Source organism: Streptomyces sp. NPDC051243 (assembly GCF_044455405.1).
Classification (GTDB): Bacteria; Actinomycetota; Actinomycetes; order Streptomycetales; family Streptomycetaceae; genus Streptomyces.
Window position 1 is genome coordinate 188,645 of record NZ_JBITES010000007.1, and the last position, 114,319, is coordinate 302,963.

The 114,319-nt window shown below is 71.0% G+C and carries 102 protein-coding genes and 1 pseudogene (2 of these 103 cut by a window edge); 52 read left to right on the top strand and 51 right to left on the bottom strand.

The features are described 5' to 3' along the window. Positions 1–2,266: the 3' portion of an alpha-mannosidase gene (locus ACIBAG_RS19410; RefSeq protein ID WP_399106624.1), read on the top strand. Its footprint begins 791 nt before the window's first position; the window shows 2,266 of its 3,057 coding nt (coding positions 792–3,057); the start codon falls outside the window, past its left edge; it ends in the stop codon at positions 2,264–2,266. 5 nt (positions 2,267–2,271) lie between these two features. Beyond that, positions 2,272–3,522, top strand: a complete 1,251-nt coding sequence (locus ACIBAG_RS19415; RefSeq protein WP_399106626.1) for an alpha-L-fucosidase — start codon at positions 2,272–2,274, stop codon at positions 3,520–3,522. Positions 3,523–3,756: 234 nt separating this feature from the next. Here ACIBAG_RS19415 and ACIBAG_RS19420 read toward each other — a convergent pair whose 3' ends face one another. Then, positions 3,757–5,442 (bottom strand): carbohydrate binding domain-containing protein, encoded by a 1,686-nt coding sequence (locus ACIBAG_RS19420; protein ID WP_399106628.1) that lies wholly within the window; start codon positions 5,440–5,442, stop codon positions 3,757–3,759. Between the two features lie 133 nt (positions 5,443–5,575). Then, entirely contained in the window at positions 5,576–6,709 is a 1,134-nt protein-coding gene (locus tag ACIBAG_RS19425) for an ATP-grasp domain-containing protein (protein ID WP_399106630.1), read from the bottom strand. A gap of 259 nt (positions 6,710–6,968) precedes the next feature. Here ACIBAG_RS19425 and ACIBAG_RS19430 point away from each other — a divergent pair, with 259 nt between their 5' ends. Next, on the top strand, positions 6,969–7,829 hold the full coding sequence (locus ACIBAG_RS19430; protein WP_399106632.1) for a metallophosphoesterase family protein: 861 nt from the start codon (positions 6,969–6,971) through the stop codon (positions 7,827–7,829). Next, positions 7,826–8,506, top strand: a complete 681-nt coding sequence (locus ACIBAG_RS19435) for a 4'-phosphopantetheinyl transferase (RefSeq protein ID WP_399106634.1) — start codon at positions 7,826–7,828, stop codon at positions 8,504–8,506. Before ACIBAG_RS19430 ends, ACIBAG_RS19435 begins: the two co-directional genes overlap by 4 nt. A gap of 73 nt (positions 8,507–8,579) precedes the next feature. On the opposite strand, the gene ACIBAG_RS19440 is transcribed toward ACIBAG_RS19435, so the two are convergent. Next, positions 8,580–8,810, bottom strand: coding sequence for a hypothetical protein (locus tag ACIBAG_RS19440; protein ID WP_126396598.1), 231 nt, complete (start codon positions 8,808–8,810; stop codon positions 8,580–8,582). Between the two features lie 231 nt (positions 8,811–9,041). On the opposite strand from ACIBAG_RS19440, the gene ACIBAG_RS19445 reads away from it, so the two are divergent. Beyond that, complete coding sequence (locus ACIBAG_RS19445) at positions 9,042–10,085, top strand: alpha/beta fold hydrolase (protein WP_399106636.1); 1,044 nt, start codon at positions 9,042–9,044, stop codon at positions 10,083–10,085. A gap of 149 nt (positions 10,086–10,234) precedes the next feature. On the opposite strand, the gene ACIBAG_RS19450 is transcribed toward ACIBAG_RS19445, so the two are convergent. Both ACIBAG_RS19450 and ACIBAG_RS19455 read right to left on the bottom strand, forming a co-directional pair. Then, positions 10,235–10,759, bottom strand: coding sequence for a toxin-antitoxin system, toxin component (locus tag ACIBAG_RS19450; protein WP_399106965.1), 525 nt, complete (start codon positions 10,757–10,759; stop codon positions 10,235–10,237). 38 nt (positions 10,760–10,797) lie between these two features. Further along, positions 10,798–11,448: a helix-turn-helix domain-containing protein gene (locus ACIBAG_RS19455; RefSeq protein ID WP_399106966.1), complete on the bottom strand. Its 651-nt coding sequence runs from the start codon at positions 11,446–11,448 to the stop codon at positions 10,798–10,800. A gap of 223 nt (positions 11,449–11,671) precedes the next feature. Here ACIBAG_RS19455 and ACIBAG_RS19460 point away from each other — a divergent pair, with 223 nt between their 5' ends. From ACIBAG_RS19460 to ACIBAG_RS19490, 7 genes are all read left to right on the top strand, one after another. After that, positions 11,672–12,334 carry a hypothetical protein gene (locus ACIBAG_RS19460; RefSeq protein WP_399106638.1) on the top strand — a complete coding sequence of 221 codons (663 nt, stop codon included), beginning with the start codon at positions 11,672–11,674 and terminating at the stop codon, positions 12,332–12,334. A gap of 117 nt (positions 12,335–12,451) precedes the next feature. Next, entirely contained in the window at positions 12,452–13,603 is a 1,152-nt protein-coding gene (locus tag ACIBAG_RS19465) for an NAD(P)/FAD-dependent oxidoreductase (RefSeq protein ID WP_399106640.1), read from the top strand. Then, entirely contained in the window at positions 13,600–13,926 is a 327-nt protein-coding gene (locus tag ACIBAG_RS19470; protein WP_399106642.1) for a (2Fe-2S)-binding protein, read from the top strand. The genes ACIBAG_RS19465 and ACIBAG_RS19470 overlap by 4 nt, the downstream gene beginning before the upstream one ends. After that, positions 13,919–15,343, top strand: a complete 1,425-nt coding sequence (locus ACIBAG_RS19475; protein WP_399106644.1) for an FAD-dependent oxidoreductase — start codon at positions 13,919–13,921, stop codon at positions 15,341–15,343. The genes ACIBAG_RS19470 and ACIBAG_RS19475 overlap by 8 nt, the downstream gene beginning before the upstream one ends. Positions 15,344–15,388: 45 nt before the next feature. Next, positions 15,389–16,285 (top strand): dihydrodipicolinate synthase family protein, encoded by an 897-nt coding sequence (locus ACIBAG_RS19480; RefSeq protein ID WP_399106646.1) that lies wholly within the window; start codon positions 15,389–15,391, stop codon positions 16,283–16,285. A gap of 34 nt (positions 16,286–16,319) precedes the next feature. Then, a complete protein-coding gene (locus tag ACIBAG_RS19485; RefSeq protein ID WP_399106648.1) occupies positions 16,320–17,321 on the top strand; it encodes a proline racemase family protein in 1,002 nt (333 codons plus the stop codon). 116 nt (positions 17,322–17,437) lie between these two features. Next, entirely contained in the window at positions 17,438–18,133 is a 696-nt protein-coding gene (locus tag ACIBAG_RS19490) for a GntR family transcriptional regulator (RefSeq protein ID WP_399106650.1), read from the top strand. Between the two features lie 24 nt (positions 18,134–18,157). On the opposite strand, the gene ACIBAG_RS19495 is transcribed toward ACIBAG_RS19490, so the two are convergent. From ACIBAG_RS19495 to ACIBAG_RS19510, 4 genes are read right to left on the bottom strand one after another with little or no spacing between them, the layout of a single operon-like run. Then, positions 18,158–18,967 carry an ABC transporter ATP-binding protein gene (locus ACIBAG_RS19495; protein WP_399106652.1) on the bottom strand — a complete coding sequence of 270 codons (810 nt, stop codon included), beginning with the start codon at positions 18,965–18,967 and terminating at the stop codon, positions 18,158–18,160. A gap of 20 nt (positions 18,968–18,987) precedes the next feature. Next, entirely contained in the window at positions 18,988–19,803 is an 816-nt protein-coding gene (locus ACIBAG_RS19500) for an ABC transporter permease (RefSeq protein ID WP_399106654.1), read from the bottom strand. Continuing rightward, on the bottom strand, positions 19,803–20,576 hold the full coding sequence (locus tag ACIBAG_RS19505) for an ABC transporter permease (RefSeq protein ID WP_399106656.1): 774 nt from the start codon (positions 20,574–20,576) through the stop codon (positions 19,803–19,805). Before ACIBAG_RS19505 ends, ACIBAG_RS19500 begins: the two co-directional genes overlap by 1 nt. Positions 20,577–20,606: 30 nt before the next feature. Continuing rightward, complete coding sequence (locus tag ACIBAG_RS19510) at positions 20,607–21,575, bottom strand: ABC transporter substrate-binding protein (RefSeq protein ID WP_399106658.1); 969 nt, start codon at positions 21,573–21,575, stop codon at positions 20,607–20,609. A 161-nt stretch (positions 21,576–21,736) separates the two neighbouring features. On the opposite strand from ACIBAG_RS19510, the gene ACIBAG_RS19515 reads away from it, so the two are divergent. Further along, entirely contained in the window at positions 21,737–22,588 is an 852-nt protein-coding gene (locus ACIBAG_RS19515) for an IclR family transcriptional regulator C-terminal domain-containing protein (RefSeq protein WP_399106661.1), read from the top strand. On the opposite strand, the gene ACIBAG_RS19520 is transcribed toward ACIBAG_RS19515, so the two are convergent. From ACIBAG_RS19520 to ACIBAG_RS19540, 5 genes are read right to left on the bottom strand one after another with little or no spacing between them, the layout of a single operon-like run. Continuing rightward, on the bottom strand, positions 22,503–23,444 hold the full coding sequence (locus ACIBAG_RS19520) for a PDR/VanB family oxidoreductase (RefSeq protein WP_399106662.1): 942 nt from the start codon (positions 23,442–23,444) through the stop codon (positions 22,503–22,505). The two genes, ACIBAG_RS19515 and ACIBAG_RS19520, sit on opposite strands and share 86 nt — an antisense overlap. Continuing rightward, a complete protein-coding gene (locus ACIBAG_RS19525) occupies positions 23,441–23,614 on the bottom strand; it encodes a hypothetical protein (protein WP_399106664.1) in 174 nt (57 codons plus the stop codon). The genes ACIBAG_RS19520 and ACIBAG_RS19525 overlap by 4 nt, the downstream gene beginning before the upstream one ends. Continuing rightward, positions 23,611–24,681, bottom strand: a complete 1,071-nt coding sequence (locus tag ACIBAG_RS19530; RefSeq protein WP_399106666.1) for a Rieske 2Fe-2S domain-containing protein — start codon at positions 24,679–24,681, stop codon at positions 23,611–23,613. Before ACIBAG_RS19530 ends, ACIBAG_RS19525 begins: the two co-directional genes overlap by 4 nt. A gap of 54 nt (positions 24,682–24,735) precedes the next feature. Further along, on the bottom strand, positions 24,736–25,863 hold the full coding sequence (locus ACIBAG_RS19535) for a hypothetical protein (RefSeq protein WP_399106669.1): 1,128 nt from the start codon (positions 25,861–25,863) through the stop codon (positions 24,736–24,738). Between the two features lie 60 nt (positions 25,864–25,923). Next, on the bottom strand, positions 25,924–27,222 hold the full coding sequence (locus tag ACIBAG_RS19540; protein ID WP_399106671.1) for an MFS transporter: 1,299 nt from the start codon (positions 27,220–27,222) through the stop codon (positions 25,924–25,926). Positions 27,223–27,384: 162 nt separating this feature from the next. Between ACIBAG_RS19540 and ACIBAG_RS19545 the strand changes: the two genes are divergently transcribed. Continuing rightward, a complete protein-coding gene (locus ACIBAG_RS19545; protein ID WP_399106673.1) occupies positions 27,385–29,436 on the top strand; it encodes a phosphocholine-specific phospholipase C in 2,052 nt (683 codons plus the stop codon). A gap of 36 nt (positions 29,437–29,472) precedes the next feature. Here ACIBAG_RS19545 and ACIBAG_RS19550 read toward each other — a convergent pair whose 3' ends face one another. After that, positions 29,473–30,438 carry a hypothetical protein gene (locus ACIBAG_RS19550; RefSeq protein WP_399106675.1) on the bottom strand — a complete coding sequence of 322 codons (966 nt, stop codon included), beginning with the start codon at positions 30,436–30,438 and terminating at the stop codon, positions 29,473–29,475. Next, positions 30,435–31,280: a phosphatase PAP2 family protein gene (locus ACIBAG_RS19555; protein ID WP_399106677.1), complete on the bottom strand. Its 846-nt coding sequence runs from the start codon at positions 31,278–31,280 to the stop codon at positions 30,435–30,437. Before ACIBAG_RS19555 ends, ACIBAG_RS19550 begins: the two co-directional genes overlap by 4 nt. A 247-nt stretch (positions 31,281–31,527) precedes the next feature. Between ACIBAG_RS19555 and ACIBAG_RS19560 the strand changes: the two genes are divergently transcribed. After that, positions 31,528–32,142: a TetR/AcrR family transcriptional regulator C-terminal ligand-binding domain-containing protein gene (locus ACIBAG_RS19560; protein ID WP_399106679.1), complete on the top strand. Its 615-nt coding sequence runs from the start codon at positions 31,528–31,530 to the stop codon at positions 32,140–32,142. 163 nt (positions 32,143–32,305) lie between these two features. On the opposite strand, the gene ACIBAG_RS19565 is transcribed toward ACIBAG_RS19560, so the two are convergent. The 3 genes and pseudogenes from ACIBAG_RS19565 to ACIBAG_RS19575 all read right to left on the bottom strand — a co-directional run bounded on the left by ACIBAG_RS19565 (position 32,306) and on the right by ACIBAG_RS19575 (position 36,072). After that, on the bottom strand, positions 32,306–33,526 hold the full coding sequence (locus ACIBAG_RS19565; RefSeq protein WP_399106681.1) for a DUF2510 domain-containing protein: 1,221 nt from the start codon (positions 33,524–33,526) through the stop codon (positions 32,306–32,308). Between the two features lie 75 nt (positions 33,527–33,601). After that, a pseudogene (locus ACIBAG_RS19570) lies at positions 33,602–34,796 on the bottom strand (anhydro-N-acetylmuramic acid kinase). A 4-nt stretch (positions 34,797–34,800) separates the two neighbouring features. Then, on the bottom strand, positions 34,801–36,072 hold the full coding sequence (locus tag ACIBAG_RS19575; RefSeq protein ID WP_399106683.1) for an MFS transporter: 1,272 nt from the start codon (positions 36,070–36,072) through the stop codon (positions 34,801–34,803). 231 nt (positions 36,073–36,303) lie between these two features. Here ACIBAG_RS19575 and ACIBAG_RS19580 point away from each other — a divergent pair, with 231 nt between their 5' ends. Beyond that, positions 36,304–38,979 carry an ATP-binding protein gene (locus tag ACIBAG_RS19580; RefSeq protein ID WP_399106685.1) on the top strand — a complete coding sequence of 892 codons (2,676 nt, stop codon included), beginning with the start codon at positions 36,304–36,306 and terminating at the stop codon, positions 38,977–38,979. A gap of 10 nt (positions 38,980–38,989) precedes the next feature. Here ACIBAG_RS19580 and ACIBAG_RS19585 read toward each other — a convergent pair whose 3' ends face one another. The 8 genes from ACIBAG_RS19585 to ACIBAG_RS19620 form a co-directional block, all read right to left on the bottom strand. Beyond that, on the bottom strand, positions 38,990–39,781 hold the full coding sequence (locus ACIBAG_RS19585; RefSeq protein WP_399106687.1) for an SDR family NAD(P)-dependent oxidoreductase: 792 nt from the start codon (positions 39,779–39,781) through the stop codon (positions 38,990–38,992). Positions 39,782–39,845: 64 nt separating this feature from the next. Further along, positions 39,846–40,964 (bottom strand): 3-oxoadipate enol-lactonase, encoded by a 1,119-nt coding sequence (gene pcaD / locus ACIBAG_RS19590; protein WP_399106689.1) that lies wholly within the window; start codon positions 40,962–40,964, stop codon positions 39,846–39,848. Beyond that, positions 40,961–42,259, bottom strand: a complete 1,299-nt coding sequence (gene pcaB, locus ACIBAG_RS19595; RefSeq protein WP_399106691.1) for a 3-carboxy-cis,cis-muconate cycloisomerase — start codon at positions 42,257–42,259, stop codon at positions 40,961–40,963. The genes pcaD and pcaB overlap by 4 nt, the downstream gene beginning before the upstream one ends. After that, positions 42,256–42,861 carry a protocatechuate 3,4-dioxygenase subunit alpha gene (pcaG, locus tag ACIBAG_RS19600; RefSeq protein ID WP_399106693.1) on the bottom strand — a complete coding sequence of 202 codons (606 nt, stop codon included), beginning with the start codon at positions 42,859–42,861 and terminating at the stop codon, positions 42,256–42,258. Before pcaG ends, pcaB begins: the two co-directional genes overlap by 4 nt. Before the next feature lie 6 nt (positions 42,862–42,867). Next, positions 42,868–43,641 (bottom strand): protocatechuate 3,4-dioxygenase subunit beta, encoded by a 774-nt coding sequence (pcaH, locus tag ACIBAG_RS19605; RefSeq protein WP_399106695.1) that lies wholly within the window; start codon positions 43,639–43,641, stop codon positions 42,868–42,870. Positions 43,642–43,677: 36 nt separating this feature from the next. Then, positions 43,678–44,880, bottom strand: a complete 1,203-nt coding sequence (locus ACIBAG_RS19610; RefSeq protein WP_399106697.1) for a thiolase family protein — start codon at positions 44,878–44,880, stop codon at positions 43,678–43,680. After that, entirely contained in the window at positions 44,877–45,521 is a 645-nt protein-coding gene (locus tag ACIBAG_RS19615) for a CoA transferase subunit B (protein ID WP_399106699.1), read from the bottom strand. Before ACIBAG_RS19615 ends, ACIBAG_RS19610 begins: the two co-directional genes overlap by 4 nt. 2 nt (positions 45,522–45,523) lie before the next feature. Next, complete coding sequence (locus ACIBAG_RS19620; RefSeq protein WP_399106701.1) at positions 45,524–46,303, bottom strand: CoA transferase subunit A; 780 nt, start codon at positions 46,301–46,303, stop codon at positions 45,524–45,526. 210 nt (positions 46,304–46,513) lie between these two features. Here ACIBAG_RS19620 and ACIBAG_RS19625 point away from each other — a divergent pair, with 210 nt between their 5' ends. Beyond that, entirely contained in the window at positions 46,514–46,978 is a 465-nt protein-coding gene (locus tag ACIBAG_RS19625) for a MarR family winged helix-turn-helix transcriptional regulator (RefSeq protein ID WP_399106703.1), read from the top strand. A gap of 67 nt (positions 46,979–47,045) precedes the next feature. Here ACIBAG_RS19625 and ACIBAG_RS19630 read toward each other — a convergent pair whose 3' ends face one another. Continuing rightward, positions 47,046–48,032 (bottom strand): DUF3048 domain-containing protein, encoded by a 987-nt coding sequence (locus tag ACIBAG_RS19630; protein ID WP_399106705.1) that lies wholly within the window; start codon positions 48,030–48,032, stop codon positions 47,046–47,048. A 234-nt stretch (positions 48,033–48,266) separates the two neighbouring features. Here ACIBAG_RS19630 and ACIBAG_RS19635 point away from each other — a divergent pair, with 234 nt between their 5' ends. After that, positions 48,267–49,457: a zinc-dependent alcohol dehydrogenase gene (locus ACIBAG_RS19635; protein WP_399106707.1), complete on the top strand. Its 1,191-nt coding sequence runs from the start codon at positions 48,267–48,269 to the stop codon at positions 49,455–49,457. An 80-nt stretch (positions 49,458–49,537) separates the two neighbouring features. Here the strand turns inward: ACIBAG_RS19635 and ACIBAG_RS19640 are convergent, their stop codons facing one another. Continuing rightward, positions 49,538–50,608, bottom strand: coding sequence for an ATP-dependent DNA ligase (locus tag ACIBAG_RS19640; protein WP_399106709.1), 1,071 nt, complete (start codon positions 50,606–50,608; stop codon positions 49,538–49,540). 74 nt (positions 50,609–50,682) lie between these two features. Between ACIBAG_RS19640 and ligD the strand changes: the two genes are divergently transcribed. After that, entirely contained in the window at positions 50,683–51,744 is a 1,062-nt protein-coding gene (gene ligD / locus ACIBAG_RS19645) for a non-homologous end-joining DNA ligase (RefSeq protein ID WP_399106711.1), read from the top strand. On the opposite strand, the gene ACIBAG_RS19650 is transcribed toward ligD, so the two are convergent. Then, positions 51,731–53,914, bottom strand: a complete 2,184-nt coding sequence (locus ACIBAG_RS19650) for an OmpL47-type beta-barrel domain-containing protein (protein WP_399106967.1) — start codon at positions 53,912–53,914, stop codon at positions 51,731–51,733. The two genes, ligD and ACIBAG_RS19650, sit on opposite strands and share 14 nt — an antisense overlap. Positions 53,915–53,928: 14 nt before the next feature. Continuing rightward, on the bottom strand, positions 53,929–56,409 hold the full coding sequence (locus ACIBAG_RS19655; protein ID WP_399106713.1) for a ThuA domain-containing protein: 2,481 nt from the start codon (positions 56,407–56,409) through the stop codon (positions 53,929–53,931). Between the two features lie 178 nt (positions 56,410–56,587). Between ACIBAG_RS19655 and ACIBAG_RS19660 the strand changes: the two genes are divergently transcribed. The 3 genes from ACIBAG_RS19660 to ACIBAG_RS19670 all read left to right on the top strand — a co-directional run bounded on the left by ACIBAG_RS19660 (position 56,588) and on the right by ACIBAG_RS19670 (position 59,815). Beyond that, the gene (locus tag ACIBAG_RS19660; RefSeq protein WP_399106715.1) at positions 56,588–57,589 is read left to right on the top strand and encodes a multicopper oxidase domain-containing protein; all 1,002 of its coding nucleotides are present in this window, start codon (positions 56,588–56,590) and stop codon (positions 57,587–57,589) included. A gap of 14 nt (positions 57,590–57,603) precedes the next feature. Further along, the gene (locus ACIBAG_RS19665) at positions 57,604–58,539 is read left to right on the top strand and encodes an ornithine cyclodeaminase family protein (RefSeq protein ID WP_399106717.1); all 936 of its coding nucleotides are present in this window, start codon (positions 57,604–57,606) and stop codon (positions 58,537–58,539) included. A 238-nt stretch (positions 58,540–58,777) separates the two neighbouring features. Next, positions 58,778–59,815 (top strand): LacI family DNA-binding transcriptional regulator, encoded by a 1,038-nt coding sequence (locus tag ACIBAG_RS19670; protein WP_399106719.1) that lies wholly within the window; start codon positions 58,778–58,780, stop codon positions 59,813–59,815. A 69-nt stretch (positions 59,816–59,884) separates the two neighbouring features. On the opposite strand, the gene ACIBAG_RS19675 is transcribed toward ACIBAG_RS19670, so the two are convergent. Next, the gene (locus tag ACIBAG_RS19675) at positions 59,885–60,676 is read right to left on the bottom strand and encodes a VOC family protein (protein WP_399106968.1); all 792 of its coding nucleotides are present in this window, start codon (positions 60,674–60,676) and stop codon (positions 59,885–59,887) included. Between the two features lie 294 nt (positions 60,677–60,970). Here ACIBAG_RS19675 and ACIBAG_RS19680 point away from each other — a divergent pair, with 294 nt between their 5' ends. Further along, positions 60,971–61,225, top strand: coding sequence for a WhiB family transcriptional regulator (locus tag ACIBAG_RS19680; protein WP_399106721.1), 255 nt, complete (start codon positions 60,971–60,973; stop codon positions 61,223–61,225). Between the two features lie 77 nt (positions 61,226–61,302). Here ACIBAG_RS19680 and ACIBAG_RS19685 read toward each other — a convergent pair whose 3' ends face one another. From ACIBAG_RS19685 to ACIBAG_RS19705, 5 genes are all read right to left on the bottom strand, one after another. Next, positions 61,303–62,280, bottom strand: coding sequence for an acyl-ACP desaturase (locus ACIBAG_RS19685; protein ID WP_399106723.1), 978 nt, complete (start codon positions 62,278–62,280; stop codon positions 61,303–61,305). A gap of 217 nt (positions 62,281–62,497) precedes the next feature. Next, positions 62,498–63,274: a dimethylargininase gene (gene ddaH / locus ACIBAG_RS19690; protein ID WP_399106725.1), complete on the bottom strand. Its 777-nt coding sequence runs from the start codon at positions 63,272–63,274 to the stop codon at positions 62,498–62,500. A 102-nt stretch (positions 63,275–63,376) separates the two neighbouring features. Then, the gene (locus tag ACIBAG_RS19695) at positions 63,377–65,644 is read right to left on the bottom strand and encodes an ATP-binding cassette domain-containing protein (protein WP_399106727.1); all 2,268 of its coding nucleotides are present in this window, start codon (positions 65,642–65,644) and stop codon (positions 63,377–63,379) included. 10 nt (positions 65,645–65,654) lie between these two features. Next, positions 65,655–67,280 carry an ABC-F family ATP-binding cassette domain-containing protein gene (locus tag ACIBAG_RS19700; protein ID WP_399106729.1) on the bottom strand — a complete coding sequence of 542 codons (1,626 nt, stop codon included), beginning with the start codon at positions 67,278–67,280 and terminating at the stop codon, positions 65,655–65,657. 315 nt (positions 67,281–67,595) lie between these two features. Beyond that, entirely contained in the window at positions 67,596–68,012 is a 417-nt protein-coding gene (locus ACIBAG_RS19705; protein WP_399106731.1) for an SsgA family sporulation/cell division regulator, read from the bottom strand. A 253-nt stretch (positions 68,013–68,265) separates the two neighbouring features. Here ACIBAG_RS19705 and ACIBAG_RS19710 point away from each other — a divergent pair, with 253 nt between their 5' ends. Next, positions 68,266–69,369, top strand: a complete 1,104-nt coding sequence (locus ACIBAG_RS19710) for a WD40/YVTN/BNR-like repeat-containing protein (protein ID WP_399106733.1) — start codon at positions 68,266–68,268, stop codon at positions 69,367–69,369. 47 nt (positions 69,370–69,416) lie between these two features. Then, the gene (locus ACIBAG_RS19715; protein WP_399106735.1) at positions 69,417–69,740 is read left to right on the top strand and encodes a plasmid stabilization protein; all 324 of its coding nucleotides are present in this window, start codon (positions 69,417–69,419) and stop codon (positions 69,738–69,740) included. A gap of 3 nt (positions 69,741–69,743) precedes the next feature. On the opposite strand, the gene ACIBAG_RS19720 is transcribed toward ACIBAG_RS19715, so the two are convergent. After that, positions 69,744–70,040, bottom strand: coding sequence for a YciI family protein (locus tag ACIBAG_RS19720; RefSeq protein ID WP_399106737.1), 297 nt, complete (start codon positions 70,038–70,040; stop codon positions 69,744–69,746). Between the two features lie 62 nt (positions 70,041–70,102). Here ACIBAG_RS19720 and ACIBAG_RS19725 point away from each other — a divergent pair, with 62 nt between their 5' ends. From ACIBAG_RS19725 to mmpA, 3 genes are all read left to right on the top strand, one after another. Then, positions 70,103–70,840, top strand: a complete 738-nt coding sequence (locus tag ACIBAG_RS19725; RefSeq protein WP_399106739.1) for an endonuclease V — start codon at positions 70,103–70,105, stop codon at positions 70,838–70,840. Positions 70,841–70,884: 44 nt separating this feature from the next. Then, on the top strand, positions 70,885–71,262 hold the full coding sequence (locus tag ACIBAG_RS19730) for a hypothetical protein (RefSeq protein WP_399106740.1): 378 nt from the start codon (positions 70,885–70,887) through the stop codon (positions 71,260–71,262). A 61-nt stretch (positions 71,263–71,323) separates the two neighbouring features. Then, on the top strand, positions 71,324–71,470 hold the full coding sequence (gene mmpA / locus ACIBAG_RS19735; protein ID WP_399106742.1) for a morphogenic membrane protein MmpA: 147 nt from the start codon (positions 71,324–71,326) through the stop codon (positions 71,468–71,470). 7 nt (positions 71,471–71,477) lie between these two features. Here the strand turns inward: mmpA and ACIBAG_RS19740 are convergent, their stop codons facing one another. After that, complete coding sequence (locus ACIBAG_RS19740; protein ID WP_399106744.1) at positions 71,478–72,656, bottom strand: saccharopine dehydrogenase family protein; 1,179 nt, start codon at positions 72,654–72,656, stop codon at positions 71,478–71,480. A gap of 91 nt (positions 72,657–72,747) precedes the next feature. Between ACIBAG_RS19740 and ACIBAG_RS19745 the strand changes: the two genes are divergently transcribed. From ACIBAG_RS19745 to ACIBAG_RS19765, 5 genes are all read left to right on the top strand, one after another. Continuing rightward, the gene (locus tag ACIBAG_RS19745; RefSeq protein WP_399106746.1) at positions 72,748–73,128 is read left to right on the top strand and encodes an MmcQ/YjbR family DNA-binding protein; all 381 of its coding nucleotides are present in this window, start codon (positions 72,748–72,750) and stop codon (positions 73,126–73,128) included. A 130-nt stretch (positions 73,129–73,258) separates the two neighbouring features. Beyond that, positions 73,259–74,407 carry a CaiB/BaiF CoA transferase family protein gene (locus ACIBAG_RS19750; protein WP_399106748.1) on the top strand — a complete coding sequence of 383 codons (1,149 nt, stop codon included), beginning with the start codon at positions 73,259–73,261 and terminating at the stop codon, positions 74,405–74,407. After that, positions 74,404–75,546 (top strand): acyl-CoA dehydrogenase family protein, encoded by a 1,143-nt coding sequence (locus ACIBAG_RS19755; protein ID WP_399106750.1) that lies wholly within the window; start codon positions 74,404–74,406, stop codon positions 75,544–75,546. Before ACIBAG_RS19750 ends, ACIBAG_RS19755 begins: the two co-directional genes overlap by 4 nt. Positions 75,547–75,607: 61 nt before the next feature. Next, positions 75,608–76,822, top strand: a complete 1,215-nt coding sequence (locus tag ACIBAG_RS19760; RefSeq protein WP_399106752.1) for an acetyl-CoA C-acetyltransferase — start codon at positions 75,608–75,610, stop codon at positions 76,820–76,822. Between the two features lie 43 nt (positions 76,823–76,865). Next, a complete protein-coding gene (locus ACIBAG_RS19765; protein ID WP_399106754.1) occupies positions 76,866–79,043 on the top strand; it encodes a 3-hydroxyacyl-CoA dehydrogenase NAD-binding domain-containing protein in 2,178 nt (725 codons plus the stop codon). Between the two features lie 863 nt (positions 79,044–79,906). Here the strand turns inward: ACIBAG_RS19765 and ACIBAG_RS19770 are convergent. Continuing rightward, positions 79,907–80,644 carry a MerR family transcriptional regulator gene (locus ACIBAG_RS19770; RefSeq protein ID WP_399106756.1) on the bottom strand — a complete coding sequence of 246 codons (738 nt, stop codon included), beginning with the start codon at positions 80,642–80,644 and terminating at the stop codon, positions 79,907–79,909. Positions 80,645–80,864: 220 nt separating this feature from the next. On the opposite strand from ACIBAG_RS19770, the gene ACIBAG_RS19775 reads away from it, so the two are divergent. The 3 genes from ACIBAG_RS19775 (at position 80,865) to ACIBAG_RS19785 (ending at position 83,787) form a co-directional block, all read left to right on the top strand. After that, positions 80,865–82,331, top strand: a complete 1,467-nt coding sequence (locus tag ACIBAG_RS19775) for an amino acid permease (protein WP_399106758.1) — start codon at positions 80,865–80,867, stop codon at positions 82,329–82,331. A 68-nt stretch (positions 82,332–82,399) separates the two neighbouring features. After that, complete coding sequence (locus ACIBAG_RS19780; protein WP_399106760.1) at positions 82,400–82,888, top strand: macro domain-containing protein; 489 nt, start codon at positions 82,400–82,402, stop codon at positions 82,886–82,888. Continuing rightward, positions 82,885–83,787, top strand: a complete 903-nt coding sequence (locus ACIBAG_RS19785; protein ID WP_399106762.1) for a PfkB family carbohydrate kinase — start codon at positions 82,885–82,887, stop codon at positions 83,785–83,787. The genes ACIBAG_RS19780 and ACIBAG_RS19785 overlap by 4 nt, the downstream gene beginning before the upstream one ends. An 80-nt stretch (positions 83,788–83,867) precedes the next feature. Here the strand turns inward: ACIBAG_RS19785 and ACIBAG_RS19790 are convergent, their stop codons facing one another. Continuing rightward, entirely contained in the window at positions 83,868–85,397 is a 1,530-nt protein-coding gene (locus tag ACIBAG_RS19790; RefSeq protein WP_399106764.1) for a M1 family metallopeptidase, read from the bottom strand. A gap of 208 nt (positions 85,398–85,605) precedes the next feature. On the opposite strand from ACIBAG_RS19790, the gene ACIBAG_RS19795 reads away from it, so the two are divergent. The 5 genes from ACIBAG_RS19795 (at position 85,606) to ACIBAG_RS19815 (ending at position 93,497) form a co-directional block, all read left to right on the top strand. After that, positions 85,606–87,564 (top strand): Xaa-Pro dipeptidyl-peptidase, encoded by a 1,959-nt coding sequence (locus ACIBAG_RS19795; RefSeq protein WP_399106766.1) that lies wholly within the window; start codon positions 85,606–85,608, stop codon positions 87,562–87,564. After that, entirely contained in the window at positions 87,561–88,820 is a 1,260-nt protein-coding gene (locus tag ACIBAG_RS19800) for a M14 family metallocarboxypeptidase (protein WP_399106768.1), read from the top strand. Before ACIBAG_RS19795 ends, ACIBAG_RS19800 begins: the two co-directional genes overlap by 4 nt. Positions 88,821–88,908: 88 nt before the next feature. Continuing rightward, positions 88,909–90,612 (top strand): BCCT family transporter, encoded by a 1,704-nt coding sequence (locus ACIBAG_RS19805; protein WP_399106770.1) that lies wholly within the window; start codon positions 88,909–88,911, stop codon positions 90,610–90,612. A gap of 104 nt (positions 90,613–90,716) precedes the next feature. After that, positions 90,717–91,739 carry an oxidoreductase gene (locus tag ACIBAG_RS19810; protein WP_399106772.1) on the top strand — a complete coding sequence of 341 codons (1,023 nt, stop codon included), beginning with the start codon at positions 90,717–90,719 and terminating at the stop codon, positions 91,737–91,739. 117 nt (positions 91,740–91,856) lie between these two features. After that, positions 91,857–93,497, top strand: a complete 1,641-nt coding sequence (locus ACIBAG_RS19815; protein WP_399106774.1) for an ABC-F family ATP-binding cassette domain-containing protein — start codon at positions 91,857–91,859, stop codon at positions 93,495–93,497. Between the two features lie 26 nt (positions 93,498–93,523). On the opposite strand, the gene ACIBAG_RS19820 is transcribed toward ACIBAG_RS19815, so the two are convergent. The 5 genes from ACIBAG_RS19820 to ACIBAG_RS19840 all read right to left on the bottom strand — a co-directional run bounded on the left by ACIBAG_RS19820 (position 93,524) and on the right by ACIBAG_RS19840 (position 99,547). Further along, a complete protein-coding gene (locus tag ACIBAG_RS19820) occupies positions 93,524–94,720 on the bottom strand; it encodes a serine hydrolase domain-containing protein (protein ID WP_399106776.1) in 1,197 nt (398 codons plus the stop codon). 106 nt (positions 94,721–94,826) lie between these two features. Then, entirely contained in the window at positions 94,827–95,384 is a 558-nt protein-coding gene (locus tag ACIBAG_RS19825; RefSeq protein WP_399106778.1) for a putative glycolipid-binding domain-containing protein, read from the bottom strand. A gap of 174 nt (positions 95,385–95,558) precedes the next feature. Further along, complete coding sequence (locus ACIBAG_RS19830; protein WP_399106780.1) at positions 95,559–97,928, bottom strand: Tex family protein; 2,370 nt, start codon at positions 97,926–97,928, stop codon at positions 95,559–95,561. A gap of 103 nt (positions 97,929–98,031) precedes the next feature. Continuing rightward, complete coding sequence (locus ACIBAG_RS19835) at positions 98,032–98,163, bottom strand: LPFR motif small protein (protein WP_267882952.1); 132 nt, start codon at positions 98,161–98,163, stop codon at positions 98,032–98,034. 514 nt (positions 98,164–98,677) lie between these two features. Further along, complete coding sequence (locus tag ACIBAG_RS19840) at positions 98,678–99,547, bottom strand: hypothetical protein (protein ID WP_399106782.1); 870 nt, start codon at positions 99,545–99,547, stop codon at positions 98,678–98,680. A gap of 113 nt (positions 99,548–99,660) precedes the next feature. On the opposite strand from ACIBAG_RS19840, the gene ACIBAG_RS19845 reads away from it, so the two are divergent. Both ACIBAG_RS19845 and ACIBAG_RS19850 read left to right on the top strand, forming a co-directional pair. Beyond that, positions 99,661–100,620 (top strand): GlxA family transcriptional regulator, encoded by a 960-nt coding sequence (locus tag ACIBAG_RS19845; protein ID WP_399106784.1) that lies wholly within the window; start codon positions 99,661–99,663, stop codon positions 100,618–100,620. Positions 100,621–100,630: 10 nt separating this feature from the next. Then, complete coding sequence (locus tag ACIBAG_RS19850) at positions 100,631–101,266, top strand: DJ-1/PfpI family protein (RefSeq protein ID WP_399106786.1); 636 nt, start codon at positions 100,631–100,633, stop codon at positions 101,264–101,266. On the opposite strand, the gene ACIBAG_RS19855 is transcribed toward ACIBAG_RS19850, so the two are convergent. Then, positions 101,253–102,008 (bottom strand): enoyl-CoA hydratase/isomerase family protein, encoded by a 756-nt coding sequence (locus ACIBAG_RS19855; protein ID WP_399106788.1) that lies wholly within the window; start codon positions 102,006–102,008, stop codon positions 101,253–101,255. The genes ACIBAG_RS19850 and ACIBAG_RS19855 overlap by 14 nt on opposite strands. 108 nt (positions 102,009–102,116) lie before the next feature. Here ACIBAG_RS19855 and ACIBAG_RS19860 point away from each other — a divergent pair, with 108 nt between their 5' ends. Together ACIBAG_RS19860 and ACIBAG_RS19865 are read left to right on the top strand one after the other, a co-directional pair. Further along, the gene (locus tag ACIBAG_RS19860; RefSeq protein WP_399106790.1) at positions 102,117–102,713 is read left to right on the top strand and encodes an HdeD family acid-resistance protein; all 597 of its coding nucleotides are present in this window, start codon (positions 102,117–102,119) and stop codon (positions 102,711–102,713) included. A 174-nt stretch (positions 102,714–102,887) separates the two neighbouring features. Beyond that, positions 102,888–103,400: an ATP-binding protein gene (locus ACIBAG_RS19865; protein WP_399106969.1), complete on the top strand. Its 513-nt coding sequence runs from the start codon at positions 102,888–102,890 to the stop codon at positions 103,398–103,400. On the opposite strand, the gene ACIBAG_RS19870 is transcribed toward ACIBAG_RS19865, so the two are convergent. The 4 genes from ACIBAG_RS19870 to galE form a co-directional block, all read right to left on the bottom strand. Beyond that, entirely contained in the window at positions 103,397–104,353 is a 957-nt protein-coding gene (locus ACIBAG_RS19870) for an IS481 family transposase (RefSeq protein WP_399106791.1), read from the bottom strand. The genes ACIBAG_RS19865 and ACIBAG_RS19870 overlap by 4 nt on opposite strands. A gap of 165 nt (positions 104,354–104,518) precedes the next feature. Next, positions 104,519–105,112 (bottom strand): isopentenyl-diphosphate Delta-isomerase, encoded by a 594-nt coding sequence (gene idi / locus ACIBAG_RS19875; protein ID WP_399106792.1) that lies wholly within the window; start codon positions 105,110–105,112, stop codon positions 104,519–104,521. 187 nt (positions 105,113–105,299) lie between these two features. Beyond that, positions 105,300–106,241, bottom strand: coding sequence for a cation diffusion facilitator family transporter (locus tag ACIBAG_RS19880; protein ID WP_399106793.1), 942 nt, complete (start codon positions 106,239–106,241; stop codon positions 105,300–105,302). 175 nt (positions 106,242–106,416) lie between these two features. Beyond that, positions 106,417–107,400 carry a UDP-glucose 4-epimerase GalE gene (galE, locus tag ACIBAG_RS19885; protein ID WP_399106794.1) on the bottom strand — a complete coding sequence of 328 codons (984 nt, stop codon included), beginning with the start codon at positions 107,398–107,400 and terminating at the stop codon, positions 106,417–106,419. Positions 107,401–107,681: 281 nt separating this feature from the next. Here galE and ACIBAG_RS19890 point away from each other — a divergent pair, with 281 nt between their 5' ends. The 7 genes from ACIBAG_RS19890 to ACIBAG_RS19920 form a co-directional block, all read left to right on the top strand. Further along, entirely contained in the window at positions 107,682–109,490 is a 1,809-nt protein-coding gene (locus tag ACIBAG_RS19890) for a DUF5941 domain-containing protein (protein WP_399106795.1), read from the top strand. Next, complete coding sequence (locus ACIBAG_RS19895; protein WP_399106796.1) at positions 109,487–110,239, top strand: sugar phosphate nucleotidyltransferase; 753 nt, start codon at positions 109,487–109,489, stop codon at positions 110,237–110,239. Before ACIBAG_RS19890 ends, ACIBAG_RS19895 begins: the two co-directional genes overlap by 4 nt. Continuing rightward, positions 110,227–111,288 (top strand): iron-containing alcohol dehydrogenase family protein, encoded by a 1,062-nt coding sequence (locus tag ACIBAG_RS19900; protein WP_399106797.1) that lies wholly within the window; start codon positions 110,227–110,229, stop codon positions 111,286–111,288. Before ACIBAG_RS19895 ends, ACIBAG_RS19900 begins: the two co-directional genes overlap by 13 nt. Then, entirely contained in the window at positions 111,266–112,045 is a 780-nt protein-coding gene (locus ACIBAG_RS19905; RefSeq protein ID WP_399106798.1) for a CDP-alcohol phosphatidyltransferase family protein, read from the top strand. The genes ACIBAG_RS19900 and ACIBAG_RS19905 overlap by 23 nt, the downstream gene beginning before the upstream one ends. Positions 112,046–112,050: 5 nt before the next feature. Beyond that, positions 112,051–112,947 carry a glycosyltransferase family 2 protein gene (locus tag ACIBAG_RS19910; protein WP_399106799.1) on the top strand — a complete coding sequence of 299 codons (897 nt, stop codon included), beginning with the start codon at positions 112,051–112,053 and terminating at the stop codon, positions 112,945–112,947. Positions 112,948–113,043: 96 nt separating this feature from the next. After that, on the top strand, positions 113,044–113,979 hold the full coding sequence (locus ACIBAG_RS19915) for an ABC transporter permease (protein WP_399106800.1): 936 nt from the start codon (positions 113,044–113,046) through the stop codon (positions 113,977–113,979). Then, positions 113,972–114,319, top strand: partial view of an ABC transporter ATP-binding protein gene (locus ACIBAG_RS19920; RefSeq protein WP_399106801.1) — the 5' end (the start) only. 435 nt of this gene lie beyond the right edge of the window; 348 of the gene's 783 nt are visible here — the first part of the coding sequence; the start codon lies at positions 113,972–113,974; the stop codon falls past the right edge of the window. Before ACIBAG_RS19915 ends, ACIBAG_RS19920 begins: the two co-directional genes overlap by 8 nt.

Here is a 114,319-nt window from a genome sequence, read left to right on the forward strand (position 1 = left end):
CTCGGCGTGGCTGTGGCCCATCCGCGAGACCAAGCGCAAGACGTCCCGCACCTTCTCCAACGTCACCTCGCTCGCCGACGAGTACGACGACTTCATCTTCGCCTGCTCGCAGGCCCAGCAGTACGAGTGGGTGCGCGACAACTACCCGCACGTGTGGGCCCGCATCCAGGAGTCGGTGAAGAAGGGCCAGTGGGCGCCGGTCGGCGGCATGTGGGTCGAGGCCGACGGCAACCTGCCCGGCGGCGAGGCCATCGCCCGCCAGCTCATCCACGGCAAGCGGTTCTTCATCGAGCACTTCGGCGTCGAGACCAAGGGCGTCTGGCTGCCGGACTCCTTCGGCTACACCGCCGCCTACCCGCAGCTCGCCAAGCTCGCCGGCAACGAGTGGTTCCTGACCCAGAAGATCTCCTGGAACCAGACCAACAAGTTCCCCCACCACACCTTCTGGTGGGAGGGCATCGACGGCACCCGCATCTTCACGCACTTCCCGCCGGTCGACACCTACAACGCCCGCTTCAGCGGCGAGGAGATGGACCGCGCGGTCCGCAACTACAGCGAGAAGGGCGCCGGTACGCGCTCCCTCGCGCCCTTCGGCTGGGGCGACGGCGGGGGCGGCCCCACCCGCGAGATCATGGAGCGGGCGCGCCGGCTGGCCGACCTGGAGGGCTCGCCCAAGGTCGTCATCGAGCACCCGGACACCTTCTTCGCCACGGCCCGCGAGGAGTACCCCGACGCCCCCGTGTGGGTCGGCGAGCTCTACCTGGAGCTCCACCGGGCGACGTACACCTCCCAGGCCCGCACCAAGCAGGGCAACCGCCGCAGCGAACACCGGCTGCGCGAGGCCGAGTTGTGGGCGACGACCGCGGCACTGCACGCGCCGGGCTACTCCTACCCGTACGAGAAGCTGGACCGGCTGTGGAAGACGGTCCTGCTGCACCAGTTCCACGACATCCTGCCGGGCTCGTCGATCGCCTGGGTGCACCGCGAGGCGGAGGCCGAGTACGCCCGCGTTGCCGAGGAGTTGGAGGCTTTGACGGCGGAGGCGGTCGCGGCACTGGGCGGGGGAGAGGCCCGGGTCTTCAACACGAGCCCGTTCGCGCGCGCCGAGGTGGTCCGCACGGCCGAGGGCGCACCGGCGTATGTGGAGGTGCCCGCGAGTGGCAGCGCGCCTCTCGCAGGGGCCGAGCCCGCGCAGCCGGTGTCGGTCTCCGATCGTGTCCTCGACAACGGGCTGGTCCGTGTGCAGGTGGCGGAAGACGGAACACTGTCGTCTGTATACGATCTACGGTCGAACCGTGAAGTCCTCGCCGACCAGGGCAACCTGCTCCGCCTGCACACCGACCTCCCCAACTACTGGGACGCCTGGGACATCGACAAGCACTACAAGAACCGCTTCACCGATCTGCTGGACGCCGAGTCCGTCACGGTCGTCGAGGAGAGCCCGCTCGTCGGAGCGATCCGCGTCGAGCGCGCCTTCGGCAAGGGCTCGAAGATCACCCAGACGATCACGGTCCGCGCCGGCAGCCCCCGCATCGACTTCGAGACCGAGATCGACTGGCACGAGGCCGAGAAGATCCTCAAGGCGGGCTTCCCGGTGGACATCCGCGCCCCGCACTCCTCCGCCGAGATCCAGTTCGGCCACATCCAGCGGCCCACCCACACCAACACCAGCTGGGAGGCGGCCCGCTTCGAGGTCTCCGGCCACCGCTGGGTGCACATCGCCGAGCCCGGCTACGGCGTCGCCGTCATCAACGACTCGACGTACGGCCACGACGTCTCCCGCACGGTCCGCGAGGACGGCGGTACGACGACCAGGGTCAGCCTCAGCCTGGTGCGCGCCCCGCGCATCCCGGACCCCGAGGCCGACCAGGGCAGGCACCGCTTCACCTACTCCCTGCTCCCCGGCGCGAGCATCGAGGACGCCGTCGCCGAGGGCTACGCCCTCAACCTCCCGCTGCGGGTGGCGGACGCGGCGGGCGCGCCCGAGCCGGTCGTCTCCGTGGACGGCGACGGCGTCACCGTCGAGGCCGTCAAGCTGGCCGACGACCAGTCCGGCGACGTCGTCGTACGCCTCTACGAGTCCCGCGGCGGCCGGGCCACCGGCGTCGTCCGCACCGGCTTCCCGCTCGCGGGCGCCCAGGTGACCGACCTGCTGGAGCGCCCGCTGGAGGAGGACGCGGCGATCACCGACGACGGCGGGGTCGCCGTCAGCCTGCGCCCCTTCCAGGTCCTCACCCTCCGCCTGAAGCGCACCGAGGGGAGCTGAGCGGGGTGCCGATGCAACCCTGGTTCACCGACGCCAAGTTGGGGATCTTCGTCCACTGGGGCATCTACGCGGTCGACGGCGTCCAGGAGTCCTGGTCGTTCTACGACGACATCGTCCCGTACGACCGGTACATGTCCCAGTTCGACCGGTTCACGGCCTCCCGTTACGACCCGCGCGACTGGGCCGAGCTCTTCGCGCGGGCCGGCGCCCGGTACGCCGTCCTGACCAGCCGCCACCACGACGGCGTGGCCCTCTGGGACACCGCTCACGGCGACCTGAACGTGGGCCGCGACCTGATCGCCGGCTACGCGGACGCCCTGCGCGAGCAGGGCCTGAAGGTCGGCCTGTACTACTCGCACTCCGACTGGAGCCACCCCGACTACGCCTCCACCCGCAAGCCGGGCCGCCCACCGGAGCTGGAGGACAACCGCTACTCGGAGGTGGCGGCCGAGGACGAGGACCTGGACGCCTGGGAACGCTTCCTGGCCTACCGCGACGGTCAGATACGGGAGTTGGTGTCGCGCTACCGTCCCGACCTTCTGTGGTTCGACGGCGAGTGGGACCGCAGCGAGGAGCAGTGGCGCATCCCTGAACTGGCCGCGCTCATCCGCTCCGAGGTGCCGGACGTCGTCTTCAACGCCCGGATGCTCAGCGAGGGCGACTACGCGACGCCCGAACAGGGCGCCCCGGTCGTCCCGCCGGACGGCCCCTGGGAACTGTGCCTGACGGTCAACGACTCCTGGGGTCACCAGCACCACGACCACAACCACAAGTCGGTCGACCAGCTGATCCGCTACTTCACGGAGACGATCGGCGCGGGCGGCAACCTGCTGCTGAGCGTCGGCCCGCGCGAGGACGGCACGATCCCGCGGGAGCACGTGGAGCGCCTGGAGGGGCTCGGCGACTGGATCGCCAAGCACGCGGAGGCGGTGTACGGCACCGAGCGCGGCCTCCCGGCCGGCCACCATTACGGCCCGAGCACCCTCTCCAAGGACCACCGCACCCTGTACCTGATCCTCTTCGACGTCCCGCGCGCCGAGATCAACGTACGCGGACTGCTCGGTTCGGTACGCCGGGTCACGGTGCTCGGCAGCGGCACGCAACTGGCGCACCGGGTCACCGGCGGCCTGCACGAGACGCCGGGCGTCCTGTGGATCGAACCGCCTGCCGCGGCCGACCTCGATCCGCACGCGACGGTGCTGGCCGTCGAGTTGGACGGTGAGCTGGAGCTGTACCGGGGCTCGGGCCGCTTCTGACCCTTCCGTCCCGCGGCACAGTTCGGGCCGGCCGGCCGCTGCCCCCGTGACAGCGGCCGGCCGGCCCGAATCCCCCGTGCTTCCCCCGTGGTGGTGCGCTGGTGGTGCGTTCCCCCGTTGTCCCCGCGTCCCCCGTTGTTCCCCCGTTGCTTTCACTCTTATGAGCGCTCGGCCGGCGTCCTGATACACCCGCGCCGGAAAAAAAGAATTCTCCCGGCGCGGGTGGAAGGGGCCTCAGCCGGTGAACCCGGCCGTGATGGACGTGAACTGCCAGTTGCTCTGGCTGATCCCGGAGCAGTTGCTCGTCACTCCACCGCCCGGGCACGGCCGGTCGCGGTTGACCGACCAGAAGGCTAGGCGGGCGATGTGCCGGGAGTTCGCCCAGTCGCGGATCTGGGTCCAGATCGCGGGCGAGGTGAGCTCCTGCTGGTCGGACAGGCCGTTCATGCCGGAGATGCCGATGTGGGCGTAGGCCGTGGCGTCGTCCCACCCGAACGTGGACTTCAGCTTGTTCTTCAGCCCCTCCGTGGCGTTCACGGTGTTGCCGTACATGTCGGCGCCGCCGCCGAAGTCGAACGGCATGATCGTGAACACGTCGATGTCGGCGTTCAGCGCCCTGGCCTGCTCGATGAGCCGGTTGCCCCAGTACGTCGGCCCGGTCGTCGAGGTGCCGAAGGTGACGATGGTCCGCAGACCCGGGTTGTTCGCCTTGACGATCTTCAGGGCGTTGAGGATCCGGTCCTGCACGGTCGCGTTCTCGAATTCGTCGGTGTTCTCGATGTCGACGTCGATCGCCTTGAGCCCGTACGCGTCGATGACCTTCTGGTACGCCCCCGCCAGCGCCTCCGCCGACGAGCAGTTCGGCCCGAGCTTGTTGCCGCTCCAGCCGCCGATCGACGGGACGATGTCACCGCCCGCGGAGCGGATGGAGTTGATGACGCTCTGGTCGTTCCCGCCGGTCAGCGGGCGCTGTCCGTCCCAGGCCGGGTTGCAGCCGCCGGAGGACAGGATGAACGCCATCGTGTACCACTTGATCCCGGTCGCGCTCATCACCGAGGTCGCGCTCGGCGGGTCGCCCCAGCCCAGGTACAGATAGGGGGCGGCCTGCTTGAAGCCGGTACCGCCACCGCCGCCCGCGTCCGTCGTGACGGTCACGGCGTTGGAGGCTGCGGAGACGTTCCCGGCCGCGTCCCGCGCCTTCACCGTGAAGGTGTGACTCGTGCTCGGCGCCAGCCCGCTGACCGTGGCGCTGGTACCGGAGACACTGAGCACCTGGCTCGAACCGCGGTAGATGTCGTACGCCGTCACCCCGACGTTGTCCGTCGAGGCGTTCCACGCCAGCGACACGCTTGACGAGGTCTTGCCGGTGGACCGCAGACTGCCCGGCACGCTCGGCGCCTGACTGTCGGAGCCGCCGCCCCCGGGCCCGTCGAGGCTGATGTCGTCGGCGTGGTAGGTGCCCTGCGCGTACCAGCCGTGGACGTAGACCGTGGCGCTGGTCTGTGCGGCGCCGGTCGTGAACGACAGGGACAGCTGACCGTACGCCGACGGCGACGACGTCCACGTGGACGCACCGCCGTCCACACCGAGGTAGACGTAGGACCCGCGCACCCAGCCGCTGAGCGTGTACGTCGTGTTCGGCCGGACGGAGACGGTCTGGCTGCACTTGGCGATGTCACCGGAACTCACCGCGCCCGCAAGGGCCTTGGAGCCCCCGTGCACGGGGGAGGAGACGACCGAGCCGAGGTTGCCGGCGCAGGACCATGGGGAGAGGGCGCCGGATTCGAAGCCGGCGTTGGAGAGGATGTTGGCCGCATGGGCCGTACCGGGAAGCGCTACGGCTCCGGTGACCGCGAGGGCGGCGGAGCCCAGCAGGGCGAGAAGACGCCGTCTGAGACGTCTGAGGGGTTGGTTGCGCACGCGATCTCCCTGAGGAATGTGGGGTGTTCGGGAGTGCACGAGGTGCAGAGAGGTGCGCAGACCAAGTTGGTATGGACCAATCCCGCTGTCAAGCTCTGACGCCGGGATTGGTCCATACCGGAGGGTGCAAGGTCTAAAGAGGCAGAACCTGAGCGGCCCCGCTCCCGACCGAGTCGACCGGGGCCGGCGCGGGCATCGCCGGCAGCAGCGGCTCCTCGACCTCCGTCCGCTGCTGCGGAATCGAGACCGGCCGCAACGGCCGCGGCCCCGAAACCACCGTGTAGTCCTGCCCGAGGAACGGCGGCGCGACCTCCCCCGGGTCCTCCCCGAGCGCCAACTGCACGGCCAGCCAAGGCACGTTGACCCCGCACAGCGACAGCTGGTGCAAGCCCCCGGCCGGCCGCGTGTTGACATCCATCAGCACCGGCTGGTCGCCGAACATCCGGAACTGGATGTTGGACAGATAGTGCAGCCCGAACCCCTCCGCGATCAGCCGCGCCGGCTCCAGCCACTGCTCGTGCAGCGTGAACCCACGCCGCCGCCCGCTCTTGCTGCGGCCGATCGCCAGCCGCACCCGGTTGTCCGGGCCGGTGAGGCAGTCCACCGACACCTCCGGCTGCTCCAGCCGCGGCATGACCAGCCAGTCCACCGGCTCATCGGCGCGCCGCAGCGCGTCGAGAACAAGATCCAGCTGCACATACGGAGTCGGAAACCCGGTGAGGTGCATGAGCGAGAAGGGGGAGCGGGTGATCACCCGGAAGCCCACCCCGCCCGCACCGGACGCCGGCTTGAAGCAGGCCTTGTGCCCGCCCGCCTCCAACTCCTCGACGGCCGCCACGAGTTCGTCGGCGGTACGCACCCGCCACCACGGCGGCACCGGCACCCCGATCGCCTGCACGGCCTCGTACGCGATCACCTTGTCCTGGAACACCGCGACGGCCTCCGGCGGCGGCGCCAGCAGCGCCGTACCGGCCGCCTCGAAATCCGCGCGGTGCGCGACGATCGCCGACTGGTGCATCCGGGGAACGAAGACGTCGATGCCACGGCGCCGGCACTGGTCGAGCGCGTACTCGACGTATCCGGCCGGGGACAGGCCCTCCGGCTCCAGATCGGCGGTGTCGGCGGCGGCCAGCACGGGCGAGTCGGCGTCCCCGTGCGTCGCATGGATCTCGACGGCCCGATCGCTGGGATTTCTCCGCAGCTGATCCATGAAGAACACGTTCTCCGCGTACGTGCGGTTGAGCCAGACGCGTACGCGAGAGACCATGCAGGGCCGTCCTTTCGGGGTTCGCGGGCAGGGCGAAGCAAGCCCGTGCCCGGGCAGGGTGAATGGAGGGACACCAAATCGCCCCGTGCGAAGGGACGTTCAAAGCGGTGGTGTTGGGGCGATCATACGGCTTTCAAAGGGTGCCGCGTGCAACGTACGTGTTACGGATTTCCCGATCATGCCGACGTGATCCTGCCTTGTACCGGCGTGCTGCCATGTGATCTCGTGGAGTCCTTCGGGTGATCGGAAGGGGCCAGGGATGACGTCGACGGCCGGCGGTGCCGGGCAGCTGCTGGCCATCAGCGACCTGCACATCGGTTACGACGAGAACCGCGCCCTCGTCGAGAAGATGCGCCCCGGCTCGGACGACGACTGGCTGCTCGTCGCCGGTGACGTCGCCGAGACCGTGGCCGACATCCGCTGGGCCCTCGGGACACTCGCCGGCCGTTTCCGCAAGGTCGTCTGGGCGCCGGGCAACCACGAACTGTGGACCCACCCGAAGGACTCCGTCACCCTGCGCGGCGTCGCCCGCTACGAGCACCTCGTCGACCTGTGCCGGGAACTGGGCGTGACCACCCCCGAGGACCCCTATCCCGTCTGGGACGGCCCCGGCGGCCCGGTGGCCGTGGCACCGCTGTTCCTGCTGTACGACTACTCCTTCCTGCCCTCCGGCTGCACCACCAAGGAGGAGGGACTGAGGTACGCGCACGGGACCGGGATCGTGTGCAACGACGAGTACCTGCTGCACCCGGACCCCTACCCGTCCCGTGAGGCCTGGTGCGAGGCCCGGGTCGCCGAGACCGAGCGCCGGCTCGCCGCACTGCCCGAGGACCTGCCCACCGTCCTCGTCAACCACTACCCGCTGGACCGCCACCCCACGGACGTCCTGTGGTATCCCGAGTTCGCCATGTGGTGCGGCACCCGGCTGACCGCCCACTGGCACCGCAGGTTCCGTGTGGAGACCATGGTGTACGGCCACCTCCACATCCCCCGCACCACCTGGCACGAGGGCGTCCGCTTCGAGGAGGTGTCGGTGGGGTACCCCCGGGAGTGGCGGAAGCGACCGGACCCGCCGGGACGCCTGCGCCGGATTCTGCCCAGGGAGGACGGGCCCCGTTGATCGAGGAACTGCTGCCTGACGTGGTCGTCACCGTCGAGGCGTACGGCGACGAAGAGCCCCCGAACACGGTCCTGTACCCCGAGGAGGAGGCGGTCGTGGCCCGGGCGGTCGGCAAGCGCCGCCGGGAATTCGCCGTCGTACGCTCCTGCGCCCGCCGCGCCATGGAGAAGCTCGGTGTGCCGCCGCAGCCGATCCTGCCCGGTGAACGCGGCGCCCCCGGCTGGCCGGCCGGCCTGGCCGGCAGCATGACCCACTGCGAGGGCTACCACGCCGCGGCCCTGGTCCGCGCCACCGACCTGGCCTCCCTCGGCATCGACGCCGAGCCCCACCAGACGCTCCCGCAGGGCGTCCTGCCGGCCGTCGCCCTGCCCGCCGAGGCGGAGCGGCTGCGCCTCCTGGCCGGCGACCACCCCGCCGTCCACTGGGACCGGCTCCTGTTCAGCGCGAAGGAGTCCGTCTACAAGGCGTGGTTCCCCCTCACCGGGAAGTGGCTGGACTTCACCGAGGCCGACATCGAGTTCTTCGCCGACCCCGGTGAACAGTTCATCGGCGGCTTCCGGGCGCGGCTGCTCGTACCCGGCCCGTGGGTGGGCGACCACCGGGTGGACCTCTTCGAGGGCCGGTGGACGGTCCGGCGTGGGCTGGTGGCGACAGCGGTGAGCGTGCCGCACACCTGAGCCACCGTCCGGCGCCTGCTGACCCCCCATAAGCCCGCGCAGGCGCCCGGCGGTCACCTCACCCGAGGGGCACTCACGGCTCCGCGGGACACCAGCTCTGCAGCAGCCGGAAGAACTCCTCCTCGTTGCCGCTCAGTCCCGCGTCGGCCAGGGCCTGTTCCGCCTCGGCGAGGACGGAGGGCGGGACGAGGGGTGGTCGGCGCGAGCCGGGGGGACCGTCGAACGCGGCTCGTACGGTGTGCAACAGCCGCAGATAGGCCTGGACGGCGGTGCGCTCGCGGTCGGTCAGTACGGCGGTGGGCATCGGTCGGCTCTCCCCAAGTCGGCGTCGTCGCGTCACGCCCCGCATACGAGGGCGCACCACCAGCTTGCCGCCCACCACTGACAATCGGGCCCGTCCACCCCTCGGTTCGCCCGCTTAGCGGAGGTGAAACCTCCCCGAAATCCCTTGTGGGAAAGCCGTCCTACGCTGGAGGGAAGGGCTTTCGGCCGCACTCGCGGCAAGGGAACGGGGACAGGAACGGGGGCGAGTTTCGTGGTCGACCTCCACGGGCCGCGCCCGGCGCGCGCCGTACGGCTGCGCCCGGTGGGCGACGGAGAACTCGAGCTGCAGTACCGCGTGGTGCACGGCTACCGGCGGGCGTTCCGGATGGCCGGCGAAGGGCCGGCGCTGGTGCTGATCCACGGCATAGGCGACTCCTCCGACACCTGGGCCGAGCTGATCCCCGACCTCGCTCGCACCCACACCGTCATCGCCCCCGACCTGCTCGGCCACGGCGCCTCGGACAAGCCGCGCGCCGACTACTCGGTGGCCGCGTACGCCAACGGCGTGCGCGATCTGCTCACCACGCTCGGCATCGAGTCGGCGACGCTGGTCGGGCACTCGCTGGGCGGGGGAGTGGCGATGCAGTTCGCGTACCAGTTCCCCGAGCGCACCGAGAGGCTCGTCCTGGTCAGCGCGGGCGGGGTGGGCCGCGAGGTCAACCCGGTGCTGCGGCTGGTCTCCCTGCCGGGCGCCCATCTGCTGCTGTCGACACTGCGCTTGCCGGGGATGCGGCTCCAAGTCGGGCTCGCGGTACGGCTGATGAGGCTCCTGGACACCGACCTCGGCCAGGACGCGCCGGAACTGCTCACCCTCGTCGACGCACTGCCCGACGACACCTCGCGCAACGCCTTCGTCCGTACCCTGCGGGCGGTCGTCGACTGGCGCGGGCAGGTGGTCACCATGCTGGACCGCTGCTATCTGACCGAGGGCATGCCGACCATGCTGCTGTGGGGCGACCGGGACAGCGTGGTGCCGGTGCGGCACGCCTTCGGCGCGCACGAGGCGATGCCCGGCAGCCGGCTGGAGATCTTCGAGGGGGCGGGCCACTTCCCGTTCCACACCGACCCGGCCCGTTTCGTCGCTCTGGTCGAGGGGTTCACCAGCACTACCGCGCCCGCCGACTGGAGCCGCGAGCACTGGCGCGAACTGCTGCGCGCGGGCCGCCCCGGCACGGCGGCGGGGCAACCGGACACCGCCCGTACGCGCGCGGTGGAACGGGATCTTCGGGAGGCGAGCGAACGCAGCGCGACATGATCCGGCACAGCGCGATGTGACCCGACGCGGCGCGACGGTGACCCCGAGGTGCATACGGGACCCGAGGTGCATACGGGACCCGAGGTGCATACGGGACCCGAGGTGCCTACGGGACCGGACGCGCCGTACGGGAAGCCGTCGTGCCAGGCTCAGCTCTGCGGCCCCAGATAGCCCAGTGACGCCTCGATCCGTCCCGCCAAGTGGTCCCGCTGCCCCCGCGCCGACGAAACCGCCAGCCACGGGCGGCACTTGCTGGCCAGCAGCAGGCCGAAGGCCTCGGCCTCCTTCTCCTCGGCCTGGTCGAAATGGCTGCGCGCGGCGACCCTCAGGACCGTCGAGCGCAGGTCGGCCTTGTCGTCGAGGAGGCGGGCCGCCACCGAGGCGCCCTCGACGCTGTGGCTGGCGTGGCCGGCCTGCATGTGCCACAGCTCGTGACCGAGGATCACCAACTGATGGTCGGGCGCGGTGCGTTCCTCGATCACCACGAGGTCCTGGTCGGCCATGTCCAGCCACAGTCCGCTGGCGGTCCCGGCCGGGAAGGCGGACGTACGGAACTGGACGGGACGGCCGCGGCGTCTGCTCATCGCGTCGCACAGCGCGCCGTACAGCTTCTCGGGCGCCGTGGGCGCGGGAAGCTTCACTTCCGCGACCAACTCGCCGCACAGGCGGCGCATTTCCCTACCGATGCCCACAGGTCTCCCGTTCTCCCGCTTCACGACTCGGGCCGCTTGACGCTCTCCAGGAGCATGTCCAGCCACTCGGCGACCTTGTCGCGGTGCTGGTCGGTGGGCAGTTGAGCGGCCCGCCAGGCGATTCCGCGCACGCCGTGGTCCTGCAGGAGCTTCTCCAGCGGATCCTCGGTGGCCTGCGTCGCCTCGCGCTCGGCGAGCTTCTGCAGCAGATCCTGCTCGGTGCGCTGGAGGGCGCCGGCGAGTGCTTCGGGGTCCTCGGCCGTGAGGAATCCGGCGTGCACCCGGAAGAACCGCTGGATGGCGTCGCAGTGCTCCATCGTGGGGCGCCGGTCGCCGTTGATGAGCGCGCCCGCCTGCTGGCGCGACATGCCCGCGCCGTCGGCGATCTCCTGCTGGGTGTACTTGCGGCCGTTCGGCTTGAGGCGGGTGCGGCGCAGCAGGTCCAGACGCTGCAGGAAGCGGGCCTGGACGTCCGGCTCGCCCGCCGGGCGACCGCTCAGCAGGGCCTTGACCACGGACTCGGGGACGCCGGAGGCCACGGACAGGCGGCCGGTGTCGAAGACCTCCGCATGCGGCACGCCGAGCCGGTCGGCGAGCGCGGTGACACGAGCGACGACGGCCGGCAGCACAGCCGTCGGCGTGACGCCCGGACCCTCGAAGCCACCCGTCACCGACAGATCTCCTACGTCTCTCACAGGCTTCTCACAAGCGGTTGCCGTGAACTTGGTGGAGATTACCCGCTGGTTCGAACTCACATCCAGGTCTCGCCACAACTGTGGCCAATTTCAGCCGTCAACAGACATGGAATGCCACGATAGTTGACACGGCTGAGAAGCGGGCAGCAGGATCAAGAAGCCGCGTGAAGGCCGCATAGGCAAGAGGGGTGACCTCCCGATGGCATATCAGGCAGGTGGGCAGCGGTTCGAGCCGCGGCCCGTCCCCGAGAGCTGCGAGGCCCAGGCGTATCTGCGGGACTACGGCGCTCTCGTGGAGGCCGTGCCCTTCCCTTCCGTCATCCTCGACCACCGCTGGGACGTCCTTCTGGCGAACACCGCTTTCGCGTCACTTTTCCGTGGCGTCGGCCCGCATCCGACGGCCATGCCCGACGAGAACTTCCTCAGGTTCGTGCTCTTCCACCCGGACGCGAGCACGGTCCTGGGTGAGCACGAGTCCAGCTGGTGCCTGCCGATGCTCGCCCACTTCGCCGCCGCCGTGGAGCGGCACGGCCACGACCACGGCCTGCAGGCCATCCGCCGGGAGATCGCCCAGGACCCGATCATGGAGGCCGCCTACCGGCAGGGCCTGCCGCACTGGATCCGGGCCGTCGGCGAGCGGGCCGTGGTGCAGGACGGTGCGGTACGGCCGTTGCTGCACCCCGACCCGCGCTGGGGCGCGACCGAGTGCCGGGTCGTCGACGAGACGCCCAGGAGCCTTCAGGAGATGGGCTACACCCGGCTGACCCTGGTGCTGCGCGAGGCGCGCCGCGACCGGCCCAGGGGTCGTGGGGTGCGCCGCAGCGCGAGCCATCTGAGAGTCGTGCCCACCCCCGAGGGCTGACCGGGGCACCGTCGGCGTTCAGGTCGCCGACGGCGCCCCGTCAGCGCGGCCGGATCCGAGTTCCACCGTTGTTGTCCCCTCATTCCCAGCATCGACGATATGTGACATAGTACTGGCGTGAGCAAGCGACTGACCTGCGATGTCGTGGTCGTCGGAGCCGGGATGGTGGGCGCGGCCTGCGCTTGGTACGCGGGTCGGGCAGGCCTCGACGTGATCCTCGTGGACCGTGGCCCGGTGGCCGGCGGCACCACCGGGGCCGGAGAGGGCAACCTCCTCGTCTCCGACAAGGAGCCGGGTCCGGAACTGGACCTGGCGCTGCTGTCCGGTCGGCTGTGGGGCGAACTGGCACGGGAGTTCGGGGAGGCCGTCGAGTACGAGCCCAAGGGGGGAGTGGTCGTGGCCTCGTCGCCCGGCGGGCTCCTGGCGCTGGAGCGGTTCGCCGAAGGACAGCGTGCCGCCGGGGTCCTCGCCCAACCGGTGGCGGGTGACAGGCTCCACGACCTCGAACCCCACCTCGCCCCGGGCCTGCCCGGCGCCGTCCACTACCCCCAGGACGCCCAGGTCATGCCCGCCCTGGCCGCAGCCCGACTGCTCCGCGCCTCCGGCGCCCGCCTGCTGACCGGCCACACCGTGACGGACGTGCTGCGCGCACCGGACGGCACCGTGCGCGCAGTCCGCACGGACAAGGGCGACATCCACGCGCCGGCCGTCGTCAACGCGGCCGGCACCTGGGGCGGCGAGCTCGCCGCACTCGCGGGCGTCCGGCTGCCCGTCCTCCCCCGGCGCGGCTTCGTCCTCGTCACCGAACCCCTCCCGCGCCGAGTGCGCCACAAGGTGTACGCCGCGGACTACGTGGCCGACGTGGCCAGCGACTCGGCCGCGCTGCAGACCTCACCGGTCGTGGAGGGCACGGCCGCGGGGCCGATCCTCATCGGGGCGAGCCGCGAACGGGTCGGCTTCGACCGGACGTTCTCGCTGCCGGCCGTAAGGGCGCTGGCGGCGGGGGCGACCCGGCTGTTCCCGTTCCTGGACCGGGTGCGCGCGATGCGCTCCTACCTCGGCTTCCGCCCGTACCTGCCCGACCACCTCCCCGCCGTGGGACCGGATCCCCGCGTCCCCGGGCTGTACCACGCCTGCGGTCACGAGGGCGCGGGCATCGGACTCGCCACCGGAACCGGCCACTTGATCGCACAGGCGCTGACCGCGCAGACCCCCGATCTGGACCTGGCCCCCTTCCGGCCCGACCGTTTCGCCGAGGAGGCCGCGTGAGAACCCCGCTCGAGCTCGCCGACGCCCAGCCGGGCCCGGCGTTCACGGTCACCCTGGACGGCCGCGAGATCGACGCACTGCCCGGCCAGACGGTCGCCGCGGCTCTCTGGGCGGCCGGCGTCACATCGTGGCGCACCACTCGGGGGCAGGGCCGCCCGCGCGGGGTCTTCTGCGGCATCGGCGTCTGCTACGACTGCCTCGTGACCGTCAACGACCGCCCGAACCAACGGGCCTGCCTGGTGCCATTGCACCCGGGCGACACCATCCGCACGCAGGAGGGGACAGGCCACGACGACCCGGAAGGGGCGCGACACGATGACTGACGCGAACCGGGGCGGCACGGCCCCGCACCTCGCCGTGATCGGTGCGGGCCCGGCGGGGCTCGCCGCGACCGTCGCCGCCGCGGCACACGGCGTCCGGGTGACGCTGGTCGACTCGGCGGCGGAGGCGGGCGGACAGTTCTACCGCCGGCCCGCGGCCGGGCTGGGGGCCCGCCGACCGCAGGCCCTGCACCACCAGTGGCGCACCTGGGAGCAGCTGAGGGACGGTCTGGACCGGCACGTGAGAGCAGGCTCCGTAAGGCACTTGACGGAGCATCACGTCTGGCTCGTCGAGCGCCGCGCGGAGCCGGACCCGGGCTTCACCGTCCACGCACTCCTCGGCCCCGAGCAGGAGGACCCGGCCGAAGTACGCGCCGACGCCGTGCTCCTGGCCACCGGCGGTTACGAGAAGGTGCTGCCCTTCCCCGGCTGGACCCTCCCCGGTGTCGTCACCGCGGGCGGCGCCCAGGCGATGCTCAAGGGCACCCTCGCGGTCTCGGGACGCACCGCCGTGGTCGCCGGTACCGGCCCGTTGCTGCTCCCCGTGGCGACCGGACTCGCCGCGGCCGGCGTCGAGGTCGCCGCGTTCGTCGAGTCAGCGAGCCCCGAGGCCCTGCTACGGCGATCCCGCGCGCTGGCGGCGCAGCCCGGCAAGCTCGCCGAGGGCGCCGGGTACGCGGCCCGGCTGCTGCGCCACCGGGTCCGAGTCCTCGCCCGGCACACGATCGTCGAGGCACACGGCACCGAGCGGCTGGAGGCCGTGACCGCCGCCGCGCTCGACGGAGACGGGCGGGTCCGGCCGGGCAGCGAGCGCCGTATCCCCTGCGACACCCTGGCCGTCGGCCACGGCATGCTCCCGCACACGGACCTCGCCGAGACGCTGGGCTGCCGGCTCGACGGCCTCGCGGTGCGCGTCGACGGCGAGCAGCGCACCGACGTGCCCGGCGTCTGGGCCGCCGGAGAGACCACGGGCATCGGCGGCGCCGCCCTCGCGCTCGCCGAGGGCCACATCGCCGGACGCTCGGCCGCGGCCCGCCTGACCGGCACCGAACCCGACCCCGGCACCTGGGCGGCGGCCGCCCGGGTCCGTACCCGGCTGCGCACGTTCTTCGCCGAGCTCGACTCCGTGTACGCCCCGCCCGCCCACTGGACCGACCAGATCACCGACGACACGGTGGTGTGCCGCTGCGAGGAGGTCACCGGCGGGGCGATCCGGGAGGCCGTGGCGGAGCTCGGTGCCGGTGATCCGCGGACCGTGAAGCTGCTGACGCGGGCCGGGATGGGCTGGTGCCAGGGGCGGATGTGCGGGCCCGCGGTCGCGGGGCTCGCCGGGTGCGAACTCACCCCCTCCCGGAGGCCGTTCGCCCGTCCGGTGCCGCTCGGGGTGCTGGCCCGGGCCGGCGAGCTCGACCAACAGTGAAATGTCACACCGTATTGCCATGCAACCGATGAGAGGGGATCTCACATGACCGCCACCGACCACCGCCCCTGGCGCGGCGTCCTCGTCGCCACCGCGCTCCCGTTCAACGACGATCTCTCCGTCGACCACGGCAGGTTCGCCGAGCACTGTGCCTGGCTGGTCGAGAACGGCTGCGACGGTGTCGTGCCGAACGGCTCGCTCGGCGAGTACCAGGTCCTCACCCCCGAGGAGCGGGCCAGGGTCGTCGAGACGGCCGTCGCCGCCATCGGCGGTGCGCGCGTGATGCCGGGGGTCGCCGCCTACGGGTCCGCCGAGTCCCGCCGCTGGGCCGAGCAGGCGCGAGACGCCGGCTGCCACGCCGTGATGCTGCTGCCGCCCAACGCCTACCGCGCCGACGAGCGTTCCGTCCTCGCCCACTACGCCGAGGTCGCCGGGGCGGGCGTGCCCGTCGTGGCGTACAACAACCCCATCGACACCAAGGTCGACCTCCTGCCCGAGCTGCTCGCCGAACTGCACGGCGAGGGATACATCCACGCCGTCAAGGAGTTCTCCGGCGATGTCCGCCGCGCGTACCAACTCGCCGAGCTCGCCCCGGAACTCGACCTGCTGATCGGTGCCGACGACGTGCTGCTGGAGCTGGCGATCGCCGGTGCCAAGGGCTGGGTGGCCGGCTACCCGAACGCGTTGCCGAAGTCCTCCGTCGAGCTGTACCGCGCGGCCGTCGGCGGTGACCTCGGCACGGCCAGGAAGCTGTACGAGCAGTTGCACCCGCTGCTGCGCTGGGACTCCAAGGTCGAGTTCGTGCAGGCGATCAAGCTCTCGATGGACATCGTCGGCCGCCACGGGGGACGCTGCCGTCCACCGCGGGTACCGCTGCTGGCCGGGCAGGAGGCGGCGGTCCGCGCCGCCACCGAGAGGGCCGTCGCCGCAGGGCTCGCGTAACCACACCCGCGCCGATCGCAAAGGAGGCTGGACCGTGCGCAGCAAACTCGTCCTGCACGCCGTCGACTCGCACACCGAGGGCATGCCCACCCGCGTCATCACCGGCGGCATCGGCACGATCCCCGGCGCGACCATGAACGAGCGGCGCCTGCACTTCCGCGAACACCGCGACGACATCAAGCAGCTTCTGATGAACGAGCCGCGCGGCCACTCGGCGATGAGCGGCGCCATCCTCCAGCCGCCCACCCGCCCCGACTGCGACTGGGGAGTCGTCTACATCGAGGTCTCCGGCTATCTGCCGATGTGCGGGCACGGAACCATCGGCGTCGCCACGGTGCTCGTCGAGACCGGCATGGTCGAGGTCGTCGAGCCGGTCACCACGATCCGGCTCGACACCCCGGCGGGCCTCGTCGTCGCCGAGGTGGCGGTGGAGGACGGCGCCGCGAAAGCGGTCACCCTCCAGAACGTGCCGTCCTTCTCCGTCGGCCTCGACCGCAAGATCACATTGCCCGACGGGCGCACGGTGACATACGACATGGCGTACGGCGGCAACTTCTACGCCATCCTGCCGCTGGAGCAGTTCGGGCTGCCCTTCGACCGCTCTCGCAAGGACGACATCCTGGCGGCGGGCCTCTCCCTGATGGCGGCGATCAACGCGGAGGAGGAGCCCGTCCACCCCGAGGACCCGTCGATCCACGGCTGCCACCACGTCCACCTGATCGCCCCCGGCGCCACCGCCCGGCACTCCCGGCACGCCATGGCGATCCACCCCGGCTGGTTCGACCGCTCACCCTGCGGCACGGGCACCAGCGCGCGGATGGCGCAACTGCACGCGCGCGGCGAACTCCCGCTGCACACCGAGTTCGTGAACGAGTCCTTCATCGGCACCCGGTTCACCGGGCGCCTCCTCGGCACCACCGAGGTCGCGGGCCTCCCGGCTGTCCTGCCGAGCTTCACCGGCCGCGCCTGGGTCACCGGCACGGCGCAGTACCTGCTCGATCCGTCCGACCCGTTCCCGGCCGGGTTCGTGCTGTAGGGCCAGGGCGGCGCGACCGAAGGCACCGGGGATAATGGCGGGTACCGCGTGACATTGCACCCCGCCGCCCGTGGCGCCACCGACCGCGTGACACCGCACCAGCTAGGAGACCCCGCATGGCCGCCCAGCGCACCAGCGCCCCGCCCACCGCAGCCGCCCCGTCGCTGCCCATCCTGGGCGGCAAGAAGAGCAGCTACCGGGAACGGGTCGCCGACGCCCTGCGAGCGGCGCTGATCGCCGGGGAACTGCTCCCGGGCGAGGTGTACTCCGCGCCGACGCTCGCCGCCCGCTTCGGCGTCTCGGCGACACCGGTGCGCGAGGCCATGCTGGACCTGGTGAAGGAGGGCCTGGTCGACACCGTGCCCAACAAGGGGTTCCGGGTCACGGCCGTCTCCGAGAAGCAACTCGACGAGTACAAGCACATCCGCGCGCTCATCGAGATCCCCACGGTGGTGGAGCTGGCCCGGGCTGCCGACAAGGTCTCCCTGGAGGCGCTGCGCCCCGCCGCCCGGGAGATCGTCCAGGCCGCCGTCTCCGGGGACCTCATCGCCTACGTCGAGGCCGACACCCGCTTCCACCTCGGCCTGCTCGCCCTCGCCGGCAACGCCCACCTCGTCGAGGTCGTCGGCGACCTCCGCAAGCGCTCCCGCCTCTACGGCCTCACAGCGCTCGTCGAGGCCGGCCGGTTGCTGGCCTCCGCCGAGGAGCACCTCGAACTCCTCGACGCGCTGATCGCCCGCGACGAGAAGGCCGTACGCGAGGTCATGACCCGCCACCTCGGGCACGTCCGTGGGCTGTGGGCTGCCAAGTAGACCCGCCCCCCGCCCTCTGCAACGTCACCGTGGAGGCGTATCCGACTTCGTGACCGCATCCCGCCCGACCCCGCGCTTCGCCGCCTGGATCTGTGCGTACACATGGGTGCGCAGCTCGGCGAAGTGCGGGTCCGCGCGGGTGTGCAGCTGGTCGCGTTCGGCGGGCAGTTCGACCTTGAGCTGCTCCTGGACGACGGTGGGGGAGGCGGACAGCACGATGACCCGCTCGCCCAGATACACGGCCTCGTCGATGTCGTGGGTGACGAACAGGATCGTGATCCCGCGCTCCCGCCACAGCCCCCGGACGAGGTCCTCCAGATCGGCTCGCGTCTGCGCGTCCACCGCCGCGAACGGCTCGTCCATCAGCAGGACACGGGGCTCGTACGCCAGCGCCCGCGCGATGGCGACGCGCTGCTGCATACCGCCGGACAACTGCCACGGGTACGCCCCCACGGCGTCCGCGAGCCCCACCGACTCCAGCGCGTCCCGCACCAGTTCCCGGCGCCGCGCCTTGCTCAAGTCCTTCTGCTTCAGCGGGAGTTCGACGTTCTCGTCGACCCGCATCCAGGGGAAGAGACTGCGCCCGTACTCCTGGAAGACGAAGGCCGTCCCGGGCGGCGGGCCGCTCACCCTCCGCCCCTCCAGGAGCACCTCCCCACTCGTCGGCGTGAGCAGCCCGCCCATGCACTTCAGCAGGGTCGTCTTGCCGCAGCCCGACGGGCCGACGAGACAGACCAGTTCGCCTGCGTCGACCGTGAAGGTGAGGTCGCGCACGGCCTCCACACGCCGCCCGGAACCCTCGTAGACCTTCTTCAGGCCCCGTACGTCGAGCATGCAACGCCCCTTCTCGAGTGTCACGGCGACCGCCGGGTCGAAGCGCGTAGACCGTGGTACCAGCCGAGGACCCGTCGCTCGACCAACTGGAAGACGACCGACAGCAAGAACCCGAGCAGACCGAGCACGAGGATGCCGGTCCACATGTCCGGGATCGCGAAGCCCCGCTGGAACTGGACGATGGTGAAGCCGAGTCCGTTGCTGGCGGCGAACATCTCGCTGATCACCATCAGGATGATGCCGATGGACAGGGCCTGGCGCAGACCCGCGAAGATCTGCGGGCTCGCCGAGGGCAGCACCAGGTGCCTCAGCCGTGCCGTGCCCTTGACTCCGTACGACCGTGCCGCCTCCACCATCACCGGGTCCACCGCCCGCACACCCTCGACCGTGTTGAGCAGGATCGGCCACACACAGCCGCTCGCGATGACCGTGACCTTCATCGTGTCGCCGATGCCCGCGAACAGCATGATGACCGGCACCAGCACCGGCGGCGGCACCGCCCGCAGGAACTCCAGGACCGGCTCGCACACGGCCCGCACGCGTCGGTAGGAGCCGATGACGGTACCGACCGTCACGCCGACGACGGCCGCCAGCCCGTAACCACCGGTCAGCCGCAGGACGCTGGGAAGCACGTCCTCCCGCAGCCGCTCCGCCGTCCACACGTCGGGGAAGGCCTCCAGGATCGTCCGCAGCGGAGGCCGGTACACATCCGTGCTGCCCGCCGAAGCCACCCACCAGACGGTGACCAGCACGGCCGGCAGCGCGAACACGAACACCAGCCGCAACAGCACACTCCCCCGAGCTCTCGACTTCGCTCGACCAGGGGGGACCCCCATCACACCGCCACCTCCCCGCGCACCGACTGATGCCAGGCCAGCGCGCGCCGCTCCACGGTCCGCGCGCCCACGTTGATCAGCAGCCCCAGCAGCCCGGTCACCACGATCAGCGCGTACATCTCGGGCACGGCCTGCGAAGCCTGAGCCACGCCGATCCGCTTGCCCAACCCCGGTGCGCCGATGACGAGTTCGGCGGTGATGGCGAGGATCAGCGCGACGGCCGCCGCGAGGCGTACACCGGTCATGACGTACGGCAGCGCGGTCGGCCACAGCACATGCCGGATCCGGGCCCAGGTGCCGAGGCCGTACGACCGTGCCGTCTCGTCGGCGACGGGGTCGACGTCCTGGACGCCGTACAGGACCTGGACCAGCACCTGCCAGAAGGACGCGTAGACGACGAGGAGGAGCACCGAGCGCAGTTCGGTGCCGTAGAGCAGCACCGCGAGCGGGATGAGCGCGACCGACGGGATGGGGCGCAGGAACTCGATCGTGGAGGCCGTCGCCGCGCGCAGATACGGCACGACCGAGACGACGACGCCGATCACGATGCCCGCGCAGGAGGCGATCGCCAGGCCCAGCGCCCAGCCGGTGAGCGTGTCGCCGAGCGCGGTCCAGAAGGCGGAGTCGGCGGCCTCGTCCGCGAGCGCGTCGGCGATACGGCTGGTCGGCGGGAAGTAGGCCTCCTTGACCAGGCCGAGCCGCGGCACCGCCTCGCCCAGGGCGAGGAAGACCGCGAGCCCGGCCGCACCGAGTGCGACGTTCGCGCCCCTCATGCGGGTGAACCCCTCATGTGTCCCCGTCCCTCACGGCAGCAGCGCGTCCAGGTCGGGCGTCTTCTTGAAGAGGCCGTCCTCCTCGCCGAGCTTCATCAGGGCCTCGATGGACGAACGGTTCGCCTCGGCCGGCCACTTGGGGAGGGTGACCTGTTCCAGCACGTTCGCGGGGATCTTGGTGTACGTCGTGACGATCTGCCGGGCCTCGTCCGGGTGGGCCTCGGCGTACGCGAGGGACTCGGCGGTGGCGGTCTGGAACTTCTTGACCACGTCCGGGTTCTGCTGCGCGTACCGCGTCGAGGTGAAGTACATCGCGACGGTGAGCTCCGGCGCGATGTCGACCAGCGGAGAGGCGATCTCCCGGCCGCCCTGGCTGCGGATGGTGGCGGTCGCCGGCTCGACCACGCACGCGGCGTCGATCTGGCCCTGGTCGAGAGCGGCGGGCATCTGGTCGAAGGCCATCTCGACGAGTTGCACCTTGTCCGGGTCGCCGCCGTCCTTGCGCACCGCCTGGCGGACCGCGGTCTCGTTGATGTTCTTCAGGGTGTTGATGGCGACCTTCCTGCCCTCCAACTGCTTGGGCGACTTGACGGGGCTGTCCTTCTTGACCATGAGGCCGTTGAAGTCCTTTCCCCGCTCGCCGGTCGAGGCGATGCCGTTCGCGACGGCCTTCACCGGAACGCCGTTGGTCTGAGCCACCATCAGGGACGTCACATTGCTGAACCCGAACTGGAACTGACCGCTCGCCACACCCGGCACGATGGCGGCACCACCCTGTGCGGTGGTGAACTCCAGTTTCAGGCCCTGCTTCTCGAAGAAGCCCTTCTTCTGGCCGAGGTAGAGCGGCGCGACATCGACGATCGGGATGAGCCCGAGCTTGACGGTGGTGATCCCTCCGGACGACGAACCCGCATCCGGTGAACCGCCGTCGGACGAGCCACAGGCCGTCGCGACGAACAGCAGGGCGCCGGCGGTGAGACCGGCGGACAGACGACGCATGGCTCCTCCTGTACAGACAACGGTGCGATGCAAGGGTGTTCCGACAGGTTGTGCGCAAGGCGCACAGTAGTGCGCGTACTTGCCCAGCGGGAAGGTAGAAGTCTCAAACGGATCAGGCCAATGGTTCGCCGACACTATTGTTGACACTTCTGGAGGTGGCGATGTCCGCCGAAGCCCGCGCACCGCACTTCGTGAAGTCCTTCGAGCGTGGCCTCGCCGTCATCCGCTCCTTCGACGCCGAGCATCCCGCCCGCACGCTCAGCGAGGTCGCCCACACCTGCGACCTGACCCGCGCCGCGGCCCGCCGGCTGCTGCTGACCCTCGCGGACCTCGGCTATGTCCACCAGGACGGCCGCCTCTTCCGTCTCACCCCGCGTGTGCTGGAACTCGGCTACTCCTACCTCTCCAGCTACACGCTGCCCGAGATCGCCGAGCCGCACCTGGAGCAACTCGTCGACCGGGTAAGGGAGTCGTCGTCGCTGTGCGTCCTGGACGGCGAGGACATCGTGTACGTGGCGCGGGTACCGACCCGTCGCATCATGACCGCGTCCATCACGGTCGGCACGCGTTTCCCGGCATACGTGACCTCGGTGGGCAGGGTGATCCTCGCGCACCTCCCGGACGAGGAGATCGAGGCGCGGCTCGCCCGCGCGGACCTGCGCCCGCTGACCGCCCGCACGATCCTCTCCCCGGACGCCCTGCGCGCCGAACTGCGCCGGGTGCGCCGGCAGGGATACGCCGTCGTCGACCAGGAACTGGAGGAAGGGCTCCGGTCGGTGGCCGCCCCGGTGCGGGAGCCGCACGGCGAGGTGGTGGCCGGCGTGAACATCGCGGTGCACGCCGGCCGCACCTCGGTGGACTCGATCCGTGCGGAGCTACTGCCGCATCTCCTCGCGGCGGTGGCCCGGATCGAGGCCGACCTCAGGATCACAGGTCCAGCACGAGCCGCTGCCCACGGCACCGGGACACACAGATCATCATCGTCTCGCCGCTCTCCTGCTCCTCGGCAGTGAGCACGGAGTCCCGATGCTCGGGGGTGCCGTCGAGGACATCGGTCTCACAGGTGCCGCAGGTGCCCTCGGTGCAGGAGAACAGCACCTCGACACCTGCGGCGCGCACGGCGTCGAGCACGGAGACGTCCGCGGGCACGGTGAGCGTACGGCCGCTCTGCGCGAGCTCGACCTCGAACTCGGTGTTCGCGCCCGCCTGTTGCTCCTTGGCCTGGAACCGCTCCACGTGCAGGATCCCGCCGGGGCACCGCTCCTCGACCGCGTCCAGCAGCGGCCCGGGGCCGCAGCAGTAGACGAGGGTGCCCGCGGGGACGTCGTCGAGCACCGCGCCCAGGTCCAGCAGCCCGGTCTCGTCCTGCGGCGCGACGGTCACCCGGTCGCCGTAGCGGCCCAACTCGCCGGTGAACGCCATGGACCGACGGGTACGGCCGCCGTAGAGCAGCGTCCACTCGGCGCCCGCCGCCTCGGCCGCCGCCAGCATCGGCAGGATCGGTGTGATGCCGATGCCGCCGGCGATGAAGCGGTACCGGGCTGCGGACTCCAGCCGGAAGTGATTGCGCGGCCCGCGCACCCGCACCTTGTCGCCCAGGCCCAACTGCTCGTGCACATGGGCGGATCCACCCCGGCCGTCCGGCTCCCGCAGCACCGCGATCCGCCAGGCGTACCGGTCCGCCGGATCGCCGCACAGCGAGTACTGCCGCTCCAGCTCCGGACCGAGGACGACATCGACGTGCGCGCCCGGCTCCCACGCCGGGAGCTCCTCGCCCAGGGGATGGCGCAGGGTGAGTGCGAGCACGCCGTCGGCCGCGAACTCCCGGCGGTCGACGACGAGTTCGGCTTCGTACACGGTTACGGTCATGAGGTCTTTCCCTGCGGCTGGTGTCCCTGGGGGTGGGCGAGCATCCACTCCCACATCTCCACCGGGTCCTTCGCGGTGTGCTCGCGGCCGCAGTGACAGGTGCCGTGCAGGATGTCGGTGCCCGGCAGCCAGTCGATGCGGTAGATCTCTCCGGTGGGGCTCGTGCTCACAGGACCTTCTCCACGGGCTTGTCGCCCTCCTCGACCAGCCGGGCGAGGATACGGCGGGCGGCCAGACCACCGGTGTCGATGTTGATGCTCAGCTCCTGGTAGCCGGTGCGCTCGGTGCCGAGGGTCTTCTGCAGCAGGTTGAGGGCGGTGACGTCCTGCATGACGACGGTGTGGTTGTTGCCCCGCAGGAACTCGGTGACCTCCTCGTCGTCCGTCGCCCAGTCCCGGGAGACCGCCCAGAAGTCGTACACCTTGCCGTCGCCGGACGGCGTGATCGCGTACGTCACCTCGGTGTGGAACCCGTTCGGGTCGCTGCCGTCCGGCTCGGGCACCACACCGACCGGAGCGACACGGCTGTGCAGCAGGTACAGGCACGGGGCGTGGTACTCGATGTCCTGCCAGCGGGTGATGCGGCCCTCGATGCCGGTCGACTTGGCGTAGAACGGCGGGCACTCGGCGTCGTCCATGTGCCGGCTCACCCGGACGATCCCGGCGCCCTCGTCGACCTCCGTGGTGATCGGCGTCTCGGCGACCTCGGGGGTGCCGATGTAGCCGCCGTGCAGGTACGTCTCGTGGGACAGGTCGAGGAGGTTGTCGACGAGCAGCCCGTAGTCGCAGTCGATGGGCTCCATACCGCGCACGGTGACCCAGCCGGGCGAGTCGAGGTGCTTGGCCCGGGGGATGCCCTCGGGGTCGGCGAGGGGCGGGTCGCCGATCCAGACCCAGATCAGGGAGTCCTGCTCCACGACGGGGTACGAGGCGACGCGCGCCGTCCGCGGGACGCGCTTCTGCCCCGGCACATACACACACGTACCGGTCGTGTCGTACGTGAACCCGTGATACCCGCACACGATCCGGTCACCGTCGAGGCGGGTCGGGGCCTCGGACAGCGGATAACGGCGGTGCACACACCGGTCGTGCAGGACGACCGGCGTCCCCTCCTCCTCGGTGCGGTAGAGCACGAGGGTCTCCCCGAGGATCGTGCGCCCGAGCAACTCGCGCCCGACCTCATGGCTGTAGGCGGCGACGTACCACTGGTTCCTGGCGAAGGCGGTCGTGTGAGGCATGGGGTTCCCGTCCCTGTCGGCGGGGCTTCGTCGCCCCGCGTGCCGTGGTTGGACTCAGGGTCCTGACGGGTGCGGTCGCCGCGCAAGGCGGCTTCTGCCAGGCGGAAGTGTCTCTGTGAAGGAGCTGGTCAGGGCCTTGTCGGCGTCTCGCTCATCACTGGCAGGGGGCGCGGGTCGGTGGCGTTCACGGTCTTTTCCTCCGTCACCGTCTTCGGCCTGATCTGTGCCTGGGCATCCATCGTGACCAGCCACCTCAGGTTCCGGAAAGCCAAGGCCAGAACCGGCCAGGTGGACCAGATCCGCTACAAGGTGTCGTTCCACCGAAAGCTGTTGCGGACGACAGGGATGCGGAGCTGGGGGCGTGGCATGGTGCGTCCCAGACGAGGGGGAGGCCTTGCGGATCCAGGTGTCCTTCTCGAGCGTGTCGAGGAGGAAGCGGGCAAGATCGGCGCGGTTGATCCGCGTCCCCGGCTTCTCGGTGCCGGCCTCGGCGGCGCGCAGAGCGCCGCTCATCGACCTGCCCGCGCCCCTGATCCTGTGCAGCTCGATCAGGTTCATGACGGTCACGTCGCGGGGTGCCCGATCTCGGACTCGGACACGACCGTCGCCGACGGGCCGCCGTCCCCGTCGTTCGCCGAAAACCTGCCTACGGCTGTCGTCGATGGGCGTGCCGTGCCGAGCCACCCGGCGCCCGTACTCCAGCGCAACCGCCTTCGGCGGGCCGGGCTGGGCGAGGGCGGTGATGTCGCTGAGGGTGCCGGTGCCCTGGCTCTGCGAGCCCTTGATGGTGAAGGTGAAGCTCCACTTGCTCTCGGTGGGCAGGGACTGCACGTCCAGGCCCCAGACCGACAGCTTCCGCGGGTGGCGCGACAGCTGGCTCCCCATGCCGCCGAAGCCGCCGGCTCCTCCGGCCTCCTGACCGGGGGCGGTCATGGGCAGGGTGCCGGACCTGCCCTTGATTCCGCCGTCGGGGGCGAAGGCGAAGTCCAGCGACTGCTCGGCGCGCAGGGGCCACCTGGAGAAGCCGACCGTCAGGTTGTACGGGTCGACCTTCACCTTTTCGGTGTGGACGATGTCGACCGGCTCGTATGCCTGGGCGGCCGGGGCCGAGACGAACAGCGTGGCCGCGATGGTGCCGAGCGCGAGGAACAGGGCTCGGATCCGGTGCGTTCGGGGGTACATCAGTTCAGCGGCCTTCCTGGTCGAGCTCGAGTGCTGATGACGGCCGGCGCGCCGAGGGGCTCAGCGTTCCAGAGCCTTGTGCGCCGTCTCCGGCAGCCGCAGATACACCAGCGACGAGCCGAGGCAGAGCACGGCGACGTACCAGGGGAAGAGGTCAGCGTGCCCCAGCTCCTTGAACAGCGTGCCGACGTACGGCGCCGTACCCCCGAACACCGCCACCGTCAGCGAGTACGGGAACCCGATCCCCGCCGCCCGCACCCGCGGCGGGAACACCTCGGCGTTCACGGCCGCGCTGATCGAGGTGAACCCGGTCAGCAGCACCATGCCCGCGCACTGCACGAGCAGCAGCACCGCGAACGAGTCGCGCAGGGCGTGCAGCAGCGGGACGGTGAGGAGGGTGAAGCCCAGGCCGAAGAAGAGGAGCAGGGGGCGGCGGCCGAAGCGGTCGGACAGGAGGCCGCCGAGGGGCTGGAGCAGGCCGAAGAAGGCCAGTGAGATGGTGCCCGCGAGGAGCGCGTCGGACTTCTCGATGCCCGCGTTGAGTTCGGCGTACGTCGGCAGATACGACGTCCACGTGTAGTACGCGATCGTGCCGCCCGCGGTGATGCCGCAGATCAGCAGGGACTGGCGAGGATGGCGGCGCAGTGCCTCCAGCAACCCGGGACGCGGGGCCTGTTGCTGCTCGGTGCTCCGGGTCTCTTCGGCGCCCTGCCGGATCCAGAAGCCGACCAGGCTGAGGACGGCGCCGAGGACGAACGGCAGCCGCCAGCCCCAGCCGTTCATCTGCCCGTCGTTCAACGTGTCCACCAGCAGCGTCGCGATACCGGACGCGACAAGCTGCCCTGCGGTCGTCGACACGTACTGGAAGCTGGAGAACAGCCCGCGGCGACCGGGTCCCGCCGACTCCACCAGGAACGTCGTCGACGCCGCGAACTCGCCGCCCACGGACAGGCCTTGGAGCAGCCGCGCCAGGACGAGCATCACCGGAGCCAGCACACCGGCGGCCTCGTAGGTCGGTGTCAGCCCGACCAGCAGACTGCTGCCGCCCATCAGGAGGATGGTGATCGTCAGGGCCGCTCGCCGCCCGTGCCGGTCCGCGATCGCGCCCATGAGCAGTCCGCCCACCGGCCGCATGAAGAAGCCCACCGCGAAGACCGCGAACGTCGACAGCAGCGGCACCAACGAGTTGTCCGCGCTCTTGGGGAAGACCTCGGCCGCGATGTAGGTGGCGAGGAAGGTGTAGGCGTACCAGTCGTACCACTCCACGGCGTTGCCGACCGAGGCGGCGAGGAGCTGGCGTACGGGCCGTGAAGCCGGCGGGGAATCCGTGCGCGTCGTCTCTGTCATGATCGCGACCATCCCCGCACCCCGGCCCCGGCACACCTCACGTACCCACGACTTTCACACCAGCGCCACCGGACCCTTCCCTGACGTTTGGTGCTCCTGGAACACTCCTTCCGCGCGCATTCCGTCACATGCCTGCCGGTCACATCACCCTCAAGGGGAAGAGGTCCCTCACTCATGCCCGAAGTCAATCGCCGCAGATTCCTTCAACTCGCGGGCGCGACCACGGCGTTCACGGCTCTGTCGAGCAGCATCCAGCGGGCCGCCGCCATCCCGGCGAACCACCGCACCGGGTCGATCGAGGACGTCGAGCACATCGTCGTCCTGATGCAGGAGAACCGTTCCTTCGACCACTACTTCGGCAAGCTGCGCGGCGTTCGCGGCTTCGGCGACCCGCGTCCGGTCAAGCTGGACAACGGCAAGTCGAACTGGCACCAGTCGGACGGCACCAAGGACATCCTGCCGTTCCACCCGACTGCCGAGGACCTCGGCATGCAGTTCCTCGAGGGCCTCCCGCACGGCTGGACCGACGGCCAGCAGGCGTACAACGGCGGCAAGTACGACAAGTGGATCCCCGCCAAGGGCACCACGACGATGGCGTACCTCACCCGTGAGGACATCCCCTTCTACTACGCCCTCGCCGACTCGTTCACCATCTGCGACGCCTACCACTGCTCGTTCATCGGCTCCACCGACCCGAACCGCTACTACATGTGGACGGGCTGCACGGGCAACGACGGCACCGGCGGCGGCCCGGTCCTCGGCAACGACGAGCTCGGCTACGGCTGGACCACCTACCCCGAGCGCCTGGAACAGGCCGGTATCTCCTGGAAGATCTACCAGGACATCGGCGACGGCCTGGACGCGGCCGGCTCCTGGGGCTGGATCGAGGACGCCTACCGGGGCAACTACGGCGACAACTCGCTGCTGTACTTCAACAAGTACCGTGAGGCCAAGCCCGGCGACCCCTGGTTCGACAAGGCCCGCACCGGCACCGACGTCAAGAACGGCGACGGCTACTTCGACCGGCTCAAGGCCGATGTGAAGGCCGGCAGGCTGCCGCAGATCTCCTGGATCGCCGCTCCCGAGGCCTTCACCGAGCACTCCAACTGGCCCACGAACTACGGCGCCTGGTACATCGCCCAGGTGCTGGACGCCCTCACCGCCAACCCCGAGGTCTGGTCGAAGACGGCCCTGTTCATCACCTTCGACGAGAACGACGGCTTCTTCGACCACGTCGTGCCGCCACTGCCGCCGAAGGACGCCTCCCAGGGCAAGTCCACGGTCGACGTCTCGCTCGACCTCTACCAGGGCGACAGCAAGCGCCCCGCCGGTCCGTACGGCCTCGGTCCGCGTGTTCCGATGCTGGTCGTCTCACCGTGGAGCAAGGGCGGTTACGTCTGCTCCGAGACCCTCGACCACACCTCGATCCTGCAGTTCATGGAGCGCCGCTTCGGGGTCAGGGAGACGAATATCTCGCCCTGGCGCCGGACCGTCTGCGGCGACCTGACCTCGGCCTTCGACTTCTCCCGCAAGGACAGCCGCCCCGCCGCGCTGCCGGAGACCGACGAGTACGAGCCGCAGGACCGCGAGCGTCACCCCGACTACAGGCCGACGCCGCCGGCCGACCCGGACATGCCCAAGCAGGAGCGCGGTCTGCGCCCGTCCCGGCCGCTCAAGTACGCCCCGTACGTGGACGGTTCCGTCGACGCGGCGGCGGGCAGGTTCACGCTGACCTTCGCCTCGGGCGCCAAGGCCGGTGCCGCCTTCCACGTCACGTCCGGCAACCGCACCGACGGCCCCTGGATGTACACCACCGAGGCCGGAAAGAGCATCGCCGACACCTGGAACTCGGCCTACTCGAACGGCTCCTACGACCTGACCGTGCACGGCCCGGCAGGCTTCGTGCGCTGGTTCAAGGGCTCGAACAAGGCGGCCGGTCCCGAGGTCACCGCCCGCCCCAAGGGCGACGACATCGAGCTGACGTTCACCAACAAGGGCCGGACGGGCGTCAGTCTGAAGATCGCCAACGGGTACGGCGGTCGCGCCACGACGGTGACGGTCGCGCCCGGCGCCACGGTGCGGCGCTGCATCGACCTGCTGGCGAGCCGGCGCTGGTACGACCTGACCGTCACCTCCGACGCCGACCCGGCGTTCCTGCGGCGGTTCGCCGGACGCGTCGAGAACGGGCGGCCCGGTGTGAGCGACCCGGCGATCATCACCGAGTAACCGGCCGCAGCGGACGGACCGCTCGGATCGCTCGGATCACAGCGGTGTGAGGTGCCCCGGCTCCGCCTGCCGGGGCACCAACGCCGGTTCGGGCGCGGCCGACTCGGGCTCCAGGGCCAGCACGGCGGCCACGGGATGCTCGTCGTCCGGGACAGGGCCGGGGTGGTCGTCCTGCGCGGCCGGCTCGGGTGTCGCGCGGCTGAGCAGCACCACACCCCACGACGCCAGCCCCGCTCCGGCCAGCGCGAGGACGATGCCCGCGGCGCCGCCCTGGAGTCGCTCGCCGAGGAGCACGAGCCCGATCACCGCGGCCGCCAGCGGGTTCGCCAGCGTCACCACGGCCAGCGGCGCGCCGAGGCCGCCCTGGTAGGCGGTCTGCGACAACAGCAGTCCGCTCGCCGCGAAGGCGGCGACCAGCAGCGCCGTGCCGACCACCTGGAGGCCGAGCAGCGGGGAGGAATGGTCGGTCGCGGCCACCGTCACGGTCTGGGTGAGCGCCGAGGCGACCCCGGAGGCGAAGCCGGACGCGGTCGCGTGCCGCAGTCCGGGCCGGGCACCCGGCCGCGACAGCATGCCGATCAGGGCCACGGTCACCCCTGCGACCGCCAGCGCCTCGGGCGTGCTCAGGACGTCCTCGGGGGCGGGACCGGACGCGGTGACGAGGATCGCGGCCAGGCCGGCCAGCGTCAGCGCCGTACCGCGCCACTCGACCGCGCTGACCCGCCGCCCCGCGACCCGCGCGCCCAGCGGCACCGCGGCCACCAGGGTGAGCGCACCGAGCGGCTGCACCACGGTCAGCGGGCCGTACTTCAGGGCCACCACGTGCAGCAGCGCGCCAAAGGCGTTGAGCAGGACCGCCCCCCACCAGGCGCCGGAGCCCAGCAGCCGGCGCAGACCCGAACCCTGCGCACGGAAGGCCAGCCGCTCCTGGGCGACGGCCGCGGCGGCATAGGCGACGGCGGAGAACAGGGACAGGACGACGGCGAGGACGGTGGCGTTCATCGGCCCGCTCCCACCAGGGCGGTCTTCTCGTCCCGGGCGGCGGGCACGGCTTCGCCGGCACCGCGTCCGGCGGACGTGGCGGTACGCCGCCGCGAGCGAAGCGCGATGCGGGTCCCCCCGGACGAGGTCTCGGGGAGGATCACCGCGAGGGCGACACCGAGCATGGCCGTCGCCACGATCGCGTCCAGCCAGTAGTGGTTGGCCGTGCCGACGATGACCAGCAGCGTCAGCAGCGGGTGCAGCAGCCACAGCCACCGCCATCGCGACCGGGTCGCCACGATCAGGCCGATCGCCACCATCAGGGCCCAGCCGAAGTGCAGCGACGGCATCGCCGCGAACTGGTTCGACAGGTGGTCGGTCTCGGGGGAGCCGTACACGGAGGGGCCGTACACCTGTCCGGTGTCGATCAGGCCGGCGGCGGCCGGCATGCGCGGCGGGGCGAGCGGGAACGCCAGGTGCACCACCAGGGCGGCGGCGGTGACGGCGGCCAGGACGCGGCGGGCCCAGACGTAGTGCGCGGGGCGCCGCAGGTAGAGCCAGACCAGGAAGGCCGCGGTGGCCGGGAAGTGGACGGTCGCGTAGTAGGTGTTGGCGAGGTGGACGAGCGCGTCGCCGTGCAGCAGCAGGTTCTGCACCGAGCCCTCGCCGGGCAGGTGGACGGCCCGTTCGAGGTTCCACACCCGGTCGGCGTTGCGGAAGGCCTCGCCGGTGTGGCCCGCGGCCAGTTGCCGGCCGAGCTTGTAGAGGAGGAAGAGCCCTGCGACGAGCAGAAGCTCACGGACCAGCGGAGGCCGCGCTATCGCGTCGGTCTCCGCTTCTGCAGGCTCGGTGCGGCCATTCATTTCCCCCGGCCCTTTCGCCGAACGGTGGGTGGTGCTGGGTGGGCTCGTGGAGGTGCTGACCGCACGGGCACGCCCTACTCATCGATACGGCGACGTACCGAAACGCCCCTGTACCGATACGACACTGTACCGATACGGTGGCGTTCCGGTACAGTGGCGTATCGATAGACGTACGACACACTGGAAGCGCGGCCCCTTCACCCCGGGGAACACCCCGGGTGCCGCACCCGAGCGAGGAGAAGAGCAGATGACGTCGCAGGCCGCGGACGGACCGGAGACGGTCACCGCCTCGCGCCGCTCCAAGATCACGCCCGAGCGTGAGCAGGAGTTCTTCGACGCCGTGCTCGAACAAGTCCGCGAGTGCGGATATGACGCCGTCTCCATGGAGGGCGTCGCCGCCAGCACGCGCTGCAGCAAGTCCACGCTCTACCGGCAGTGGAAGACGAAGCCGCAGTTCGTGGCGGCCGCCCTGCGCGCCAGCCGCCGCACCCGCTTCGAGGGCATCGACACCGGCACGCTCGCGGGCGACCTGCGTCAGGCGGCCCGGGCCGCGGGGGCGTGGTCCGGCAAGGACACCCGGCTGTTCCAGGCCCTCGGCCACGCCGTCATGCAGGACCCGGAACTGCAGCGGGCCCTGCGCGAGGCGCTCATCGACCCCGAGGTCGACGCGCTGAAGGAGATCCTGCGGCGCGGGGTCGAACGGGGCGAGGTCGCCGCCGACCATCCGGCGCTGGAGTACATCCCGGCGCAGATCTTCGGCGTGCTGCGGGCCCGCCCGGTGCTGGAGGGCGAGGACGCCGACCCCGACTACATCGTCCGGTTCGTGGAGGCGGCCGTGCTGCCGACGCTGGGCCTGACCTGAGACTCAGGACGCCGTCCGCGGGATGACCGGACGGTGGCCTGTTCCGCGCCGACCCGTGGGGACGGGGGCGGCGCGCACCCCCCGGCCGGGTGGGGTTCCTCTTGAGCGGAGGGGCGCCCCACCCGGCCGCATCACGTCCGGGGCGAACGGGCGGAGCGGCGGCTCAGACGTCCTGGCCGTTGCCGCCGCCGGTGGACACCTTGATGCCCTCGGCGATCTCGTCGAGGACCGACTGCTTCTCGGTGGTGTCCACGCCGAGGCGGACCACGACCATCTGCCGGTCGTCGACGGGCGAGGGGAAGGCCAGCGACTCGACATAGCCGTCGGTGCCCTTGCTGGTGATCGCCTTCCAGCGGACCAGGTAGCCCTTCTGCCCGGCCACGGTCACCGCCTTGGAGGCCAGCACCTCGTGCGAGGTGATCTCGCCGTACCCCTTGCCGTAGGACTCCTCGGCGTTCGCCGAGATGTCCGCCTTGGCGACCTCCTCGGCCGTGTCGCCCCTCGTGCCGAGCGCCAGCGCCGGAGCCGAGTAGGCGCCGCCCTTCTGGCAGGTCTGGGAGGTCTCGGCGGGGCACTTGTACGTCTCGTCCGACGCCACGTGCGCGCCCCAGTCGATCTGCTGGCCGTACCAGCCGTCCGGGATCGGGATGCTGATCCCGCTCACCGAGTCGGTCACCGAACCGCTGTCCACCTTCGGCGGCTCGGACTGGTCCGGGGAGGGGGACTGCCCGCCGGAACCCCCGTCGCCGCCATCGCCGCCGCCGGAGTCACCGAAGGGGCCGCCCTGACCGCCGCCGGGCCCGCCCTGGCCACCCGGGCCCGGCTGGGAGCCGGCGCTGCCGCCGCCCGAGCCGCCGTCGGCGGTCAGCGCGTACACGCCGACCCCGATGCTCGCGAGGACGACCGCGGCCACGCCCACCGCTATGCCCGTACGCAGTCCGCGCCGCCCGCTCGAGGGCGGCTCGCCGGGATATCCGGGATGCACCGGGTACGCGAGCTGAGCCATGCCGGCCGACGACTGCCCTGAAGGGACCCCGCCGGCGGGTGGATGCGCCGGATACGCCGGAAGAGCCCCTTCGGCGGGCGGCTGTCCGGAAGGCGTCCCGTCGGTGGCCGCCTGTCCTGAGGGAGCCACTTCGGCGCCCGGCTGTCCGGAAGGAGAACCGTCGGCGGCCGACTGCCCCGACAGCGCCCCCTCGCTCGTCGGCTGTCCCGAAGCCGCCCCGCCGGCCGGCGGCTGCCCGGGAGGCGCCCAGTCGGCGGCCGACCCCGCGGGCCGGACCTGGTCCGTCCATGCCTTGCCGTCCCACCAGCGCTCGGTGGGCGGACCGTCACTTTTCCGGCCGGGGTCGGGGTACCAGCCGGGAGGAGTCACCTGCGTCATGGGTCCACCGTATGAGGCCTCGGTGAAAGCGGGATGAGAGGATCCCGCCCCGACGCGCACCGACCTCCGTCCGCGTCACTCCAGGACGAGCCGCACCGGCCGCTCCCGAGCCGGCGGCGGCAGCCGCAGTCCGTCCCGGCCCGGCGTGATCGAACCGAGCACGCGCGCGTACCGGGCGCCGGTCGCCGCGGGCTCCGTTCCCGGCAGGCCGTGCGCGGTCAGGAACCCCAGTACGGCGAACGCGTACGCCTCCTTCGCGTCCGCCGGCAGCCCCAGCTCGTCGGAGGTGCGCAGCGCCACCCCGGGCAGCCGCTGTCCGAGCATCCTCATCAGTACGGGGTTGCGCGTCCCGCCCCCCGAGGCGATCACCTCGGACGCGCCCACCGTGCGTACGGCGTCGGCGACCGTCCGTGCCGTGAGCATGGTCAGGGTGGCGACGACGTCCTCGGCGGGCAGCGTGCCGAACCCGGCCAGAGCGTCCCGCAGATGGCCGAGATGGAACAGTTCCTTGCCGGTCGTCTTGGGCGCGGGGAGCGCGTAGTACGGCTCCTCCAGCAGCCTGCTGAGCAGCGGCTCATGGACGGTGCCGCGACCGGCCACCGCCCCGTCCACGTCGTAGGCCACCCGCCCGCCACTGAAGCCTCCCCCAGACTCCGTCCGGGGGGGACCCCCATCTCGCTTCGCTCGCCGCCGCGTCGATCAGCGCGCACCCCGGCCCGGTGTCGAAGGCCGTGCCGTCGGGCGCGGTGAGGTTGGCGATGCCGCCGAGGTTGAGGGCGACGGGCGTGCCCGGCCGGCCGCGCAGCCACAGCAGGTCGACCAGGCTGACCAGCGGTGCGCCCTGACCGCCGGCGGCGATGTCACGCGGCCGGAAGTCGGCGACGACCGGCAGCCCGGTCGCCTCGGCGATCCACGCGGGCTGCCCGAGCTGAAGGGTGCCGTACACCTGCCCCGCCTCGGCCCAGTGGTACACGGTCTGCCCGTGCGAGGCCACCAACTCCGCCCGCCCGTCGCACAGTTCACGGTCCGCCCGGACAGCCGCCGCCGCGAATGCCTGCCCGATCCGCGTGTCGAGCCGGCACACCTCGGACATCGAGGCCGTCCCCGGCGGCAGCGCCGCGGCCAGCGCCTCGCGCAGCGCCTCGTCGTACGCCTGGCTCACCAGCCCCAGCGGCCTGAGGACCAGGCCGTCCCCGACGAGGCTCAGGTCGGCGGCGGCCGCGTCGATGGCGTCGTACGACGTGCCCGACATCAGGCCGATCACCCGCATCCGTTCAACTCGCCTTCCCGTGTGCTCTCCCGGCCAGCGCGAGAACGCTCACCGCGCAGGTCGCGGCAGCGTAGTACGCGGGGACGTCCACGTCGCCGGTCCGTTCGACCGTCTCCGTGATGATGAGCCCGGCGCAGCCCGAGAACACCGCATTGGACAGGGCGTAGGCGAGCCCCAGCCCCGTGTAGCGCACGTTCGTCGGGAACAGCTCGGCGAGCATCGCCGGCCCCGGCCCCGCCATCAGCCCCACCACGGCACCCGCGCCGCACACCGCCGCACCCCGCACGGTGAGGGAAACGGCCGGGTCCTGGAGAAGGTCGAGCAGCGGCACCGCGAGAACCGCCACGAGCACCGCCCCCGCCAGCATCACCGGCCTCCTCCCGACCCGGTCGCTGAGCCACCCCGCCGGCAGGATGGTCACCGCGAACCCGAGGTTGGCCAGCACCGTGGCGATCAGCGCCTGCTGGACTGTCGCGCCCAGCGTGGCCTGCAGATACGACGGCAGCACGACCAGGAAGGTGTACCCGGCCGCCGCCCACCCCATGATCCGCCCGGCGCCCAGCGCGATCGCCCCCACCACCGCCCGTGCCGGTGGCCGCTCGGCCTCGCTCTCCTCCCGGAACGCCGGCGTCTCGTCCAGCCGCAGCCGCAGCCACAACGCGCCCAGCCCCAGGGGCAACGTCAGCAGGAACGGCAACCGCCAGCCCCAGTCGCCCAGTTGCCGCTCGGTCAGCACGGTGGCGAGCAGCGCCGCCGCCCCCGCACCGGCCAGCAGCCCCAGCGCCACGGTGAACGACTGCCACGCCCCGTACAGACCGCGCCGCCCGGATGGCGCGAACTCGGTCATCACCGACACGGCGCCGCCGAACTCGCCGCCCGCCGAGAGCCCTTGCAGCACCCTCAGGAACGTCAGCAGCCAGGGCGCGAGGGCGCCGACCGTGGCGTACGTGGGCAACGCTCCGATCAGCGTCGTCGCCCCGGTCATCAGGATGATCACCAGGATCAGCACCGGTCTGCGGCCGATCCGGTCCCCGAGCCGGCCGAACAGGGCCGCTCCGACCGGCCGGAAGAAGAACGCCAGCGCGAACGAGGCGTACGTCTTCACCAGCGCCTCGGCCTCGCCGCCGCCCTCCGGTGTGAAGAAGCGCGCCGCGATGATCGTCGCGAAGTAGCCGTAGACACCGAACTCGTACCACTCGATGAGGTTGCCCACCGATCCCGCGACCAGGGCCCTGCGGGACCGGACCGTGCTCCGGTCCTGGTTCGTCAGTGTCATTCCCGAACCTTCTGACTGCCGGTCGGACTGCCGGTTCCGACTGCCGTTCGGACAGTCGTTTTTGACTCTCGGTAAGTTTCAGCCGGGCAGGTCGGGGGGCCTTCGCGTCGCCCCCGCGCACCCGCTTTCACCCATCACGGCAACAGCTGCCCTGACCGGCCTCCACTCAGTCAATCGGACGGCTACGCTCGAGGTCCGTACGTCGTTCGGGCGACTTGGGGAGGTAACGGGATGACGGAGGTACGGCCCACACAGGCCGCCTCGGCTTCCCTGTGGGAGCGCGACGAGGAGCTCGCCGCGATCGAGCGGGCCCTCGACACCCTGTGCGCCGACAGGTCCTCCTCGGGCAGCCTCCTGGTGCTGCGCGGCGAGGCGGGACTCGGCAAGACGGCGCTGCTGGGGGAGACACGCCGCATCGCCGAGGCCCGACGCTGCGTGGTGTGGTCCGCGCGCGGCAGCGAGACCCTGAGTTCCGTCCCCTTCAACGTCGTACGGCAGCTGCTGCAGCCCGCGCTGCTGTCGCTGATGCCGGAAGAGGCACGCGAATACCTCGGCGACTGGTACGACATCGCAGGCCCCGCCCTCGGCATAGCGGACCCCGGCGAGCGCCAGGCCGACCCGCAGGGCGTGTGCGACGGCCTGGTCGCCGTCGTACGCCGGCTCGCCCGGCGCGACTGGCCCCTGGTGCTGCTGATCGACGACGCCCACTGGGCCGACCAGGAGACCCTGCGCTGGCTCGCCGCGTTCGCCGAACGCCTCGGCGAACAGAGCGTCATGGTCGTGGTGGCCCGCCGCCCCGGCGAGGTCAGCGGCGACAGCGCCCGCCACCTCGACACCATCGCCGCCGCGGGCTCCTCCGTCGCCAACCTGAGCGCCCTCACCCCGGAGGCCACCGCCGGCCTCACCCGCGCCACCCTGGGCGCGCACGCCGACGCCCCGTTCTGCCGCGAGGTCTGGGCCGTGACCGGCGGCAACCCGTACGAGACCGTCGAACTCCTCGCCAAGGTGCAGGACAGCGAGTTCGAGCCGACCGAGTCCGCGGCCGGCGAACTGCGCGCCCTGAACCGCTCGGCACGCGGCGGCGGCCTCGTCGCCCGCCTGGAGACGCTCGGCATCGACGCCACCCGGTTCGCCTGGGCGGCCGCCATCCTCGGCACCGGCATCACGGTCGACCTGGTGGCCGAACTGGCCACCATGAGCATCGACGACGCCGTGCGCTGCGCCGAGCTCCTGCGCACCGCCCGCATCCTCACCGAGCCCGACCCGGCCGGTGTCCAACCGGACGACGGGGAGCTCCAGTTCGTCCACCCGCTGATCGCCACCGCCGTCTACAACGCCATCCCCGACGCCCTGCGCACCGCCATGCACGGCATCGCCGCCCGCGTCGTCACCGACAGCGGACGCGGCGCCGCGGTCGCCGCCCGCCACCTGCTCGAGGTCCACCCGGACAACGACGAGGAGCTCGTCGAGCAGCTGCGCGAGGCCGCCCGCGAACACCTCGCCGTCGGCGCCCCCGACGCGGCCCGCCGCTGCCTGGAGCGCGCCCTGCTGGAGCCGCCCCTTCCGGAGTCGCACGCGCGCGTGCTCCACGAACTCGGCTGCGCCACCCTCCTCACCGCGCCCGCCACCACCATCGACCACCTCCAGACCGCGCTCGCCATGCCCGGCCTCGACCGCGACGAACGCGTCGACGCCGTCTACCGCCTTTCCCAGGCCCTCCTCCACAACGACCAGTTGGAGGAGGCCGTGCGCACCGTCGAGGCGGAGGCCGCCAAGCACCGGTCCGGCCCCGCCAAACTCCGGCTCCAGGCGGTGCAGTTCATGTGGGAGGGCATCTACGCGGGCGAGGCCGGCTCCCCGGGACGCTCCGCCCGCCTCGCCGACCTCGCCCGGACCTGCACCGGCCGCGACAACTCCGAGCGCGCCCTGCTCATCCTGCGCGGCTTCGACGCCATGGCCCGCGGCGAGAACGCCGAGGAGGTCGTCGGGCTGTGCGACCGCGCCCTCGTCAACGGCCGTCTCGCCCCCGGACTCGGCTGGACCGACCCGGAGTGGGGCATCGAGCTGCTGATGATGCTCGCCAACTCCTATGCCTTCAGCGACCGCCTCGACCGGGCCGAGGCCCTGTACAACGAGGCCCTGCGCGCGTACGAGTCGGCCGGCTGGAGCGGCGGCCACCTCGCCCTGGCCCACGCCTACGTCGGCGTCGGCCACCGCAGGCGCGGCCGGCTCCGCGAGGCCGAGGCGTCCCTGCGCAAGTCGCTGGCGCTCGCCGAGCGCGTCGGCCGCCGCCTGCCCCTGCACTGGTCGGCGACCTGCAACCTCGTGGACACCCTGCTCGCCCGCGGACATGTCGATCAGGCCTGGGAGATCGCCGAACAGTACGGGTTCACCCCGCCCTACCCGTCCACCATCGTCCTGCCCGACCCGCGCTCGGTCCGCGGCCGCCTGCTTCTCGCGGTCGGCCGCACCCAGGAGGGCATCAACGAACTGGAGGAGGCCGAGAAGGCGGCCGCCGTGCGCGGCCACCACAACCCGATCATGGTCCCCTGGGCCGTGGACCTGGCCCGCGCCCTCGCGAGCGAGGACCCGGCGCGCGCCGCCCGCCTCGCCACCGACGTCCGCCGGCACGCCGAGCGCTTCGGTACCGACACGGCCATCGGCGAGGCCCTGCGCTGTGCGGCCGCGCTGGAGACCGGCCAGCGTGCGGTCCGCCTCGCCGAACAGGCCGTCACCTATCTGGAGTCCTCGCCCTGTCAGTACGAACACGCCGCCGCCCGCGTCGAGTACGGCATCGCCGCCCGCTCCTCGGCGGAGCTGCAGCGGGGGCTGACGCTGGCGCGGTCGTGCGGTGCGGACGGGCTGGTGCTGCAGGCCGAGGCGGCGCTGGCCGCGGGAGTGGTGTGAGGCGGGCCGGTCAGAGGCTCAGCAGTTGATCGGTGACCGCCGCCAGCCGCCCCCGCACCTCCGGGTCGTACGTCCGCTCGTGCGCACGGGACGGGCTGGTGCCGTCGAAGTACCTTCCCGTGCCCAGGTCCTGGGTCGCCAGGGCCAGGACACCCGGGGCGCCGTCGGCGACCGTGTTCCAGGGGGCGACCCCGCCCTCGCGCACCATCGCCGTGTCCATGAAGGTCGCCGGGTGGAGCACGTTCACGGCGACCCCGGTGTCCGCCAACTCCTCGGCGAGGGCGAAGGTATGGGCCGCCAGGGCGAACTTGGCCCGTCGGTACGCCGCGAAGCCGTCGTATCCGCGGCGGAACTCCACGTCGTCGAAGTCGACAGGCTCCTGGCCGGCCGAGCCGACGTTGACGACCCGGGCCGGAGCGTTCGCACGCAGCACCGGGAGCAGGGCGAGGGTCAGCGCCACGGGCGCCAAGTAGTTGACGGCCAGCCGCAGTTCATGTCCGTCGGCGCTCAGCTCGCGCCCCGCGCCCGGCGCGCCCGCCCCCACGCCGGCGTTGTTGATCAGCACGTCCAGGTCGGGGTGCGCGTCGGCGACATGCGCGCCCAGCTCCCGCACCTGCGTCAGCGAGGCCAGATCGGCGACGACCCCTTCGGCGTCACCCTCGGCGCGCAGCTCCTCCACCAGTTGTTCCGTTCGGCCCGCATCACGTCCGTGCGCGAGCACGACGTGCCCCGAGCGGACCAGCTCGAAGGCCACATGGCGGCCGAGACCGGAGGTGGCGCCGGTGATGAGAATCGTGGACATGCCTCCACCGTAAGCACGCGGTGGAGGCATGTGCGAGCTGCTGCCGAGGCTACGACCAGCAGGGTCACCCTTCCTCTTCCGCGAGGACACGCTGGGCCGCCGCGAACGCCGAGTTCGCCGCCGGGACCCCGCAGTACACGGCCGTCTGCAGCAGTACGGCTCCGATCTCCTCCGCCGTCAGCCCGTTGCGCCGCGCCGCCCGTACGTGCATGGCCAGCTCGTCGTAGTGGCCGTGCGCGACCAGCGCCGTCAGGGTGATCATGCTGCGCTCGCGGCGGGTGAGCGTCGGATCGGTCCAGATCTCGCCCCAGGCATAGCGCGAGATGAAGTCCTGGAAACGTGCGGTGAACGCGGTCTGCCGGGCCTGCGCGCGGTCCACATGGGCGTCGCCGAGCACCTCGCGCCGCACCTCCATGCCCCGCTTCGCACCCCCGTCGAAATGGGCCCGAAGCGCCGTCAGCACGGCCTGAGGACACTGCGCCGGCGCCAGGTGCGAGGCCCCCGGGATCTCGACGAGCGCGGCACCCGGCACGGCGTCCGCGATCTCCCGCAGATGCGCGGGCGGTGTCGCGGGATCGTCGCGGCCGGCGATCAGCAGGGTGGGCGAGGAGATCTCCGGCAGCCGGTCACGCAGGTCGAAGGCGGCGAGGGCGTCACAGCAGGCGGCGTAGGCGGCGGGGTCGGCGTCCCGGTGGTCCCGGACCAGCTCCGGCACGGTGAAGCCGGCCGTGAACCAGCGGGCGTTCGCGTTCTCGGCGAGCTCCGCCAGCCCTTCGCGCCGCACCAGCGCCGCCCGCTCCTGCCACGGCTTCGCTCCGTTGAAGTGCGCCGAGGAACAGACCACGGCCAGGGACGCGACCCGCCCCGGGTGGTGCACGGCGAGATGCAGCCCCACCGCACCGCCGAGCGAGACACCCGCGTACGCGAACCGCTCGATGCCGAGCGAGTCGGCGAGCGCGAGCACGAGGCCGGCCAGGTCACCGACCGTCGCTCCGGCCCCGATGAGATCGGCAGCCGAGCCGCCGTGCCCTGGCAGATCCCAGCGGACCACCCGATGCGTGATCGACAGCTCGGGCGCGACCTTGTCCCAGAGGGCGGACGACGTGCCGAGCGAGGGCCCGAGCAGCAGCGGGGGTGCGGAAGCGGGCCCTTCGGTGCGGTGGTTGAGGAGTTTGTGGGTCAACGTCGCTCCAGAGCACGGTCGGTGAGGACTCCGGCGGAGCCGGTGTAGTGGGTGGGGTCGAGATCGACGTCCGCCAACTCAGGTGCCTTCGCGAGGGGGTGTCCCTCGGACGCCAGCCGGGTGAGCAGTTCCTTGGCCCGGACACGACCCAGCACCGGGGCCAGCTCGGCGGACAGCCGCTCGGAGACGATCAACCCGTGGGTGAGGTCCAGGTGTTCCCGCATGACGTCGGGGTGTACCCGCAGCCCCTCGGCCAGCTCGACGGCGTCCCGCGCGGCCCCGCCGACCAGCCGCAGCAGCTCCCGCAGCGGCTCCCACTCGGCGTGCCAGGCCCCGGCCGGCCGCTCGTCCTCCGCCGCCAGCGACCCGTACAGCGTGGCCGCGAGCTGAGGCGCCCGCCGCGCGGCGGACGCGATGAGGGTGGACCGTACGGGATTGGCCTTGTGCGGCATGGCGGACGAACCCCCGCCGCTGCCCTCGGCGACCTCGGCGATCTCGGTGCGGGACAGGGTAAGGACATCCACGGCGACCTTGCCGAGCGCGCCCGCCGTGAGGGCGAGGCACCCCGCGAGATCGGCGACGGGCGTGCGCAGGGTGTGCCAGGGCAGGACGGGCACCCGCAGGCCGAGGTCGCGGGCGTACGCCGCCGGCAGCGCGGTCGGATCGTTCGCGCCGTACGCTCCGAACGCCGCCAACGTGCCCGCCGCGCCGCCGAGTTGGGCGGGCAGCGAGTCCCGTACGGCCGTCACCCGGTCCCGCGCGTCGAGCACCAGCGCCCGCCATCCGGCCGCCTTCAGCCCGAACGTCGTCGGCACGGCGTGCTGGGTGAGCGTCCGCCCCGGCATCGCGGTGTCGCGGTGCTCGGCGGCCAGCCGGGCCAGCGCCCGCTCCGTACGGCCCAGGTCGCCGAGGAGCAGATCGAGCGTGCGCACGGCGACCAGCATCGTCGCCGTGTCCATGATGTCCTGGCTGGTCGCGCCCCGGTGGACATAGGGGCCGTACTCGTCACCGACCGCCTTCGTCAGATCCGCGACCAGGGGGATGACCGGGTTGCCGCCGGCACGGGCGCGCTCGGCCAGGGAGCGTACGTCGAAGCGATCGGCGTCCGCCGCCTCCGTCACCGCCGACGCCGCCTCGGCCGGGGCGAGGTGCAAGGCGGCCTGGGCCCGGGTGAGGGCGGCCTCCGCGTCGAGCAGGGCCTGGAGGTAGGCCGTGTCGCCGGTCGCGTGCGCGGCGGGGGAGCCTGCCCACCCGGGGGCGAGCAGGCCGGTGTCGTCGGAAGCGGCAGAAGTCACTGGAACTCCAGGAAGACCGTTTCGCCTTCGCCCTGAAGGCGGATGTCGAAACGGTAGGTGCCATCGCCCCGGTCCTCGGCGATCAGCGTGTCGCGTCGTGCCTCGTCGAGCCGGGCCAGCAGCGGGTCGGCGGCCAGCGCCGTGTCGTCGCCCGGCAGATAGATCCGGGTGAACAGGTGCACCAGCAGCCCGCGCGCGAACACGCACACGCTGATGTACGGCGCACTGTGCCCGCGCGCCCCCGGCCGCAGCGTGCGCGCGGTCCAGTGGCCGTTGGCGTCCGTCTGGATCCGCCCCCAGCCGGTGAACTCCAGCCCGTTGCGGCCCAGGAAGCCGCCGCTCGCCGGATCGCGCCGCATCGAGCCGTCGGCCCGCGGGACGTTGCCGTCCGGGTCGGCGCCCCACAGCTCCACGAAGGCGTCCGGGAGCGGGTTTCCCTCGCCGTCGAGGACGTACCCCTGCAGCGCGATCGTGTCCGGATGGCCGACGGGCGCGATGTCGCCGCCGCCGGGGAACGGCAGGGCGTGACCGTAGAAGGGGCCGACCGTGTGCGACGGAGTGGGGAGCACGGTCTCCGGACGGCTTGTGTCGATCTTCGTCATGGCAGGTCAGCGTCCTTCTTCGATCCAGGTGGCGTGCGGCCCGTCGAGCACGATGTCCCAGTGGTAGCCCAGGGAGAACTCCGGGACGGACAGGCTGTGGTCGTACGTCGCGACCAGCCGCTGCCGGGCCGCGTCGTCCGTCACCGACTGGATGATCGGGTCGTAGGGGAACAGCGGGTCGTTCGGGAAGTACATCTGCGTCACGAGCCGCTGCGTGAACGCCGAGCCGAACAGCGAGAAGTGGATGTGAGCCGGCCGCCAGGCGTTGACGTGCTGGCGCCACGGATACGGGCCCGGCTGGACGGTGGTGAAGCGGTAGAAGCCGCTGTCGTCGGTCAGGGTGCGGCCGACGCCCGTGAAGTTCGGGTCCAGCGGGGCGTCGTGCTGCTCACGCTGGTGCGCGTAGCGGCCGGCCGAGTTCGCCTGCCAGATCTCGACGAGCTGCCCGCGGATCGGACGGCCGTCGCGGTCGAGGAGCCGGCCCTCGACGGTGATCCGCTCACCGATCGGCTCGCCGGTGTGCTGCCGGGTGAGGTCGTTGTCGATCTCGGTGATGTCGCGCTCCCCGAAGGCGGGGGAGTGCAGCTCCACCAGCTCCGGGTCCTTGCTGACGTCGATGGCGACGGGAGGCTGCTTGGGGTGGCGCAGGACGGAGGAGCGGTACGGGGCGTAGTCGCGGCGCGGGTGGTGCTCGACGGGGGCCCCGTCGGCGACCCGCTTCTCGTACGCGGCGTGCTCGGCCGCGATCTCCTGGTCGATGTCGTGCTGCGTGAGAGTCATGGGGATTCCTGGGGTTCCTGGGGTTCCTCGGGGGGCTCAGCGTTCGACGACGAGGGCGAGGCCCTGGCCGACACCGATGCAGAGGGTGGCGACGCCGGTTCCGCCGCCCTTGCGGGCGAGTTGGTGGGCGACGGTGCCGGCGAGGCGGGCTCCGGAGGCGCCGAGGGGGTGACCGAGGGCGATGGCGCCGCCCTGGGGGTTGAGGATCGCCGGGTCGAACTCGGGCCATTCGGCGACGCAGCCGAGCACCTGGGCGGCGAAGGCCTCGTTCAGCTCCAGCACGTCCAGGTCGGCGAAGGTCCTGCCCGCCTTGGCCAGGGCCCGGTTGACGGCTTCGACGGGGGCGAGGCCGAAGTAGTGCGGGTCGAGGGCGTTGACGCCGGTCGCCGAGATGCGGGCGAGGGGTTCGCGGCCGGTCGCCTTCAGGCCCTCCTCGTCGGTCAGGAGCAGGGCGGCGGCGCCGTCGTTGAGGGGAGAGGCGTTGCCCGCGGTGACTGTGCCGTTCTCCTTTCGGAACGACGGCTTCAGCTTCGCCATCGCCGACAGGGAGGCGTCCGGGCGTACACATTCGTCGGCGGCGAGGACGAGCGGCTCGCCCTTGCGCTGCGGGACGGCCACGGGCGCGAGCTCGGCATCGAACAGCCCGGCCTGCTGGGCGGCCGCCGCCTTCCGGTGGGAGGCCAGCGCGTACTCGTCCTGCTGCTCACGGCTGATCTTGTGCTTGTCGGCGATGAGTTCGGCGGACTCGCCGAGCGGGATGGTCCACCGGGGTTCCATCCGAGGGTTGACCATGCGCCAGCCGAGCGTGGTCGAGTACAGCTCGGTGTGAGCGGCCGGGAACGGCTTGTCGGACTTGGGCAGCACGTACGGCGCCCTGGTCATCGACTCCACCCCGCCGGCCACGGCGATATGGGCGTCGCCGGCAGCGATGGCGCGGGCCGCCTGGATGACCGCCTCCAGGCCGGAGGCGCACAGCCGGTTGACCGTCACTCCGGGCACGCCGGTGGGCAGGCCGGACAGCAGGGCCGCCATGCGGGCGACGTTGCGGTTCTCCTCACCGGCGCCGTTGGCGTTGCCGAAGTACACGTCCTCGATCCGGGACGGGTCCAACTCGGGCGTACGGCCCACGAGTTCGCGGATGGCATGGGCGGCCAGGTCGTCCGGGCGGACGGAGGCGAGGCCGCCGTTGTAACGGCCGATCGGGGTGCGGACCGCGTCGACGAGGTAAACGGTGTTCACAGCAGGTTCTCCGCGACGGTGACTTTTGCGTCGGTCTTGGCGATGATCTCGTCAACGGTCACACCGGGCGCGGTCTCGACGAGCACCAGGCCGTCGGGTGTCACGTCCAGCACGCCGAGGTCGGTGATGACCCGGTTCACACACGCCTTGCCGGTGAGCGGCAGCGCGCACTCGGCGAGGATCTTCGGCGAGCCGTCCTTGGCGGTGTGGGTCATCACCACGATGACCGTGCGGGCGCCGTGCACCAGGTCCATCGCCCCGCCGATCCCGGTGATCAGCTTGCCGGGGATGGCCCAGTTCGCCAGGTCGCCGGTGGCGGAGACCTGCATGGCGCCGAGCACGGCGACGTCGATGTGCCCGCCCCGGATCATCGAGAACGACAGGGCCGAGTCGAAGAAGGAGGCGCCGGGCAGGACCGTGACGGTCTCCTTGCCGGCGTTGATCAGGTCGGGGTCGACCTGGTCCTCGGTCGGGTAGGGGCCGGTGCCCAGGATGCCGTTCTCCGACTCCAGGATCACCTCCACGCCCTCGGGCAGGTAGTTCGGGATCAGCGTCGGCAGCCCGATGCCGAGGTTGACGTACTGCCCGTCCCGAAGCTCGCGCGCGGCCCGCGCGGCCATCTCTTCCCGCGTCCATGCCATGACTAGCTCACCGTCCCTCGTGCCGCAGGCGCGGAAATCGTGCGCTGTTCGATGCCCTTGTCGGCGGCCTGCTCCGCGGTGAGGGCCACGACCCGCTGCACGAAGATCCCCGGCAGGTGCACCGCGTCCGGGTCGATCTCACCCGGCTCCACCAGTTCCTCCACCTCGGCGACCGTCACCCGTCCGGCCATCGCGGCCAGCGGGTTGAAGTTCCGGGAGGACTTGTTGAACACCAGGTTCCCGTGCCGGTCGCCCTTCGCCGCCCGCACCAGCGCGAAATCGGTGCGGATCCCGCGCTCCAGCACGTACTCGGTGCCGTCGAACTCCCGCACCTCCTTCGGCGGCGAGGCGAGCGCGACCCCGCCGGAGCCGTCGTAACGCCATGGCAGCCCGCCCTCGGCGACCTGCGTGCCCACCCCGGCCGGCGTGTAGAAGGCGGGGATCCCGGCGCCTCCGGCGCGCAGCCGCTCGGCCAGCGTGCCCTGCGGGATCATCTCGACCTCCAGCTCCCCGGCCAGATACTGGCGGGCGAACTCCTTGTTCGCGCCGATGTAGGAGCCCGTCACCCGCGCGATCCGTCCCGCCGCCAGCAGCACCGCCAGACCGGACTCCATCGCCCCGCAGTTGTTCGAGACCACGGACAGGCCGGAGACACCACGCTCGTACAGCGCCCGGATCAGCACGTTCGGCACGCCGCTCAGCCCGAAACCACCCACCGCCAGCGACGCACCGTCGCCGACATCGGCCACCGCCTCCAGGGCCGTGGCGACCACCTTGTCCATCCGAGAAGCCCCATCTCTTCCGAGCTCCCAGCACCCGGATTAGTCAGGGCACTGATTATTTCCGCGAGGTTCTCCCTCACGCTGCCACTGGGGCGGGATGCCGTCAAGACCTCGGCAAATGCGAGTCGAGACGGAGTGTGCGCACCGCAGACAGTCACGCCAAGGCCAGGTATCGTTCAGTGCACCGACGAATACGACCAGGGAGCGCGCATGGCCGCCGCGGACCTCACGACCCACCCCGGGCATCTGGCCCGGCGGCTCCAGCAGGCGCACTACCTGCTGTGGAACACGATGGTCTCCGAGGAGATCACCTCGCCCCAGTTCGCCGTGCTCAACACCCTCGTCGCCGAGCCGGGCCTGGACCAGCGGACCGTCGGGGAGCGGGTGGGGCTCGACCGGTCCACCATCGCCGAGGTGATCAGCCGGCTCGGCCGGCGCGGGCTGCTCGACAAGGTGCGCGACCCTCAGGACGGCCGCCGATTCCTGCTGCGCCTCACGGACGAGGGACTGCGCACGCACAAGAAGCTGACCGTCCGCACCGCCCGGATGAACCAGGTCTTCCTCGCCCCGCTCTCCGCCGAGGAGCAGACACTGTTCTTCGACCTGATCCGGCGGGTCGCGGACGCGGCGGAGGGGCTCCGCAATCCGGCGGAACCTCTCGTCACGCAACCGTGACCGCCGGCTCCGCCCCGCATCGCCCCGAAGCCTGTCGCCGTCGTAAGCAGGCCTGTCGCCCGGCCGCTCAGGGCGCCGTCGCGAACACCACCCACACCTGGCCGTGCTGGAAGTTCACCGGCTTGCCGTCGCGGGTCGTGAACGTCGTCCCGTCCGAGGCCTTCGGGCGCTTCCACCGCACGTCGTCGTAGGCGCGTCCGTCGCGCAGCACCGACGCCGTCCCGGAGCCCACCGTCTCGGTGAACGGCGTGCGGTTGCCGAGGAAGTCATGGAACCCGGACTCGCGCACCTTCACGTACTGCACGATGACCGTTCCGGCCGTCACCCGCTGCCCGTCCGTCGTCACCGCGGCCTTGCCGTCCATGGCGACCAGCCAGCGGCCCTCGCGCTCGGACCAGGTGAACGTGTACCGGGCCGCCGGGAAACGCACCGTCCGCGAGGTCTCGGCCCTGCCGCCCGCGGGCGCGGCGCCGAAGCGGAAGCCGGTCGTAAGGACGTCCGTGCCCGGCGCCGACGACATCAGCCGGCCGGGCCGCAGATAGAGGTTGTGCGGCGACCTCCGGTCCGGGCTGCGGAAGTAGGCGTCGGACGCCTTGTCGGGCGACTCCGCCCGCAGCGGCGCCTGGTCGATCAGCGGCAGGAGCTTGCCCTGCGCCCCGGAGAAGGCGAGCGTCGGCCGGTCGAACTGGCCCAGCAGTTCGAGGTCGCTCTCGCGGGCGCTGCGCACCGGCCCGATGACCTTCGGCAGCTTCTGCGCGTACACCGCCATCAGGCGGCTCAGCCCGGCCTCGACCTGCTCGACGTACACGATGTCCGCCTCGTTCAGGCCCGTGTGCGGCCGCGCGGCGCGGACGTTGTCGATCTTCACCGCGAGCACCGATTCACGGGCCTGCCGGCCGGCGCTCTCACTCGGCGCCGACGGCTGCTCCTGGCCGCGGCCGTCGTCTCGTGGGCCGCCGGACGTGCAGCCGGCCGCCAGGGAAGCGGCCAGTACGGCAGCCAGCAGTGCCGTCGTCGTGGCGCGTCTCGTGCGCGCCGCTGGATGCCTGCCCATCCTCGTCACCCGCCACCACCCGCCCGGTTCGTCTCATTAATTGTCTGCTTATCGCTTGATGAGTGCCCATATCTGTACGGCTTCGGCCGTCCGTGTTCGGTTCGGAGATCGGCCGTCGGCGCGGGCGGCCGGTCGGCGGATTCGGCCGCGGAGCGGTGGGGTACCCGGCGGCCACCAGATGACCGGACGCGCACAAGTCCGGACGCGCACCAGTGACGGAGGGAGCGCGCGGCGATGAGGGCAGTGACCTGGCAGGGCAAGCGCGACGTGCGCGTGGAGAACGTGCCGGACCCGCGGATCGAGGAGCCGACGGACGCGGTCGTCCGCATCACGTCCACCGGACTGTGCGGTTCCGACCTGCATCTGTACGAGGTGCTCACCCCGTTCATGACCCCGGGCGACATCCTGGGCCACGAGCCGATCGGCATCGTCGAGGAGGTCGGCGCCGCGGTGCCCGACCTGCAGGCGGGAGACCGGGTCGTGGTGCCGTTCCAGATCGCCTGCGGCAACTGCTGGATGTGCCTCACCGGGCTGCCGACCCAGTGCGAGACCACCCAGGTCACCGGCGAGGGCATGGGCGCCGCCCTGTTCGGCTACACCCGGCTGTACGGCTCGGTGCCGGGCGCCCAGGCCGAGTACCTGCGGGTCCCGCAGGCGCAGTACGGTCCGATCAAGATCCCGGACGGCCCGCCCGACGACCGCTTCGTCTATCTCTCCGACGTGCTGCCCACGGCCTGGCAGGCCGTCCGCTACGCCGAGGTCCCTGAGGGCGGCAGCATCGCCGTTCTCGGCCTCGGCCCGATCGGCGACATTGCCTGCCGGGTCGCCCAGGTGCGCGGCGCCGGGCGGGTGTTCGGCGTGGACCTGGTGCCCGAGCGGCTTCAGCGGGCGCGTGAGCGGGGCGTGCAGACGTACGACCTCCGGAGCTTCCACGACGAGAAGGAACTCGTCGCCGCCATCCATGACGAGACCGACGGCCGCGGCCCCGACGCCGTGATCGACGCGGTCGGCACCGAGGCCCACGGCAGCGCGGCCGCCCGGCTGGCCCAGCAGGCCTCGGCGCTGCTGCCCCGCAAGCTGAGCGGTCCGTTCGCCGAGCGCTTCAGCGTCGACCGGCTCGCCGCCCTGCACACGGCGATCCACCTGGTCCGGCGCGGCGGCACGATCTCCCTGTCCGGTGTGTACGGCGGCACCGCGGACCCGCTGCCGATGCTCACCCTCTTCGACAAGCAGCTCCAGATCAGGATGGGCCAGGCCAACGTGCGCCGCTGGAGCGACGACATCCTGCCGTACCTGACGGACGACGACCCGCTGGGCGTCGACGACTTCGCCACCCACCACGTGCCGTTGAGCGAGGCCCCACACGCGTACGAGATGTTCCAGCGCAAGCAGGAGGGCGCGGTGAAGGTGCTGATGCAGCCCTGAGGACGCGAGCCCTGCGGCCGAAGCCCTGACGGCGGGCCTGCGGCGACCCAGGCCTGCGGCGACTGAAGCCCTGCGGCGACTCAGGCCTGCGGCGCGAAGATCTCCGCCAGGTCGTAGCGGACCGGTTCCTCCAGCTGCGCGTAGGTGCAGCTCTCGGGGGTGCGGTCCGGGCGCCAGCGGCGGAAGCGGGCCGTGTGCCGGAAGCGCACGCCGTTCTCCATGTGGTCGTAGGCCACCTCGGCCACCCGCTCCGGCCGCAGCGGCACCCAGGACAGGTCCTTCTTGCCCGACCAGCGGCTCGGCGCCCCCGGCAGCCGGGCCGACTCATGGGCCGCCTCCTCGGCCCAGGCCGCCCACGGATGCCCTGCGACATCCTCCATGCGCAGCGGCTCCAGCTCCTCGACCAGCTCGGCGCGCCGCTTCATCGAGAAGGCGGCCGACACGCCCACGTGCTGGAGGGCGCCCCGGTCGTCGTGGAGACCGAGCAGCAGGGAGCCGACGACCGGCCCGCTCTTGTGCAGGCGGTACCCCGCGACCACGACGTCCGCCGTCCGCTCGTGCTTGATCTTGAACATGGCGCGCTCGTCCTGCAGATAGCGCAGGGTGAGCGGCTTGGCGATGACACCGTCCAGCCCCGCCCCCTCGTACTGCTCGAACCACCCTTCGGCCGTCTCGATGTCGGTCGTCGCCGGCGCCACGTGCACCGGAGCCGTCACTCCGGACAACGCCATGGTGAGCAGCGCCCGCCGGTCCGCCAGCGGAGTCTGGAGGTGCGACTGGTCGGCCAGCGCCAGCAGGTCGAAGGCCACGAACGACGCCGGCGTCTTCTCGGCCAGCGTCCGCACCCGGGAGTCGGCCGGATGGATGCGCTCGGTGAGCGCGTCGAAGTCCAGCCGCCCCTCCCGCGCGATCACGATCTCCCCGTCCAGCACGCACCGATCCGGCAACCGCTCCTTCAACCCCGCCGCCAGCTCGGGAAAATACCTGGTCAGGGACTTGGTGGTCCGGCTGCCCAGCTCGATCTCGTCCCCGTCCCGGAACACGATCGCCCGGAACCCGTCCCACTTCGCCTCGTACTGCATGCCCGGCGGGATCTTCGCCACCGACTTGGCGAGCATCGGCTTCACGGGCGGCATCACCGGAAGGTCCATGGTCCGATTCTGCTCGCATACGGCAGGCACCGCCCGGTGTGCGCGGCATGCCCGGTGCGCCTACCGTGGCTCGCATGGGCGAAGCGGTGGAACTGGAGGCGGGCGGCAGGACCGTGCGCCTCTCCAACCCGGGCAAGATCTTCTTCCCGGAGCGCGGCTTCACCAAGCTGGACCTCGCCCAGTACTACGTCGCCGTCGGTCCCGGCATCCTGCGCGCCCTGCGCGACCGCCCCACCACCCTGGAGCGCTACCCGGACGGTGTGACCGGCGAGTGGTTCTTCCAGAAACGGGCCCCGAAGAACATGCCCGACTGGATCCCCACCGCCCACATCACCTTCCCCAGCGGCCGCAGCGCCGACGAGATGTGCCCCACCGAGGAGGCGGCCGTCCTGTGGGCCGCCCAGTACGGCACGCTCACCTTCCACCCCTGGCCGGTGCGCCGCGACGACGTCGACCGCCCCGACGAACTCCGCATCGACCTCGACCCGCAGCCCGGCACCGACTTCGACGACGCCGTCCGCGCCGCCCACGAACTGCGCGCCGTCCTCGACGAGTTCGGCGGACTGCGCGGCTGGCCCAAGACGTCCGGCGGCCGGGGCCTGCACGTCTTCGTGCCGATCGAGCCGCGCTGGACCTTCACCCAGGTCCGGCGTGCCGCCATCGCGGTGGGCCGGGAGATGGAACGGCGGATGCCGCAGCGGGTCACGATCAAGTGGTGGAAGGAGGAGCGGGGCGAGCGCATCTTCATCGACTACAACCAGACGGCCCGGGACCGCACCATCGCCTCCGCCTACTCGGTACGCCCCCGCCCGCACGCCCCGGTCTCCGCACCCCTGCGCTGGGAGGAGGTCGGCGCGGTCCGCCCCCAGGACTTCGACATCGCCACCATGCCGGCCCGCTTCGCCGAACTCGGCGACGTGCACGCCGACATGGACGACCACCGCTTCTCTCTGGACGCCCTCCTGGAACTGGCCGACAAGGACGAACGCGACCACGGGCTGGGCGACCTGCCGTACCCGCCCGAGTATCCGAAGATGCCGGGGGAGCCCAAGCGGGTACAGCCGAGCCGGGCCAAGAAGGCGGCGCCTCCCAAGGGGAAACCGAAGGAGACGCCGCCGGAACCTACAGCTCCTTGATCCGGATGTCCCGGTACGAGACCACATCCGTCGTGCCGTGCACCTGGAGCCCGATATAGCCGGAGGCGAACCGGCGCCCGTCCGTGCCCGGGTCGTCCGAGCGGGGCGGGACGAAGTCCTGGCCGCCGACGTTGTCGAACTCGTTGATCAGCACGCCGTTGCGGTAGACCGAGTAGTGCTGGTCGACCACGCGGATCTCGTAGTCGTTCCAGGTCCCCTTCTGGGTGACGCCGGCACCCGCGAGCCCCACGCGATCGAAGCCGTAGACCGAACCGGTCTTGTAGATGTCGCCGTCGGGCCGGTCGAGCACCTGGACCTCGTGCCCGTACTTGATGGCGACCCACTCCGGCCGGGACTCCTCGGGGTGGTCGTGGATCCACGGGAAGCGGACGAACACACCGGAGTTGGCGTTGCCGGTGCCCGGGGCGTCGTCACGCCACTGGAGCTTGAGCGAGAAGTCGCCGTACTTCCGCTCGGGGAACCACAGCATGCCGAGCCCGGCCTTCGTCGTCCCGGACGTGATCGAGCCGTCGCCGTTCGGCGCGAACGAACCGCCGCCCACGTGCTGCCACTTGGCGAACGACTCCGCGCTGCCGTCGAGGATCGTGCGATAGCCCTCGGTCTGGCCGGGCCTGCCGATTCCCGACTCGCGGGCGGCCTTGCGGATGGCGTTGTACTCGCGCTGGTCGACCACCCCTTCCTTGAGCAGCCTGTCCAGGACCGTCGTCACGTGCTTGAGGAACAGCGCGTGCGACGTCCACTCCTTCTCGTCCTCGATCAGCTCGTTGATCCGGCACCGGCTGTTGGTGAGCCGGTTCGGGACACCCGAGTCGACCGTGCCGACGATCACCGTCAACCGTTCGTCGTACTCGGGGCAGTTGGGCGCCGGAACCTGGCTGGACACCACCGTGAACGTCACCGTGCGGGCGGTGGAGGTGTTGCCCGCCTTGTCCGTCGCACGGTAGGCGAGGGTGTGGGTGCCGGCGCGGTCGACGACCACGGGGATGCTGTATGCAATGTACGGTCCACTGTCGATCGAGTACTCGACACGGTCGACACCCGAACCGCCCGGATCGGTCGCCGTGACAGTCACCTTCGCATTGCCGACGTACGCCCCGTCGGAGTTCCTAGTGCCCTCGACGGTCACGCCCGTCACCGGGGGCGTCGTGTCCTGCGGAGGTGACGCAACGACCGTGAACTGCACGCTTTTCTCGCCGGAGACGTTGCCCGCCTTGTCGGCGGCCCGGTAACGCACCGTATGGGCGCCGACCTCGTGCACCATCACCGGAGCGGTGTACGGCTGCCAGGCGCCGGAGCCGATTGCATACTGGATGGTGTTGACGCCGGAACCCGTGTCGGAGGCGGACACGGTGACGGTCGCCATGTCGATGTACGTCCCGTCGGGGTTCTGCTCACCGCTGACCGTCGCCGACGTCTCCGGTGGGGTCGTGTCGTCGGTCTGCGGCGCCACCACCGTGAAGGTGACGCTCTTCTCCGCCGAGACGTTCCCCGCCTTGTCGAGGGCGCGATAACGGATCCTGTGGTCGCCGACCTGGTCGACCACGACCGGCGTGGTGTACGGCTGCCAGGCGCCCGCGTCGCCGACCGCGTACTCGACGCGGTCGACCCCGGAGCCGCCCTCGTTGTCGGTGGCGTGGACGGCCACGCTCGCCGAACCGACGTACTGCCCCTGTGTGTTCTGGGTGCCGCTGACGTGGGCCGACGCCTCGGGCGCCGTGGTGTCCTCGCCGCTGCCCTCGGTCACCACGAGGATGCCCTGCATCTGGCCGTGGCCGGGGATCGTGCAGTAGTAGCGGTAGCGGCCGGGAGTGAGGGTGACCTCGGCGGTGTGGCGGCCGCCCTGGTCGTCGTTCGGGTTGGCGAGGATGTTGAGCTGGACGTCGTTGTTGAACTCGGGGTCGGAGGTGTCGAAGGTCAGTGTGTGCGGCATTCCGGTGGTGTTGCCGGTCGCCGTGCTGTTCTCGAAGACGATCGTCGTCACGCCCGCCACGGCGGTCGCCGGCGCCGAGGTGTACTTCGTGATGTCGTCGCCGGCGGTCCAGGTGAGGACCTGTTGGGCGGCGGCCGCCCGGGCCTGTGGCCCTCCGGTCGCGGGCCAAGCCTGCAGCCCGAGCACCACGAGCAGTGCGGCCAACAGGGCCGCCCACATTCTTCGTTGCCGTGTCACTGCGCCCCCCTCGCGACCTGATCGGCGGCCGGAGTGGGACCGCCGCCCGTGTAAGCGACCCGCCACAGCGCGGACTTGGCGTCCGAGGTGAAGAAGCCCCGGCCGTAGTCGAGCACGTACAGCGCGCCGTCCGGACCGAACTTCCAGTCCATGAGGTTCTTGATGCCGTCGTTGCCGATCGGCACGATCTTCTTCAGCGACTCGGAATGGACCGGCAGACCGCCGTCACCGTGCGTCTTCGGGTCGGTGATCACCGCGTTGCGCGGCTGGTCGGCGTCGTAGAAGTCGCCGACGAACCACTTGCCGTCCCAGTACGACGGCCACTTGACGTCACTGGTGGACGAGACGGCGTCGTACCGGTAGACCGGCCCGTTCATCGCGGCCTGCCCGCCGCCCTTGAGCCACGGCAGCAGGTACTTCGCCTCTTCCTGCTTGTACGACGGGACGCCGTTCGCGTCGCGGGGGAAGTCCGGGGCGCCGCCCTGGGGCGCGTACCAGATGTTGTTGCCGGTGACCGGCGGGAGGTTGACGAGGCCGTCGTTGTTCGGCGACTCGTTCTTCGGGTGGTCGCAGTCGTACCAGCCCAGCGGCTTCGACGGGTCGGGCAGATTGCGGTCCCGGTAGGGCTGGTTGTTGCCCATGCAGTACGGCCAGCCCCGGTTGCCCGCCTTGGTGATGACGGCGAACGTGTCGTACTTCGCCGGGCCCCAGGTCGTGGACGGCGCCGAGGCGTCCGGGCCGACCCAGCCCGCGTACAGGATGTCCGTCTTCTTGTCGACGAAGATCCGCGCCGGGTTCCTGACACCCATCACATAGATCTCGCCGCGCGTCTTCCCGCCGCCCTCGTCGGTCTCCCGGCCCGTGAAGAGGTTGCCCTCCGGGAGGGTGTACGTCCCGTCCGGCTCCGGGTGGATGCGCAAGATCTTGCCGTTGAGGTTGTTGGTGTTGCCGGCGGTGCGGCGCGCGTCGGCGAAGGACACGCCCTTGTAGTCGGGTTCGGGGTTGTTGCCGGAGTAACCGTCGCTGAAGCGGCTGGAGTTGTTGTCGCCGGTCGCGATGTACAGGTTGCCCTGGGAATCCCAGGCCATCCCGCCGCCCGCGTGGCAGCAACTGTGGATCTGCACCGGCCACTTGAGCAGCACCTTCTCACTGGAGAGATCCAGCTTGTTCGTGGCGAGGTCGAGGGTGAAGCGGGAGACGCGCCGCTCGGCCATCCTCGTGTCGCGGTTGATCTGCGAGTGCGGGGTGTAGTGCAGATACACCCAGCCGTTGTCCTCGAAGCGCGGGTCGAGCTCGATACCGAGGAGCCCCTCCTCGACCTTGATCAGCTCGTCCCCGCCGCCCTTGTTGCCGAAGACCGTCAACGCCCCGGCCAGCGTGACCTTCTTGGTCTTCGGGTCGTAGACGTGGATCTCGCCCTTGCCCTTGCCGATCTCCGGGTTGTTCCAGTCGGTGACGACGGGCTGGGAGGAGTCGGCGCCGCCCCGGCCGATGTAGAGGACGCGGCCGTCGGGGGCGGTGACCAGGCCGTGCGGCTCGCCGATCTGGTCGTTCCGGCCGGGCTGGTTGGGCTGGGTGAGGCGCTCGGCCTTGTAGTTGCCGGTGATGGTGGCCTTGCAGTCCGCCTGGACGAGCCGGGTCGTCCAGAGCAGGGCGCCGCGCAGATGCGCACGGAAGTCGGTCTCGTCGTACGACGACACCGTGCCGCCCATGCCGGTGTAGAAGGAGCGGCCGCCGTCGTAGTCGCGGCACCAACTCACCGGATGATCCCAGCCGTTGGCAGTCGACCCCGGCTGGTATGTCGTCTCCCGTACACGGGCGACTGTATGCACCTGGCCTGAGGGGTTCTTCGTCCAGTTCAGCCACTTGTCCGGCCGCTTCCACTGCAACGGCAGCTCCTTGGTGGCCGGATGCCGACGGTCGCCGACCTCGACGACGGCCCGCTGTACGTTCGTCGGACTGCCGGCCGCGGGGCGGGCGCCGACGAGGCCGGTGAACCAGTCCGAGTAGGGCTCGGCGCGGGCCGCGTCATGGATGCCGACAAAACCGCCGCCCGCCTCCATGTAGGCCTCCAGACCCGCCTCCTGCTCGGGGTCGAGGACATCGCCGCCGCCGGTGAGGAAGACGACGGAGTTGAATCGGCTCAGCCTGGTCTCGTCGGTGAAGACCGAGGCGTCGCCGGTGGCCTCGACCTTGAAACGCTGCTCGGCCGGGCCCGACAGGCCGATCTTCTCGATCGCCTCGATACCGGCGTTCACCAGGGGCGACTCGTCGCCGACGGCCGCGGACCCGTAGAAGATCAGCACACGCACATGGGCGCCGCCCGGGGGCGACTTGATGGACATCGTTGTCAGGGATGGTTCGGGCGCCGGGCGTGCGTCGGCCGCCGGAGCGGACATCAGTCCGGCCGCGACGATCCCGGCGGTCACAGTGGCCACCCAGGTCTGTCTTCTCGTGCTCAACCCTCGTAAGTGCATGGGCACCTCCACGGTCACAGCAACAGCGACAAGGAAGCTAGACCCCTTTGAGCAACTCGCCAAGACCTATGACCGCGCTGGGACCAACTTTGTCCTGAGTGTGGATAAACGGAGGCGTGGCCGGTACCGTCTCACCGGTTCATCCCCGTAATTTCCGTACCGCCGTGGGGAGTTCGGCATGGACAGACGAAGCTTCAACAGGCGTACCTTCAACAGACGGGTACTGCTGGGCGGCGCGACCGTCGCGACATCGTTGTCCTTGGCGTCGGTACCCGAGGCCGTGGGGGCCGACACACCACCGCGGACCGCCCCGGCAGGCGGCGAGGTCAGGCACATCAAGCTGTACGCCGAGAAGCTCGCCGACGGGCAGCTGGGCTACGGCCTGGAGAAGGGCAAGGCGACGATCCCCGGCCCGCTGATCGAGCTCAACGAGGGCGACACCCTGCACATCGAGTTCGAGAACACGATGGACGTACCGGTGAGCCTGCACGTCCACGGCCTCGACTACGAGATCACCAGCGACGGAACGAAGCTGAACAAGAGCGACGTCGAGCCCGGCGGCACCCGCACCTACACCTGGCGCACCCACGCCCCCGGCCGCCGCAAGGACGGCACCTGGCGGGCCGGCAGCGCCGGTTACTGGCACTATCACGACCACGTCGTCGGCACGGAACACGGTACGGGCGGCATCCGCAAGGGGCTGTACGGGCCGGTGATCGTCCGGCGCAAGGGCGACATCCTCCCCGACGCGACCCACACGATCGTCTTCAACGACATGCTCATCAACAACAAGCCCGCGCACACGGGGCCCGACTTCGAGGCCACCGTGGGCGATCGCGTCGAGTTCGTGGTGATCACGCACGGCGAGTACTACCACACCTTCCATATGCACGGTCACCGCTGGGCGGACAACCGCACGGGCATGCTGACCGGGCCCGACGACCCGAGCCAGGTCATCGACAACAAGATCACCGGCCCGGCGGACTCGTTCGGGTTCCAGGTGATCGCGGGGGAGGGGGTCGGGGCGGGCGCGTGGATGTACCACTGCCATGTGCAGAGCCACTCGGACATGGGGATGGTGGGGCTGTTCCTGGTGAAGAAGGCGGACGGCACGATTCCCGGGTACGACCCGCACGAGCACGCCCATGAGCCGACCTCGGGCGCCGCGCACGAGCACTGACGGATCATGGACGGGTGACACTTCTTCTGACGCGCAGTGACCTGGAAGCCGTACTGGAGCCGGAGGCGTGCCTCGACGCGCTGAGCGAGGGATTCCTGTGCGCGGACACCCTGCCGGTCGTGGGCCGGCGGGTGCGGACCGATCTGCCGTTCCCGGGCACGGCGACAGCGCTGCTCCCCGGACTCCTGCCGGGCGTCGAGGCGTACACGGTGAAGGTCAACGCCAAGTTCCCGGGCGGGCGGCCCGCCCTGCGCGGGGTGATCTGCCTGCACAGCGGCCGGGACGGCGAGTTGCTGGCGCTGCTGGACTCTGCGACGGTCACGGCGTGGCGTACGGGGCTGGCGGCGGCGTTGGGGACACACGCGCTGGCCGGCCGGGGAGAGGTCCTCGGGGTGATCGGCGCGGGGGCCCAGGCCGAGCTGATGGTGCGGGGGCTGGCGGAGTTGCGGTCGTATCGCGACCTCGTCGTCCATGACACGGATGCCGAGCGGGCCGAGGCGTTCTGCGGGCGGCACGCGGGCCGGACGGTCGCCTCGGCACAGGAGGTCGCGGCGGCCGCCGACACCGTACTGCTGGCGACCTGGGCCCGGTCGCCGTTGCTGCGGCTGTCGGACACGCGGGAGGGCCAGCACTTCACGAGCCTGGGGGCGGACGAACCGGGCAAGCAGGAGCTGTCCGCCGATCTCCTGCGCGCCGCGCTGCTCGTCGTGGACGACCGTGAATTCGCCGCGACCATGGGCGCGTTGGCGACGGCGGAACTTCCACCGGCCGCCGCCGGCGCCACCCTGGCGGACGTGCTGCGGGGCGCCCACCCGGGACGCGTGAGCGTCGAGGACCGTACCGTCTACGCACCGGTCGGGCTGCCCTGGCAGGACCTGGCGCTGAGCTGGGCGGCCTATCGGGCGGCGGAGCGGGCGGGCATGGGGCGACGGGTGGATCTGCTGACGTGACATGCCGGGCGACCTTCGCTCAGGAGACCTCGCACACGGCGCGGTTCAGGCCGCGCGCTTCCCGCACGTAGGGCCGCGGGTCGTGGGAGACCGGACGGCGGCGACCCGCCATGCGGCCATCCGGACGGGCCGGCCCCTCTCCGCGACGCTCTCCACTCTCGCGAGCGCGAGAGCGCTCTCACACCCTCGATCGGCCCGGGGCTATCCTGATCCGCAACCGCCCAGGAGGAGCCGCCCAGTGACCGAGACCGCCCCGCGTCCCACCCTGGAAGCCGTGGCCGCACGTGCCGGGGTCTCGCGGGCCACCGTGTCGCGGGTGGTCAACGGCGGGGACGGGGTGCGGGAGCCGCTCGTCGCGCGGGTGCGCAAGGCGGTGGAGGAGCTCGGGTACGTGCCCAACCAGGCCGCCCGCAGCCTGGTGACCCGGCGGCACGACGCCGTCGCCGTCGTCGTGGCCGAACCGGAGACACGCGTCTTCGCCGACCCCTTCTTCGCGCTGCAACTGCGCGGCATCAGCAAGGAGCTGACGGCCCACGACAACCAGCTGGTGCTGCTCCTGACCGAGGGCCGGGACGATCACGCCCGCGTCGGCCGCTATCTCGCCGGTGGGCACGTCGACGGCGCGCTCGTGTTCTCCCTGCACCTCGACGACCCGCTGCCCGGACTGATCCAGCGCGCCGCAGTGCCCACCGTGTTCGGCGGGCGGCCCGGCTGGAGCGGCGACCGGCGGGGCGTGGTGTACGTCGACAGCGACAACCGGGGCGGCGCCCGTGACGCCGTACGGCATCTCGTCGGCCTCGGCCGCAGCCGCATCGCGCACATCGCCGGCGCGCTCGACCAGACGTCGGCGGTGGACCGGCTCGACGGGTACCGGGACGTCATGGTCGACGCCGATCCGCGGCTCATCGTCGAGGGCGACTTCACACCGGCCGGCGGTGAACGGGCCATGCGCGAGCTGCTCGCACGCTGCCCCGACCTGGACGCCGTGTTCGCCGGCAACGATCTCACCGCCTCGGGGGCGTTGCGGGTGCTGCGCGAGTCGGGGCGGCGGGTGCCGGAGGACGTCGCCGTGGTCGGGTTCGACGACATGCTGCCGGTGGCGGAGCAGACCGACCCGCCGCTCACGACGGTCCGTCAGAACATCGAGGAGATGGGTCGGCTGATGGCCCGGCTGCTGCTGCGAGGGCTCGACCGGCACACCGCCGAACCGGGCATCGGCGCGGCACCGTCCAGCGTGGTGCTGCCCACCACACTGGTGAGGCGAGCTTCGGCGTAGATCGTCCGACGGGAACGTCAGGCGCGGACGCCGGCCGCGTGGGTGGGTCGTCCGGTGTCGGCTCTTCCCTCAACCCTGTGCGGGTGCGCTCCTGATCACCGCGAAGCGTGCCCCGTACGGGTCGGCGAGCTTGGCGATGCAGCCGACGTCCGGCAGGTCCGTGGCGGGCATCCGGACCGTGCCGCCCAGCTCCCGCGCCTTGGCGACCGTGGCGTCCGTGTCGGTGACCTCGAAGTACGGCAGCCAGTACGGAGGGCCGTCCGCCTCCGCGGGGTCGTCGGACCTGTCGACCACCCCGCCGAACATGGCGTCCTCCCCGGCGCCTCCGGGGCTGAACGTCGTGTACGTGCCGCCGTAGTAGTCGAGGGCGAACGTCTCCACGCCCAGCGTCGCGTTGTAGAAGCCCGCCGCGGCCGGCACGTCCGTCGTGTACAGCTCCAGCCAGCACAGCGAGCCGGGTTCCTGGACGACGTCGAGGCCCTTGTTGGTGCCGGGCTGCCACAGGCCGAAGGGCACCCCCGCCTTGTCGGCGAGGATGGCCATGCGGCCCAGGTCCATCACATCCATGGGCTGCGTCATCACCGAGCCGTGCGCCTGCTCGGCCGCCTTCGCCGTGGCGTCGGCGTCCGGTGTCCGGAAGTACACCGTCCAGGACGGCGGACCCTGCTCCTCGGCGGTCTGCATACCGCCGGCCACCGTCCTGCCGTCGAGCTGGAAGAGGCCGTAACCGCCGGTCTCGGGCCCGCCCCGCTCGAACCGCCAACCGAACAGGCCGCCGTAGAAGGCGGTGGCGCCCTCGATGTCGGGTGTGCCGAGGTCGATCCAGTTCGGCGCGCCGGTGACATAACGGGTGGTGAGCATCATCGCCCTCCTCGGAAGGGTCCCGTTGTCTGCTCTGCCGAGTCTTGCACCGCCCACTGACAATCGCTGCCGGAACCGTGCCGCCGATGGAGGGAAGGCCGCGCTCACCCTCGGCGGCCGGCGCGGGTCTCCCCGGATTTCCCCTGATCCCGCGCGGCGATTTCCCCTGTTCCCGCGCGCCGCCGTGCGCGGCACCGTGCGCGGGGGGACCATCGAGTCGGCCGGAGGCCCTGCGGGCGCGGCGTTGATCCCGCGTTGATCGAACGTTTTTCGCCCGGCGGCACGATCCTGTCCATGCACATCGACACGATCACAACGATCACCTCGCCCGATCTGGCCTGGCAGCAGGAGGCGTTGTGCGCACAGACCGGGGCGGACTTCTTCTTCCCCGAGCCGGGCAGCTCCGTACGGGAGGCGAAGCGGATCTGCGGCATGTGCCCGATCCGCTCGGCCTGCCTCGAGTACGCGATGGACAACGACGAACGCTTCGGCGTCTGGGGCGGCCTCTCGGAGAAGGAGCGCCTGGAACTCAGGCGCACATCACGCTGAGCCGCTGTTGCCCGTGCGGACGCCCGGCGCCCACCGGCCCGCGGCGCCCCGGACCACCCGGCCGGGGGAACCGCCGGTCAGCCCGCGGCCCGGGCCGCCATCCGGGCCTTGCGAGCCGCCAGCTTCTCGTCGAACTTCAGGGCCTCCGCGTCCAGCCCGCCCATGAAGAGCCCCAGCTCCTCCTGGGCCTTCTGCCCCTCCGGCCCCAGGCCGTCGATCTCCATGATCTTCAGGAAGCGCAGGACGGGCTGCAGGACGTCGTCGTGGTGGATGCGCAGGTTGTAGACCTCGCCGATGGCCATCTGCGCGGCGGCGCGCTCGAAGCCGGGGATGCCGTGGCCGGGCATGCGGAAGTTGACCACCACGTCCCGCACCGCCTGCATGGTGAGGTCGGGGGCGATCTCGAACGCGGCCTTCAGCAGGTTCCGGTAGAAGATCATGTGCAGGTTCTCGTCGGCCGCGATGCGCGCCAGCATGCGGTCGCAGATCGGGTCGCCCGACTGGTGGCCGGTGTTGCGGTGCGAGATGCGGGTCGCGAGCTCCTGGAAGGCGACGTAGGCCACCGAGTGCAGCATGGAGTGCCGGTTGTCCGACTCGAAGCCCTCACTCATGTGGGCCATGCGGAACTGCTCGAGCTTGTCCGGGTCCACCGCGCGCGAGGTGAGCAGGTAGTCGCGCATCACGATGCCGTGGCGGCCCTCCTCGGCGGTCCAGCGGTGCACCCAGGTGCCCCAGGCGCCGTCCCGGCCGAAAAGCGTGGCGATCTCGTGGTGGTAGCTGGGCAGGTTGTCCTCGGTCAGCAGGTTCACCACCAGCGCGATCCGGCCGATCTCGGTGACCTTCGACTGCTCCTTCTCCCAGGCCTCCCCGTCCTCGAAGAAACCGGGGAAGTTACGCCCGTCGGTCCACGGCACGTACTCGTGCGGCATCCAGTCCTTGGCGACCTTCATATGCCGGTTGAGTTCCTGCTCGACCACTTCCTCCAGCGCGTACAGCAGTCGGGCGTCGGTCCAGGCGGAGGACGGGCTGCCGAGGTGAGGGGAAGTGATCGTCACGGGAACTCCAGGGGGACGCACGACACAGACAGGGTGACCGGCGAGCGGTTGCCGGAACCTACGGGATCGTAGGCTACGAAGCCGTAGGTTACGAAACCGTAGGTTAAGAGTGCTGTAAAGACCGCTGATCAGCTGTGGTTCCGTCGTGAGTCGACCGGCATGCGAAAAGCCCCGGGAGCCGCAGGTCCCGGGGCTGAAAGCGCGAGGGGTCGGTCGGTCAGGCGTACAGCTCCCGCATCCGCACCGAGAGACATGTCACACATCCCTCGAGCTTCTCGAACTCGCTGATGTCGACCAGGACGGGTTCGTGGCCGAGGTCGGCGAGCAGTTCGGCCGTCTTCGGCGCGCTCGCGGCCATGAGCAGCTTCTCGCCGCCGAGCAGCACCACATGCGCGCCCGACTCCTCCGGCACCGGCAGGAAGCGCGGGAACAGCGACGGGGCGTCCAGCTGCGGGATACGGCCCAGAATCGTTCCGTCGGGCAGTGCCGTGATCGCCGACTTCAGGTGCAGCACCTTGCTCACGGGCACGGCCACGACCCGCGCCCCCAGCGGCTCGAAGGCGGCCCGCAACTGCTGGACGCCGGCCGCGTTGGTACGGCCGCCGCGGCCGACGTAGATCGTGTCGCCGACCTTGAGCACGTCGCCGCCGTCCAGCGTGCCCGGCTCCCAGATCCAGTTCACCGAGCAGCCGAGCGAGGCCACGGCCTCCTCGACGCCCATGGTCTCCTCGCGCCGGGACTCGGCACCGGGCCGGGTGATCAGCGCGACGTTGCGGTACATGACGACCGTGTCCTCGACGAACACCGAGTCGGGGCAGTCGTCGGCCGGGTCCACCTCGATGGTCTCCCAGCCGTGCGTCCGCAGGGCCTCGACGTACCCCTCCCACTGCTCGACCGCGAGATCGGCGTCGACCTTCTCCCGCTCGATGTGCGTCACCAGCCCCTCGGCGAGGCGCGGACTCGGGCGGCGGACGAGGGCCTTCTTGCTGGGCACGACGGGATCTCCGGATCGGTGGCGGGTTTCGGGTGCCCCTGATGCATGGGGCACCGGTCCGCCATCATGCAGGTGTTACCCGCCCGTACAAAACCCTCGTGGTCAGGCTGTGGCCCTCCTGAGATACGCGGAGGTGAAGGAGCCCGGTGCCTCCAGCAGTTCCCTGGGCGTTCCCTCGAAGACCACCCGCCCCCCGTCCCGGCCCCCTTCCGGCCCGAGGTCGATGATCCAGTCGGCGTGCGCCACCACGTCCAGGTTGTGCTCGACGACCACCACGGTGTTGCCCGCGTCGACCAGCCGGTCCAGCAGCCCGAGCAGCCCGTCGACGTCCGACATGTGCAGTCCGGTCGTCGGTTCGTCGAGGACGTACACCGTTCCCGTGCGGTGCAGCCGGGTCGCCAGCTTGATGCGCTGGCGTTCACCGCCGGAGAGGGTGGCGAGGGGCTGCCCGAGCGTGAGGTACGTCAGCCCCACGTCCCGCAGCGCGCGCAGGCGGCGTCGTACGCCCGCGTCCTTGAAGAACTCCAGGGCCTGCTCGGCCGTCATCTCCAGCACGTCCGCGACGGATCTGCCGTCGACGGTCAGCCGCAGCACCTCGTCCTTGAAGCGCCGCCCCTCGCAGTCGTGGCAGGTCGTGGTCACCGGGTCCATGAAGGCGAGGTCGGTGTAGATGATCCCGCGCCCCTCGCAGGTGCCGCACGCGCCCGAGGAGTTGAAGCTGAACAGCCCCGGTTCGGAGCCCGTCTCGCGCGCGAAGATCTTCCGTACCGTGTCCATCACTCCCAGGTACGTCGCCGGGGTCGACCGCGCCGAGATGCCGATCGACGACTGGTCCACGACCACCGCGTCGGCGTGAGCGGCGGTGAACTCCTTGACCAGCGTGCTCTTTCCGGACCCGCCGACCCCGGTCACCACGGTGAGCACCCCGGTCGGGAACTCGACCGTCACGTCCCGCAGATTGTGCCGGTCGGCCCCCTTCACCCAGAGCCCACCGCTCGCTGTCCGTACGTCCGCCTTGACCGCGGTACGACGGCCCAGACACCGCCCGGTCACCGTCCCGGCCCCGGCCAGCTCGCCCGGGGTCCCCTCGAACACCACCCGCCCGCCGTTCACGCCGGCCCCCGGCCCCATGTCGACGACATGGTCGGCGAGCGCGATGACGTCCGGGTCGTGCTCGACGACCAGCACGGTGTTGCCCTTGTCGCGCAGCCGCAGCAGCAGTTCGCCGAGGCGGCCGACGTCGCGCGGGTGCAGTCCGACGCTGGGCTCGTCGAAGATGTACGTCATTCCGGTGAGGCTGGAGCCGAGATGCCGCACGGTCTTCAGGCGCTGCCCCTCGCCGCCGGAGAGCGTGGACGTCTCGCGGTCGAGGCTGAGGTAGCCGAGGCCGATGGCGTCGATCCGTTCGAGGGCGGTGACGGCGGCCCGGGCGATCGGTCCGGCGACCGGGTCGTCGATGTCCTTCAGTACGGCGACGAGCTCCGTGACCTGCATGCGCGTGCAGTCGGCGATGCCGAGGCCGTTGATCCGGGTCGCGAGCGCCGCCGCGTTGAGGCGGGCACCGTCGCAGACCGGGCAGGTGCCGTCCACCAGGAACTCGCGCACCAGATCGCGGGTCTTCTGGCTCATCGCCGACAGGTCCCGCTTCAGGTACAGCCGCTCGAAGCGGGTGGCGAGCCCCTCGTAGTCGGTGGTCCAGGTGCCGCCCGAACCGCTCACGGTGACCTTGCTGCCGGGTCGGCCGCGCATCAGGAACTCCCGCTCGGCGGCCGTGAAACGCCCCACGGGCTTGTGCGGGTCGAGGTCGGCGCTGTTGGTGTACGCCTGGCCCTGCCAGGTGCCCGCGGCGAACGGGGGGAAGCGGACAGCCCCGTCGGCGAGCGAGCGGTCCGGGTCGAGGATGCGGTCCCAGTCCGGCCGTACCGTCCGGCCCAGGCCGTCGCACTCGGGGCACATGCCCGAGGGGTCGTTGAACGAGTACGCGGTCGCCGGGCCGGCGCTCGGGGTGCCGTGCCGGGAGAACAGCACGCGGATCACCGAGTGGATGTCGGTCATCGTGCCGACCGTGGAGCGGGAGTGGCCCCCGATCGGCCGCTGGTCGACGACGATCGCGGGGGAGAGGTCCTGCAGCTCCTCCGCGTGCGGGCGCTCGTACTTGGGCAGCCGGTTGCGCACGAACCAGGTGAAGGTCTCGTTCAGCTGGCGCTGCGACTCCACCGCGATCGTGTCGAAGACGATCGAGGACTTCCCCGATCCCGAAACGCCGGTGAACACGGTCAGCCGGCCTTTCGGGATGCGGAGGGTGACGTCCTTGAGGTTGTTCTCCCTGGCTCCGGTGATGGTGATGAACTCGGGTGTGAAAGCGGCCATGCCCTCGAAGCTAGGCGGGAAACCCGACAGCTTCTGGCGTGATTTCCTTGAGTTCTCCCTCCTCCACCATCAGCCAGCGCGTGATGCCGATCGACTCCAGGAACGGCAGGTCGTGGCTGGCCACGATCAGCGCCCCCTCGTACGACTCCAGGGCCGTGGTGAGCTGCCGTACGCTCGCCATGTCCAGATTGTTCGTCGGCTCGTCCAGCATCAGCAGCTGCGGCGCGGGCTCCGCCAGCATCAGCGCGGCCAGCGCGGCCCGGAAGCGTTCGCCGCCGGACAGCGTCGCCGCCTTCTGGTCGGCGCGGGCGCCCCGGAACAGGAAGCGGGCCAGCCGCGCCCGGATCCGGTTGTTGGTGGCGTCCGGTGCGAACCGGGCCACGTTCTCGGCGACCGACAGCTCGCCGTCGAGGACGTCAAGACGCTGCGGCAGGAACCGCAGCGGCACATGTGCCGTCGCCTCGCCCGCCACCGGTGCCAGCTCTCCGGCGATCGTCCGCAGCAGCGTCGTCTTGCCCGATCCGTTGCGCCCGATCAGCGCGATGCGCTGCGGACCGTGCAGATCGAGGCCACCAGTCACGCGCGCGCCGTACACCAGCTCCAGATCGCGCAACGTGAGCACGCCGCGGCCCGGCGGTACGGCGGTGTACGGCAGCTCGACACGGATCTCGTCGTCGTCCCGTACGGCCTCCACCGCCTCGTCGAGCCGGTCCCTGGCCTCGGCGAGCTTCTCCTCGTGCATGATCCGGTGCTTGCCGGCGGACACCTGGGCCGCGCGCTTGCGCAGCTTCATCACTGCCCTGGGCTCGCGCTTGTTCTCGTACATCTTGTTGGCGTAGCGCGTTCGCTTGGCCAACTTCGAGTGGGCCTCGACGAGTTCGCGCTTCTGCTTCTTCAGATCGGACTCGGCGACCCGCACCATGCGCTCGGCCGCCTCCTGCTCGACGGCCAGCGCCTGCTCGTACGCCGAGTAGTTGCCGCCGTACCAGGTGATCTCCCCGGAGCGCAGATCGGCGATCTGGTCGACGAGGTCGAGGAGTTCGCGGTCGTGGCTGACCACCATCATCACCCCCGGCCAGGACTCGACGGCCGCGTACAGCCGCCTGCGGGCGTACAGGTCGAGGTTGTTGGTGGGCTCGTCGAGCAGCAGGACGTCCGGGCGGCGCAGCAGCAGCGCGGCCAGCCGCAGCAGCACCGACTCGCCACCCGACACCTCGCCGATCGTGCGGTCCAACTCGACGTGGCCCAGCCCGAGTTCGCCGAGGGTGGCGAGCGCGCGCTCCTCCACGTCCCAGTCGTCGCCGATGGCCTCGAAGTGCTCCTCGGCCACGTCGCCCGCCTCGATGGCGTGCAGCGCGGAGCGCTTGGCGGCGATGCCGAGCGCCTCGTCGACCTTCAAAGTGGTGTCGAGGGTGACGTTCTGCGGGAGGTAGCCGACCTCGCCCGCGACGCGCGCGTTGCCGTCGGCCGGGGTCAGCTCACCGGCGATGAGCTTCAACAGGGTTGATTTTCCTGACCCGTTGACGCCGACGAGCCCGGTCCTGCCGGGGCCGAACGCCACGTCGAGGCCCTCGAAGACGGAGGTGCCGTCGGGCCAGGTGAAGGACAGGGAGGTACAGCTGACGGAAGTAGGCATAAGGGCGCCTTCGCGGTTGCTCGAAATGATCAGGGGCAAACGCGTATCGAGACACCGGCGACCAACGGGCGATGAGAAGCCCTGGGCATGAGAAAAGCCCTGTTCCGTGAGGACGGCTCGAACGCCGAGGTCGCACGCTGCGCACACACCTCAGGTGTGACGCGGTGTCTCAGGACCTCAGACGAGCAACGTCCTTCTCCAATCGACGGCAACAGGACGCTGTACACCGTAGGAGCGGGCCAGGACGGTGTCAACGTAATTAAGTGGGGCCCCGGCCCGGTGGGGTGGGCGGGACGCCTCGGCAGGCGTTCCGCCTCAGCAGGCGTCCCGCATGAGCTCCGCGAGGTCGCGGTCCAGGTCGAGCTGGAGGTGCTCCAGGCCGAGGGGCACCAGCTCGCTGGTGGACTGCAGGAAGCGGCGCACCTCGCCCGTGCGGATGTGCACGACCGCGGTGCCCTCGGGGGCGTGGAACTCCAGGACGGTGCGGTCGAATCCGTACGGCCGCACCCGGACGTCGCCCTGGCCCTCGGGCCCCTCCAGGCCGGCCAGGAGCAGCTCGCGGCTGAAGGTCCAGCACACCTCCACGCCCTCCAGGGTGGCCGGGGCCGGGAAGGTCATACGGACGGCGAACGGGTCGCGTCGGTCGTAGTGAAGGGTCGCGGGAATGCTCGGCATCCGCGGCGCGGCTGCGACGAGGCGGGCCTCAACGGGCTGCTCGATGACGGTGGACAACGCCTTGCTCCCTTGTGACGACTGGACGAAGATCTGGGCGGACGAGACCGGGCACTGGTAGAGACGACGGAATCAGCCAATCCGTGCACACGAATGTCGAGTGACCTCTGTCACCGTCGTCATGCACGGGAGTGCGGTGTTCGCCCTTCCGTGACGGGAAAGTCGCGTGTGCTCTCCTGCGATCTCCTGTGATCACGTGTGGTTGTCATGGCCATCTGGACGCCGCCGTGGCGGTGGGCTAGCTTCGCCCGCCATGAGGCGTTCGGGGAGCACGCGACGGTTGGGGATCGGTTTTCGGACAGTGGTCGCGGGGGCGGCATGCGGGGCGGCGCTCGCCGCGCTGACGGCCGTACCCGCGCAGGCGCACGAGCCGCAACGCCGGGCGCCGCACTGGGAACTGAAGGACAGCGGGACGCCCGAGGTGCGGTTCCGGGGACTGTCCGCGGTCAGCCGGAACACCGCCTGGCTGGCCGGTACCGCCGGTACCGTGCTGCGGACCACCGACGGCGGCGCGACCTGGCGGAACGTCTCGCCGCCCGGCGCCGCCGAGCTGCAGTTCCGGGACGTCGAGGCCTTCGACTCGCGGCGTGCCGTGGTGCTGGCCATCGGGGAGGGCGAGGCGTCCCGGGTGTACCGCACCGACGACGGCGGCGCGACCTGGACCGAGGCCTTCCGCAACACCGACGCGCGGGCCTTCTACGACTGCATGACCTTCCTCGACCGCCGCCACGGCCTGGCGATGAGCGACCCGGTCGACGGCCGGTTCCGCATCCTGTCGACCAGCGACGGCGGCCGTTCCTGGCACGTGCTGCCCGGCGACGGGATGCCCGCCGCGCAGGAGGGCGAGGCCGGCTTCGCGGCGAGCGGGCAGTGCCTGGTCGGCTCCGGGCCGAAGGACGTCTGGCTGGCCACCGGAGGGGCCGCACGCGCGCGTGTGCTGCACTCCGCCGACCGAGGACTGACCTGGACGGCCACCGACACGCCGATCCCGGCGGGCGACCCGGCCCGCGGTGTGTTCGCCCTCGCCTTCCGCGACCGCACCCACGGACTCGCGGTCGGCGGCGACTACCGACCCGACCAGGCCTCGCCGCGTGCTGCCGCCCGTACCGGCGACGGGGGCGTCACCTGGCAGCCCGCCGCGACGCCGGTGAACGCCTACCGCTCCGGCGTCGCCTGGCTTCCGCACAGCCGCACCGCCGCGCTCGCGGTCGGCCCCACCGGCACCGACCTCACCACCGACGCCGGCCGGACCTGGCGGACCGTCGACACCGGCTCGTACGACACCGTGGACTGCGCGCCGGACCTGGGCTGCTGGGCGGCGGGGGAGAAGGGCCGGGTCGCCCGGCTGGAGGGTTGAACCGGAATGTGGGTACTCGGACGCCGACTGCGAGAGGAGTGACTCACATGCCAGCCGGTTCGAGCTCGAAGCGGGAACGCCAGTACGAGCACATCAAGAAGAGCGCCCAGGACCGGGGCGAGAGCACCTCGCGCGCCAAGGAGATCGCGGCGCGGACGGTGAACAAGGAGCGCGCCCGGTCCGGCGAGTCGAAGTCCGCCAGCCGCACGTCCACCCAGGACAAGTCGTCCGGTCAGCGCGGCGGCCAGCGGTCCGGCAAGGGTTCCCAGGGCCCCACCTACGACCAGCTGTACGAGGAGGCCAAGAAGCGCAACATCCACGGGCGTTCGGACATGAACAAGAGCCAGCTCAAGCAGGCGTTGGGCAAGTGAGGTTCAGCCGAGCGGCTCGCGGTAGCGCTCCAGCGCCGGCGCCGTCTTCGTGGCGACGAACTCGGTGATGCGGTAGGCGCAGACACCGGCGCCGACGAACGGATCGGTCGCGGCGACCTCCTCGATCCGGGCCCGGTCCTCCGCGACGGCGAGGATCACCCCGCCGTCGCGGGGGTTCTTGCGCCCGGACGCGAGGAACATTCCCTTCGCGTACTGCTCGTCGAGCCACGCCACATGCGCCTCCAGCACGGCGTCGACGTCCTCGATCGGTGCGGTGTAGGTCAACTCCAGTACGAACACGATCGCGAGCGTACCCCTGGCCCCACGGCGGTCGGCCCCGTCCCCGTACGCTCGTGCCCACCATGACGACCGTACGCATTCCCGCGGGCTGGCCCGCGACCGAGGAAGAGGCCCGCGCCGTCCAGGACGAACTGCGCGAGCGGGTGGTGCTCGACGAGCCGGGGCCACCGCCGGGAGCCGGGCACGTGACCGGCGTGGACGTGGCCTACGACGACGAGCGGGACGTCGTCGCGGCCGCGGCGGTCGTCCTCGACGCGGCGACCCTGGACGTTGTCGCGCAGGCCACGGCGGTTGGCCGGATCTCCTTCGCGTACATCCCCGGCTTGCTCGCGTTCCGCGAGATCCCCACCGTGCTGGCCGCCCTCGACGCCCTGCCCTGCCCGCCCGGCCTGATCGTCTGCGACGGCTACGGCCTCGCCCACCCCCGCCGCTTCGGCCTCGCCAGCCATCTCGGCGTCCTCACCGGCCTGCCCACGATCGGCGTCGCCAAGAACCCCTTCACCTTCACCTACGACGACCCCGCCGCCGCCCGTGGCTCGTCCACGCCGCTCATGTCCGGGGACGAGGAGGTCGGCCGCGCCCTGCGCACCCGCGAAGCCGTCAAGCCGGTCTTCGTGTCGGCCGGTCACCGGGTGACCCTGGCCAACGCCTGCGCCCACACCCTCGCGCTGAGCCCCCAGTACCGGCTGCCGGAGACGACTCGCAGGGCGGACGCGCTGTGCCGGCAGGCGTTGAAGGAGGCGACTGGTCCGAGGCCGGAACTGGCCGCCCGAGCGGCGGCGGACACCACTCGGTCCTGACTCGGTCCTGGGGACGGTCCCTGTTCGAGCGCCAGCCCCTGCCCGTGACCTGGGCGGGACGGGTGCTCGCTGCGGCAGCGGACGGCCTGGGCCGGACCCCGGAGATCGACGCCGCGGTGGAACTGGCGGGCGACCGAGATCAGTGGAGTCGGGGCAGGGACGTGTTCGAGCTGGTCCGCAGCCGAGGGCTCGATGCCTGGGAGCACCCGACGGAGCAGCAGCGGCTGCTGGTCCGTCTCGCGGAGCTGGTGGGCAAGGTCGCCCACAACGAGGCAGGGCCCTATCCCTTCTTCGACCATCACGCGGGCTGGCAGATCGGCCCCCTCGCCGTCCACCTCGCCACGTCGGCGACCGATCCGTCCGTACGGGACCGGATCGCGCAGGCGCTGGGGGACTGGCCGACGACCCACGACGCCGACTGAGTACGTCGTCTGAGTACCTGTACGGATGTCGCCCCCTGCGGCGATCGGCAGGCTGTGACCCATGACGACGCACCGCGCCCCGAAGCCCCTTGCCGATCCCGACCGCCCCGTCGAGCGTGCCGTGACCGCCGCGCTTGTTCTCGCCGTGCTGGCCGGGCTCGCCTGGATCGGTGGGATGATCTTCACCGTGGCGGGGTGGACCGAGTAGGACCGGTTCAGCGGGTCGCGGCCACGCGGAAGGTGATCCCCGCCCGCCGCAGCCGCTCGATCAGCGCGTCCCCCATCGCCACCGCCGTCGTGACCTGCCCGGCTGTCGGAGGCAGTTCGTCGAAGGTCAGGGACAGGGCCGACTCCGCGAACATCTTCGCCGTCTCGCCGTAGCCGGGGTCACCGCCCGCGACCTCGGTGAACACGCGTCGGCCGCCGCCCTCGCCGACGAAGCGGACCGAGAACCAGCTCTTCGCACGCTTCTCGGGGCCCGGCCCCTCGCCGGGCTTGAGCCGGTCGGACAACCAGCGGCGGACGGGCGGCAGTTGGGCGGCCGTGAAGAGCGCCCCCATCCCCGCGACCCCGCCGACCGCCACGGGCAGATGCCGTACGGCGGCGTAGTGGCGGTAGCGGAAGTCGGGGCCGTAGCGCTCGAGGGAGCGTGCGGAGCGCTTGACGATCTGCGGGTCGATGGTCGGCAGCGGCACCGCCCAGGCACCGACCTCCTTGGCGAACCGGGGCGTGCCCGTGGGTGCCAGGGCCCGGCGTCCCATCAGGCGCGGCTCGTGCCGGGCCCGGTCACGCGCGGCGGCCAGCATCTGGCGCCCGCGTGAGAACTGGTTGAGCGCCGAGGCGAACGTGCCGCCCGAGAAGGTGGCGTCGGCGGTCACGAACCCGTCCACCGTGAGCGGCACTCCCTCCGGCAACTGCTGGACGGTGAAGTACGCGCCCAGGTCGTGCGGGACGGAGTCGAAGCCGCAGGCGTGGACCATCCGCGCGCCCGTCTCGCGCGCGCGTGCGTCGTGCAGGACGTACGTCCGGTCCACGAACTCCGGCTCACCGGACAGGTCCAGATAGTCGGCGCCGGTGTCCGCGCAGGCGGCGACCAGGTCCCCGCCGTACGTCACGTAGGGGCCCACCGTCGTGGCCACCACGCGCGCGTGCTCGGCGAGTCGGCGCATCGAGGCCGGATCGGCGACGTCGGCCTCCAGCACTCCGATGCCCTCACCACCCGGCAGCGACTCGCGCAGCCGTTCCAGCTTCTGCCCGCTGCGGCCGGCGATCGCCCAGCGCAGCCCCTCGGGCGCATGCGCGGCAAGGTACTCCGCGGTGAGCGTCCCGACGAAGCCCGTCGCTCCGAAGAGCACGATGTCGTACGGACGGTCCGTCCTGCTCGGCCTGCTCATGACACCCCTCGGTTCCGCACCACGCGCCGTTGTCGGTGGCCGAGGCTAGCGTGAGGTGTGCGGAGCCCGACGACGAGCCCGGAGGTATGCGGTGGCGGTGCCCAGGAATGCCCTGAAGAAGTGGGAGAAAGTGCGCGAGTTCGCGCTCGGGCTGCCGGGGGCCGCCGAGGAGTTCCCGTGGGGCGAGACGGTCGCGAAGGTCGACAAGAAGGTGTTCGTCTTCCTCGGCACCGACGACGGTAGCTATCCCCTCGGCATAACAGTGAAGCTCAAGGACGAGGCGGCCCACGCGCACGCCCTGACCTGCCCGGGCGCCGAGCCCGCGGGATACGGCCTGGGCAAGTCGGGCTGGGTCAGCATCCCGCTGGAACAGAAGGGCGCTCCGGCGGCGGAGCTGCTCTGCGACTGGGTGGAGGAGAGCTACCGCACCATCGCGCCGAAACGGCTGACAGCGGAGCTCGACGGGCGCTGAATCGCGCCGGGGCGGGTTCGCGGCCGGGCTTCCGGCGGGTAACTTCCTAAGCGCTTGCTCTTGTGTCCGGTGAGGCATCTTCTTAGCATCACCGGTGTTACAGCAGTTGTGTCACACCCCTGGGGGCAGGATGGCGACGACGCCAGGACAGGGCCCGCTTTCCGGCGTGCGCGTGGTCGAGCTGGCCGGTATCGGGCCCGGCCCCTTCGCGGCCATGCTCCTCGCCGACCTGGGGGCCGACGTCGTCCGCGTGGACCGGCCCGGCGGCACCGGACTCGCCATCGACACCGAGTACGACATCACCAACCGCAACAAACGCTCGGTGATCATCGACCTGAAGTCTCCGGACGGCGCGGCCCGCGTCCTCGACCTCGCGGCCCGCGCCGACATCATCGTCGAGGGCTACCGCCCCGGCGTCGCCGAGCGCCTCGGTGTCGGACCCGAGGCCTGCCACGCCCGCAACCCCCGGCTGGTCTACGGCCGGATGACCGGCTGGGGCCAGGACGGGCCACTCGCCCCCCGCGCCGGCCACGACATCGCGTACATCGCGCTCACCGGCACCCTCGGCATGATCGGCGGCCCCGGCGAGCCGCCGGCCGTCCCCGCCAACCTGGTCGGCGACTACGCGGGCGGCTCCCTCTACCTCGTCGTCGGCGTCCTCGCCGCCCTCCACCACGCCCGCGCGACGGGCACCGGCCAGGTCGTCGACGCCGCCATCGTCGACGGCACCTCCCACCTCGCCGCGATGATCCACGGCATGCTCGCCGCCGGCGGCTGGCAGGACCGGCGCGGCGCCAACCTGCTGGACGGCGGCTGCCCGTACTACGGCACCTATGAGACGGCCGACGGCAAGTACATGGCGGTCGGCGCGCTGGAGCCGCAGTTCTACGCGGAGTTCCTGGAACTGCTCGGCATCGAGGAATTCGCCTCCGCCCGCAAGGACTGGACCCGCTGGAGCGGGCTGCGCGAGGCGGTGGCGGCCCGCTTCAAGTCCCGCACCAGGGACGAGTGGACGGCCGTCTTCGAGGGCTCCGACGCGTGCGTGGCCCCCGTGCTGTCCCTGCGCGAGGCCCCGCGGCACCCGCACCTCGCCGCCCGCGGCACCTTCACCGACCACGGCGGCATCACCCAGCCCGCGCCCGCGCCCCGCTTCTCCGCCACCCCCACCGCCGTGCGCACCGGCCCCGCACAACCGGGCGCCGACACGGCGGAGGTGGCCCGTGACTGGGGCGTACCCGATCTGATGAAGAACCAGGAAGCCCCGGAGGGCCTCGCATGAAACGGCAGATCTTCGCCCCCGAGCACGACGCGTTCCGCGAGACCGTGCGCAGCTTCCTGGCCAGGGAGGTGCTGCCGTACTACGAGCAGTGGGAGAAGGACGGCATCGTCTCCCGTGACGCCTGGCGCGCGGCCGGCAAGCAGGGCCTGCTCGGGTTCGCCGTGCCCGAGGAGTACGGAGGCGGCGGCACCCCGGACTTCCGCTACAGCGCGGTCCTCGCCGAGGAGTTCACGCGCGCGGGCGCACCCGGACTCGCCCTCGGCCTCCACAACGACATCATCGGGCCGTACCTCACCTCGCTCGCCACCGACGAGCAGAAGCGCCGCTGGCTGCCCGGCTTCTGCGACGGCACCCTGATCACGGCGATCGCCATGACCGAGCCCGGCGCCGGCTCCGACCTCCAGGGCATCCGCACCCACGCCGAGGACCGCGGCGACCACTGGGTGCTCAACGGCTCCAAGACGTTCATCTCCAACGGCATCCTCGCCGACCTGGTGATCGTCGTCGCCAAGACCACCCCCGAGGGCGGCGCGCACGGACTGTCCCTTCTCGTCGTCGAGCGCGGCATGGACGGCTTCGAGCGCGGCCGCAACCTCGACAAGATCGGCCAGAAGGCCCAGGACACGGCCGAGCTGTTCTTCCACGACGTACGCGTGCCCAAGGAGAACCTCCTCGGCGAGCTCGACGGCGCCTTCGTCCACCTGATGACGAACCTCGCCCAGGAGCGCCTGAGCATCGCGGTCTCCGCGATCGCCGCCGCCGAACACCTGCTCGAGATCACCACCGAGTACGTCAAGGAGCGCGAGGCCTTCGGGCGGCCGCTCGCCACCAAGCAACACATCCGGTTCGAGATAGCCGAGATGGCCACCGAGTGCGCCGTCACCCGCACGTTCCTCGACCGCTGCGTCGAGGACCACTCGAACGGGGAGCTCGACGCCGTCCACGCCTCGATGGCCAAGTGGTGGGCGACCGAGCTGCAGAAGCGGGTGGCCGACCGCTGCCTGCAACTGCACGGCGGCTACGGCTACATGAGCGAATTCCCGGTCGCCCGTGCCTTCACCGACGGCCGTATCCAGACCATCTACGGCGGAACGACCGAGATCATGAAGGAGATCATCGGCCGTTCCCTGCTCGGCTGACGCCCTCCCGCCCGGCCCATGCCCTGTCGCCGGGCCGACCCTCACCCCGAAAGGCCTCCCAGTGAGCACCGAAGCGTACGTGTACGACGCGATCCGCACCCCGCGGGGCCGCGGCAAGGCGAACGGCGCCCTGCACGGCACCAAGCCCATCGACCTGGTCGTCGGCCTCATCCACGAGATCCGCGACCGCTTCCCGAACCTCGACCCGGCCGCCGTCGACGACATCGTGCTGGGCGTCGTCGGCCCGGTCGGAGACCAGGGCTCCGACATCGCGCGCATCGCCGCCATCGCCGCCGGGCTGCCGGACACGGTGGCGGGCGTGCAGGAGAACCGCTTCTGTGCCTCCGGTCTGGAGGCCGTGAACATGGCCGCCGCCAAGGTCCGTTCGGGCTTCGAGGATCTCGTCCTCGCGGGTGGCGTGGAGTCCATGTCCCGGGTGCCGATGGCCTCGGACGGCGGTGCCTGGTTCAACGACCCGATGACCAACCTCGCGGTCAACTTCGTGCCGCAGGGCATCGGCGCCGACCTCATCGCCACCATCGAGGGCTTCTCGCGCCGGGACGTCGACGAGTACGCGGCGCTCTCCCAGGAGCGGGCGGCGACGGCCTGGAAGGAGGGCCGCTTCGACCGCTCCGTCGTCCCGGTCAAGGACCGCAGCGGCCTGGTCGTCCTCGACCACGACGAGCACATGCGCCCGGGCACCACCGCCGACTCGCTCGCCAAGCTGAAGCCGTCCTTCGCGGACATCGGCGACCTGGGCGGCTTCGACGCGGTCGCGCTGCAGAAGTACCACTGGGTCGAGAAGATCGACCACGTCCACCACGCGGGCAACTCGTCGGGCATCGTGGACGGCGCCTCACTGGTGGCGATCGGCTCGCGCGAGGTCGGCGAGCGCTACGGCCTCACGCCCCGCGCCCGCATCGTCTCCGCCGCCGTCTCCGGCTCGGAGCCCACCATCATGCTCACCGGCCCCGCGCCCGCCACCCGCAAGGCGCTCGCCAAGGCCGGGCTGACCATCGACGACATCGACCTGGTCGAGATCAACGAGGCGTTCGCGGCGGTGGTCCTGCGCTTCGTGAAGGACATGGGCCTGTCCCTGGACAAGGTCAACGTCAACGGCGGCGCGATCGCCCTCGGCCACCCCCTCGGCGCGACCGGCGCGATGATCCTCGGCTCGCTCGTCGACGAACTGGAGCGCCAGGACAAGCGGTACGGCCTCGCCACGCTGTGCGTGGGCGGCGGCATGGGCATCGCCACCATCGTCGAGCGCAGCTGACCCCCTCCCGACGGATACGACGGATCACACGGAGCACTTCCTCATGAGCACTCAGTCCACGACCATCCGCTGGGAACAGGACCGCGAGGGCATCGTCACGCTCGTCCTCGACGACCCCAACCAGTCCGCGAACACCATGAACCAGGCGTTCCGCGACTCCCTCGCCGTGATCACCGACCGCCTGGAGGCCGAGAAGGACACCATCCGCGGCGTCATCATCACCTCCGCCAAGAAGACCTTCTTCGCGGGCGGCGACCTGCGCGACCTGATCCGGGTCACGCCCGAGACCGCGCAGGAGCTGTTCGACGGCGGCATGGCCATCAAACGCGACCTGCGCCGCATCGAGACCCTCGGCAAGCCGGTCGTCGCGGCGATGAACGGCGCGGCCCTGGGCGGCGGCTACGAGATCGCGCTCGCCTGCCACCACCGCATCGCCCTCGACGCGCCCGGCTCCAAGATCGGCTGCCCCGAGGTCACACTCGGCCTGCTCCCCGGCGGGGGCGGCGTGGTCCGCACCGTCCGCCTGCTCGGCATCGCCGACGCCCTGCTGAAGGTCCTCCTCCAGGGCACCCAGTACAACCCACAGCGCGCCCTGCAGAACGGCCTGGTCGACGACGTGGCCGCCACCCAGGAGGAACTGCTCGCCAAGGCCCGCGCCTTCATCGAGGCCAACCCCGAGTCGCAGCAGCCCTGGGACAAGCCGGGCTACCGGATCCCCGGCGGCACCCCCGCCAACCCGAAGTTCGCGGCGAACCTGCCCGCGTTCCCGGCCAACCTGCGCAAGCAGACCAACGGCGCGCCCTACCCGGCGCCGCGCAACATCCTCGCGGCGGCGGTGGAAGGCTCCCAGGTCGACTTCGAGACGGCACAGGTCATCGAGGCGCGTTACTTCGTGGAGCTGGCGGCGGGCCAGACGTCCAAGAACATGATCCAGGCGTTCTTCTTCGACCTCCAGGCCGTCAACTCGGGCGCCAACCGGCCCAAGGGCATCGAGCCGCGAAAGGTCCGCAAGGTCGCCGTGCTGGGCGCCGGCATGATGGGCGCGGGCATCGCCTACTCGTGCGCCCGAGCGGGCATCGAGGTCGTCCTCAAGGACGTCTCGCTGGAGGCGGCGCTGAAGGGCAAGGGGTACTCCGAGAAGCTGTGCGCGAAGGCGGTCTCCCGGGGCCGTACGACGCAGGAGAAGGCCGACGCGCTGCTGGCGCGCATCACGCCGACCGCCGACCCGCAGGACGTGGCCGGCTGTGACGCGGTCATCGAGGCGGTCTTCGAGAACCCCGAGCTCAAGCACAAGGTCTTCCAGGAGATCCAGAACATCGTCGAGCCGGACGCGCTGCTGTGCTCCAACACCTCGACGCTCCCGATCACGGCCCTCGCCGAAGGTGTGGACCGCCAGGCCGACTTCATCGGGCTGCACTTCTTCTCGCCCGTCGACAAGATGCCGCTAGTCGAGATCATCAAGGGCGAGCGGACGGGCGACGAGGCACTGGCCCGCGCCTTCGACCTGGTCCGGCAGATCAACAAGACGCCGATCGTCGTGAACGACTCGCGCGGCTTCTTCACCTCCCGGGTGATCGGCCACTTCATCAACGAGGGCGTGGCGATGGTCGGCGAGGGCATCGAGCCTGCGTCGGTCGAACAGGCGGCGGCGCAGGCGGGCTACCCCGCCAAGGTCCTCTCCCTGATGGACGAGCTGACGCTCACGCTGCCGCGCAAGATCCGGGGCGAGTCCAAGCGGGCCGTGGAGGAGGCGGGCGGCACCTGGACGTCGCACCCCGCCGAGGCCGTCATCGACCGCATGGTCGACGAGTTCGACCGTCCCGGCCGCAGCGGGGGCGCGGGCTTCTACGAGTACGGCGAGGACGGCAAGCGGGCCGGTCTGTGGCCGGGTCTGCGCGAGCACTTCACGCGCCCGGGCGCGGAGATCCCCTTCCGGGACATGCAGGAACGCATGCTGTTCTCCGAGGCGCTCGACACGGTCAAGCTCCTGGAGGAGGGCGTCCTGACCTCGGTCGCCGACGCCAACATCGGCTCGATCTTCGGGATCGGGTTCCCCGGGTGGACGGGCGGCGTCCTGCAGTACATCAACGGCTACGAGGGTGGCCTCCCCGGCTTCGTGACACGCGCGCGTGAACTCGCCGAGCGCTACGGCGACCGGTTCACACCGCCGGCACTGCTGGTGGAGAAGGCGGAGAAGGGGGAGCGCTTCGGGGACGCGTGACAGCGGGCGAGGGGGGAGGGTTTAGCCCCCGCCAGGGGGCTGTGCCTCCGGCGTCCCCCCCTCCTCGGACGCCGGAGCGCTGACTTGCTCGGCCCTCCGGCGTAGCACCACCGAACTCCCTTACCTGGCCGCCCTGTCTGAGGTCGACGATGCCTCCGAGTAGGTCCTCGGCGTCCACGAGGCGTCGTGCTCTCCACGGCCGACGGCGTGGGCGCACCTGCTCGGCGTCGGCGGCGTTGTCGACCATCAGCGGGAGTGCCTCCCGCATGCCGGACAGCGCCGTGCGGTACAGATGGACGGTTCCGCCGGGGAACCAGCCCCGCGGATGGCGCGAGCTGTGTCAGGAGGTCGTCCAGCTCACGACGTCGCCCCGTGAACGCCCCGATGTGACGAGGCAACTGGTGCGGCACCGTGAACGGCAGGGGAGGAGAGGCGAAGGTTGCCTGGACACTGTCGCCGCTGATCGCCGTCACCGAGGGTGAACCGCTGGCCACTGCCGAGCCGTGATCACCCGTGACCGCCTGAGAATCCCTCGTGGCCATGCGTCCTGGCACCCGCCCTGCGCAATCCCCTCGGCGAGGAGCGTAGGGCACAGGGCCCACAGTCGGTTCCCTGTTGTGGAATGAGCGTGCGCAGCCGTCGACCGCGGCAGTTGGATTCGCCCCGCCTTCTCACTGCACCCACAAGCGGCCGCCTCCACCCCATGACGGACAGTCAGGCCACGAGGGCGGTCCTTGCGCGAGGGGTGCTGGTCCTCTGTGCCCGCGGCGACTACCGAATCGGGCTCGGCCCCGGGTGGGGCCGTGTCGTCAACACCGTCTCGGCGGCCGTGTTCACCGCGCCGCCCACGACGGCCCCGCTTGTCATGCGGATCGGCCTTCCTCCGAACCGGATCCGCCATCGTCCGAGATGCCGCCCAGCCACTCCCGCAGATCCTCGCGCAGCGACCGCTGGAACGTCGTCAGCAGGGCCTGGACCACCACGGGTTGCATGTACGCGGAGAGTGACTTCACGTCCTGCGCGGCGCGCTCGGACACCTCGCCGCGGAAGAGCTGCGACAGTTCGTGCGCGGCGGCGCGTGAGTGCTCGATGAGGACATTGCGCGCCGCGAGGATCGCCTCCTGCGACAGCGGCACGTCCAGCAGCCCGACTCCGAGCCGCAGCAGCCCGAGGTCGACGCGGTACTCATCGCCGCCCGCCTCGGCGACCCCCATCGCGGCCAGCCGCTCGATGTCGTCGTCGCCGAGCGCCCGCCCCGCCCGCCGCTCCAGCTCCGCCCGGGTCACCGTCTCGACGGCGTCCGGCGCCCAGGAGGCCACCACGGCCCGGTGAATGGCGAGGTCATGGGCGTCCAGGTCGGGCGGCAGCTGCTGCAGGTACCGCTCGATGGCCGCCAGCGTCATGCCCTGCTGCTGCAGTTCCTCGATGAGCGCCAGCCGGGCCAGGTGCTCGCGCCCGTAGTGACCCACCCTGCGCGGACCGATCACCGGAGGCGGCAGCAGCCCCTTGGTGCCGTAGAACCGCACCGTGCGGACCGTCACACCCGCCCGAGCGGCCAGCTCGTCGATCGTGAGGGTCGGCTCCTCGATCTCGGTCGTCATGTGCAGCAGTATCGCTGTCTCACCAGTGCTGTGACACCTCCCGCGACCGGCGTGACAGCCGTGTGAGAAGTAACGCTCTGTGACATACGCCACCGCGTGAGCCGCGCACTCTGGGGGAAGGTGGCCCCTTGGTCTGTGCCTTTACGGAAGGCGCGGGCCATACGTACGTCCGGACACCCGAGCGCGATCCGCTCGGGCGCACCAGAGAGTGGTACAACCCGTGAGCAAGGACGCCGTGAACACGGCAGTGGCCGCACCCCGCACCGACGCGGCCCAGGTGCCCGCGGACGCGGGCGACGCCGGTTACAGCAAGGACCTCAAGGCCCGCCACGTCAACATGATCGCCATCGGCGGGGCCATCGGCACCGGCCTCTTCCTCGGAGCGGGCGGCCGCCTCCACAACGCGGGCCCGGCCCTCGCCCTCGCGTACCTCGTCTGCGGCGTCTTCGCCTTCTTCGTGGTCCGGGCGCTGGGCGAGCTGGTCCTCTACCGCCCCTCGTCCGGCTCCTTCGTGTCGTACGCGCGCGAGTTCCTCGGTGAGAAGGGCGCGTACGTCGCGGGCTGGATGTACTTCCTGAACTGGTCGACGACCGGTATCGCCGACATCACGGCGATCGCGCTCTACACCCACTACTGGAGCCTGTTCACCGACATCCCGCAGTGGGTGCTGGCCCTGATCGCGCTGGCCGTGGTCCTCGCGGTCAACCTGATCTCGGTGAAGATCTTCGGCGAGATGGAGTTCTGGTTCGCGATCATCAAGGTCGCCACGCTGGTCGCCTTCATGTTCGTCGGCATCTTCCTGCTCGCCACCCAGCACGAGGTGGGCGGCCAGACCCCGGGCCTGAGCGTGATCACCGACAACGGCGGCGTCTTCCCGCACGGCCTGATGCCCGTCGTCCTCGTCATGCAGGGTGTGATCTTCGCGTACGCCGCCCTGGAGCTGGTGGGCGTGGCTGCGGGCGAGACCGCCGAGCCGGAGAAGATCGTCCCGCGCGCGGTGAACTCGATCATGTGGCGCGTGGGCCTCTTCTACGTCGGCTCCGTCGTCCTGCTCGCCCTGCTGCTCCCCGGCTCGGTCTACTCGGCCGACGAGAGCCCCTTCGTCACGGTCCTGTCGAAGATCGGCGTCGAGGGTGCCGGGGACGTGATGAACCTGGTGGTGCTGACGGCCGCGATGTCGTCCCTGAACTCGGGCCTGTACTCCACGGGCCGCATCCTGCGCTCGATGGCGATGGCCGGCTCGGCCCCGAAGTTCACGGCCCGCATGAACCGCAGCCAGGTCCCCTACGGCGGCATCCTGCTCACCTGCGCGGTGTGCGTGCTCGGTGTCGGCCTGAACTTCCTCATGCCCGCCCAGGCCTTCGAGATCGTGCTGAACGTCGCCTCCCTCGGCATCATCTCCACCTGGGTGATCATCATGGTCTGCCACCTGATCTTCGTCCGCCGCGCCAAGGCGGGCCTGGTGGCCCGGCCCTCCTTCCGCCTCCCCGGCAGCCCTGTCACGGAGATCGCCACGATCGCCTTCCTGCTGGCCTGCCTGGGAATGATGTGGAACGACCCCGAGGTCGGCCGCAAGACGCTGCTGCTGATCCCGGTGATCGCGGTGATGCTGGTCGGCGGCTGGTACGGGATCAGGCGCCGGGTGGCACGGGCGGAGGACCAGGAGCTGGCCGAGCTCACGAAGTAGGGCCGGCGGGGACGAGCCCACCCACTGATTCAGCGGCCGTTGTCAGTGGCGGCCTCTACGGTGGCGTCATGTCGGAGATCACTTACATCCGGGGTGACGCCACCGTTCCGTCGGTGAAGGGCGTCAAGGTGATCGCCCATGTCTGCAACGACATCGGGGGATGGGGGAAGGGCTTCGTCCTGGCCATATCGCGCCGCTGGCCCGAGCCGGAGAAGTCCTACCGCGCCTGGCACCGGGAGCGTGCCGCGAACGACTTCGGGCTGGGCGCGGTCCAGTTCGTCCAGGTCGAGCCGTACGTCTGGGTGGCCAACATGGTCGGCCAGCGCGGCATACGGACGGGCAGCAAGGGCGCCCCCGTGCGCTACCAGGCGATCGACGCGGCTCTGGAGCGGCTCGGCCAGAAGGCGGCCGAGCTCGGCGCGTCGGTGCACATGCCGCGGATAGGGTGTGGGCTGGCCGGCGGCAAGTGGTCCCGCATCGAGCCGCTTATAGCCGAGCGACTGGTGAAGCGCGGACTCGCCGTCACGGTCTACGACCACGGGGAGGGCGGGAGTTGAGCCGCGACATCGACGTGCTCGTGCTGGGCGGTGCGGGCGTGGACACCATCGTGTACGTGCCGGAGCTTCCGCTGCCGTACGCCGACAGCTACATGATCGACTCGGGGATCCGCACCCGCGCCGGGCAGACCGGGGACTTCGTGGCCGTCGGCCTGAGCAGCCTCGGACTTCGCACCCACCACATCGACTTCCTCGGCGACGACCCCGAGGGCGACCTCGTCCGTGCCCTGCACCGCGAGCACGGCATCGGACTCACGGCCGTACCGCAACCGGCGGGCACCAAGCGCGCCGTCAACCTCGTCGGCCCCGACGGCCGCCGGCTGTCGCTGTACGACACGAGCCGCTCCCACCCCGACGACCGGCTGCCCGAGGCCACGGTCCGTGCCCTTGCCGGGGCCAGCCGGCACGTGCACGTGTCGATCACCCAGCCGTGCGCCCACACCCTGCCGGCCCTGCGCGAGTCAGGCGCGAGCATCTCGACCGACCTGCACGACTGGGACGGCGAGAACCCGTACCAGGAGCCGTTCGCCTACACGGCGGACGTGGTCTTCCTCTCCGCCGCCGCCCTGCCCGACCCGGAGCGCACCATGCGCCGCATTGTCGAGCGCGGGCGCGCCGAGGTCGTCGTCGCCACTGCGGGTGCACAGGGTGCGTATCTGCTGGCCGACGGAGAGCTGACCCTGATACCGACTGCGGCGCCGCCCGCCCCGGTGGTGGACACCAACGGAGCGGGCGACGCCTTTGCCGCAGCCTTCCTCTTCGGCCGCCTCACCGGTGAGCCACCGCAACGGTGCGCCCTGTACGGCGCGGCGGCCGGCGCCCACGCCTGCACGGTGCCGTCGACGGAGACGAGCGCGATAGGACGGGACGAACTGACTAAGCGCACCGCAATGCCCTAAGGGGCGCGGGGAACTGCGCGACAAGCCACAATGCACCCGCAGCCGCCCGACGACATGATGCGGCAGTTCCAGCCGCGCACTCAGTGCTCATGTTCGTCCTCGTACGGCTTGCCGGCCTCATGGTCATGCACACCATTGGTAGCCGCGATCTTCTTCCACGACTCAGGCTTCACCGGGGCCACCGACGCGGGCGCGACCGACGCCGCCCGAGCCGCGGCAGCACCCGGCTTCGACGGCTGGAACAGCCACGTGTCGAACAGCGCGGCCAGCGGCTTCCCGGACACCTCCTCGGCATACCGCTGGAAGTCGGCCACCGACGCGTTGCCGTAGGCGTACTTCTGTGTCCACCCCTTGAGGATCGCGAAGAACGCCTCGTCCCCGATCTCGTTGCGCAGCGCCTGCAGGGTCAGCGCCCCCCGCTCGTAGACCGCGACGTGGAACTGGTTCTCCGGCCCGGGGTCACCGGGCTTGACCGTCCAGAACGCATCGTCGGCCGCACGCGAGGCGTACACGTAGTCGGCGATCTCCTGCGCCGTCCCCTCACCCTCGTGCTCCGACCACAGCCACTGCGCGTACCGCGCGAAGCCCTCGTTGATCCAGATGTCCTTCCAGTCCTTCACGGACACCAGGTCGCCGTACCACTGATGGGCCAGCTCATGGACGACAAGGGAGGTGTTCGACCCGTTCGCGAAGTTCCGCGGACTGTAGAACGGCCGGGTCTGTGTCTCCAGCGCGTACCCGGTGTCGGTGTTCGGCACGTACCCGCCGAGCGCGTTGTACGGATACGGCCCGAAGTACTCGCTCAGCCAGTCGGCGATCTCCCCGGTCCGCTCGATGCTCGCCCGCGCCGCGCCGTAGTGCGCGCCCAGGTCCTTGCTGTAGGCGTTGATGACCGGGATACCGCTCTCGGTGGTCCCGGTGGTCACGTCGAACCTGCCCACCGCGAGCGTGGCGAGATATGTCGCCTGCGGCTTGTCGGAGCGCCAGTTGTAGCGGGTCCAGCCCAGCCGTGAACTCGTCGACTGCAGCGTGCCGTTGGAGATGGCCTGCGTGCCGTCCGGGACCAGCACCGAGACGTCGTAGGTCGCCTTGTCGAGCGGGTGGTCGTTGCTGGGGAACCACCACCAGGCGGCCTCGGGCTCGTTCGCCCCGACGCCGCCGTCCGGAGTACGGTGCCAGCTGGTGAAGCCGTACGCCTCCTTCGAGGACGGCACTCCCCGGTACCGCACGACCACAGAGACGTCCGTGCCCTTGGCCAACGGTTTCCTCGGCGTGATCTCCAGCTCGTGCTCGCCCGACGTCGCGAACGACGCCTTGGCGCCGTTGACCCGGACCTCGCTGACGTCCAGCAGGAAGTCCAGATTGAAGCGGGACAGGTCCTGCGTGGTCTTCGCCAGCAGGGTCGCCGTACCCTCCAACTCGTCCGTGGCCGGCCGGTACTTCAGCCGCAGGTCGTAGTGGGAGACGTCGTATCCGCCATTGCCGTAGGCCGGGTAGTAGGGGTCGCCGATGCCCGGAGCGCCGGGGGTGCTGCTCGCGGCCGACGCCGGGATCGCCAGCATCAGAGAGGCGGCTGCGAGTGCGCCCGGCGCCATGATTCTGCGGTGCACGAAAGCTCCAAGTCGTAGGGGCCCGAAGTCTGTCCGGAGCCTATTCACCACCTGTGTCCCCGGTGTGTCCATGACCACTGCTGTCACACGATCGCCATTCGGCCGACATGAACCGACCCGCCCCAGGGGCGTTTATCGGCCACGTGGGATCTCATGCGCCATCAGCCGCCCTCTTCTGCACGGGAGTTGACCGATGTAACGTCCGCGCATGTCGAAACGCATGCGCTTCACGATCTGGAGACCGCTCGCGACGGCGGCCGCAGGCGCCCTGCTGGCCGCGTTCCTCTCACCTGCGACGGCCAACGCGGCCGCCCCGCGGGAGAGCAGGCCCGTCTACTCGTACGAGAACGCCATCCGCGAGGCCGTATGGGTGGACACCGGACTCGACCACGACCGCGACGGGAAGGGCGACCGCGTCGCCGTCGACATCGTCCGGCCCCGCGAGACGGCCGCGCAGGGCCGCAAGGTGCCCGTCATCATGGATGCCAGCCCGTACTACTCCTGCTGCGGGCGTGGCAACGAAGGCCAGAAGAAGACGTACGACGCGAATGGCGACGTCGTCCAGATGCCGCTGTTCTACGACAACTACTTCGTGCCCCGCGGCTACGCCTTCGTCGGCGTCGACCTCGCCGGCACCAACCGCTCCGACGGCTGCGTGGACGTCGGCGGCCGCTCCGACATCCTCTCCGCGAAGGCCGTCGTCGACTGGCTGAACGGCCGGGCGAAGGCGTACACGACCCGCACCGGCACCACCAAGGCCACCGCTACGTGGACCAACGGCCGCACCGGCATGATCGGCAAGAGCTGGGACGGCACCATCGCCAACGGCGTCGCCGCCACCGGGGTCGAGGGCCTGAAGACCATCGTGCCGATCAGCGCCATCTCCTCCTGGTACGACTACTACTTCCAGCAGGGCGCTCCGCTGTACGACTCGGGCCCCCACTGGCTGTCCGACTACGTCGACAGCCCCGACGCCCGCGCCAAGTGCGGCGCCGTCCAGCAGATGCTCGTCGACGGGGCCCCGCGCTCCGGCGACTGGACGCCGCTGTGGACGGAGCGGGACTACGTGAAGGACGCGCGCAAGGTCAGGGCGAGCGTCTTCCTGATCCACGGCATGCAGGACCTCAACGTCCGTATGAAGCACGTGGGCCAGTGGTGGGACGCGCTGGCGAAGAACGGCGTCGAGCGCAAGATATGGCTCTCCCAGACCGGCCACGTGGACCCGTTCGACTTCCGCCGCGCCGAATGGGTGGACACCCTGCACCGCTGGTTCGACCACGAACTCCTCGGCTACGACAACGGCATCGACCGCGAGCCGATGGCCGACATCGAGCGCCACCCCGACCAGTGGGTCACCTCGAAGGCCTGGCCCCCGCGCGGCACCGACACGACCACCCTGCGCCCGGCCAAGGGCACCCAGGCGGGCGTCGGCACCCTCGGTCTGAGCAAGGGCAAGGGCACCGAGACCTTCACCGACGACCCGCAGCACGGCGAGACCGACTGGGCCGCCCACATCGACCGGCCCACCCCCGACAAGGCCGGCTTCGTGACCAAGCCGCTCACCCGCGACCTGCGCCTGTCCGGCTCCTCCGAGGTGACCGTCACCGCTACCCCGACCACCTCGACGGCTCACCTCTCCGCCGTCCTGGTCGACCTCGGCCCCGACACCATCCGCGACTACGCGACGAGCGGCGAGGGCATCACCACGCTCACCGACCGCACCTGCTGGGGCGTCAGCACCACCGGCGACAGCGCCTGCTTCAAGGAGACCAAGGCCAAGACCGCCGACGTCGACTACACGGTCGTCAGCCGGGGCTGGGCCGACCTGGGCAATTACGCCTCGGACCGGAAGGGCGAACCGCTCACACCGGGTAAGGCGTACACGATCACCCTCGACCTGGCGGCCACCGACCACGTCGTCCCGGCCGGACACCGCCTCGCCCTGATCGTCGCCGGCACGGACAAGGACCTGATCGATCCTCCGTCGACCACACCGACCCTGACCCTCGACCTCGCCCGCACCAAGGCCCGCCTCCCGCTGGTCGGCGGCGCCCTCGCCTTCGCCCGCGCCACGGCGGGCTCCGTCTCCGCCGCCCCCGAGGCCACACCCCTCGACGGCGTGACCGCACCCCGCACCATCCACCGCATCCCGGAGGGAGGCCAGTGACCGGCATCCGAGCCCTCACCCTCACCGCGGCGGCCCTCGCCGCATCCCTCGTCGCCGTACCGGCCCACGCCGCCGACTCCCCGCCCCGCACCGGCTTCGAGCAGTCGAACGGCGCCGGCTGGACCGGGGAGGCCGAGGAGCAGGACTTCCTCGCGGCCGTCGACAAGGCGAGCGACCGCGTCTCCGTCGCCCGCATCGGCACGACGAAACAGGGCCGCCCGCTCCAACTGGTCCGCATCGGCACCAGCCCCACCCCGAACAAGGTGCTGCTCATCTGCAGCCAGCACGGCGACGAGCCCTCCGGCCGCGAGGCCTGCCTGTCCACGATCCGTGACCTGGCCTACGCGACGGACCGGCAGACCCGGCGTTTCCTGGAGCGCACCACCCTGCTGGTCGTGCCCACCGCCAACCCCGACGGCCGGGTCGCCGACACCCGCGGCAACAGCGACGGCGTGGACATCAACCGCGACCACCTCGCGCTGCGGACCGCCGAGGGCCGGGCCATGGCCGCGGTCATCCGCGACCAACGCCCCGACGTCGTCTACGACCTGCACGAGTACGGCGCCACACCCCCGTACTACGACAAGGACCTGTTCGACCTGTGGCCGCGCAACCTCAACACGAACCCGCACGTCCACGACGAGGCCGAGGCCCTGTCGGGGTCGTACGTACGCCCCGCCGCCACGAGCGCCGGCTACTCGACCGGCACCTACGGCATCTGGACCGACCCGGTCACCGGCGAACCGATGAAGCAGGTCGCCGGCGACGGCCAGGAACGCATCCTGCGCAACATGTCCGGCGTCAAGCACGCGGTCGGCCTGCTGATCGAGAGTCGCGTCGACCCCCTCACGGACGCCGAGAAGGCGGATGAGGCCCTCAACAACCGGCGCCGGGTGCACTCCCAACTCGCCGCCTTGGACGGCCTGTTCGACTTCACGGACGCCCGTCGCGGTCAGGTCGAGGCGGCGACGGGTCTCGCCCGGGTGGCGGGCTACGCCGACACCGGGCCCGTGTACGTCGGCGGCGCCGACAACGACCCGGCCGAACCGGCCGAGGTGATCCAGGACCCGCCCTGCGGCTACCGGCTCACCGACGACCAGTACGCGGAGGTGAAGGACGAACTCGCCCTGCACGCAGTGACGACACGCGGCACCTACGTCCCGCTCCGCCAGTCCCTGCGCGCCCTCGTCCCGCTGCTCCTCGACGAGCGTGCCCCGTACCACCTGACAGCCGCCGAGCCCGACACCGACTGCTGAAACGGCTGCGATCGACGGGATCTGTGGTAGGTCCAGGGAGACGATGTGGAACCGGCGTATCCACCGTTTTCAGGGGAAGGTGCCGCAGATGACCGAGGATCTGAAGAAGAGGGGCGGCGGCCGGGAAGGTCCGCCGGATGTTTCCGGCCGCCCCACGGACAGGATCGTGTTCGGCGTCACCGCCGTCATCACCGTGGCTTTCGTGATCTGGGGCTGGACGGCCACGGACTCGCTGGAGAGCGTGTCCACGAAGATGCTCAACGGCCTGATCCACAACGCCGGCTGGGCCTTCATGCTGGCCGCCTCGTGCTTCGTGGTCTTCGCGCTGTGGCTCGCGATCAGCCGCTACGGCCGTATCCACCTCGGCGCCGAGGGCGAGAAGCCGGAGTTCCGCACTGTCTCCTGGGTCGCGATGATGTTCAGCGCCGGCATGGGCATCGGCCTGATGTTCTACGGCGTCAGCGAGCCGCTCGCGCACTACACGACCCCACCGCCGGGCACGGACCCCGCGGGCTCCGGCGAGCGCATGGAGACGGCGATGGCCACCACGCTCTTCCACTGGACCCTGCACCCCTGGGCGATCTACGCCGTGGTCGGACTCGGCATCGCCTACAGCACCTTCCGCCAGCGCCGGCGCCAGACCATCAGCGCGGTCTTCACCCCGCTGATCGGAGAGAAGCACGCGAACGGCGCCGGAGGCCGGGTGATCGACATCCTCGCGATCATCGCCACCGTCTTCGGGTCCGCGGCCTCCCTGGGCCTCGGCGCGCTCCAGATCGGCTCCGGCTTCGAGGAACTGGGCTGGATGGACGACGTGAGCGAGGGCCTGCTCGTCGCCATCATCGCCGTACTGACCCTGGCGTTCGTCGCCTCGGCCGTCTCCGGGATCGAGCGGGGCATCCAGTGGCTGTCCAACACCAACATGGTGCTCGCCCTGGTCCTCGCCCTCTTCGTGTTCATCGCGGGCCCGACGATCATCGTCCTCGACCTGCTGCCCACCTCGGTCTTCTCCTACCTCGGCGAACTGCCCCAGCTCGCCGGCCGCACCGAGGCCAGCGGCGGCGAGGGCGTCGCGGACTGGCTGGGCAGCTGGACCGTCTTCTACTGGGCCTGGTGGATCTCCTGGACGCCCTTCGTCGGCATGTTCATCGCCCGCATCAGCCGGGGCCGCACCATCCGGCAGTTCGTCGGCGGCGTCATCCTCGTGCCCAGCACGGTCAGCCTGGTCTGGTTCGCGATCTTCGGCGGTACGGCGATGAAGGTGAAGGAGGGCGGCGGCCTCGGCGGCGAGGAGACCCCCGAGGGCCAGCTCTTCGGCCTCCTGAAGGAGTTCCCCATCGCGACCGCCACCAGCCTGCTCGTGATGATCCTGGTCGGCATCTTCTTCGTCTCGGGAGCCGACGCCGCCTCCATCGTGATGGGCACGCTCTCCCAGCGCGGCTCCCTCGAACCCGGCCGCTTCGTCGTCGTGTTCTGGGGTGTCGTGACCGGAGCGGTCGCCGCCATCATGCTGCTGGTCGGCAGCGGCCAGGGCGATGCGCTCACCGGCCTGCAGAACCTCACGATCCTGGCCGCCGCGCCGTTCGTCCTCGTGATGATCGGCATGTGCGTCGCCCTCATGCGCGATCTGCGCCGGGATCCCGTCACCGTGCGCGGGGAGATGGCCTCCGAGGCCGTCGAACTCGCGGTGATCGAGGGCCACAAGAGATACGACGGCGAGTTCGAGATCCAGGTCGGCCCGGGCCCCGGAACGGGAGCGGAGGGCGACCCGCTGGGCCACGACCACGACTGACCGGCGCAGGCACGGCCTCGGCCACCTGTTCGTCCCCGTGCCGGGACGTAGCGGAATATGTCATGCCGCGCTCATATCGGTCCCGTCCTGGGGATACTCACAGCATGTCTGCCGAGTACGCGACCTTCGGCCTGGCACCGGCGATGCGTGCCGGTGGCGTCCTCGCCAACGGTGACTTCCAGGTGCACCGGGATTTCGTGGACTTCATAGTCGACGGACGCCCGCTGCTGTTCCAGCTCTCCGACCTCGACGCCGTCTCCCCGCTCGCCTCCGACGTCCCGCCCGCCATCTTCACCGCACACGTCCGCAGCCTGCTCCTGGAGGCGGAGGCCCCGCTTCCAGGCAGCCGGTATGTCATCTACGGCTGCCCCGAGTGCGCGGACCTCGCCTGCGGCGCCGTCACCGCGGTCATCGACAAGGACGGCGACGACTACATCTGGCGGGACTTCGCCTGGCAGACGGAGGAACACGCCGACCTGGAGCTCAACGGCTACCACGGCATCGGCCCCTTCCGCTTCCGGGGCGCCGACTACCGCGCGGCCCTCGGCTCCCTGCTCGACCACGACACCGAGGCGCCACGCCGCCGGGTGCTCCTCATCGGCGCCCGCGTCGCCCTCCTCGCCAAGCTCGCCGCCGCCCTGCGCACCATCGGGATCGGCGCCGACATCACCCATGACGTGGGCGGCGTCCCCGCCGACGAACTGCGCGGATACGGTGCCGTCGCCTTCGGGCGCGCGGTCGGCGAGGAGCAGCGGGCCGCCGTACGCCGGGCCTTCGCGGACGCCGGAGTCGACGTGGCCTACGTCGACGGCCTCGCGCCCATCGTGCCGTTGCTGGTCGCCCAGATCGAACACGCCCTGGACCGCAGCCCGGTCGAACAACGCCGGCTGACCCGTCTGGTGGCCGCCGACGGTGAGGCGGGCGTCGAGGTCACCTCGCCCTGCCGGGTGCGGCTGACGGCGTACCGCCTCGACTTTCTGTACCGCACGCACACACATGAGGTCTTCGACGGCGTTCTGGAGGCAGGGCGCCATCGGATCGCGTTGGACGCGAAGGCGGTGAAGGGGGAGTCGTTCGTGGTGGCTCGGACGTCCGGGAGTGTGCTGGTGGAGGCCATGGCGCGGTAACGCTCCGCTGGGTGCCGCGACGGGTGGGTGCCGCGATATGCGCCAAGCCCTCGGCGATCTTGCGCGCCGGAAAACCCCGGCGCGTCCTGTGCGGCCCTGCCACTAGGATCGCCCTCTGTGACTGCCACTCTCGTCGCCAAGAACCTCGCCGCCGGGCACGGCGACCGTTCCCTGTTCAGTGGGCTCGATCTCGTCGTGGCGCCCGGAGACGTGATCGGCCTGGTCGGGGCCAACGGCGCGGGCAAGTCCACGCTGCTGCGCCTGCTCGCCGGGCTGAGCGCGCCCGAGGAGGGCGAGCTGCGACTGTCGCCGCCGACCGCGACCGTCGGTCACCTTCCGCAGGAGCCGGAGCGGCGCCCCGGCGAGACCGTACGGCAGTTCCTGGCCCGCCGTACCGGAGTGGCCGAGGCCCAGCGGGTGATGGACGAGGCGACTCAGGCCCTCGTCGACGGGGCGCCGGGCGCGGACGACGCGTACGCCACGAGCCTGGAGCGCTGGCTGGACCTGGGCGGCGCCGACCTCGACGAGCGGGCGGAGGAGGTCGCCGACTCGCTGGGCCTGGCGGTGGACCTGGACCAGCCGATGACGTCCCTGTCGGGTGGCCAGGCGGCGCGAGCCGGACTCGCCTCGCTGCTGCTGTCGCGCTACGACGTCTTCCTCCTCGACGAGCCCACCAACGACCTCGACCTCGACGGCCTGGAGCGCCTGGAACGCTTCGTCGCCGGTCTGCGCGCCGGCACCGTCGTCGTCAGCCACGACCGGGAGTTCCTCACCCGCACGGTCACCAAGGTCCTCGAACTCGACCTCGCCCAGCGGCAGATCAACCTCTACGGCGGCGGCTACGAGGCCTACCTGGAGGAACGCGAGGTGGCCCGCCGCCACGCCCGTGACGACTACGAGGAGTACGCCGACAAGAAGGCCGCCCTCCAGGAACGGGCGCAGACGCAGCGCGCGTGGATGGACAAGGGCGTGAAGAACGCCCGGCGCAAGGCCGGCAACGACAACGACAAGATCGGCCGCAAGTTCCGCAGCGAGGCCAGCGAGAAGCAGGCCGCGAAGGCCCGCCAGACCCAGCGGATGATCGAGCGGCTGGAGGTCGTCGAGGAGCCGCGCAAGGAGTGGGAACTGCGCATGGAGATCGCCTCGGCGCCCCGCTCGGGCGCGGTCGTGGCGACCCTGCGGGACGCCGAGGTGGGCCGCGGCGACTTCACCCTCGGCCCGGTGTCCCTGCAGATCGACTGGGCGGACCGGGTGGCGGTCACCGGTGCGAACGGCGCGGGCAAGTCGACGCTGCTGGGCGCCCTGCTGGGCCGTATCCCCCTCACGGCGGGCCAGGCGACGCTCGGCTCGGGCGTCCTGATCGGCGAGGTCGACCAGGCCCGCAAGCTGTTCCACGGCGAGGAGTCGCTACTGGACGCCTTCTGTGCCGCGGTCCCGGACACCGAACCGGTCGAAGTACGCACCCTCCTGGCCAAGTTCGGCCTCAAGACCGACCACGTCCTGCGCTCGGCTGCCACCCTCTCCCCGGGCGAGCGCACCCGCGCCGCCCTCGCCCTCCTCCAGGGCCGGGGCGTCAACCTGCTCGTCCTCGACGAGCCCACCAACCACCTCGACCTGCCGGCCATCGAGCAACTCGAATCGGCTCTGGACGCCTACGAGGGCACGCTGCTCCTGGTCACCCACGACCGGCGCATGCTCGACGCCGTCCACGTCACCCGCCGCCTGGAGGTCGCCGACGGCAAGGTGACGGAACGCTGAGGCGACCGAACGCCAGGGCGCCTGTCTCAGCGTCCGTGGCACAGCAGCGCGCAGACGAAGTTCTCCTGCACGGCGCGCAGCTTCCGCAGCAGAACGGGGTTCATGGCCTCGGTGATCTGGGTGGTGACCGAGAACGTCAGCGACCGGCGCCCGTCCGGCGTGGCGGCGATCAGCTGCGTATAGCCGAGGGTGTTGCCCGTGTGCCCCAGCACCACACCGCACCGGGTCGTGTACCGGAAGAGGGCGAGGCCCGCGTCGTTGCGGCCCGGCCCGGCGGGCTCGGACGCCGCACCGGGAATCCAGCGGCGCTGCTCCCGCACGAGAGGGCGGCCGTACAGCCGGCCGCCGACGTAGCCGCGCACGAAGCGGGTCATGTCGATGGGCGTGGAGACGATGCCGCCCGACGCCCAGACCCCGGACATGCCGAGGACCTCGCTCACGTCCTCCGGCGGCGCGGGCGGGCTCACGTCGTAGCCGTGCAGGTACGGCACCGGCATCAGATGGCCCTGCGGCAAGCTCGTGCGGAACAGGCCCAGCGGCCGGTACACCAACTCGTCCAGGAGCCGTTCGTACCGGACGCCGGTCGCCGCCTCCGCCATCAGGGCGACGGCGATGTTGTCCGAGTTGGAGTACTGGTACCGGGTGCCGGGCCGGAACAGCAGCGGCCGGTCGGCGACGTAGTCGAGCAGCCGGCGGGAGTCGAAGCGGTGCCGTGGGTTGGCCTGCAGGGTCCGCGCGAACGCCGGGGCGCGCGAGTAGTCGGGCAGGCCACTGGTGTGGTTCAGCAGCTGGCGCAGCGTCACGGCGCCCCAGGCCCGGGGCAGTTGCGGCAGACGTTCCCGCACGGTGTCGTCGAGACGCAGGTGGCGGCGGTCGACGAGGGACAACGCCACCGCGCCGCTGAACGCCTTGGCCGCACTGGCGATGCGCATGTGGTCCCCGGGTTGGGGCCTGCGGCCGGTGGCCAGGTTCGAGACGCCGGCCCGGACGACCCTGCTGCCCCGGCCGTCACGGAGGACGGCGATGGCACCGGGCGGGCCGCCCGGCGTGCGCACCAGGTCGTCCAACTGCTGCTGCAGCGTGTCGGGAGGATGCGCTCCGGGCCGCTGGGTGGCGCCCGCTCCGACAGCTGACAGCAGCACCAGACAGACGGTGATGAGGGACGCCGCCGCGAGACGGGGGCCGAGTGGAGAACGGCGGCGAGGCGGGGTGAGGGTCGGCATCGGCTCTCCTGGGCGGCGTCGGACACACGAGCGGTCCGTCCAGCCATTCCCGCCCGGATCCCGGCCGCCGCGCCCGCTACTGCGGATGGCCCAACAGGCCGCGCCCTCAGGATCGGCCGAACCGCGTCGCGATCCCCGGGTAGTCCACGACGAACCCGTCGCCGTCGAACACGATGTCGCTGCGGAAGTCGCCGGAGACGAAGCGAACACGGCCCTGCCCCAGGTGCGAGTACGTCTGCCGCGACGGCAGCACCGTCAGGTCCGGCACCGACACCCACGCCATCGACAACCCCCGCTCGCCGGGCGCCAGATGGAGACCATGCCGCAGCACCGGCATGGTGTTGGTGAGCGGGCACAGGCCCAGGTCGCAGTCGAGGGCACCCTCGACGTCGGGCAGCGACTCACCGTCCGCCGTCCACCGGCCCGCACCGTCATGCCGCAGCTCGAGCGTGCGCACGCCGTCCGCGGACTCCGCGGTGACCCGCAGCCGGCGCGTCACGAAGCCGTCGGCCGTGTCGAGTTCGTACGAGATCCAGTACGGCTGTGGCGAGGTGCCGACCGCCCGGCCGCGGGCCCGCAGGGCGTCGGCGCCGAGCTCGGTCCAGGCGGTCTCCAGGCCCTGGCTCCCCGACACCTCCCAGGTGATGACACGTGACGTCGCCATGTCGTCACCCTACGGGCGAACCGGCCCGGATCCTCCGTGTCGTACCGGGGAGTCCGGGCCCGCGTGTCGCGTCGGCGCCTGGCCTGCGTATGCCGCTGGGTGCTTGACGGGCGTATGCCACGTCATTGCCTGACCGGCGTGTACCGGTTCAGTGCCCGCTTTCCTTGCGCCGGCTCAGCGCTTGCCCTGCTTAGGGTCGAGCAGACCCGCGCGGCGCAGGGCGTCCGCCATCGCGCTGTTGGCCGGAGGCGGGGCCTGGCGCGAGCCGCCGCCACCACCGCCACCGCGCCCCTGTCGCTGCTGCGGCGGACGCCCGCCCCGCTGCCGGCGCTCGCCGCCTCCGCCCTGCTGCCCCTGCGCGGCCGCCTCGTCGTCGAGCCGCAGCGTCAGGGAGATCCGCTTGCGCGGAATGTCGACGTCCAGGACCTTCACCTTGACGATGTCGCCGGGCTTGACGACGTCGCGCGGATCCTTGACGAAGGTCTTGGACATCGCGGAGACATGCACCAGACCGTCCTGGTGGACACCGACGTCGACGAAGGCGCCGAAGGCGGCGACGTTCGTGACGACGCCCTCCAGGACCATCCCGGACGCCAGGTCGGAGATCTTCTCGACGCCCTCCTTGAAGGTGGCCGTCTTGAAGGCGGGACGCGGGTCGCGCCCGGGCTTCTCCAGCTCCTTGAGGATGTCCGTCACGGTCGGCAGACCGAACGTCTCGTCCACGTAGTCGTTCGGCTTCAGGGACCGCAGCACGCCCGTGTTGCCGATGAGGGCGGCCACCTCCTGGCCGGTCGTCTTCACCATCCGCCGGACCACCGGATACGCCTCCGGGTGGACGCTGGACGCGTCCAGCGGGTCGTCGCCGCCGCGGATGCGCAGGAAGCCCGCGCACTGCTCGTACGCCTTCGGGCCGAGCCGGGCGACGTTCTTCAACTGTGCGCGGGACGTGAACGGGCCGTTGGCGTCCCGGTGCGCCACGATGTTCTCGGCGAGGCCGGAGGTGATGCCGGAGACGCGTGCGAGCAGCGGCGCGGACGCGGTGTTGACGTCGACGCCGACGCCGTTCACACAGTCCTCGACCACCGCGTCCAGTGAGCGCGACAGCTTCACCTCGGACAGGTCGTGCTGGTACTGGCCGACGCCGATCGACTTCGGGTCGATCTTCACCAGCTCGGCCAGCGGGTCCTGCAGCCGGCGGGCGATCGACACCGCCCCGCGCAGCGACACGTCCATGTCGGGCAGTTCCTGGGAGGCGAAGGCCGAGGCCGAGTACACCGAGGCGCCAGCCTCGGACACCATCACCTTGGTGAGCTTCAACTCGGGGTGCTTGGTGATGAGTTCACCGGCGAGCTTGTCGGTCTCGCGGGAGGCCGTGCCGTTGCCGATCGCGACCAGCTCCACCGCGTGCTCCTTCGCCAGCCGGGCCAGCTTGGCGATCGCCTCGTCCCATTTGTTCGCCGGGACGTGCGGGTAGATGACGTCGGTCGCGACGACCTTGCCGGTCGCGTCGACCACGGCCACCTTCACGCCCGTACGAAAGCCCGGGTCCAGACCCAGCGTCGCGCGCGTGCCGGCCGGGGCGGCCAGCAGCAGGTCGCGGAGGTTGGCCGCGAAGACACCCACGGCCTCGTCCTCGGCTGCCGTGCGCAGGCGCAGCCGCAGGTCGATGCCGAGGTGGACGAGGATGCGGGTGCGCCAGGCCCAGCGGACCGTGTCCGTCAGCCACTTGTCGGCGGGACGGCCGCGGTCGGCGATCCCGAACTTCCCGGCGACGATCCCCTCGTACGACGACGGCCCGTCGGTGGGCTCCTCCGGCTCCAGAACCAGGTCCAGAACCTCTTCCTTCTCGCCGCGGAGCATGGCGAGGATCCGGTGCGAGGGCAGCTCCGTGAACGGCTCGGCGAAATCGAAGTAGTCGGCGAACTTCGCGCCCGCCTCCTCCTTGCCGTCCCGCACCTTGGCGGCCAGCCGCCCGCGGACCCACATGCGTTCGCGCAGCTCGCCGATCAGGTCGGCGTCCTCCGAGAACCGCTCGGTGAGGATCGCGCGGGCGCCGTCCAGCGCGGCCTGCGGGTCGGCCACGCCCTTGTCGGAGTCGACGAAGGCGGCGGCAGCGGCGAGGGGCTCGACGCTCGGGTCGCCGAGCAGCCCCTCGGCGAGCGGCTCCAGACCGGCCTCGCGGGCGATCTGCGCCTTCGTCCTGCGCTTGGGCTTGTACGGCAGGTAGATGTCCTCCAGCCGCGCCTTGGTCTCGGCGCCGCGGATCTGCGCCTCCAGCTCCTCGGTCAGCTTGCCCTGCTCACGCACCGAGTCGAGGATCGCCGTCCGCCGCTCCTCCAGCTCCCGCAGGTAGCGCAGCCGCTCCTCGATCGTGCGCAGCTGCGCGTCGTCGAGCATCTCGGTCGCTTCCTTGCGGTAGCGGGCGATGAAGGGCACCGTCGAACCGCCGTCGAGCAGCTCCACGGCAGCCTTCACCTGCCGCTCCCGTACGCCGAGCTCTTCGGCGATCCTGCCTTCGATGGACCCTACGAGGGGTGTCGTCACGATCCCGTCCCGCTTTCTCACTGAGGTTGCGCGGCAATTGTGGCAGGTGACACCGACAACCGGGGATCAGGGCGGCAACCCGGCCGGTCGCGGCGGGTCGGAATCAGACCCTGCGGCTGCGTGTGCTGCCGGAAGCGCCCCCGAACAGCCGCGCGAGGGCCCGGAACGGCAAGGTCACGACGGTGGCGATGGCGCCGCCTATCTGGCGCAGAACGTCTGCGATTGCTCGAAGCACGGTGGTTCACCTGTCCTTTCCCCGGCCCACGACGGCCGGCCGGGGACCGGGTACCGCGCCTGGGGCCCGCCATGCGGCCCGGCCTTGCGCGCGTGTGCGCCGCCGTGGCGGCGCGGGCCCTATGCGAGTGTTGGCTGTGCGACGCGGCCTTGCGCGCGTGTGAGCCGTGCGGCGCGGGCCCTGTGCGAGCGTTCGCCGTGTGGCCCGGGCTCTGTGCGGGTGTGCGCCGTGCGGCGCGGGCCCTGTGTGAGTGTTGGCTGTGCGACGCGGCCTTGCGCGCGTGTGCGCCGTGCGGCGCGGGCCCTGTGCGAGTGTTGGCTGTGTGGCCCGGGCTCTGTGCGCGTGTGCGTCGTGCGGCGCGGGCCCTGTGCGAGCGTCGGCTGTGCGACGCGGCCTTGCGCGCGTGTGAGCCGTGCGGCGCGGGCCCTGTACGAGCGTTCGCCGTGCGGCCCGGGCTCTGTGCGCGTGTGCGCCGTGCGCGGCCCGGGCCCCATGCGCGTGTGCGCCGTGCGACTCAGCCCTTGCCGATCAGATCCGCCGGAAACGCCCCCGCCATCGCCGCCGCCCGCGCGAATCCCGCCCCGAGCTCGGTCAGGCGTGCCACCGCCTCCGCCCCGAGGTGCTCGTACGGTGCCCGGTCGAGGCGGTCCGTCTCGGACTCGATCTCCTCGCGCAGGGCGATCCCGGCCTGCGTCAGCTCGCCCGCGTCGTCGAGAAGCCCCCGCTCGCGCAGCCGGGCCGACGCCGCGTCCCAGTCCTCCTGCGTCCAGCCGCGCGTGGCGCGCACCCACTTCGGCGTCATGCCCTTGCCGGTCGCGGTGTGGGTCACCACCGCCTCCAGGCCGTCGAGGCCCGCCGCGGTCAGCACGGCGAGATGGCCGTCACCCCGGTGCTCACGCAGCAACGTGGCGGCGTGGAAGCAGGCGAGGTGCGGTTCCTCGGGGACCGGCAGGTCCGCGTGCGCCGAGTACAGGGGCCGGGCGCTGCGGGAACAGGCCTCGGTGGCGCGCAGTGCGAGCCGTGCGGCCTCCGCCATCTCCCGGGACGTCACCGCCTCCTCGCCGAGCAGCCGCCGCAGCGACGCGTCGACCGCACGCGCGCGTGCCGCCAGCACGTCCTCGGGGGAGGCGATCGTCCAGACCGCGGGTATGTGCCGGGCCACCAGGTCGTGCTTGTAGTTGTAGAACGTCGCCGTCACCGCGCCCGCCCCGACCGGCCCCAGCGCGGCCGCCCGCACCGCGAAGTTGACGGCCCTGGGGTGGGTGACGCCGAGTGCGGCGAGTTCCGTGCCCAGCTCCGGGGCGAAGTAGGACGTCGCGTGCAGGGTGTTCAGCACGCTCTGGCAGCGTCGGCCGGCACGCGGCTCGAGGGCGGCAGTAGTCATGGCCGGAGGTTACCAACCGCTTGGTACGTTTTCCATGCGCGGGTGAAGCATGGCAGGAAAGGTGGGGGAAACGTCATTGCGGCTGTCCGGACAGCACGCGAAGAATCGATGCCATGGCGCCCCGAACCGTTCTCTTCCTGCTCTTCGACGACGTGCAGAGCCTCGATGTCACCGGACCGTTGGAGGTCTTCGCGGGGGCCGAGACGCACACGCCGGGCACGTATCGCATCCGCACGGCCTCCCCGGACGGCGGTCCGGTCCGTACGTCCGGCGGCCTGACCGTCGTACCGGATCATGCCCTCGCCGACGCTCCCGACCCGCACACCCTCGTCGTCCCCGGCGGCCAGGGCACCCGCGGCCCGCAACCCGCCCTGACCGAGTGGCTGCGCCGGCACGGCCCGCGTGCCGAGCGTCTGGTCTCCGTCTGTACCGGCGCGATCCTGCTCGCCGGGGCGGGCCTGCTCGACGGCCGCCGTGCCACGACCCACTGGGCGTACTGCGACAAGCTCGCCCGCGACCACCCGGCCGTCGACGTCGACCCGGACCCGATCTACGTACGCGACGGACATGTCGCCACCTCCGCCGGCGTGACCTCGGGCATCGACCTCGCCCTTGCCCTCGTCGAGGAGGACCTGGGCCGGGACGTCGCCCTCGGCATCGCCCGCCACCTGGTCGTCTTCCTGCGCCGGCCCGGAAACCAGGCCCAGTTCAGCGCCCAGCTCGCCGCCCAGACCGCGCGGCGCGAGCCCCTGAGGGAAGTCCAGCGCTGGATCACCGAGCACCCCGACGCCGACCTCACGGTCGAGGCGCTGGCCGCCCGCGCGAGCCTCTCCGCGCGCCACTTCGCCCGCGCCTTTCAGAACGAGACCGGTATGACCCCCGGCCGGTACGTCGACCGGGTCCGCCTCGAACACGCCCGCCGCCTGCTGGAGGACACGGGCGACGGCGTCGAGGAGATCTCCCGCGCCTGCGGCTACGGCACTCCCGAGGCCATGCGGCGCGCCTTCGTCAAGAGCCTCGGGACGGCCCCGGTCGAGTACCGACGCCGGTTCCGACCCGCACCCGTCCACTGAAAGGAAACCGATGCAGATCGCCCTGGTCGTCTACGACCGGTTCACGGCCCTCGACGTCGTCGGCCCATACGAATTCCTCTCTCGTCTCCCGGACGCCGAGACCGTCTTCGTCGCCAAGGCGGCCGGACCCGTCCGCTCCGACAACGGAGCCTTTACGCTCATCGCCGACAAGGCGCTGGCCGAGGTGTCGAGTCCGGACATCGTGGTCGTGTCCGGCGGCCCCGGCCAGAGCGCGCTGATGGAGGACGAGCAGTTGCTGGGCTGGCTGCGCGCGGTCGATGCCACCAGTACCTGGACGACCTCGGTGTGCTCAGGCTCCCTGCTTCTGGCCGCCGCCGGACTCCTCCGGGGCCGCCGCGCGACCTCGCACTGGCTGGCGCTGGACCAGCTGAAGCCCTTCGGCGCCGAACCGACGGGGGAGCGGGTCGTCCTCGACGGAAAGTACGTCACCGCGGCGGGCGTCTCGTCCGGCATCGACATGGCACTCACCCTGTTCGGGCAGATCGCCGGCGAGGACCGCGCCCAGGCCGTACAGCTGGCCACGGAGTACGACCCTCAGCCGCCGTACGACGCCGGATCCCCTCAGAAGGCACCTGCCCACATCGTCGACCTGCTCCGTGCGCACAGCCGTTTCATCCTGACGTAGGCACGCTCCAGGTGAACCGGGGCTGCCTGCGCTCCAGGAACGCGGCGACGCCCTCCGCGGTGTCGCCGCTTGCGCGTGCCTGCTCCGCCCAGTGCTCGTCGCGGTCGGTGTGGCCGTTCGCGAACTCCTTCGCCGCGGCCTGCGTCAGCTGGGAGCGTGCCACCAGGATCCGGGTGAACTCCGTGACGCGCTTGCCGAGTTCGCCCTCGGGCAGCACCTCGTCCACCAGACCTGTCCGCAAGGCCCGCTGCGCGTCGATCAACTCACCCGAGAACAACAGGTACTTGGTCGTCGCCGGTCCCACCAGCGACGCCAACCGCCGCGTGGAGGAGGCCGGATACACGATCCCCAGCTTCGCCGGCGTGACCCCGAACAGCGAACCCTCTTCGGCGAACCGCAGATCACACGCCGCCGCCAGCTGCGACCCGCCGCCCACACAGTGCCCCCGGATCGCCGCCAGCGTCGGCTTCGGGAAGCCGGCCAGCGCCTCCTCCGCCGCCACGGCCAGATCCTGGGCCTCCCTGGCCGACCCCCGCAGCGTGGAGATGTCGGCCCCGGCGCAGAACGTCCCGCCCTCACCGGTCAGCACCAGCGCCCGCACGGCCGGATCGGCGGCCAGCGTGCCGAGCAGTGGCGGCAGTGCCCGCCACATCGCGGCCGTCATCGCGTTGCGCTTGGCCGGATGGTGGACGACGACGGTGGCGACCGAGTCGGTGACGCTGTGCAGCAGCTGGGGCTCCATGCGGCGGATGCTATCCGCTTGCTCCGAACAGCCGATCAGGAAGGGCCCCGCGGCCGATCACGGCAGAGGGTGCACGTAGGGCCAGGGAGGTCGATCGAGGAGGCGCTGATGGCCAGGTCCACCAAGCCCGAGGGTGAGGCGGCGAAACTCCGGCGTGGCTTCGGCATGCTCGCCGCCCTGGGTGTGCTGCTGGTCCTCGGCGGAGTGGTCGGGCTCCTCTACACCGCCTTCGCCACGCTGACCTCGATGCTTCTGTTCGGCTGGCTGCTGTTGATCGGCGGTGTCGTCGCCCTGCTGCACGCGGTCCAGGGGCGCGGCACCCCCTTCTTCTGGCTCGGCGTGGTCGTCGCCGCGCTGAACATCGCGGCCGGCGTGGTGGTGATCCGCAGGCCGGAGGCGGCGGCCGAGGCGCTGGCCATGTTCGCCGCCCTGCTGTTCCTCACGGGCGGACTGTTCCGGGTGGTCGGCAGTCTGGTGGTGCGCGGTCCGCAGTTCGGCTGGACCCTGCTGCAGGGCGCCTTCGACCTGTTCCTCGGCATCCTGGTGCTCAGTACCTGGCCGAGCAGCAGGTACGTCATCGGCACCCTCTTCTCGCTGGCCCTGCTCTTCGACGGGCTCGGCCTGATCGCCACGGGTCACGGCGGTCGCCGGATCGTCGGCATGGTCGCGGGGAAGGGCGCCGCCAAACCCGTACAACCCGAATAGTTGCCCAAGTCGGCACGAGCGGGACAGGAGCGGTCCCACAACTGACCGTGTCATACGCCAACGATCAGAATCGTTCGATACCTGCTGACTTGTGTTCAGTTCGACGGTCCGGACCTGTGCGTTACCAACACTCGACGTGTGGTGACAATCGAGCGCGAGGGTGGCGACCGGACGATGGAGAACCATGGGCGCGGGTCCGGCCCACGCCCAGCAGGCGGTGCGGACGAACCCCTCGGTCAACGCCCGCCGAATCCCCTGCCGTACGAAGGCGTGTGGCGGTTCACCGCCCCCGCCGTCGAGGCCTCGGTTCCGCAGGCGCGGCACGCCGTACGGGACCTGCTGTACCGCCAGGGCGTGCCGGTCTCGGACGATCTGGTCCAGGGACTGCTGCTGATCGTTTCGGAGCTGGTCACGAACGCCGTGCGGCATGCGGCGCTGCTGTCGCCGATGCTCGCCGTGGAGGTCGCCGTCGGCGCCGAGTGGCTCCGGGTGTCCGTGGAGGACAACCACCCCTACCGCCCGACCGCCCTGGAGGCGGACCACGGCCAGACCGGCGGCCGCGGCCTGCTCCTGGTGCGCGAGGTCACGCGGGAGGCGGGCGGAGTGTGCGACGTCGAGCACACGGCCGGCGGCGGCAAGGTGATCTGGGCCGCCGTCCCGCTCAAACCCGTCGTGCACATGCCCTAGGTGTATTGACCCGCAGGGTTGTTCACGCGGGTGATGGGTGGGTGGCCGCCGAGTGCGGTGTGGCAGCGGTGGTGGTTGTAGGTGTGGAGGAAGTCTGTCAGGGCGTCGGTGCGTTCGGTGTTGCTGGTGTAGGGCCGCTGGTAGGCCCATTCGTCGAGCAGGGTGCGGTTGAAGCGTTCGACCTTGCCGTTGGTCTGCGGCCGGTAGGCGCGGGTGAGTTTGCCGGTCGCGCCGAGGTCGGTCAGTGCCTGGCGCCAGGCGAAGCTTTTGCGGTAGGGCCAGGCGTTGTCGGTCAGGACTCGCTCGATGCGGTCGATGCCGTGCGTGGTGAAGAAGGCTGCGGCCCGGCGCAGGAAGGCTGCGCAGGTGGCGGCCTTCTCGTCGGCGTGGATTTCGCTGTAGGCGAGGCGGCTGTGGTCGTCGACGGCGGAGTGGATGTAGTCGAAGCCCATGTTGCTGCGGGTGGCGCGGCCGGCTTGGCGGCCCAGCATCTTGTGGCCGCCGCCGTCGGGGATCCGGCCGAGTTTCTTGACGTCGACGTGGATGAGTTCGCCGGGCCGGTCGCGTTCGTAGCGGCGGATGACCTGGCCGGTGGGCCGGTCCAGGTGGGCCAGGCGGTTCAGGCCGTGGCGGGACAGGATCCGGTGGGTCGTCGAGGCGGGCAGGCCCAGGATCGGGCCAATGCGGGCTGGGCCGAGTTTGCGGTCCTGCCGCAGGCGGCAGACGCGGGCCTCCACAGTTGCCGGGGTGCGATGGGGTGTGGTCCGGGGCCGGCTGGAGCGGTCGGCGAGACCCGGTTCGCCCTCGGATCGCCAGCGTCGGATCCACTTGTGGGCCGTGGGACGGGAGATGCCCATCTCCGCAGCGACATGAGCGACGGGACGGCCCGAGCGGACCCGTTCGACGAGCAGCCGCCTGCCGTGAACGGTCAGCCGGGCATTACGGTGGGACATGAAGGCCTCCGTGCGGTGAAGATTCGACACCTCCACCACACACGGGGGCCTTCGCCATGATCAAGCCCGCCCAGCGTTAACAACGCTCGTGATCAATACACCTAGGTCGCGCCGTTCGGATCGTCCCGGCGGCGCGGGCCGCTGCGGCCGGTCGGATCCCGCCCGTCACCAGCCGGCCGACGGGCCCGTCAGTTCCCTGATCGCGGGGCGGGCCGCGTCGAGCACGGTCATGAACCAGGACGAGAAGGTGTCCTTCGCATGGCGCTCCGCCAGCTCCGCCGACGTCACGAAGGCGGTCTCGCCGACCTCCTGCGGGTCGGGCCGCAGCGGGGACTGCACCATGCCGACGAACAGGTGGTTGTACTCCTGCTCCACCAGGCCCGAGTCCGGGTCCGGGTGGTTGTAGCGGACCGTGCCGGCCTCGGCGAGCAGTGACGGGGAGACGCCGAGTTCCTCGTGCGTCCGCCGGGCCGCGGCCGCGAAGGGCGCCTCGCCGGGGTAGGGGTGACCGCAGCAGGTGTTGGACCACACGCCGGGGGAGTGGTACTTGCCCAGCGCCCGCTGCTGGAGCAGCAGCCGGCCGTGCTCGTCGAAGAGGAACACGGAGAAGGCGCGGTGCAGCTGCCCCGGCGGCTGATGGGCGGCGAGCTTCTCCGCGGTGCCGATCGTCACACCGTTCTCGTCGACCAGTTCCAGCAAAATCGCGTCTGCGGCGCCGTTCGACGGACTGTGCGTCGCGGTCGCAGGTGTGATCGGCATACCCATCCTTCGCTTAGGTCTTGCGCCCCAAGTGTGCCGTACGAATCCGGCACTCCCGGCAGTTGATCGTGCCCGGCGCGGCGGGCACGGAACCGTCACTGGGGGCGCTGTGGGGATGAGGACGCAACCGACCACCGGATCGCTGCATTCCACCCGTACTGGCGTTTTGTCGGACCGTACGGTTGTTTCAGTGACAGAGCCGGGCCTCGTGCTGTGCGTGACCGACCGGCTCCAGCTGGAAGGTGCAGTGCTCCACGTCGAAGTGGTCGCCCAGGCAGCCCTGGAGCTCGTGCAGCATCTTCTCGTGGCCGATCGCGTTCAGGATGTCGGAGCGCACCACCACATGCGCCGACAGCACCGGCATGCCGGACGTGATCGTCCAGGCGTGCAGGTCGTGGACGTCCTCGACACCGTCCAGGGCGAGTATGTGGGCCCGTACCTCCGCCATGTCGACGCCCTTGGGGGCCGACTCCAGCAGTACGTCGAGCGTCTCGCGCAGCAGCTTGAAGGTGCGCGGCACGATCATCAGGCCGATGACCAGCGAGGCGATCGGGTCGGCGGCCTGCCAGCCGGTGGCCAGGATCACCGCCGCCGAGATCAGCACCGCGAGCGAGCCCAGCGCGTCCGCGGCCACCTCCAGGAAGGCGCCGCGCACGTTCAGGCTCTCCTTCTGGCCCCGCATCAGCAGCGTCAGGGAGATCATGTTCGCGACCAGGCCGATCGCACCGAACACGATCATCAGGCCGCCCTCGGTGTCCGCGGGCGTGAGGAACCGCTGGATCGCCTCGTACAGGACATAGCCGCCGACGCCGAGCAGGAGCAGGCAGTTGGCGAGGGCGGCGAGGATCTCCGCGCGGGCGTAGCCGAAGGTGCGCTGGTCGCTCGGCGGGCGGTTGGCGAAGTGGATGGCGAGCAGGGCCATGCCCAGGCCCAGCGCGTCCGTCGCCATGTGGGCCGCGTCGGCGATCAGGGCGAGCGAGTCCGCGACCACCCCGCCGACGATCTCGACGACCATGACACCGAGCGTGATCGACAACGCCACGCGCAGTCTCCCGCGGTACGCGGAGGCCGCCGTGCCACTTGTCGGCACATGTGAGTGAGAGTGCCCGTGATCGTGCCCAGCCCCCATGGAAGTGCCGCCCTTCTGTGGTCCGTGAACGATCGGAAATTCGGTCCGGGATCACAGTCAACTACGGGTGGGGGGTATCGGGCAACGCGGCACTGAACACCGTTGTCATGTGCCCTGACCTGCGGAAACGATCCGCAGGTCAGGGCTTTGCGCAAGATCGACGCTTCCGGCGTGATCAGCCGCCAGACCGGCCACCGTGATGCAGCTGCCACCCCTGCCACGCCGACTCGATCATCTCGCGCACCCCGCGCCGGGCCGTCCAGCCGAGCTGCTCGGCGGCGAGGGCGGCCGAGGCGACCGCGCGCGGGGCGTCCCCGGGGCGCCGGGCCTCCACGACGGCCGGTCGCCGGTCGCCCGTCACTTCGCCGATCACACTGATCAGCTCCCGTACGGAGACGCCCTCGCCGCGACCGATGTTGACGGTCAGATCGCCGCTGACGTCCGCCTCGGTCAGCCGTCGCGCCGCCGCCAGGTGCGCCTCGGCGAGGTCGGCGACATGGATGTAGTCACGGATGCAGGTACCGTCCGGCGTCGGATGGTCGTCGCCGAAGATCCGCGGGGCCTCGTCGCGGGTGAGCCGGTCGAAGACCATGGGGACGATGTTGAAGACACCCGTGTCGGCCAGCTCGGGCGCGGCGGCGCCCGCGACGTTGAAATAGCGCAGGCACACCGTCGAGATCCCGTGCGCCCGGCCCGCCGCCCGCACCAGCCACTCCCCGGCGAGCTTGGTCTCGCCGTACGGGTTCACCGGCGCGCACGGGGTGTCCTCCGTGATGAGATCCACATCCGGGTTGCCGTAGACGGCGGCGGACGACGAGAACAGCAACCGCTTGACACCGGCCTCGGCGACCGCCTCCAGAAGCGTGGCCAGGCCGCCCACGTTCTCCCGGTAGTAGCGCGTCGGCTGCGCCACCGACTCGGCGACCTGCTTGCGCGCCGCGAGATGCACCACACCGGTCACCGCGTGCTCGGTCAGTACCCGCTTCAGCAGGTCGCCGTCCAGCGCCGAGCCCTCGACGAGCGCCGCCTCCGCCGGCAGCCGCGCGGGGAACCCGGCCGAGAGATCGTCCACTACGAGGACCCGCTCCCCGGCCTCGGTCATGGCCCGCGCCACATGTGCTCCGATGTAGCCGGCTCCGCCTGTGATCAGCCATGTCATGGTCGACCACCCTATGCCGAGGCACCCGCGGCGCGTCCGGTGTCCCTGATGTCCGGGTCTGTCGGTGCGGGTTTGTGGGCGGGACGGGGGATCCCTGATGATGATCGCGGCAGAGCTCGGGGCAAACCACGTTGATCGCTCCGCCAAACGGCCGGTGAACGTTGGCTTCCAATCATCCGATAGCCTCTGCCGACACGCCGCCCGGGCGCCACAGCCAACGGGCGCCGCCACCCACGTACACGACCGGCGCGGACACGCCGGCACCCAGGGAGTGAGTTCGGTTGCTGACCGCCATCCTCACCGGTCAGCCGGTCCCCGGATCGTCGATCGAGGGCGATCTGCGGTCCCTCGGCTACGACGTGCGGGTCGCCGACGACCCGGCCGACGCCGAGACGCTCCTCGCCCAGGTGCCCGGCGACCAGCGCGTCGCCGTCGTCGACGCCCGCTTCGTCGGCCACCTGCACGCACTGCGCCTCGGCCTCACCGACCCCCGCTTCCCGCTCGCGGCGATCCCGGGCGCCGTGACGGCCCAGCCCGCCGGCCGCCAGGCCCTGACCCGCGCGATGGCCCGCGAGAACTCCGCGGGGGGTGGTACGGCGCTCGCCGTCGACAGCCTCGCCGACCGCGTCGTCACCGCCCTCACCGACGACGGCACCGATGTGCACCGCCCCGAGCTCGGCAGCCTGGTCGCCGCCGTCCCGGCCGATCCGCAGGCCCGCAACGAAGCACGGCAGGCCGTGGCCGCCGTCGACGACGAGGCCGTACGCCTGAAGTCGGCCGTGAAGGCCCGCGACGGATTCTTCACCACCTTCTTCATCAGCCCGTACTCCCGCTACCTCGCCCGCTGGTGCGCCCGCCGGGGCCTGACCCCCAACCAGGTCACCACCGCCTCCCTCCTCACCGCCCTCGTCGCGGCGGGCTGCGCGGCCACCGGCACCCGGGGCGGGTTCATCGCGGCGGGCCTGCTGCTGATCTTCTCGTTCGTCCTGGACTGCACCGACGGCCAGCTCGCCCGCTACTCCCTGCAGTACTCCACGCTCGGCGCCTGGCTGGACGCCACCTTCGACCGGGCCAAGGAGTACGCCTACTACGCCGGCCTCGCCCTCGGCGCGGCCCGGGGCGGCGACGACGTCTGGGCGCTGGCGTTGGGCGCGATGGTCCTGCAGACCTGCCGGCACGTCGTGGACTTCTCCTTCAACGAGGCCAACCACGACGCCACGGCCAACACCAGCCCCACGGCCGCCCTCTCCGGCAGGCTCGACAGCGTCGGCTGGACGGTGTGGGTGCGCCGGATGATCGTGCTGCCGATCGGCGAGCGCTGGGCGATGATCGCCGTGCTCACGGCGGCCACGACCCCGCGGATCACCTTCTACGCGCTGCTCGTCGGCTGCGCCTTCGCCGCCACGTACACGACGGCGGGCCGGGTGCTGCGCTCGCTGACCCGCAAGGCCCGCCGCACCGACCGGGCCGCGACCGCGCTGGCCGACCTCGCGGACTCCGGGCCGCTCGCGCAGGGCTTCGCGGAGGCGCTGAAGAACCCCGCGCGGCGCCTGCCCGGTTTCGCCGTCCCCGCCGTGGCCCTGCTCGGCGGCATCGCGCTCGTCGCCACGGCCGCACTCACCGACTTCGGCGGACCCTGGGCGGTTTTCGCCACGCTCGTGTACGCCGTGACCTCGGGTCTTGCCGTCGCCCGGCCCCTCAAGGGTGCGCTCGACTGGCTGGTTCCGCCGTTCTTCCGGGCTGCCGAATACGGCGCCGTCCTCGCGCTCGCAGTCAAAGCCGAGGTAAACGGAGCCATTCCTGCGGCTTTCGGCCTGGTGGCCGCCGTCGCCTACCATCACTACGACACGGTGTACCGCATCCGCGGCAACGCCGGGGCGCCCCCGGCCTGGCTGGTGCGCGCCATCGGGGGGCACGAAGGACGGACGCTGCTCGTCACCGTCTTCGCCGCGGTGCTCTCCGCATCGCAGTTCAAGGTCGCGCTCACGGCCCTCGCCGTGGCCGTGGCCCTCGTGGTGCTCGTCGAGAGCATCCGCTTCTGGGTGTCCTCAGGGGCCCCCGCCGTACACGATGAAGGAGAACCCGCATGATCGGCCTCGTGCTGGCGGCCGGCGCCGGACGGCGTCTGCGCCCCTACACCGACAGCCTTCCCAAGGCTCTGGTGCCAGTGGGCCCTGCGGGCATAGAGGGCGAACCCACGGTTCTCGACCTCACCCTCGGCAACTTCGCCGAGATCGGTCTGACCGAGGTCGCGGTCATCGTCGGCTACCGCAAGGAGGCCGTGTACGAGCGCAAGGCGGCCCTCGAGCAGAAGTACGGCCTCAAGCTCACCCTCATCGACAACGACAAGGCCGAGGAGTGGAACAACGCCTACTCCCTGTGGTGCGGCCGTGACGCCCTCAAGGACGGTGTGATCCTCGCCAACGGCGACACCGTCCACCCGGTCTCCGTCGAGAAGACGCTGCTGGCCGCCCGCGGCGACGGCAAGAAGATCATCCTCGCCCTGGACACGGTGAAGAGCCTGGCCGACGAGGAGATGAAGGTCGTCGTCGACCCGGAGAAGGGCATGACGAAGATCACCAAGCTGATGGACCCCGCCGAGGCCACCGGCGAGTACATCGGCGTCACCCTCATCGAGGGCGACGCAGCGCCCGAGCTGGCCGACGCCCTGAAGGCCGTGTGGGAGACCGACCCGCAGCAGTTCTACGAGCACGGCTACCAGGAGCTCGTGAACCGCGGCTTCCGCATCGACGTGGCGCCGATCGGCGACGTCAAGTGGGTGGAGATCGACAACCACGACGATCTCGCCCGCGGACGGGAGATCGCGTGCCAGTACTGACCCGGCTCATCCCCTCGCCGGTCGTCGTGGACATCCGCCCGGGTGCTCTCGACGACCTGGGCGGTGTGCTCGCCGACGAGCGCATCTCGCACTCCGGCAAGCTGGCCGTCGCGGTCAGCAACGGCTCCGGCGCCCGGCTCAAGGAGCGGCTCGCTCCCGCGCTGCCCGGCGCCAGCTGGTACGAGGTCGGCGGCGGCACCCTCGACGACGCGGTCCGGCTGGCCAGTGACATAAAGGCCGGCCACTACGACGCCGTCGTGGGCCTCGGCGGCGGCAAGATCATCGACTGCGCCAAGTTCGCCGCGGCGCGAGTCGGCCTGCCCCTGGTCGCCGTACCGACGAACCTCGCGCACGACGGTCTGTGCTCGCCGGTCGCCACCCTCGACAACGACGCCGGGCGCGGCTCCTACGGCGTGCCGAACCCGATCGCGGTCGTCATCGACCTCGACGTCATCCACGAGGCCCCGGCTCGCTTCGTGCGCGCCGGCATCGGGGACGCGATCTCCAACATCTCCGCCATCGCGGACTGGGAGCTGGCGAACCGCGTCAACGGCGAGAAGATCGACGGCCTCGCCGCCGCGATCGCCCGCCAGGCCGGCGAGGCGGTGCTCCGGCACCCCGGCGGTATAGGGGACACCGACTTCCTCCAGGTGCTCGCGGAGGCGTTGGTGCTCAGCGGTATCGCCATGTCGGTGTCGGGCGACTCCCGCCCGTCCTCCGGCGCCTGCCACGAGATCAACCACGCCTTCGACCTGCTGTTCCCCAAGCGCGCCGCCGCGCACGGCGAGCAGTGCGGGCTGGGCGCGGCCTTCGCGATGTACCTGCGCGGAGCCCACGAGGAGTCGGCGTACATGGCCGAGGTGCTGCGTCGGCACGGGCTGCCGGTGCTGCCGGAGGAGATCGGCTTCACGGACGACGAGTTCGTCCGTGCCGTGGAGTTCGCTCCGCAGACCCGGCCCGGCCGCTACACGATCCTCGAACACCTCGACCTGACCACCGACCAGATCAAGGACATCTACGCCGACTATGTCAAGGCCATCGGTAGCTGAACTCCGCCCCGTCGTTCACCCCGCGGGGGTGAAGGACCGGCGCAGCGGTGAGCACTGGATGGGACGCCTCTACATGCGCGAGGTGTCCCTGCGGGTCGACCGCTACCTGGTGAACACCAGGGTCACGCCCAACCAGCTCACGTACCTGATGACCGTATGTGGTGTCCTCGCGGCCCCGGCACTCCTGGTGCCGGGGATCCCGGGGGCGGTGCTCGGCGTGGTCATGGTCCAGCTCTACCTGCTGCTGGACTGTGTCGACGGCGAGATCGCGCGCTGGAAGAAGCAGTACTCGCTGAACGGCGTCTACCTGGACCGCGTCGGCGCCTACCTCACCGACGCCGCCGTCCTCGTCGGTTTCGGCCTGCGCGCCGCCGACCTGTGGGGCAGCGGCCGTATCGACTGGCTGTGGGCGTTCCTCGGAACGCTGGCCGCGCTCGGCGCCATCCTGATCAAGGCCGAGACCGACCTGGTCGGCGTCGCCCGCCACCAGGCCGGGAAGCCGCCGGTCAAGGAGGCCGCCTCCGAGATGCGCTCCTCCGGCATGGCGCTGGCTCGCAAGGCCGCCGCCGCCCTCAAGTTCCACCGTCTGGTCCTCGGCATCGAGGCGTCCCTGCTGATCCTGGCGCTGGCGATCGCCGACCAGGTCCGTGGCGACCTGTTCTTCTCCCGGCTCGGCGTCGCGGTGCTCGCCGGCATCGCGCTGCTCCAGACCCTGCTGCACCTCGTCTCCATCCTCGCCTCGAGCAGGCTGAAGTGAGCGGCATGGGCAACTCACCGGCATCCTCACCGAAGGTCGGCGCGGTCATCATCACCATGGGTAACCGCCCCGACGAGCTGCGTGCCCTCCTCGACTCGGTCGCCAAGCAGGACGGCGACCCGGTCGAGGTGGTCGTGGTCGGCAACGGCTCCCCGGTCCCGGACGTCCCCGAGGGCGTCCGCGCGATCGAGCTGCCCGAGAACCTCGGCATCCCGGGCGGCCGCAACGTCGGCATCGAGGCCTTCGGCCCCGGCGGCCGCGATGTCGACATATTGCTCTTCCTCGACGACGACGGCCTCCTCGCCAACCACGACACCGCCGAGCTGTGCCGCGAGGCCTTCGCGGCCGACCCGAAGCTCGGCATCATCAGCTTCCGCATCGCCGACCCGGACACCGGCGTCACCCAGCGCCGCCACGTCCCCCGGCTGCGCGCCTCGGACCCGATGCGCTCGTCCCGGGTCACCACCTTCCTCGGCGGCGCCAACGCCGTCCGTACCCAGGTCTTCGCCGAAGTCGGCGCACTGCCGGACGAGTTCTTCTACGCCCATGAGGAAACCGACCTGGCATGGCGGGCCCTCGACGCGGGCTGGATGATCGACTACCGGTCCGACATGGTGCTGTACCACCCCACGACCGCTCCCTCGCGGCACGCGGTCTACCACCGCATGGTCGCGCGCAACCGCGTCTGGCTCGCCCGCCGCAACCTCCCCGCCCCCCTCGTCCCGGTCTATCTGGGCGTCTGGATGCTGCTGACCCTCGCCCGCCGGCCCTCCCGCCCCGCCCTGCGGGCATGGTTCGGCGGTTTCCGGGAAGGCTGGACCTCCCCGTGCGGTCCCCGCAGGCCCATGAAGTGGCGTACGGTGTGGCGGCTGACTCGACTGGGCCGACCTCCCGTCATCTGACAAGCTCGGTCCTGAGAGCCCCCGGGCCGCAACCCGGCCCCAGGTTCATGCCATGCCCGCACAGGCTGCGCATCTCGAAGACGAAAGTTTCAACTGGTGAGTGAGACAACGCACGACGGAGGAGTCGCCGTGAGCGCGCCCCCGTCGCCCGACGAGGGACTCACGGCGGCCCAGCTCGCCGCCAAGTACGGGCTGGCCGTGAGCGGCGCCCGCCCCTCGCTGTTCGAGTACGTCCGCCAGCTCTGGGACCGGCGGCACTTCATCCTCGCGTTCTCGCGGGCGAAGCTGACAGCCCAGTACAGCCAGGCGAAGCTCGGCCAGCTGTGGCAGGTGGCCACCCCGCTGCTGAACGCGGCCGTGTACTTCTTCATCTTCGGCATGCTGCTCGGCGCCCGGGAGGGCATCCCCAGCGACATCTACGTGCCGTTCCTGGTGACCGGCGTGTTCGTCTTCACCTTCACCCAGAGCTCGGTGCTCGCCGGCGTGCGCGCCATCTCCGGCAACCTGGGTCTGGTGCGCGCCCTGCACTTCCCCCGGGCCTCGCTGCCGCTGTCGTTCGCGCTGCAACAGCTCCAGCAACTGCTCTACTCCATGGTCGTGCTCGTCGTGATCATGATGGCCTTCGGCAGTTTCCCCGACCTGTCCTGGCTCCTGATCGTGCCCGCGCTGACCCTGCAGTTCCTTTTCAACTCGGGCCTCGCGCTGATCTTCGCCCGCATGGGAAGCAAGACGCCCGACCTGGCCCAGCTGATGCCGTTCATCCTGCGTACCTGGATGTACGCGTCCGGCGTGATGTTCAGCATCCCGGCGATGCTCGCGGACAAGAACTGGCCGGGCTGGATCACCGACGTCCTGCAGTGGAACCCCGCCGCGATCTACATGGACCTGGTCCGCTTCGCGATGATCGACGGGTACGATTCCTCGTTCCTGCCCGAGCACGTGTGGGCCTTCGCGCTGGGCTGGGCGTTGCTGGCCGGCGGAGTCGGCTTCGTCTACTTCTGGAAGGCGGAAGAGAGGTACGGCCGTGGCTGAGCTGAAGAAGGACGGCCCGCGCGTCCCCACCGTCATCGCCGACGACCTGCACATCGTCTACCGCGTCAACGGCGCCAAGACCGGCAAGGGCAGCGCCACCGCCGCGCTCAGCCGCATCCTCAAGCGGGGCGAGGAGCGCGGGGTGCGCAAGGTCCACGCCGTTCGCGGGGTCTCCTTCGTCGCCTACCGCGGCGAGGCCATCGGCCTGATCGGCTCCAACGGCTCCGGCAAGTCCACCCTGCTGCGGGCCATCGCCGGTCTGCTCCCGCCGGAGAAGGGCAAGGTCTACACCGACGGCCAGCCTTCGCTGCTGGGCGTGAACGCGGCGCTGATGAACGAC

Coding starts and splice junctions, on each gene's coding strand:
- ACIBAG_RS19655 (WP_399106713.1), bottom strand. CDS start 56,409: ATGCACTTACGAGGGTTGAGCACGAGAAGACAGACCTGGGTGGCCACT.
- ACIBAG_RS19695 (WP_399106727.1), bottom strand. CDS start 65,644: ATGGCCGCTTTCACACCCGAGTTCATCACCATCACCGGAGCCAGGGAG.
- ACIBAG_RS19580 (WP_399106685.1), top strand. CDS start 36,304: ATGACGGAGGTACGGCCCACACAGGCCGCCTCGGCTTCCCTGTGGGAG.
- ACIBAG_RS19765 (WP_399106754.1), top strand. CDS start 76,866: ATGAGCACTCAGTCCACGACCATCCGCTGGGAACAGGACCGCGAGGGC.
- ACIBAG_RS19715 (WP_399106735.1), top strand. CDS start 69,417: ATGCCAGCCGGTTCGAGCTCGAAGCGGGAACGCCAGTACGAGCACATC.
- ACIBAG_RS19805 (WP_399106770.1), top strand. CDS start 88,909: ATGACCGAGGATCTGAAGAAGAGGGGCGGCGGCCGGGAAGGTCCGCCG.
- ACIBAG_RS19585 (WP_399106687.1), bottom strand. CDS start 39,781: ATGTCCACGATTCTCATCACCGGCGCCACCTCCGGTCTCGGCCGCCAT.
- ACIBAG_RS19460 (WP_399106638.1), top strand. CDS start 11,672: ATGGCATATCAGGCAGGTGGGCAGCGGTTCGAGCCGCGGCCCGTCCCC.
- ACIBAG_RS19910 (WP_399106799.1), top strand. CDS start 112,051: ATGGGCAACTCACCGGCATCCTCACCGAAGGTCGGCGCGGTCATCATC.
- ACIBAG_RS19795 (WP_399106766.1), top strand. CDS start 85,606: ATGTCGAAACGCATGCGCTTCACGATCTGGAGACCGCTCGCGACGGCG.
- ACIBAG_RS19675 (WP_399106968.1), bottom strand. CDS start 60,676: ATGCTCACCACCCGTTATGTCACCGGCGCGCCGAACTGGATCGACCTC.
- ACIBAG_RS19615 (WP_399106699.1), bottom strand. CDS start 45,521: ATGGCATGGACGCGGGAAGAGATGGCCGCGCGGGCCGCGCGCGAGCTT.
- ACIBAG_RS19505 (WP_399106656.1), bottom strand. CDS start 20,576: ATGAGGGGCGCGAACGTCGCACTCGGTGCGGCCGGGCTCGCGGTCTTC.
- ACIBAG_RS19740 (WP_399106744.1), bottom strand. CDS start 72,656: ATGAGCAGGCCGAGCAGGACGGACCGTCCGTACGACATCGTGCTCTTC.
- galE (WP_399106794.1), bottom strand. CDS start 107,400: ATGACATGGCTGATCACAGGCGGAGCCGGCTACATCGGAGCACATGTG.
- ACIBAG_RS19560 (WP_399106679.1), top strand. CDS start 31,528: ATGACGTCGCAGGCCGCGGACGGACCGGAGACGGTCACCGCCTCGCGC.
- pcaH (WP_399106695.1), bottom strand. CDS start 43,641: ATGACTCTCACGCAGCACGACATCGACCAGGAGATCGCGGCCGAGCAC.
- ACIBAG_RS19840 (WP_399106782.1), bottom strand. CDS start 99,547: ATGACTACTGCCGCCCTCGAGCCGCGTGCCGGCCGACGCTGCCAGAGC.
- ACIBAG_RS19620 (WP_399106701.1), bottom strand. CDS start 46,303: ATGGACAAGGTGGTCGCCACGGCCCTGGAGGCGGTGGCCGATGTCGGC.
- ACIBAG_RS19510 (WP_399106658.1), bottom strand. CDS start 21,575: ATGCGTCGTCTGTCCGCCGGTCTCACCGCCGGCGCCCTGCTGTTCGTC.
- ACIBAG_RS19870 (WP_399106791.1), bottom strand. CDS start 104,353: ATGTCCCACCGTAATGCCCGGCTGACCGTTCACGGCAGGCGGCTGCTC.
- ACIBAG_RS19750 (WP_399106748.1), top strand. CDS start 73,259: ATGGCGACGACGCCAGGACAGGGCCCGCTTTCCGGCGTGCGCGTGGTC.
- mmpA (WP_399106742.1), top strand. CDS start 71,324: ATGACGACGCACCGCGCCCCGAAGCCCCTTGCCGATCCCGACCGCCCC.
- ACIBAG_RS19625 (WP_399106703.1), top strand. CDS start 46,514: ATGGCCGCCGCGGACCTCACGACCCACCCCGGGCATCTGGCCCGGCGG.
- ACIBAG_RS19440 (WP_126396598.1), bottom strand. CDS start 8,810: ATGCCCACCGCCGTACTGACCGACCGCGAGCGCACCGCCGTCCAGGCC.
- ACIBAG_RS19850 (WP_399106786.1), top strand. CDS start 100,631: ATGCAGATCGCCCTGGTCGTCTACGACCGGTTCACGGCCCTCGACGTC.
- ACIBAG_RS19575 (WP_399106683.1), bottom strand. CDS start 36,072: ATGACACTGACGAACCAGGACCGGAGCACGGTCCGGTCCCGCAGGGCC.
- ACIBAG_RS19540 (WP_399106671.1), bottom strand. CDS start 27,222: ATGGTCGCGATCATGACAGAGACGACGCGCACGGATTCCCCGCCGGCT.
- ACIBAG_RS19475 (WP_399106644.1), top strand. CDS start 13,919: ATGACTGACGCGAACCGGGGCGGCACGGCCCCGCACCTCGCCGTGATC.
- ACIBAG_RS19650 (WP_399106967.1), bottom strand. CDS start 53,914: ATGTGGGCGGCCCTGTTGGCCGCACTGCTCGTGGTGCTCGGGCTGCAG.
- pcaG (WP_399106693.1), bottom strand. CDS start 42,861: ATGACGAAGATCGACACAAGCCGTCCGGAGACCGTGCTCCCCACTCCG.
- ACIBAG_RS19495 (WP_399106652.1), bottom strand. CDS start 18,967: ATGCTCGACGTACGGGGCCTGAAGAAGGTCTACGAGGGTTCCGGGCGG.
- ACIBAG_RS19490 (WP_399106650.1), top strand. CDS start 17,438: ATGGCCGCCCAGCGCACCAGCGCCCCGCCCACCGCAGCCGCCCCGTCG.
- ACIBAG_RS19535 (WP_399106669.1), bottom strand. CDS start 25,863: ATGTACCCCCGAACGCACCGGATCCGAGCCCTGTTCCTCGCGCTCGGC.
- ACIBAG_RS19550 (WP_399106675.1), bottom strand. CDS start 30,438: ATGAACGCCACCGTCCTCGCCGTCGTCCTGTCCCTGTTCTCCGCCGTC.
- ACIBAG_RS19555 (WP_399106677.1), bottom strand. CDS start 31,280: ATGAATGGCCGCACCGAGCCTGCAGAAGCGGAGACCGACGCGATAGCG.
- ACIBAG_RS19895 (WP_399106796.1), top strand. CDS start 109,487: ATGATCGGCCTCGTGCTGGCGGCCGGCGCCGGACGGCGTCTGCGCCCC.
- ACIBAG_RS19845 (WP_399106784.1), top strand. CDS start 99,661: ATGGCGCCCCGAACCGTTCTCTTCCTGCTCTTCGACGACGTGCAGAGC.
- ACIBAG_RS19700 (WP_399106729.1), bottom strand. CDS start 67,280: ATGCCTACTTCCGTCAGCTGTACCTCCCTGTCCTTCACCTGGCCCGAC.
- ACIBAG_RS19780 (WP_399106760.1), top strand. CDS start 82,400: ATGTCGGAGATCACTTACATCCGGGGTGACGCCACCGTTCCGTCGGTG.
- ACIBAG_RS19820 (WP_399106776.1), bottom strand. CDS start 94,720: ATGCCGACCCTCACCCCGCCTCGCCGCCGTTCTCCACTCGGCCCCCGT.
- ACIBAG_RS19500 (WP_399106654.1), bottom strand. CDS start 19,803: ATGGGGGTCCCCCCTGGTCGAGCGAAGTCGAGAGCTCGGGGGAGTGTG.
- ACIBAG_RS19855 (WP_399106788.1), bottom strand. CDS start 102,008: ATGGAGCCCCAGCTGCTGCACAGCGTCACCGACTCGGTCGCCACCGTC.
- ACIBAG_RS19725 (WP_399106739.1), top strand. CDS start 70,103: ATGACGACCGTACGCATTCCCGCGGGCTGGCCCGCGACCGAGGAAGAG.
- ligD (WP_399106711.1), top strand. CDS start 50,683: ATGGGCGAAGCGGTGGAACTGGAGGCGGGCGGCAGGACCGTGCGCCTC.
- ACIBAG_RS19865 (WP_399106969.1), top strand. CDS start 102,888: ATGGAGAACCATGGGCGCGGGTCCGGCCCACGCCCAGCAGGCGGTGCG.
- ACIBAG_RS19640 (WP_399106709.1), bottom strand. CDS start 50,608: ATGGACCTTCCGGTGATGCCGCCCGTGAAGCCGATGCTCGCCAAGTCG.
- ACIBAG_RS19660 (WP_399106715.1), top strand. CDS start 56,588: ATGGACAGACGAAGCTTCAACAGGCGTACCTTCAACAGACGGGTACTG.
- ACIBAG_RS19860 (WP_399106790.1), top strand. CDS start 102,117: ATGGCCAGGTCCACCAAGCCCGAGGGTGAGGCGGCGAAACTCCGGCGT.
- ACIBAG_RS19635 (WP_399106707.1), top strand. CDS start 48,267: ATGAGGGCAGTGACCTGGCAGGGCAAGCGCGACGTGCGCGTGGAGAAC.
- ACIBAG_RS19450 (WP_399106965.1), bottom strand. CDS start 10,759: ATGCGCCGCCTGTGCGGCGAGTTGGTCGCGGAAGTGAAGCTTCCCGCG.
- ACIBAG_RS19565 (WP_399106681.1), bottom strand. CDS start 33,526: ATGACGCAGGTGACTCCTCCCGGCTGGTACCCCGACCCCGGCCGGAAA.
- ACIBAG_RS19545 (WP_399106673.1), top strand. CDS start 27,385: ATGCCCGAAGTCAATCGCCGCAGATTCCTTCAACTCGCGGGCGCGACC.
- ACIBAG_RS19905 (WP_399106798.1), top strand. CDS start 111,266: ATGTCAAGGCCATCGGTAGCTGAACTCCGCCCCGTCGTTCACCCCGCG.
- ACIBAG_RS19755 (WP_399106750.1), top strand. CDS start 74,404: ATGAAACGGCAGATCTTCGCCCCCGAGCACGACGCGTTCCGCGAGACC.
- ACIBAG_RS19680 (WP_399106721.1), top strand. CDS start 60,971: ATGCACATCGACACGATCACAACGATCACCTCGCCCGATCTGGCCTGG.
- ACIBAG_RS19825 (WP_399106778.1), bottom strand. CDS start 95,384: ATGGCGACGTCACGTGTCATCACCTGGGAGGTGTCGGGGAGCCAGGGC.
- ACIBAG_RS19530 (WP_399106666.1), bottom strand. CDS start 24,681: ATGCCTCACACGACCGCCTTCGCCAGGAACCAGTGGTACGTCGCCGCC.
- ACIBAG_RS19880 (WP_399106793.1), bottom strand. CDS start 106,241: ATGGGGGCTGGGCACGATCACGGGCACTCTCACTCACATGTGCCGACA.
- ACIBAG_RS19710 (WP_399106733.1), top strand. CDS start 68,266: ATGAGGCGTTCGGGGAGCACGCGACGGTTGGGGATCGGTTTTCGGACA.
- ACIBAG_RS19630 (WP_399106705.1), bottom strand. CDS start 48,032: ATGGGCAGGCATCCAGCGGCGCGCACGAGACGCGCCACGACGACGGCA.
- ACIBAG_RS19520 (WP_399106662.1), bottom strand. CDS start 23,444: ATGACCGTAACCGTGTACGAAGCCGAACTCGTCGTCGACCGCCGGGAG.
- idi (WP_399106792.1), bottom strand. CDS start 105,112: ATGCCGATCACACCTGCGACCGCGACGCACAGTCCGTCGAACGGCGCC.
- ACIBAG_RS19515 (WP_399106661.1), top strand. CDS start 21,737: ATGTCCGCCGAAGCCCGCGCACCGCACTTCGTGAAGTCCTTCGAGCGT.
- ACIBAG_RS19810 (WP_399106772.1), top strand. CDS start 90,717: ATGTCTGCCGAGTACGCGACCTTCGGCCTGGCACCGGCGATGCGTGCC.
- ACIBAG_RS19480 (WP_399106646.1), top strand. CDS start 15,389: ATGACCGCCACCGACCACCGCCCCTGGCGCGGCGTCCTCGTCGCCACC.
- ACIBAG_RS19430 (WP_399106632.1), top strand. CDS start 6,969: ATGACGTCGACGGCCGGCGGTGCCGGGCAGCTGCTGGCCATCAGCGAC.
- ACIBAG_RS19770 (WP_399106756.1), bottom strand. CDS start 80,644: ATGACGACCGAGATCGAGGAGCCGACCCTCACGATCGACGAGCTGGCC.
- ACIBAG_RS19425 (WP_399106630.1), bottom strand. CDS start 6,709: ATGGTCTCTCGCGTACGCGTCTGGCTCAACCGCACGTACGCGGAGAAC.